Source organism: Nonomuraea sp. NPDC049607, from assembly GCF_040675375.1.
GTDB lineage: Bacteria > Actinomycetota > Actinomycetes > Streptosporangiales > Streptosporangiaceae > Nonomuraea.
Map to the genome: position 1 here is coordinate 1 of NZ_JBFAOV010000020.1, position 113,899 is coordinate 113,899.

The 113,899-nt window shown below is 72.4% G+C and carries 105 protein-coding genes and 1 pseudogene; 63 read left to right on the top strand and 43 right to left on the bottom strand.

The genetic code is table 11. From position 1 onward, the window contains the following. Nucleotides 1-125: 125 nt before the first annotated feature. Entirely contained in the window at nucleotides 126-1,484 is a 1,359-nt protein-coding gene (locus AB0J97_RS31990; protein WP_357710785.1) for a metallopeptidase TldD-related protein, read from the bottom strand. 14 nt (nucleotides 1,485-1,498) lie between these two features. Next, nucleotides 1,499-2,992 (bottom strand): TldD/PmbA family protein, encoded by a 1,494-nt coding sequence (locus tag AB0J97_RS31995; protein WP_357710769.1) that lies wholly within the window; start codon nucleotides 2,990-2,992, stop codon nucleotides 1,499-1,501. A gap of 77 nt (nucleotides 2,993-3,069) precedes the next feature. Here AB0J97_RS31995 and AB0J97_RS32000 point away from each other — a divergent pair, with 77 nt between their 5' ends. Together AB0J97_RS32000 and fabI are read left to right on the top strand one after the other, a co-directional pair. Then, nucleotides 3,070-3,765 carry a beta-ketoacyl-ACP reductase gene (locus AB0J97_RS32000; protein ID WP_357710766.1) on the top strand — a complete coding sequence of 232 codons (696 nt, stop codon included), beginning with the start codon at nucleotides 3,070-3,072 and terminating at the stop codon, nucleotides 3,763-3,765. Nucleotide 3,766: 1 nt separating this feature from the next. After that, complete coding sequence (fabI, locus tag AB0J97_RS32005) at nucleotides 3,767-4,531, top strand: enoyl-ACP reductase FabI (RefSeq protein WP_357710763.1); 765 nt, start codon at nucleotides 3,767-3,769, stop codon at nucleotides 4,529-4,531. Between the two features lie 7 nt (nucleotides 4,532-4,538). Here fabI and AB0J97_RS32010 read toward each other — a convergent pair whose 3' ends face one another. Further along, nucleotides 4,539-5,417, bottom strand: coding sequence for a hypothetical protein (locus AB0J97_RS32010; RefSeq protein WP_364095526.1), 879 nt, complete (start codon nucleotides 5,415-5,417; stop codon nucleotides 4,539-4,541). A gap of 124 nt (nucleotides 5,418-5,541) precedes the next feature. Further along, on the bottom strand, nucleotides 5,542-6,489 hold the full coding sequence (locus AB0J97_RS32015) for an aldo/keto reductase (RefSeq protein ID WP_364095529.1): 948 nt from the start codon (nucleotides 6,487-6,489) through the stop codon (nucleotides 5,542-5,544). A gap of 145 nt (nucleotides 6,490-6,634) precedes the next feature. Between AB0J97_RS32015 and AB0J97_RS32020 the strand changes: the two genes are divergently transcribed. From AB0J97_RS32020 to mshC, 5 genes are read left to right on the top strand one after another with little or no spacing between them, the layout of a single operon-like run. Then, complete coding sequence (locus AB0J97_RS32020; RefSeq protein WP_357710756.1) at nucleotides 6,635-7,321, top strand: histidine phosphatase family protein; 687 nt, start codon at nucleotides 6,635-6,637, stop codon at nucleotides 7,319-7,321. A 9-nt stretch (nucleotides 7,322-7,330) separates the two neighbouring features. Further along, complete coding sequence (locus tag AB0J97_RS32025; protein WP_357710753.1) at nucleotides 7,331-7,879, top strand: DUF3090 domain-containing protein; 549 nt, start codon at nucleotides 7,331-7,333, stop codon at nucleotides 7,877-7,879. After that, entirely contained in the window at nucleotides 7,876-8,640 is a 765-nt protein-coding gene (locus AB0J97_RS32030) for an SCO1664 family protein (protein WP_357710751.1), read from the top strand. Before AB0J97_RS32025 ends, AB0J97_RS32030 begins: the two co-directional genes overlap by 4 nt. A gap of 31 nt (nucleotides 8,641-8,671) precedes the next feature. Beyond that, complete coding sequence (locus AB0J97_RS32035; RefSeq protein WP_364095534.1) at nucleotides 8,672-9,328, top strand: NRDE family protein; 657 nt, start codon at nucleotides 8,672-8,674, stop codon at nucleotides 9,326-9,328. Beyond that, nucleotides 9,325-10,542: a cysteine--1-D-myo-inosityl 2-amino-2-deoxy-alpha-D-glucopyranoside ligase gene (mshC, locus tag AB0J97_RS32040; protein ID WP_364095537.1), complete on the top strand. Its 1,218-nt coding sequence runs from the start codon at nucleotides 9,325-9,327 to the stop codon at nucleotides 10,540-10,542. Before AB0J97_RS32035 ends, mshC begins: the two co-directional genes overlap by 4 nt. Before the next feature lie 113 nt (nucleotides 10,543-10,655). Here the strand turns inward: mshC and AB0J97_RS32045 are convergent, their stop codons facing one another. The 9 genes from AB0J97_RS32045 to AB0J97_RS32085 are packed head-to-tail and all read right to left on the bottom strand — an operon-like array spanning nucleotide 10,656 to nucleotide 20,115. After that, the gene (locus AB0J97_RS32045; protein ID WP_357707007.1) at nucleotides 10,656-11,618 is read right to left on the bottom strand and encodes a UDP-glucuronic acid decarboxylase family protein; all 963 of its coding nucleotides are present in this window, start codon (nucleotides 11,616-11,618) and stop codon (nucleotides 10,656-10,658) included. Further along, nucleotides 11,615-12,487 carry a glycosyltransferase family 9 protein gene (locus AB0J97_RS32050; protein ID WP_357707006.1) on the bottom strand — a complete coding sequence of 291 codons (873 nt, stop codon included), beginning with the start codon at nucleotides 12,485-12,487 and terminating at the stop codon, nucleotides 11,615-11,617. The genes AB0J97_RS32045 and AB0J97_RS32050 overlap by 4 nt, the downstream gene beginning before the upstream one ends. After that, on the bottom strand, nucleotides 12,478-13,152 hold the full coding sequence (locus tag AB0J97_RS32055; protein WP_364095542.1) for an SDR family oxidoreductase: 675 nt from the start codon (nucleotides 13,150-13,152) through the stop codon (nucleotides 12,478-12,480). The genes AB0J97_RS32050 and AB0J97_RS32055 overlap by 10 nt, the downstream gene beginning before the upstream one ends. After that, nucleotides 13,149-14,492 carry a PfkB family carbohydrate kinase gene (locus AB0J97_RS32060; protein ID WP_364095545.1) on the bottom strand — a complete coding sequence of 448 codons (1,344 nt, stop codon included), beginning with the start codon at nucleotides 14,490-14,492 and terminating at the stop codon, nucleotides 13,149-13,151. Before AB0J97_RS32060 ends, AB0J97_RS32055 begins: the two co-directional genes overlap by 4 nt. Next, complete coding sequence (locus AB0J97_RS32065; protein WP_364095548.1) at nucleotides 14,492-15,040, bottom strand: SIS domain-containing protein; 549 nt, start codon at nucleotides 15,038-15,040, stop codon at nucleotides 14,492-14,494. The genes AB0J97_RS32060 and AB0J97_RS32065 overlap by 1 nt, the downstream gene beginning before the upstream one ends. Nucleotides 15,041-15,042: 2 nt before the next feature. After that, a complete protein-coding gene (locus tag AB0J97_RS32070; RefSeq protein ID WP_364095551.1) occupies nucleotides 15,043-16,233 on the bottom strand; it encodes a glycosyltransferase in 1,191 nt (396 codons plus the stop codon). Continuing rightward, on the bottom strand, nucleotides 16,230-17,453 hold the full coding sequence (locus AB0J97_RS32075) for a glycosyltransferase family 9 protein (protein ID WP_364095554.1): 1,224 nt from the start codon (nucleotides 17,451-17,453) through the stop codon (nucleotides 16,230-16,232). The genes AB0J97_RS32070 and AB0J97_RS32075 overlap by 4 nt, the downstream gene beginning before the upstream one ends. Beyond that, nucleotides 17,450-18,487: a glycosyltransferase gene (locus tag AB0J97_RS32080; protein WP_364095557.1), complete on the bottom strand. Its 1,038-nt coding sequence runs from the start codon at nucleotides 18,485-18,487 to the stop codon at nucleotides 17,450-17,452. The genes AB0J97_RS32075 and AB0J97_RS32080 overlap by 4 nt, the downstream gene beginning before the upstream one ends. Further along, a complete protein-coding gene (locus AB0J97_RS32085; RefSeq protein WP_364095560.1) occupies nucleotides 18,484-20,115 on the bottom strand; it encodes a carbamoyltransferase C-terminal domain-containing protein in 1,632 nt (543 codons plus the stop codon). The genes AB0J97_RS32080 and AB0J97_RS32085 overlap by 4 nt, the downstream gene beginning before the upstream one ends. Nucleotides 20,116-20,287: 172 nt before the next feature. Here AB0J97_RS32085 and AB0J97_RS32090 point away from each other — a divergent pair, with 172 nt between their 5' ends. Genes AB0J97_RS32090 through AB0J97_RS32100 form a run of 3 tightly spaced genes read left to right on the top strand, consistent with a single transcriptional unit; the run spans nucleotide 20,288 to nucleotide 22,113 of the window. Further along, nucleotides 20,288-20,881: an HAD-IIIA family hydrolase gene (locus AB0J97_RS32090; RefSeq protein ID WP_364095563.1), complete on the top strand. Its 594-nt coding sequence runs from the start codon at nucleotides 20,288-20,290 to the stop codon at nucleotides 20,879-20,881. After that, nucleotides 20,878-21,798 (top strand): glycosyltransferase, encoded by a 921-nt coding sequence (locus AB0J97_RS32095; RefSeq protein WP_357706994.1) that lies wholly within the window; start codon nucleotides 20,878-20,880, stop codon nucleotides 21,796-21,798. Before AB0J97_RS32090 ends, AB0J97_RS32095 begins: the two co-directional genes overlap by 4 nt. Nucleotides 21,799-21,828: 30 nt before the next feature. Next, nucleotides 21,829-22,113 (top strand): WhiB family transcriptional regulator, encoded by a 285-nt coding sequence (locus AB0J97_RS32100; RefSeq protein ID WP_364095822.1) that lies wholly within the window; start codon nucleotides 21,829-21,831, stop codon nucleotides 22,111-22,113. On the opposite strand, the gene AB0J97_RS32105 is transcribed toward AB0J97_RS32100, so the two are convergent. Then, nucleotides 22,049-22,513, bottom strand: coding sequence for a peptide deformylase (locus AB0J97_RS32105; RefSeq protein WP_357706991.1), 465 nt, complete (start codon nucleotides 22,511-22,513; stop codon nucleotides 22,049-22,051). The two genes, AB0J97_RS32100 and AB0J97_RS32105, sit on opposite strands and share 65 nt — an antisense overlap. A 305-nt stretch (nucleotides 22,514-22,818) precedes the next feature. Here AB0J97_RS32105 and AB0J97_RS32110 point away from each other — a divergent pair, with 305 nt between their 5' ends. Then, the gene (locus AB0J97_RS32110) at nucleotides 22,819-24,096 is read left to right on the top strand and encodes a uroporphyrinogen-III synthase (protein WP_364095567.1); all 1,278 of its coding nucleotides are present in this window, start codon (nucleotides 22,819-22,821) and stop codon (nucleotides 24,094-24,096) included. Further along, nucleotides 24,093-24,848, top strand: a complete 756-nt coding sequence (locus tag AB0J97_RS32115; protein WP_364095570.1) for a CbiX/SirB N-terminal domain-containing protein — start codon at nucleotides 24,093-24,095, stop codon at nucleotides 24,846-24,848. The genes AB0J97_RS32110 and AB0J97_RS32115 overlap by 4 nt, the downstream gene beginning before the upstream one ends. Before the next feature lie 150 nt (nucleotides 24,849-24,998). Here AB0J97_RS32115 and AB0J97_RS32120 read toward each other — a convergent pair whose 3' ends face one another. Beyond that, nucleotides 24,999-25,853 carry a PAC2 family protein gene (locus AB0J97_RS32120; RefSeq protein ID WP_357706987.1) on the bottom strand — a complete coding sequence of 285 codons (855 nt, stop codon included), beginning with the start codon at nucleotides 25,851-25,853 and terminating at the stop codon, nucleotides 24,999-25,001. A 284-nt stretch (nucleotides 25,854-26,137) separates the two neighbouring features. On the opposite strand from AB0J97_RS32120, the gene metH reads away from it, so the two are divergent. From metH to AB0J97_RS32160, 8 genes are all read left to right on the top strand, one after another. Continuing rightward, complete coding sequence (gene metH / locus AB0J97_RS32125) at nucleotides 26,138-29,602, top strand: methionine synthase (RefSeq protein WP_364095575.1); 3,465 nt, start codon at nucleotides 26,138-26,140, stop codon at nucleotides 29,600-29,602. Between the two features lie 18 nt (nucleotides 29,603-29,620). Then, entirely contained in the window at nucleotides 29,621-30,262 is a 642-nt protein-coding gene (locus tag AB0J97_RS32130) for an HAD family phosphatase (protein WP_364095578.1), read from the top strand. 85 nt (nucleotides 30,263-30,347) lie between these two features. Beyond that, nucleotides 30,348-30,824, top strand: coding sequence for a cellulose synthase (locus tag AB0J97_RS32135; RefSeq protein WP_364095581.1), 477 nt, complete (start codon nucleotides 30,348-30,350; stop codon nucleotides 30,822-30,824). A gap of 274 nt (nucleotides 30,825-31,098) precedes the next feature. Beyond that, a complete protein-coding gene (locus tag AB0J97_RS32140; RefSeq protein ID WP_364095584.1) occupies nucleotides 31,099-32,097 on the top strand; it encodes an ABC transporter permease in 999 nt (332 codons plus the stop codon). Nucleotides 32,098-32,160: 63 nt separating this feature from the next. Beyond that, nucleotides 32,161-33,930, top strand: a complete 1,770-nt coding sequence (locus AB0J97_RS32145; RefSeq protein WP_357706980.1) for an ABC transporter substrate-binding protein — start codon at nucleotides 32,161-32,163, stop codon at nucleotides 33,928-33,930. Between the two features lie 93 nt (nucleotides 33,931-34,023). Then, nucleotides 34,024-35,037, top strand: a complete 1,014-nt coding sequence (locus AB0J97_RS32150) for an ABC transporter permease (protein ID WP_357706979.1) — start codon at nucleotides 34,024-34,026, stop codon at nucleotides 35,035-35,037. Continuing rightward, the gene (locus AB0J97_RS32155; protein WP_357706978.1) at nucleotides 35,034-36,062 is read left to right on the top strand and encodes an ABC transporter ATP-binding protein; all 1,029 of its coding nucleotides are present in this window, start codon (nucleotides 35,034-35,036) and stop codon (nucleotides 36,060-36,062) included. The genes AB0J97_RS32150 and AB0J97_RS32155 overlap by 4 nt, the downstream gene beginning before the upstream one ends. Further along, nucleotides 36,059-37,090: a dipeptide ABC transporter ATP-binding protein gene (locus AB0J97_RS32160; protein ID WP_357706977.1), complete on the top strand. Its 1,032-nt coding sequence runs from the start codon at nucleotides 36,059-36,061 to the stop codon at nucleotides 37,088-37,090. The genes AB0J97_RS32155 and AB0J97_RS32160 overlap by 4 nt, the downstream gene beginning before the upstream one ends. Nucleotides 37,091-37,146: 56 nt before the next feature. Here AB0J97_RS32160 and AB0J97_RS32165 read toward each other — a convergent pair whose 3' ends face one another. The 3 genes from AB0J97_RS32165 to AB0J97_RS32175 form a co-directional block, all read right to left on the bottom strand. Continuing rightward, nucleotides 37,147-37,830 carry a response regulator transcription factor gene (locus tag AB0J97_RS32165; protein ID WP_364095590.1) on the bottom strand — a complete coding sequence of 228 codons (684 nt, stop codon included), beginning with the start codon at nucleotides 37,828-37,830 and terminating at the stop codon, nucleotides 37,147-37,149. Further along, nucleotides 37,827-39,002: a sensor histidine kinase gene (locus AB0J97_RS32170; protein ID WP_364095593.1), complete on the bottom strand. Its 1,176-nt coding sequence runs from the start codon at nucleotides 39,000-39,002 to the stop codon at nucleotides 37,827-37,829. The genes AB0J97_RS32165 and AB0J97_RS32170 overlap by 4 nt, the downstream gene beginning before the upstream one ends. A gap of 72 nt (nucleotides 39,003-39,074) precedes the next feature. Then, on the bottom strand, nucleotides 39,075-39,935 hold the full coding sequence (locus AB0J97_RS32175) for a RecB family exonuclease (RefSeq protein WP_357706972.1): 861 nt from the start codon (nucleotides 39,933-39,935) through the stop codon (nucleotides 39,075-39,077). A gap of 116 nt (nucleotides 39,936-40,051) precedes the next feature. Here AB0J97_RS32175 and AB0J97_RS32180 point away from each other — a divergent pair, with 116 nt between their 5' ends. Together AB0J97_RS32180 and AB0J97_RS32185 are read left to right on the top strand one after the other, a co-directional pair. Next, nucleotides 40,052-41,188 carry a site-2 protease family protein gene (locus AB0J97_RS32180; protein WP_357706970.1) on the top strand — a complete coding sequence of 379 codons (1,137 nt, stop codon included), beginning with the start codon at nucleotides 40,052-40,054 and terminating at the stop codon, nucleotides 41,186-41,188. A gap of 317 nt (nucleotides 41,189-41,505) precedes the next feature. After that, a complete protein-coding gene (locus AB0J97_RS32185; RefSeq protein WP_364095598.1) occupies nucleotides 41,506-43,032 on the top strand; it encodes an FHA domain-containing protein in 1,527 nt (508 codons plus the stop codon). A gap of 246 nt (nucleotides 43,033-43,278) precedes the next feature. Here the strand turns inward: AB0J97_RS32185 and AB0J97_RS32190 are convergent, their stop codons facing one another. Further along, nucleotides 43,279-43,749: a hypothetical protein gene (locus tag AB0J97_RS32190; protein WP_364095601.1), complete on the bottom strand. Its 471-nt coding sequence runs from the start codon at nucleotides 43,747-43,749 to the stop codon at nucleotides 43,279-43,281. A gap of 188 nt (nucleotides 43,750-43,937) precedes the next feature. Continuing rightward, complete coding sequence (locus AB0J97_RS32195) at nucleotides 43,938-45,029, bottom strand: GNAT family N-acetyltransferase (protein ID WP_364095604.1); 1,092 nt, start codon at nucleotides 45,027-45,029, stop codon at nucleotides 43,938-43,940. Between the two features lie 55 nt (nucleotides 45,030-45,084). On the opposite strand from AB0J97_RS32195, the gene AB0J97_RS32200 reads away from it, so the two are divergent. From AB0J97_RS32200 to dop, 6 genes are all read left to right on the top strand, one after another. Next, on the top strand, nucleotides 45,085-45,936 hold the full coding sequence (locus AB0J97_RS32200; protein WP_357706966.1) for a tRNA (adenine-N1)-methyltransferase: 852 nt from the start codon (nucleotides 45,085-45,087) through the stop codon (nucleotides 45,934-45,936). 204 nt (nucleotides 45,937-46,140) lie between these two features. After that, nucleotides 46,141-47,904 (top strand): proteasome ATPase, encoded by a 1,764-nt coding sequence (gene arc, locus AB0J97_RS32205; RefSeq protein ID WP_357706964.1) that lies wholly within the window; start codon nucleotides 46,141-46,143, stop codon nucleotides 47,902-47,904. A gap of 170 nt (nucleotides 47,905-48,074) precedes the next feature. Then, nucleotides 48,075-50,333 carry a carbamoyltransferase HypF gene (gene hypF / locus AB0J97_RS32210; protein WP_364095607.1) on the top strand — a complete coding sequence of 753 codons (2,259 nt, stop codon included), beginning with the start codon at nucleotides 48,075-48,077 and terminating at the stop codon, nucleotides 50,331-50,333. 52 nt (nucleotides 50,334-50,385) lie between these two features. Then, the gene (locus AB0J97_RS32215) at nucleotides 50,386-51,405 is read left to right on the top strand and encodes a pyridoxal-phosphate dependent enzyme (protein WP_364095610.1); all 1,020 of its coding nucleotides are present in this window, start codon (nucleotides 50,386-50,388) and stop codon (nucleotides 51,403-51,405) included. Nucleotides 51,406-51,471: 66 nt separating this feature from the next. Beyond that, on the top strand, nucleotides 51,472-52,551 hold the full coding sequence (locus AB0J97_RS32220; RefSeq protein ID WP_364095613.1) for an acyltransferase: 1,080 nt from the start codon (nucleotides 51,472-51,474) through the stop codon (nucleotides 52,549-52,551). Nucleotides 52,552-52,637: 86 nt separating this feature from the next. Beyond that, nucleotides 52,638-54,155 carry a depupylase/deamidase Dop gene (gene dop, locus AB0J97_RS32225; protein ID WP_357706958.1) on the top strand — a complete coding sequence of 506 codons (1,518 nt, stop codon included), beginning with the start codon at nucleotides 52,638-52,640 and terminating at the stop codon, nucleotides 54,153-54,155. A 25-nt stretch (nucleotides 54,156-54,180) separates the two neighbouring features. Here the strand turns inward: dop and AB0J97_RS32230 are convergent, their stop codons facing one another. Beyond that, nucleotides 54,181-54,585, bottom strand: coding sequence for a hypothetical protein (locus tag AB0J97_RS32230; protein WP_357706957.1), 405 nt, complete (start codon nucleotides 54,583-54,585; stop codon nucleotides 54,181-54,183). 149 nt (nucleotides 54,586-54,734) lie between these two features. On the opposite strand from AB0J97_RS32230, the gene AB0J97_RS32235 reads away from it, so the two are divergent. Continuing rightward, nucleotides 54,735-54,944: a ubiquitin-like protein Pup gene (locus AB0J97_RS32235; protein WP_132622197.1), complete on the top strand. Its 210-nt coding sequence runs from the start codon at nucleotides 54,735-54,737 to the stop codon at nucleotides 54,942-54,944. A gap of 70 nt (nucleotides 54,945-55,014) precedes the next feature. On the opposite strand, the gene AB0J97_RS32240 is transcribed toward AB0J97_RS32235, so the two are convergent. Genes AB0J97_RS32240 through AB0J97_RS32260 form a run of 5 tightly spaced genes read right to left on the bottom strand, consistent with a single transcriptional unit; the run spans nucleotide 55,015 to nucleotide 60,198 of the window. Beyond that, nucleotides 55,015-56,052 (bottom strand): DNA polymerase IV, encoded by a 1,038-nt coding sequence (locus tag AB0J97_RS32240; RefSeq protein WP_364095618.1) that lies wholly within the window; start codon nucleotides 56,050-56,052, stop codon nucleotides 55,015-55,017. Nucleotides 56,053-56,074: 22 nt separating this feature from the next. After that, nucleotides 56,075-57,121, bottom strand: a complete 1,047-nt coding sequence (locus AB0J97_RS32245; RefSeq protein WP_364095621.1) for an ABC transporter ATP-binding protein — start codon at nucleotides 57,119-57,121, stop codon at nucleotides 56,075-56,077. After that, nucleotides 57,118-57,936, bottom strand: a complete 819-nt coding sequence (locus tag AB0J97_RS32250) for a carbohydrate ABC transporter permease (protein WP_364095624.1) — start codon at nucleotides 57,934-57,936, stop codon at nucleotides 57,118-57,120. Before AB0J97_RS32250 ends, AB0J97_RS32245 begins: the two co-directional genes overlap by 4 nt. Next, nucleotides 57,933-58,859, bottom strand: coding sequence for a sugar ABC transporter permease (locus AB0J97_RS32255; protein WP_364095628.1), 927 nt, complete (start codon nucleotides 58,857-58,859; stop codon nucleotides 57,933-57,935). Before AB0J97_RS32255 ends, AB0J97_RS32250 begins: the two co-directional genes overlap by 4 nt. Then, nucleotides 58,834-60,198: an extracellular solute-binding protein gene (locus tag AB0J97_RS32260; RefSeq protein WP_357706951.1), complete on the bottom strand. Its 1,365-nt coding sequence runs from the start codon at nucleotides 60,196-60,198 to the stop codon at nucleotides 58,834-58,836. The genes AB0J97_RS32255 and AB0J97_RS32260 overlap by 26 nt, the downstream gene beginning before the upstream one ends. 170 nt (nucleotides 60,199-60,368) lie before the next feature. Between AB0J97_RS32260 and prcB the strand changes: the two genes are divergently transcribed. The 8 genes and pseudogenes from prcB (at nucleotide 60,369) to AB0J97_RS32300 (ending at nucleotide 67,555) form a co-directional block, all read left to right on the top strand. Next, nucleotides 60,369-61,217 (top strand): proteasome subunit beta, encoded by an 849-nt coding sequence (gene prcB, locus AB0J97_RS32265; RefSeq protein WP_357706950.1) that lies wholly within the window; start codon nucleotides 60,369-60,371, stop codon nucleotides 61,215-61,217. Nucleotides 61,218-61,238: 21 nt separating this feature from the next. Beyond that, nucleotides 61,239-61,910, top strand: a pseudogene (gene prcA, locus AB0J97_RS32270) (proteasome subunit alpha); the annotation flags it as partial. A 383-nt stretch (nucleotides 61,911-62,293) separates the two neighbouring features. Beyond that, nucleotides 62,294-62,857 carry a hypothetical protein gene (locus AB0J97_RS32275; RefSeq protein ID WP_364095632.1) on the top strand — a complete coding sequence of 188 codons (564 nt, stop codon included), beginning with the start codon at nucleotides 62,294-62,296 and terminating at the stop codon, nucleotides 62,855-62,857. A gap of 135 nt (nucleotides 62,858-62,992) precedes the next feature. Next, complete coding sequence (gene pafA / locus AB0J97_RS32280; protein ID WP_125642647.1) at nucleotides 62,993-64,351, top strand: Pup--protein ligase; 1,359 nt, start codon at nucleotides 62,993-62,995, stop codon at nucleotides 64,349-64,351. An 89-nt stretch (nucleotides 64,352-64,440) separates the two neighbouring features. Further along, nucleotides 64,441-65,379, top strand: coding sequence for an FKBP-type peptidyl-prolyl cis-trans isomerase (locus tag AB0J97_RS32285; protein ID WP_364095636.1), 939 nt, complete (start codon nucleotides 64,441-64,443; stop codon nucleotides 65,377-65,379). Between the two features lie 93 nt (nucleotides 65,380-65,472). After that, nucleotides 65,473-66,375, top strand: coding sequence for an FKBP-type peptidyl-prolyl cis-trans isomerase (locus tag AB0J97_RS32290; protein WP_357706947.1), 903 nt, complete (start codon nucleotides 65,473-65,475; stop codon nucleotides 66,373-66,375). A gap of 19 nt (nucleotides 66,376-66,394) precedes the next feature. After that, complete coding sequence (locus AB0J97_RS32295) at nucleotides 66,395-67,042, top strand: helix-turn-helix domain-containing protein (protein WP_364095639.1); 648 nt, start codon at nucleotides 66,395-66,397, stop codon at nucleotides 67,040-67,042. Nucleotides 67,043-67,075: 33 nt separating this feature from the next. Beyond that, entirely contained in the window at nucleotides 67,076-67,555 is a 480-nt protein-coding gene (locus AB0J97_RS32300) for a DUF3291 domain-containing protein (RefSeq protein ID WP_364095642.1), read from the top strand. Here AB0J97_RS32300 and AB0J97_RS32305 read toward each other — a convergent pair. Further along, nucleotides 67,501-68,568 carry a DUF3866 family protein gene (locus tag AB0J97_RS32305; RefSeq protein ID WP_364095645.1) on the bottom strand — a complete coding sequence of 356 codons (1,068 nt, stop codon included), beginning with the start codon at nucleotides 68,566-68,568 and terminating at the stop codon, nucleotides 67,501-67,503. The genes AB0J97_RS32300 and AB0J97_RS32305 overlap by 55 nt on opposite strands. Nucleotides 68,569-68,606: 38 nt before the next feature. Between AB0J97_RS32305 and AB0J97_RS32310 the strand changes: the two genes are divergently transcribed. From AB0J97_RS32310 to AB0J97_RS32355, 10 genes are all read left to right on the top strand, one after another. Further along, complete coding sequence (locus AB0J97_RS32310) at nucleotides 68,607-69,569, top strand: WYL domain-containing protein (RefSeq protein ID WP_357706943.1); 963 nt, start codon at nucleotides 68,607-68,609, stop codon at nucleotides 69,567-69,569. Next, on the top strand, nucleotides 69,566-70,534 hold the full coding sequence (locus tag AB0J97_RS32315; protein WP_357706942.1) for a WYL domain-containing protein: 969 nt from the start codon (nucleotides 69,566-69,568) through the stop codon (nucleotides 70,532-70,534). Before AB0J97_RS32310 ends, AB0J97_RS32315 begins: the two co-directional genes overlap by 4 nt. Next, the gene (locus AB0J97_RS32320) at nucleotides 70,531-70,749 is read left to right on the top strand and encodes a hypothetical protein (RefSeq protein WP_357706941.1); all 219 of its coding nucleotides are present in this window, start codon (nucleotides 70,531-70,533) and stop codon (nucleotides 70,747-70,749) included. Before AB0J97_RS32315 ends, AB0J97_RS32320 begins: the two co-directional genes overlap by 4 nt. Before the next feature lie 13 nt (nucleotides 70,750-70,762). Beyond that, complete coding sequence (tatA, locus tag AB0J97_RS32325; protein WP_364095649.1) at nucleotides 70,763-71,128, top strand: Sec-independent protein translocase subunit TatA; 366 nt, start codon at nucleotides 70,763-70,765, stop codon at nucleotides 71,126-71,128. Nucleotides 71,129-71,162: 34 nt separating this feature from the next. Then, the gene (gene tatC, locus AB0J97_RS32330) at nucleotides 71,163-72,032 is read left to right on the top strand and encodes a twin-arginine translocase subunit TatC (protein ID WP_357706939.1); all 870 of its coding nucleotides are present in this window, start codon (nucleotides 71,163-71,165) and stop codon (nucleotides 72,030-72,032) included. A gap of 16 nt (nucleotides 72,033-72,048) precedes the next feature. Beyond that, on the top strand, nucleotides 72,049-72,936 hold the full coding sequence (locus AB0J97_RS32335) for a YegS/Rv2252/BmrU family lipid kinase (protein WP_364095653.1): 888 nt from the start codon (nucleotides 72,049-72,051) through the stop codon (nucleotides 72,934-72,936). Nucleotides 72,937-73,015: 79 nt separating this feature from the next. Further along, the gene (locus tag AB0J97_RS32340) at nucleotides 73,016-75,742 is read left to right on the top strand and encodes a DEAD/DEAH box helicase (protein WP_357706937.1); all 2,727 of its coding nucleotides are present in this window, start codon (nucleotides 73,016-73,018) and stop codon (nucleotides 75,740-75,742) included. 591 nt (nucleotides 75,743-76,333) lie between these two features. Beyond that, a complete protein-coding gene (locus tag AB0J97_RS32345) occupies nucleotides 76,334-77,983 on the top strand; it encodes an ABC transporter ATP-binding protein (RefSeq protein ID WP_364095657.1) in 1,650 nt (549 codons plus the stop codon). A gap of 208 nt (nucleotides 77,984-78,191) precedes the next feature. Further along, nucleotides 78,192-78,761 carry a helix-turn-helix domain-containing protein gene (locus tag AB0J97_RS32350; protein WP_357706934.1) on the top strand — a complete coding sequence of 190 codons (570 nt, stop codon included), beginning with the start codon at nucleotides 78,192-78,194 and terminating at the stop codon, nucleotides 78,759-78,761. A gap of 146 nt (nucleotides 78,762-78,907) precedes the next feature. Further along, entirely contained in the window at nucleotides 78,908-79,078 is a 171-nt protein-coding gene (locus AB0J97_RS32355) for a hypothetical protein (RefSeq protein WP_352331507.1), read from the top strand. A gap of 76 nt (nucleotides 79,079-79,154) precedes the next feature. Here AB0J97_RS32355 and AB0J97_RS32360 read toward each other — a convergent pair whose 3' ends face one another. After that, nucleotides 79,155-80,570: an RNB domain-containing ribonuclease gene (locus tag AB0J97_RS32360; RefSeq protein WP_364095825.1), complete on the bottom strand. Its 1,416-nt coding sequence runs from the start codon at nucleotides 80,568-80,570 to the stop codon at nucleotides 79,155-79,157. 36 nt (nucleotides 80,571-80,606) lie between these two features. Further along, a complete protein-coding gene (locus AB0J97_RS32365; protein WP_364095662.1) occupies nucleotides 80,607-80,939 on the bottom strand; it encodes an STAS domain-containing protein in 333 nt (110 codons plus the stop codon). A gap of 294 nt (nucleotides 80,940-81,233) precedes the next feature. On the opposite strand from AB0J97_RS32365, the gene AB0J97_RS32370 reads away from it, so the two are divergent. Continuing rightward, nucleotides 81,234-83,324, top strand: a complete 2,091-nt coding sequence (locus AB0J97_RS32370; protein ID WP_364095665.1) for an alpha-galactosidase — start codon at nucleotides 81,234-81,236, stop codon at nucleotides 83,322-83,324. 21 nt (nucleotides 83,325-83,345) lie between these two features. On the opposite strand, the gene AB0J97_RS32375 is transcribed toward AB0J97_RS32370, so the two are convergent. From AB0J97_RS32375 to AB0J97_RS32395, 5 genes are all read right to left on the bottom strand, one after another. After that, nucleotides 83,346-83,966, bottom strand: coding sequence for a hypothetical protein (locus tag AB0J97_RS32375; protein ID WP_364095668.1), 621 nt, complete (start codon nucleotides 83,964-83,966; stop codon nucleotides 83,346-83,348). Continuing rightward, nucleotides 83,953-85,512 carry a VWA domain-containing protein gene (locus tag AB0J97_RS32380; protein ID WP_364095671.1) on the bottom strand — a complete coding sequence of 520 codons (1,560 nt, stop codon included), beginning with the start codon at nucleotides 85,510-85,512 and terminating at the stop codon, nucleotides 83,953-83,955. The genes AB0J97_RS32375 and AB0J97_RS32380 overlap by 14 nt, the downstream gene beginning before the upstream one ends. Next, a complete protein-coding gene (locus AB0J97_RS32385; RefSeq protein ID WP_364095674.1) occupies nucleotides 85,509-86,648 on the bottom strand; it encodes a toxic anion resistance protein in 1,140 nt (379 codons plus the stop codon). Before AB0J97_RS32385 ends, AB0J97_RS32380 begins: the two co-directional genes overlap by 4 nt. 40 nt (nucleotides 86,649-86,688) lie before the next feature. Continuing rightward, complete coding sequence (locus tag AB0J97_RS32390) at nucleotides 86,689-87,768, bottom strand: hypothetical protein (RefSeq protein ID WP_364095677.1); 1,080 nt, start codon at nucleotides 87,766-87,768, stop codon at nucleotides 86,689-86,691. Nucleotides 87,769-88,017: 249 nt separating this feature from the next. Then, entirely contained in the window at nucleotides 88,018-88,416 is a 399-nt protein-coding gene (locus AB0J97_RS32395) for a hypothetical protein (protein WP_357706924.1), read from the bottom strand. 167 nt (nucleotides 88,417-88,583) lie between these two features. Between AB0J97_RS32395 and AB0J97_RS32400 the strand changes: the two genes are divergently transcribed. The 3 genes from AB0J97_RS32400 (at nucleotide 88,584) to AB0J97_RS32410 (ending at nucleotide 91,682) form a co-directional block, all read left to right on the top strand. Next, nucleotides 88,584-90,284: an FUSC family protein gene (locus tag AB0J97_RS32400; RefSeq protein WP_364095681.1), complete on the top strand. Its 1,701-nt coding sequence runs from the start codon at nucleotides 88,584-88,586 to the stop codon at nucleotides 90,282-90,284. Between the two features lie 83 nt (nucleotides 90,285-90,367). Beyond that, the gene (locus tag AB0J97_RS32405) at nucleotides 90,368-90,871 is read left to right on the top strand and encodes a MarR family transcriptional regulator (protein WP_357706922.1); all 504 of its coding nucleotides are present in this window, start codon (nucleotides 90,368-90,370) and stop codon (nucleotides 90,869-90,871) included. A 163-nt stretch (nucleotides 90,872-91,034) separates the two neighbouring features. Continuing rightward, the gene (locus tag AB0J97_RS32410; RefSeq protein WP_364095685.1) at nucleotides 91,035-91,682 is read left to right on the top strand and encodes a DedA family protein; all 648 of its coding nucleotides are present in this window, start codon (nucleotides 91,035-91,037) and stop codon (nucleotides 91,680-91,682) included. Here the strand turns inward: AB0J97_RS32410 and AB0J97_RS32415 are convergent. The 4 genes from AB0J97_RS32415 to AB0J97_RS32430 all read right to left on the bottom strand — a co-directional run bounded on the left by AB0J97_RS32415 (nucleotide 91,626) and on the right by AB0J97_RS32430 (nucleotide 94,576). After that, complete coding sequence (locus AB0J97_RS32415) at nucleotides 91,626-92,366, bottom strand: GntR family transcriptional regulator (protein WP_357706919.1); 741 nt, start codon at nucleotides 92,364-92,366, stop codon at nucleotides 91,626-91,628. The genes AB0J97_RS32410 and AB0J97_RS32415 overlap by 57 nt on opposite strands. Before the next feature lie 10 nt (nucleotides 92,367-92,376). Then, on the bottom strand, nucleotides 92,377-93,090 hold the full coding sequence (locus tag AB0J97_RS32420) for an HAD family hydrolase (RefSeq protein WP_364095688.1): 714 nt from the start codon (nucleotides 93,088-93,090) through the stop codon (nucleotides 92,377-92,379). Next, nucleotides 93,087-93,812, bottom strand: coding sequence for a hypothetical protein (locus tag AB0J97_RS32425; RefSeq protein WP_357706917.1), 726 nt, complete (start codon nucleotides 93,810-93,812; stop codon nucleotides 93,087-93,089). The genes AB0J97_RS32420 and AB0J97_RS32425 overlap by 4 nt, the downstream gene beginning before the upstream one ends. 110 nt (nucleotides 93,813-93,922) lie before the next feature. Then, nucleotides 93,923-94,576 carry a GntR family transcriptional regulator gene (locus tag AB0J97_RS32430; RefSeq protein WP_364095692.1) on the bottom strand — a complete coding sequence of 218 codons (654 nt, stop codon included), beginning with the start codon at nucleotides 94,574-94,576 and terminating at the stop codon, nucleotides 93,923-93,925. Between the two features lie 61 nt (nucleotides 94,577-94,637). Between AB0J97_RS32430 and AB0J97_RS32435 the strand changes: the two genes are divergently transcribed. Together AB0J97_RS32435 and AB0J97_RS32440 are read left to right on the top strand one after the other, a co-directional pair. After that, a complete protein-coding gene (locus AB0J97_RS32435) occupies nucleotides 94,638-95,825 on the top strand; it encodes a CoA transferase (RefSeq protein ID WP_364095695.1) in 1,188 nt (395 codons plus the stop codon). Next, on the top strand, nucleotides 95,822-96,628 hold the full coding sequence (locus tag AB0J97_RS32440; RefSeq protein ID WP_364095698.1) for a CoA ester lyase: 807 nt from the start codon (nucleotides 95,822-95,824) through the stop codon (nucleotides 96,626-96,628). Before AB0J97_RS32435 ends, AB0J97_RS32440 begins: the two co-directional genes overlap by 4 nt. A gap of 8 nt (nucleotides 96,629-96,636) precedes the next feature. Here the strand turns inward: AB0J97_RS32440 and AB0J97_RS32445 are convergent, their stop codons facing one another. Then, entirely contained in the window at nucleotides 96,637-97,275 is a 639-nt protein-coding gene (locus AB0J97_RS32445) for a TetR/AcrR family transcriptional regulator (RefSeq protein ID WP_357706912.1), read from the bottom strand. A gap of 129 nt (nucleotides 97,276-97,404) precedes the next feature. On the opposite strand from AB0J97_RS32445, the gene AB0J97_RS32450 reads away from it, so the two are divergent. The 9 genes from AB0J97_RS32450 to AB0J97_RS32490 all read left to right on the top strand — a co-directional run bounded on the left by AB0J97_RS32450 (nucleotide 97,405) and on the right by AB0J97_RS32490 (nucleotide 106,717). Beyond that, nucleotides 97,405-98,385, top strand: coding sequence for a sugar ABC transporter substrate-binding protein (locus AB0J97_RS32450; protein ID WP_357706910.1), 981 nt, complete (start codon nucleotides 97,405-97,407; stop codon nucleotides 98,383-98,385). A 60-nt stretch (nucleotides 98,386-98,445) separates the two neighbouring features. Continuing rightward, entirely contained in the window at nucleotides 98,446-99,486 is a 1,041-nt protein-coding gene (locus AB0J97_RS32455; protein ID WP_364095702.1) for an ABC transporter permease, read from the top strand. Then, complete coding sequence (locus AB0J97_RS32460) at nucleotides 99,483-100,238, top strand: ATP-binding cassette domain-containing protein (protein WP_364095705.1); 756 nt, start codon at nucleotides 99,483-99,485, stop codon at nucleotides 100,236-100,238. Before AB0J97_RS32455 ends, AB0J97_RS32460 begins: the two co-directional genes overlap by 4 nt. 107 nt (nucleotides 100,239-100,345) lie before the next feature. Beyond that, a complete protein-coding gene (locus AB0J97_RS32465) occupies nucleotides 100,346-101,305 on the top strand; it encodes an alpha/beta hydrolase (RefSeq protein ID WP_357706906.1) in 960 nt (319 codons plus the stop codon). Between the two features lie 85 nt (nucleotides 101,306-101,390). Next, nucleotides 101,391-101,759, top strand: a complete 369-nt coding sequence (locus AB0J97_RS32470) for a nuclear transport factor 2 family protein (protein ID WP_357706905.1) — start codon at nucleotides 101,391-101,393, stop codon at nucleotides 101,757-101,759. 146 nt (nucleotides 101,760-101,905) lie between these two features. Further along, entirely contained in the window at nucleotides 101,906-103,225 is a 1,320-nt protein-coding gene (locus tag AB0J97_RS32475) for an MFS transporter (RefSeq protein WP_364095710.1), read from the top strand. Next, on the top strand, nucleotides 103,222-104,163 hold the full coding sequence (locus AB0J97_RS32480; RefSeq protein WP_364095713.1) for a hypothetical protein: 942 nt from the start codon (nucleotides 103,222-103,224) through the stop codon (nucleotides 104,161-104,163). Before AB0J97_RS32475 ends, AB0J97_RS32480 begins: the two co-directional genes overlap by 4 nt. Continuing rightward, nucleotides 104,160-105,215 (top strand): DUF917 domain-containing protein, encoded by a 1,056-nt coding sequence (locus AB0J97_RS32485; RefSeq protein WP_364095716.1) that lies wholly within the window; start codon nucleotides 104,160-104,162, stop codon nucleotides 105,213-105,215. Before AB0J97_RS32480 ends, AB0J97_RS32485 begins: the two co-directional genes overlap by 4 nt. Further along, complete coding sequence (locus AB0J97_RS32490) at nucleotides 105,212-106,717, top strand: helix-turn-helix domain-containing protein (protein WP_357706901.1); 1,506 nt, start codon at nucleotides 105,212-105,214, stop codon at nucleotides 106,715-106,717. Before AB0J97_RS32485 ends, AB0J97_RS32490 begins: the two co-directional genes overlap by 4 nt. 22 nt (nucleotides 106,718-106,739) lie before the next feature. Here AB0J97_RS32490 and AB0J97_RS32495 read toward each other — a convergent pair whose 3' ends face one another. The 3 genes from AB0J97_RS32495 to AB0J97_RS32505 form a co-directional block, all read right to left on the bottom strand. Further along, nucleotides 106,740-107,960 (bottom strand): right-handed parallel beta-helix repeat-containing protein, encoded by a 1,221-nt coding sequence (locus AB0J97_RS32495; RefSeq protein WP_357706899.1) that lies wholly within the window; start codon nucleotides 107,958-107,960, stop codon nucleotides 106,740-106,742. A 124-nt stretch (nucleotides 107,961-108,084) separates the two neighbouring features. After that, a complete protein-coding gene (locus tag AB0J97_RS32500; RefSeq protein WP_364095721.1) occupies nucleotides 108,085-109,713 on the bottom strand; it encodes a hydantoinase B/oxoprolinase family protein in 1,629 nt (542 codons plus the stop codon). Further along, complete coding sequence (locus AB0J97_RS32505; RefSeq protein WP_364095724.1) at nucleotides 109,710-111,737, bottom strand: hydantoinase/oxoprolinase family protein; 2,028 nt, start codon at nucleotides 111,735-111,737, stop codon at nucleotides 109,710-109,712. The genes AB0J97_RS32500 and AB0J97_RS32505 overlap by 4 nt, the downstream gene beginning before the upstream one ends. A 129-nt stretch (nucleotides 111,738-111,866) precedes the next feature. Here AB0J97_RS32505 and AB0J97_RS32510 point away from each other — a divergent pair, with 129 nt between their 5' ends. Further along, on the top strand, nucleotides 111,867-112,487 hold the full coding sequence (locus AB0J97_RS32510) for a YigZ family protein (protein WP_364095727.1): 621 nt from the start codon (nucleotides 111,867-111,869) through the stop codon (nucleotides 112,485-112,487). Nucleotides 112,488-112,493: 6 nt separating this feature from the next. Here AB0J97_RS32510 and AB0J97_RS32515 read toward each other — a convergent pair whose 3' ends face one another. Beyond that, nucleotides 112,494-113,729 carry an isochorismate synthase gene (locus tag AB0J97_RS32515; RefSeq protein WP_357706895.1) on the bottom strand — a complete coding sequence of 412 codons (1,236 nt, stop codon included), beginning with the start codon at nucleotides 113,727-113,729 and terminating at the stop codon, nucleotides 112,494-112,496. Between the last annotated feature and the right edge of the window lie 170 nt (nucleotides 113,730-113,899).

A 113,899-nucleotide genomic window follows, 5' to 3' on the forward strand; every position in this document is an offset into this window, starting at 1 on the left:
GGGGCCCGCCCCGGGGGGCGGGGGGGCCCCCCGGCTCGCGCCACCCCCCCCCCCCGCCCGCCCCCCCGCGCCTGGGGGGGCCGGCGGGGGTCGGGGCGGGCGCGGCGGGTTCGGGCGGGTGGGCGTCAGCTCGCCTGACTGACCGTCGACATGTTGAAGTCCGGCACCCGCACCGGCGGCATCACCGTGCGCTGGAAGTAGTCGTTCCACTCGCGGGGCAGCGTGCGCTCCGGCGCGCCCACCTCGGTGACGCGCCCCAGCAGGTCGACCGGGCTCTCGTTGAACCGGAAGTTGTTCACCTCGCCGACGACCTCGCCGTGCTCGACCAGGTAGACGCCGTCGCGGGTGAGGCCGGTGACCAGCAGCGTCTGCGGGTCGACCGCGCGGATGTACCACAGGCACGTGACGAGCAGCCCGCGCCGCGTGGAGGCGATCATCTCCTCCAGCGAGCGCGCGCCCTCCGCCGGGCCGGTCATGACGAGGTTGTCGATGCCGGGCGTCACCGGCAGCCCGCTCAGCCCGGCCGAGTGGCGCGTCTGGAGCAGCGCCTCCAGCCGGCCGTCCCTGATCCAGTCGGTCCGGCCCAGCGGCAGCCCGTTGTCGAACACCGAGCCGTCGCGGCTGGAGGTGTGCGCGGTGACGAACGGCGCGCACGAGATGCCCGCGGCCAGGGGATCGCTGGACAGCGTGATCGGCAGCGTGGCGAGCTGCTCGCCCACCCGCGTGCCGCCGCCCGGCCCGGAGAACACCGAACGGCCGTCGAGCGCGTCCCTGGCCCCCGAGGACCAGTACAGGTAGATCATCAGGTCGGCCACCGCGCTGGGCGGCAGCAGTGTCTCGTAGCGGCCCGCGGGCAGGTCGACGCGGGTCTTGGCCCACTCCAGGCGCTGGGCCAGCGAGGCGCCGAGCGCGGCGACGTCGACGTCGGCGAAGTCCTCGGTGAACACGCCGGTCCAGGCCGACCGCTTCAGGTCGCCGGACTTGGCGTTGAGCTCCAGGCGGCCCGTCGGCTGGTCGTGGCGCAGCCGCACGCCGGTGGAGGTGCCGAGGAAGGTCGAGGTGAGGGAGTGCTCGGCGAAGCCGTAGAGCTTCCTGTCGCCGGCCTCGGCGGCCGAGAACGCCTCGCCGAGCGCGGGCGCGAACCTCTCGAACACCCCGATGTCGGTCGGCCGCACCTCGTCGTCCCAGCCGGCCGCGGCGGCGCCGCCCTCGACCAGCGGGCGGGCGTCCTCGGCCGGACGCGCCTCGCGCGCCGCCCGGTCGGCCGCCGCGACCACGTCGGCGAGCTGGTCGTCGCGCACCGACGAGCGCGAGACCACGCCCACGCCCTCGCCCGCGACCGAGATCACGGTCAGCCGGGACGAGCGGGCCACGCCGTTGGTCGTCAGCGTGTTGCCCGCGAAGCGCAGGTTGGCGGTGGACCCCTCGTCCACCAGCACCACGCAGCCGTCGTTCGCGGAGAGCTCCAGGGCCCTTTCCACCATCTCCTGCGGAGTAGTCACTTCCCGCCCTCCTGCACGGTGTTGAGCACGCGCACGCCCCTGAACAGCGCCGACGGGCATCCGTGGCTGACCGGCGCGACCTGCCCCGGCTGGCCCTTGCCGCAGTTGAAGGCGCCGCCCAGCACGTACGTGCCCGGCCCGCCGACCCCTTCCATCGACTGCCAGAAATCGGTCGTGGTGGCCTGGTAGGCGAAGTCTCTGACCTGCCCGGCCAGCTTCCCGTGCGAGATCTTGTACGCCCGCTGCCCGGTGAACTGGAAGTTGTAGCGCTGCATGTCGATCGACCAGCTCTTGTCGCCCACGATGTACAGGCCGCGCTCGACGCCCGCGATCAGCTCCTCGGTGGAGGGCCCGCCGGGCGCGGCGGCCAGCGACACGTTCGCCATGCGCTGGATCGGCATGTGGCCGGGGGAGTCGGCGAACGCGCACCCGTTGGAGCGGCCGAACCCCTTCATCAGCGCCATCCGCCGGTCGAGCTGGTAGCCCACCAGGACGCCGTCCTTGACGATGTCGAAGCTCTGGCCCCGCACGCCCTCGTCGTCGTAGCCGACCGTGGCCAGGCCGTGGGTGACCGTGCGGTCGCCGGTGACGTTCATCAGCGGCGAGCCGTAGACCAGCTCGCCGAGCTGGTCGAAGGTGGCGAAGCTGGTGCCGGCGTAGGCGGCCTCGTAACCGAGCGCGCGGTCGAGCTCGGTGGCGTGGCCGATCGACTCGTGGATCGTCAGCCACAGGTTGGACGGGTCGATCACCAGGTCGTAGTCGCCCGCCTCCACCGACGGCGCGGCCAGCTTCTCGGCCAGCAGCTCCGGCAGGCGGGCCAGCTCGGCCGGCCAGTCCCAGCCCGTGCCGGTCAGGTACTCGTAGCCGCGGCCGACCGGCGGCGCGATCGTGGACATGTCGTCGAAGCCGCCCTCGTGCGCCTTCATCGCGTTGAGCGACGGATGCACGCGCACGCGCTGCTGCGTGGTCACGGTGCCGGAGCTGTCGGCGTAGAACTTCTGCTCCTTGACCTGCAGCAGCCGCGCCGAGACGTGGTCGGCGCCCTTGAGCAGCCCCGCCGACCACTCGGCCAGCAGCCCCACCTTGTCGGACGTGGGCACCTCGAACGGGTCGACGTCGTAGTCGGAGACCCACACCGCGTCGGCGTGCACCGGCTCCGGCGCCAGCTCGATGGGCTCCCGGTTGACGGGCGCGCTCACCTCGGCCACCCGCACCGCCTGCTCGGCCACGGCGGCGGCGGCCTGCGGGGTGAGGTGGATGCCGGCCGCGAACCCCCATGTGCCACCCTTGACGACGCGGACCGCGTAGCCGAGGTCGTCGGCGTCGAGCGAGCCTTCGAGGCGGGCGTCGTACAGGCGCAGCGTCTCGGCCCTGACGCGTTCGAGCCGGAAGTCGGCGTGCTCGGCGCCGAGGTCGCGGGCGCGCTGCAAGGCGGCGTCCGCGAGCTGCCGCAGCGGCAGTTCCAGGAAATCGGGATCGATCTGGCGCATGTCCACGATCCTAACCCTGTGATCTTGTACCACCCGGACAAGCGGATACTCGCAAGTAAGAGATAGCGTCAGATGCCATGGCACGCTCTGTACTCGTCACCGGAGGCAATCGCGGCATAGGCCTCGCGATCGCCCGTGAACTCGCCGCGGCCGGCGACGCCGTCGCGGTCACCTACCGATCGGGGGAGCCGCCGGAGGGCCTGTTCGGCGTCCGCTGCGACGTCACCAGCACGGCCGAGGTGGAGGCCGCCTTCGACAAGGTGGAGGCCGAGCAGGGGCCGGTCGAGGTCCTCGTCTCCAACGCGGGCATCACCAAGGACACCCTGCTGGCGATGATGAAGGAGGAGACCTTCACCGACGTCATCGACGCCAACCTGACCGGGGCCTACCGCGTGGCCAAGCGCGCCATCAGGCCCATGATGAAGCTCAAGCGCGGCCGCATCATCCTCATCTCCTCGGTGGTCGGCCTGTCCGGCCAGGCGGGCCAGGCCAACTACGCCGCCTCCAAGGCCGGCCTGGTCGGCTTCGCCCGCTCCCTGGCCCGCGAGTACGGCTCGCGCAACATCACCGTCAACGTGGTCGCGCCCGGCTTCGTGGCCACCGACATGACGTCCGGCCTCGACCAGGAGGCCATCGTCAAGAACATCCCGCTCGGGCGGCAGGCCGCCCCCGCGGAGATCGCGCGCGTCGTCCGCTTCCTGGCCGGCGACGACGCCTCTTACATCACCGGGGCCGTGATCCCGGTCGACGGCGGACTCGGAATGGGGCACTGACGTGGGAATTCTCGAAGGCAAGCGGATCCTGGTGACCGGCGTGCTCACCGACGCCTCCATCGCCTTCTCGGTGGCCAAGCTGGCCCAGGAGGAGGGCGCCACGGTGGTGCTCACCGGGTTCGGCCGGCTGAGCCTGGTCGAGCGCATCGCCAAGCGGCTGCCGCAGACCCCGCCGGTGCTGGAGCTCGACGTCCAGGACACCGACCAGCTCGACACGCTGGCCTCCCGCGTCGGCGAGCACGTCGACGGGCTCGACGGCGTCGTGCACTCCATCGGGTTCGCGCCGCAGAGCGCCCTCGGCGGCAACTTCCTCAACACGCCGTGGGAGGACGTCGCCACCGCCCTGCAGGTCTCCACGTACTCGTTCAAGTCGCTGGCGGTGGCCTGCCTGCCGCTGATGAAGGAGGGCGGCGCGGTCGTCGGCCTCGACTTCGACGCCTCCAAGGCGTGGCCGGTCTACGACTGGATGGGCGTGGCCAAGGCGGGGCTGGAGTCGTGCAGCCGCTACCTCGCCCGCGACCTGGGCAAGCACAACATCCGGGTCAACCTGGTCTCGGCCGGGCCGCTGCGCACGATGGCCGCCAAGTCGATCCCGGGCTTCAAGGAGTTCGAGGAGAGCTGGCCGGAGCGCTCGCCGCTGGGCTGGGACCTCACCGACACGGTCCCGGCCGCCAAGGCGTGCGTGGCGCTCATGTCCGACTGGTTCCCCGCCACGACGGGCGAGATCGTCCACGTCGACGGCGGCGCCCACGCGATCGGCGGCTGAGCCCGCCTCACGCCAGGCGGTGCCTGCCGTTGTTGGCCGGGGCCGGCTCGAACGGGATCGTCTCGCTCGGCTCGGCCCGGTGCCGCCGCTGCTGCACGATCCGGGTGGCCAGCACCGCCGACCCCAGCAGGAGGATCGTCAGCACCGTGCCCAGCACGTCGCGAGCCGGCGGGCTGGGCCGCACCACCCGCTGGTCGCGCAGCGGCACGGCCAGCTCCCGTGCGAACGGGTTGGGCCACAACAACTCCACCCGCGAGTCGTCGGGATCGGCGGTCGGCTCCTCGGCGGTGACCGGCCGCTCGTCGTCCAGCGTGTAGGGCCTGTGCTGCGGCGGCGTGGGCGGCTGCGTCGGCAGCGGCGCGGTGTCCTGCTCGGCGCGCTCGCGGGGCCGGTCCCGGCGGCGCCCGGCTTCTGTGTCGGTGTCGGTCTTCGTCCCGGTCTCGGGCGAGGTCGTGGCGTGCGGCGCGAGCGTCTCGAGCACGCCCTGGTCGTCGCAGGCCAGCACCGGCAGGCAGACGTCCTTGAGCGCCTCGGGCACCAGGTCGTCGGTGGGGCTGGGGGAGGGCCGGGCCGGGGTGTCCGACTTACTTGATTTGTCGGGTTTACCGGGTTTGCCGGTCGGTACGGCGTCGCCCACAGCGCCGAGCACCTCGTCGGTGGTGTCCTTGACGCCCTTGGTCACCGGCTCGGTCTTGCCGCCGGTCAGGTCGTCGACCGTGCCCGTGAGCGCGCCGACGACGTCGCACAGCGTGCTGGTCACGCCCGAGAGCAGGCCCCCGTCGCGTGAGCAGTCCTGGGCGGCGGCGGAAGCGGCGGGCGCCCCCACCGGGATCGCCCCCAGTGCCACCGCGAGCACCCCGGCCGAGATCGCGGTCCTGCTCCCCATCCGTCCCCTCCTGTGTCGCTTCAGGAGGAAATCCTTATGGACAAGACCCGTCAGACGCAGGCTTTTTCCCGGTAAAGTTGCGATTCGGTATCGACTAGTGATACGCGAGATGGATTCTCGTTCGTCAGTCGAGCGACGACACGTCATCGAGTGCCTCCCGGATCTCGATCGGGAGCACGACGTCCTCGGCCGACAGGATGCCCTTCAGTTGCGTGTGCGTACGGGCGCCGACGATCGCCGAGGCGATCCCCGGCTGGTCGCGCACCCATGACAGCGCCACCGCCAGCGGCGAGACGTCGAGCCCGTCGGCGGCGGTCGTGACCGACTCGACCACGCTGCGGCCGCGCTCGTCGAGATAGGGCCGGACGAAGTCGGCGAAGTGCGGCGTCGCGGCGCGGGAGTCGGCCGGGATGCCGGTGCGGTACTTGCCGGTCAGCACGCCCCTGCCGAGCGGCGACCAGGCCAGCACCCCGACGTCGAGGTGGGCGGCGGCGGGCAGCAGCTCGCGTTCGGGCTCGCGGGCCAGCAGGGAGTACTCCACCTGGGCCGAGGTGATCGGGATGCGGCCGGGGACCGACTTCTGGGTGACCGCGGCGGCGGCGAGCTGCCAGCCCGCGTAGTCGCACACCCCGGCGTAGACGGCCCGGCCCGAGGAGACGATCGCGTCGAGGGCGGCCAGGGTCTCCTCCAGCGGCACCTCGGCGTCGTAGGTGTGGAGCTGCCACAGGTCGACGTAGTCGAGGCCGAGCCGGTTGAGCGACTCGTCGACGGCGGCGATCAGGTGGCGCCTGGAGGCGTCGCGCGGCCGGCGGCCGGTCGGCGTGACCACGGCCTTGGTCGAGATCACCAGCTCCGAGCGCGGCACCGAGTCGCGCAGCATGCGGCCGAGCAGCCGCTCGGAGTCGCCGCCGGTGTAGACGTCGGCCGTGTCGACGAGGGTGCCGCCCGCCTCGACGAACGAACGGAGCTGGGCGGCCGCCTCCTCCGGGTCGGTGTCACGGCCCCAGGTCATCGTGCCGAGCCCCAGCCGGGACACCGACAGGCCGCTGCGGCCGACATAGCGCTGCTCCATGATCCCGCCAGGTTACCAAGAACGGGCCCGCCCGCCAGTCAGCCGCTCCAATGTCCTGCCTGGTGAGGACCGTGGCGGTGGCTGTATGTGAAGATTTCTCGCAGGTGTGTGAAACATGGTGATCCGCGCCTGCGACACTTGCTGTGTGACCACCCTTCTGCTGGCCCGCCACGGGCTGACCGACCTCACCGGGCCGGTGCTGGCCGGGCGCACCCCAGGGGTGCACCTGAGCGAGGCCGGCCGGGCGCAGGCCGAGGCGCTGGCCGGGCGCATCGCCGGGGTCCGGCTCGACGCCGTCGTCTCCAGCCCGCTCGAACGGTGCCGCGAGACCGCCGAGGCCGTCGCGAAGGGGCGCGGCGCGGACGTGCGGATCGACGAGCGGCTGATCGAGTGCGGCTACGGCACCTGGACGGGCCGCCCGCTCAAGGAGCTCGCCCAGGAGCCGCTGTGGCAGACCGTCCAGGCGCATCCGAGTGCGGTGACATTTCCGGAAGGGGAGTCGCTGGCCGATATGCAACATCGAGCGGTCGCGGCCGTCCGGGAGTGGAATCAACGCCTCGGGTTGAAGGGTGTCTACCTGGCGTGCACCCACGGAGACGTCATCAAGGCGATCGTGGCCGACGCTCTAGGGCTGCACCTCGATCATTTTCAGCGGATAACAGCCGATCCTGCGGCCCTCACAGTCATTCGCTATGCCCCCCTGCGTCCCTTTGTTCTCAGGATTAACGATATGGGGGAATTGCGGTTGCCTGAGGATTCGGAGGAGAAAGACGGGGGAGAAAACATCACCGGGAGCGATGCCGCCGTCGGCGGTGGACCCGGGACCACGTAAGGTCAGGCTATGCCGGTCTTCGACTACGACCCACCGGAGAGGTTCGTCGCCGGCGCCCTGGGGCAGCCGGGCGCGCGGGTCTTTTTTCTGCAGGCCAGGGCCGAGGGCAGACTGACCACCGTGGCGCTGGAGAAGCTGCAGGTCGCTGCGCTCGCGGGCAGGCTCGACGAGCTGCTCGACGAGGTGCTTCGGCTCAGCGGGGGCACCGCGCACGTGCCCGCGCTCGCCCCGGCCGACCTGACCGACGACGCCCCCCTCGACGTGCCGGTCTCGGAGGACTTCCGGGTCGGCACCATGGCGCTGGCCTGGGACGCCGACAACTCCCAGGTGGTGATCGAGGCGCAGGAGGTCATCGACGAGGAGGACCTCGACGGCCCCGACCCGGCCGTGCTGCGCGTGCGGATCAGCGCGGGGGCGGCGCGCGCCTTCACCCGGAGGGCGCTCGAGATCGTGGCGGCGGGGCGGCCTCCCTGTCCCCTGTGCGGGCAACCGCTCGACGCCGAAGGCCATGTCTGCGTCCGACTCAACGGCTACCGCGGGGGTGAGGCGGCTTCATGACCGCTCCTGAGAGCGAACCGGCCGTCAAGCCGCAACAAGCGCCGATCATGCAGGAGGAGGAGGCGCTCACCCTGCTGCGCGACGGGCGCCTGGAGGTGGCCGGCCGCCTGGTCGAGGCCACCAACATGACCCTCTACTGCTCGATCAAGCTCGGCGGCCGCAGCGCCGCCTGCGTCTACAAGCCCGTACGCGGCGAGCGCCCCCTGTGGGACTTCCCCGACGGCACCCTGGCCGCCCGTGAGGTGGCCGCCTACGAGGTCTCCCAGGCCACCGGCTGGCGCATCGTGCCGCCGACCGTCTATCGCGAGGGCCCGTTCGGGCCCGGCATGTGCCAGCTCTGGATCGACACCGAGCGCGAGATCGACCTGATGCGCCTGGTCAAGAGCCGCAACCCGGTGGTGCGCCGGATGGCGGTGTTCGACGCGATCGTCAACAACGCCGACCGCAAGGGCGGTCACCTGCTGCCACTGCCGACCGGGCACGTCTACGGGGTCGACCACGGCGTCTGCTTCTCGGCCGAGGACAAACTGCGTACCGTGCTGTGGCAGTGGCGGGGCAAGCCGCTGGCGCGCGAGGCCGTGGCGGTACTGGCCAAGCTGGAGCGCGACCTGGAGTCCGGCTCGCTGGGCCGCCGGCTGCGCGAACTGCTCACGCTGGCCGAGGTGGAGGCCACCTGGCGACGGGTCAGGCGGCTGCTGGACACCGGCGTCCACCCGTATCCCTCGGAGGGGTGGCCCGCCGTTCCCTGGCCCCCGATCTGACGAGTCCCGGGGGTTTTGTACCCTTTGCCGCATGTGCACGCTGATCGTGAGAACCGGGGAGCCGCTGACCCTCATGGGCGTGCGGGACGAGCTCACCGACCGCCCCTGGGAGGCGCCGGGGGAGCACTGGCCCGAGCATCCCGGGGTGATCGGCGGCCGTGACCTCAAGGGAGGCGGCACCTGGATGGCCGTCTCCCCGTCCGCCGGCCGGGCCGCCGCCCTCCTCAACGGCCACGGCAGGCAGGCCCCCGAGACCACCAGGATCTCCCGCGGCGACCTGGCCCTGATCGCGGTGTCCACGGGCGGCGCCCCGGACGTCGACCTGACCCGCTACGACCCCTTCCACCTCGTGCTCGCCGACCTGTCCGGCGTCCGCCTGTTCAGCTGGGACGGCGACCGCCGCACCGACTCCCGGCTGCCCGAGGGCACCAGCATGGTCGTCAACACCGGCCTCGACCCCGACGCCGACCGCGTACGTGAGCACCTGCCGCGCTTCGCGGGCGCGGCCGACTGGGCGGAGCTGATCACCGGCGCGCACTCCGACCGGCCGGGCGCCCTCCTGGTCCGGCACACGCTGCCCGACGGCCGCGTCCACGCCTCCCTGTCGGTGATGCGGGTCACCCTGGGGCAGGACGACACCGCCTACGAGTTCACGGACCTTACGGCACGGATAGGCTCAAAGGCATGAGATCGTGGTCTGCCCAGAACATCCCCAAGCTCCCAGGTGAGAGCGTTCCGCTGCGTCTCTTCGACACGACGACCAAGCAGGTGAGGCAGACCGATCCCGGCCCCACCGCCAGGATGTACGTCTGCGGCATCACCCCCTACGACGCCACCCATCTCGGCCACGCCAACACCTACCACGCCTTCGACCTGGTGGGCCGGATGTGGCGGGACGCCGGCCACGAGGTCCACTACACCCAGAACGCCACCGACGTGGACGACCCGCTGCTGGAGCGGGCCGCCCAGACCGGCGTCGACTGGCAGGAGCTGGCCGAGCGCGAGATCGAGCTGTTCCGCACCGACATGGAGGCCCTGCGCATCCTGCCGCCGCGCGAGTACGTGGGCGTCACCGAGGTCGTGGGCCACGTCGCCGACCTGATCACCGAGCTGGCCGCCAAGGGCTGCACCTACGACCTCGACGGCGACGTCTACTTCAAGGTGGCCGACGCCCCCAAGTTCGGCCAGGTGTCCGGCTACGACGAGGCCGAGATGCTGGCCCTGTCCGCCGAGCGCGGCGGCGACCCCGACCGGCCGGGCAAGCGGCACCCGCTCGACTGGCTGCTGTGGCGGGCCGAGCGGCCCGGCGAGCCGGCCTGGGAGTCGAGCCTCGGGCGGGGGCGTCCCGGCTGGCACATCGAGTGCACCGCGATCGCGCTGCGCAACCTGGGCCCCGGCTACGACGTGGCCGGGGGCGGCTCCGACCTGATCTTCCCGCACCACGAGTGCGGCGCGTCCGAGGGGCACGCGGCGACGGGGGAGTGGCCGTTCGCCAAGTTCTACACGCACGCGGGCATGGTGGCGCTCGACGGCGAGAAGATGTCGAAGTCCAAGGGCAACCTGGTGTTCGTCAGCCGGCTGCGGCAGGCGCACGACCCGATGGCCATCCGGCTCGTCCTGCTGGCCCACCACTACCGGGAGGACTGGGAGTACACGCCCGACCAGCTCGCCGCCGCCGAGCGACGGCTCGGGCTGTGGCGCTCGGCCGTCGCCCTGGAGGGCGCGCCGCGCGCCGAGGAGCTGCTGGCCACGGTACGCGAGCGGATGGCCGACGACCTCGACTCGCCGGGCGCGCTGGCCGCCATCGACGCCTGGGCCGAACGGGCGCTGGCCGAGGGCGGGCCGCAGGAGCCGGGCCTGGTCAAGGACCTGACCGACGCCCTGCTCGGCATCGCGCTCTGACCGCCCGCCGGCCGCCGGTGGCGAGCGGGGGTGTGGTGGACATGGTCGTGGGCCGGGTTCTCGGGCCCGGCCCACGACCTCCCGTGGAGTCGCCGAAGTCTCGGCGCTCTCCCTCACACACGCAGCTGCTCGAACCTCTCGTTCGCGGCGAGCTCCGCGGTGAACCATTCGATCGTGCGCCGCAGCCCCTCCTTCGCGGGCACCTCCGCCCGCCAGCCCAGCCGCTCGGCGGCCAGCGTGGTGTCGGGCCGGCGCACCTTCGGGTCGTCGGCGGGCCGGTCGATGAACTCGATCTCCGAGCTGGACCCGGTCAGGTCGCGGACGAGGGCGGCCAGCTCCAGCATGGTCAGCTCGTCCGGGTTGCCGATGTTGACCGGGCCGGGGAAGTCGCTGCGGGCCATGGCCAGGATGCCCGCGACGGTGTCGTCCACGTAGCAGATCGACCTGGTCTGGGAGCCGTCGCCGGTGATGGTCAGCGGCTCGCCCTTCAGCGACTGCCGGATGAACGTCGGGATCGCCCGGCCGTCGAACGGGCGCATGCGCGGGCCGTAGGTGTTGAAGATGCGCACGATCCCGGTGTCCGTGCCGCGCGACTGCCGGTAGGCGGTGGTCAGCGACTCGGCGAAGCGTTTCGCCTCGTCGTACACGCTGCGCGGGCCGACCGGGTTGACGTTGCCCCAGTACGTCTCCTTCTGCGGGTGTTCCAGCGGGTCGCCGTACACCTCGCTGGTGGACGCCAGGACGAACCGGGCGCCCTTCTCCCTGGCCAGCCCGAGCGCGTGCAGGGTGCCCACGCTGCCCACCCGCAACGTCTCGATCGGGTAGCGCAGGTAGTCGGCCGGCGAGGCGGCCGAGGCGAAGTGCAGCACGAGGTTCACCTGGCCCGGGACGTGCACGTACCCGGTCAGGTCGCTCTCGATGAGCCGGAAGGCCGGATTGTCCAGCAGGTGCTCGACGTTGCGCGGGCCGCCGGTCAGGAAGCTGTCCATGCAGATGACCTCGGCGCCCTCGGCCAGCAGGCGTTCGCACAGATAGGAACCGAGAAAGCCGGCTCCGCCGGTGACCAGAGCCCTCATGACGTGACCTCCAGAGCTGCGTCGACGACTTCGGACACCTCGATCTTCAGCAGACCGGGGTCCGGGCGCTGGCCGTGCGGGTCGCCCTTGCGGCCGGCCCACAGGGCCACGTGTCGCCAGCCGGGCGGTGGCCCCCACTCCGACGGCGGGACCGGGCCGAACAGCACCACCGACGGCACGCAGAACGCCGTCGCCAGGTGCGCGACCCCGGTGTCGCCGCAGACCACCAGCCTGGCCCGGCTGACCAGGTCGATCAGGTCGGCCAGCCGGGTACGGCCGGCCAGCATGCGCTCCTCCGGCAACCCGGCCAGCTCGGCGACCCTCCTGGCGATCGGCACCTCGTCGGCGTTGCCGGTGACGACCACGTCGTCCAGCGCGGCCGCGACCTCGCCGAACCGCTCGGGCGGCCAGCGCCGCGCCGGGTAGGCGGCGCCCGGATGCACGATCACGGGCCCCGTCCGGTCGGAGACGCCGAGCGTCAGATCCTGCGGGTCGGCGGGGATGCCGTGCCATTCCAGCAGGCCGCACCACCGCCGCACCTCGTGCACGCCGTCCTGCCACTGCGGGCCGACGCCGAAGCTGATCAGCCGGGCCGGGTCGGTGGCACGCAGCGCCTCGATGCTCTGCGGCCCCTTGCCGTGCAGGTTGACCGCGATGTCGGGCCGCTCGAACGGCACCGGGCCCGGCCCGGCGACGTCCACCTGGGCGTCCACCGCGCCGATCAGCGGCAGCAGAGCCTCCAGGGACCTCGGCGCGGCCAGCGTGATCCGGTGCCGGGGAAAGGACTGCCGCAGCGCCCGCAGCGCGGGGACGGCCGTGAGCAGGTCGCCCAGGCCGAGCCCGCGCAGCGCCAGCAGCTCTAGGGCCATGACGTCTCCGTCGAGGGGCAGACGACCAGCTCTCTGACCTCGCACCCGGCCGGCTGCCGGAGCGCGAACACGACGGTCTGGGCGACGTCGGCGGGGTCGTTCAGGCCCGCCTCGGGGCCCGGCTTGTACTGCTCGGGACGCCCGTCGAAGAAGCCCGTCCGCATGCCGCCCGGGATCAGCAGGGTCACCCCCACCTCGCCGCGCAGCTCGACCGCCAGCCCCCTGGTGAAGCCGACGACGCCGAACTTCGAGGCCGAGTACGCCGAGGCGTCGCTCAGCGGGCGCAGCCCGAGCGTCGAGGCGCAGGTCACCACCTTGCCGCGGGTCCGCTTCAGGTACGGCAGCGCCGCCCGTACGACGGCGGCCGTGCCGAGCAGGTTGACCTGGATCACCCGCTCCCAGTCGTCGGCGGACACGTCCTCCAGGCGCCCGCAGGCGTCGATGCCGGCCGCGGTCACCACGCCGTCCAGGCCGCCGGCCCGCTCGGCCAGCTCGTGCACGGCCCGCTCGGCCTGCCCGCGGTCGGCCAGGTCGGCGGTGACGTGGTCGAAGCGCTGGTCCGGCTCGCGCACGTCGACGACGAGCGCCCGCCAGCCCTCCTTCTCGACCGCTTCGGCGGTGGCCAGGCCGAGCCCGGAGGCGCCCCCGGTGATCAAAATATTCACTGGATCTCCCTGATCAGATTGCTGGTCGAACGTCCCGGCAGCGTGCTCAGCGCGACGAACTCGGCGCCGAGCCGCTCCAGGACCTTTGACTCGGGCAGGACCTCCCCCTCGTAGTCCCCGCCCTTCACCCACACGTCGGGCCGCAGCAGCTCGATGGACTCGGCCGGGGTGTCCTCCTCGAACACCAGGACCGCGTCCACGCAGCTCAGCGCCCGCAGCACCTCGACCCGGTCACGCGCGCCGACGATGGGCCTGGACGGGCCCTTCAGCCGGCGCACCGAGTCGTCGGAGTTGACGCAGACGACGAGAGCGTCGCCCAGCGCCCTGGCCCGCCGCAGGAGGCTCACGTGCCCCGCGTGCAACAGGTCGAAGCAGCCGCCCGTGGCGATCAGCCGGCCGCCCTGCGCGCGGGTGAGCCTGGCCACCTCCAGTGCGGTGCGCGGCCGGTCGCCGAGCCGTTGCTCATGCGTCCGGACGGTGGCGGCCCCGCCGCGCTCGACGAAGCGCGAGGCCTCGCCGACGCCGATGGTGACCGCCTCCACGACGTCCGCGCCGTCGCGCAGCGCGAGCGCCGCGGCGCCGGCCAGCCGGTCGCCGGCGCCGCACGCGTCCCGCCCGGACGCCGTCACCGGCGCCGGCACGCGCGTCAGCGGACCGCCCTGGACGGCCAGCGTGGCCCCGTCGCCGCCGGTGGTGACCGCCACGGCCCCGGCGCGCAGCTCCCGCACCAGGCGGCGGGCCGCGTGGTCGGGGCCGCGGTAGCCGTCCGGGCACAACATCCTGGCCTCGGCCTCGCTCGGCGTCAGCAGCGCGCAGCCCGGCATCGGCGGCCCGCTCCGGGGATGCGGGTCCCACACGACCGGTACGCGCACCTCGCGCAGCAGCTCCCCGGCCGACGCGGCCACGCCCCTGCCGTAGTCGGAGACCAGCACGGCGCCCGCGCGGGCCACCGCGGCCGTGATCTCCTCGGGGATCTCGCCGAGCGGGTCGGACCGGGCGACGCCGTCGCCGGTGTCGAGCCTGAGCATGGTCTGGCCCCTCGACCTGACCCTGGTCTTGCGCACGGTCCCGCCGTTCAGCGGCAGGCGTACCAGCTCGACCTCCTCCGACAGCAGGGCGCACAGGCGGTGCCCGTCGCGGTCGTCGCCGATCGCGGTGATCAGGACCACGTCCGCGCCGTCCCGCGCGGCCAGCAGCGCGGCCAGGCCCGCGCCGCCGGGGCGGGCGTGCTCGGCCGAGATGTCGACCACCGGGACCGGCGCGTCCGGGCACAGCCGCTCGCTGTCGCCCTCGACGTCCACGTCGAGCAGTGTGTCGCCGACGACGACAAGGGGGCCCATCAGACGGCCTCCTCGATGGCGTCGCAGAGCAGGTGGATCATGGCGAGGTGCACCTCCTGGACGGTGGCCGTCTCCTCGGCGGGCACGGCCACCGCCTCGTCGCACAGCTCGGCCAGCGGGTTCGGCGCGGGTCCGGTCAGGGCCCAGGCGGCGATGCCGACCTCCTGCGCCGCCCTGGCCGCGGCCAGCACGTTCGGGCTGCCGCCGCTGGTCGACAGGCACACCAGCACGTCCCCGGGACGGCCGTGCGCCCGCACCTGGCGGGCGTAGACCTCGTCGTGGCCGAAGTCGTTGGCGATCGCGGTCATCGAGGAGCTGTCGCCGTGCAGCGGGATCGCCGCGTACGGCGGCCGGTCGGCCCTGAAGCGGCCCACCAGCTCGGCCGTCAGGTGCTGGGCCTCGGCCGCCGACCCCCCGTTGCCGCAGGCCAGCAGCCGGCCGCCGGCCGACAGCACGCCGGCCAGCTTCCCGCCCCACGCGCGGATGGTGACCGCGTGGCCGTCGACCTGCTCCAGCGTGTTCCAGAGCTTTTCCAGATGTCTGTCCATGATCAACCCCCCAGAGCCGCGAGGCGGCCGAGCTTGCCGTCGATGACCTGCGTGTACACCGCCTCCGTCTGCTCGGCGATGCGGAACCAGCCGTACCGTTCGCGGGCCCGCCGGGCTCCGGCGGCGCCCAGCGCCTCGCGCCTGCGCCCGTCGGCGAGCACGTCGCGCAGCGCCCTGGCCAGCGCCCGGGGGCGGCGCGGCGGGACCAGCACGCCGCAGCCGGCGACCGTGTCCAGGTGGCCGCCGACCGCCGAGGCCACGACGGGCACGCCGCAGGCCATCGCCTCGATCGGGACCATCCCGAAGGGCTCGTACCAGGGGACGGTCACCACGACGTCGGCCGAGCGCATCAGCGCGGGCACGTGCGTGCGCGGGACACTGCCGATCAGGTGCACCCGCTCCCGCAGCCCGTAGGCCGCGGCCAGGTCGCGCAGCCGCTCGGTCTCCCCGCCGTCGTCCGGGCCGCCGCCGGCGATCACCAGGTCGGCGTCCGGGATCTGGCGCAGTGCGGCGATCATGGTGTCCACGCCCTTGCGCGGCACCATCCGGCCGATGCTGAGCACCACCTTGGCGCCCGCGCGCGGCGCGACCGGCCCGTCCGGGCAGAACGCCGTCAGGTCCACCCCGCAGGGCACCACCGTGACGCGCCGCTCGGGGACGCCCATCGCGCACAGCTCGCTCACCTCGTCGCCGCAGGTGGCCAGCACCGCGTCGGCCCGCTTGCCGATCTCGCGCTCGGTGTCGATCCGGTGCGCCGGGCTGGTGTCGGCCTCGCCCTGCCAGCGCCGCTTCACGGTCCCGAGCGCGTGGAAGGTCTGCACCACCGGCACGCCATGGGCGGCCCGCAGGGCCGCCTGGCCGCTCATCCAGAAGTGCGCGTGGGCCACGTCCGGCGGGTTCGCCGCCCACCGCTCGGCCAGGCGTTCGGTGAACTCCGGCATGTACGGCGGCAGCTCGTCCTTCGGCACGACCGCGGCCGGGCCGGCCGTGACGTACTCGACCGTGACGCCGGGCGCCATGGCCACCGCGCCGGGCTGCGACCGCGACGAGCGTCTGGTGTGGACGACGACCGTGTGACCGCGCTCGGCCAGCGCGACCGCCAGGTGCGCGACGTAGACGTTCTGGCCGCCCGCGTCCACGCCACCGATGGCCGCCAGCGGATCGGCGTGCTCGGAGATGAGATCGACCTTCACTGCATCAACTCCCTCACTGCCTTGACCACCTGCTCACTTGTCACCATGGACAGGCACGGGTGCCCGGCCACCGGACAGGTGCGCGCCCTGCTTCCCGAGCAGGGCGCCTGCTGGTCGCCGAGCAGCACCGTGGGCACCCCGTACGGGGCCCATCTGGCGGCGGGGACGACAGGGGCGAACAGGCTCACGACCGGCGTGCCCACCGCAGCGGCCAGGTGCGCGGGACCGGTGTTGCCGGCCACGAGCACGCCGGCACGTTCGATCACGGCGGCCAGCTCGGCGAGCGTGGTCCTGCCCCCGAGGTCGACTGCCGCGTCGCAGGCCACGTAGGCGGTGAGGTCACGTTCCGTGCCGGTCACGACGACCCGGTGCCCGTCGTCCACCAGCTCCCTGACAGCCTGCCGGTGCTTGTCGGCCGGCCACGTTCTGGCAGGGGCTGACGTCCCTGGATGCACCACGACGTACGAGCGTTCATCGGCAGCGGCGCCGACGCCTAGGAGATGCCCTGTTTCTCGGCCTATATCCGGCAATGGCCGCCGAACTGCGAGTTCGCCGTCGTCGCCGGGCGGCAGATCGAACCCGGCCGCCCGCGCGAGGGCCAGCATGCGCTCGGCCTCGGGCACGTCGATCGACTCGTCCACGACGTGCCGGACGTCCAGGAGCGAGCCGGGGTAGTCGTTGCTGATCGCGGAGACGCGCCGCACGCCGGCCATCCGCAGCAGCAGGGCCAGCGGCAGCGCCGACTGGTGGAAGGAGGTCAGGAGCACCGCCTCGTCCACGCCCTTGACCCGGGCGATGAGGTCGGCCACCTGGGCGCTGGAGACGGGGGCGGGGGAGTGGTCGATCCACGGCGCCCGCCACTCGATCACCCGGTCCACACCGGGCAGCAGCTCGGCGGCGGCCCGGCCGTTCGGGCCGGCCAGGAAGACCAGCTCGTCGGCGAGCGTGCGGACGGCGCGGGTGGCGGGGCCGGCCAGCAGGACGTCACCGGCGTCGTCCAGCCGCGCCACCAGGACGCGACCCCGGCCGCCGCCGTGCTCTCCGGCCGTCCGGCACGCCACCGCCTCCGGCGTGCCGGGCTCCGCGGTGGTGGCTTCCATGGGCGCGGCCTCCGCGGCCGCGGGCCTGCGGGCGCGGGCGGCCCGTCCGGCCTTCCCCCGGCACCGCGTGGCGTTCGTACGGCCGCGGTCGTACCGAGCCGCCGGATCGCGACGTCTCATCGCCGCCACCTCCATTCCCCCCGAAGCCGGTGCACGCAGGCGACCGGCGGGATCAGCACGCTGGTGACGGCCATGCGCCACACCTCGCGAGGGGTACGCGGCCCGGGGGCGATGCGCCGCCAGGCGAACTCGGCGGTCATCGCGGCCCACAGGGCTCCGGCGACCGCGGCCAGCACCGGCAACGCCCGCCACCCGCCGGTCGCGCGCCGCCTGCCGGGCCGTCTGTGGGGCCGTCTGTGGGGCTGTCCGTGGGGCCGCACGCCCGCGAGTCCGCTCCCGGAGCGGCGGGGCAGGGTGGCGGCCAGGCCGAGGGCGGCGGCGGTCAGGGCGGCGGCGGTGGTGGCGGCGTGGCGGCGCAGCCTGCCCCCGGAGCCGCCGATGGCCTGACGCCAGCGCGGCCCGTGCAGCCGCCGCATCAGCGCGTCGTCGGCGTTGCCGCGCTGGAAGCGCACGCTCGCCCAGAACCCGTCCTCGCGCACCGGATGCGTGGTCACCCGCTCGCCCATGACCAGCCGGTGCCCCGCCCGCGCCACCCGCAGCGCGATGTCGGCGTCCTCCCGGTAGGCCCGGGGGAAACGTTCGTCGAACCCGCCCGTCTGCTCCAGCACCGAACGCCGGTAGGCCATGTCGGCCGTCACCCACAGCGCCTCCGACAGTCCCGCCGTGTTCCGCTCGGCGTCGGTGGGACGCCGGCCGGCCGGCAGCGGCACCTCGATCCGGCCCTGGCTCCCGGCCACGTCCTCCGGCAGGTCCACCAGGTCCTTCCAGACCGCCTCGGCCCACCCGGGACGGGGGATCACGTCGTCGTCCAGGAACACCACCCACGGCGTCCCGGCGGCCCGCCAGCCGGCGTTGCGCGCCGCGGCCGGCCCCCGCCCGCCCGAGCGCACCACCCGTACGTGATCGGGCAGCTCCAGCGCGGCGGACCGCGCCCGCCGGTCGTCCACCACGATCACGGGCGTCGCCCGGCCCACCGCCGCCAGCGTCCGCCGCAGCGTGGCGCGGCCGATGGTGGGGATCACGACGGTGATCACGAGGCGAACACCTCCCCGCGCCGCACCAGGTACGGCCCCAGCGCCAGCACGTCCACCGGCGAGGAGCCGAAGCACTCCAGTGCGTCCCGGGGATCGTCGACCATCGGCCGGCCGGCGGTGTTCAGGCTCGTGTTGACCACCACCGGCAGCCCCGTACGCGCCTCGAACTCCGTCAGCACCCGCGCCATCAGCGGGTCGTCGGCCGGCGAGATCGTCTGGATGCGCGCGGTGCCGTCCACGTGCACGACCGCCGGGATGCGCTCCCGCCAGGGCTCCCGCACGTCGTGCACGAACAGCATGTACGGCGAGGGCACCGGCCCCCGCCCGAAGATCTCCCGCGCCCTGGACTCCAGGACCATGGGCGCGATCGGCCGGAACTGCTCCCGGCCCTTGACGTCGTTGAGCCGCTCGGTGTTGCGCGCGTGCCCCGGATGGGCCAGCAGCGACCGGCGTCCGAGCGCGCGCGGCCCGTACTCGGCGCGGCCCTGGAACCAGGCCACGATCTTGTCGGCGGCCAGCTCGGCGGCCACCGCCGCGCCCAGGTCGGCCGGCCGTGTGTACGGCACCCGCGCCACGTCCAGCCAGGCGCCCAGCTCCTCGTCGGTGAACCCGCGCCCGAGCGCGGCGCCCGGCATCGGACCGGCCGGCTCGCCGTAGGCCTGCGCCAGGTGCAGCGCGCCGCCCAGCGCCGTGCCGGAGTCGCCGGCGGCCGGCTGGGCCCACACCTCCTCGAACGGCCCCTCGTCCAGCAGCCGGGTGTTGGCCACGCAGTTCAGCGCCACCCCGCCGGCCAGTGCGAGCCGCCGTTCGCCGGTACGCTCGTGCAGCCAGCGGGCCAGCTCCAGCAGAACCTCCTCCAGCCGGGCCTGCACGCTGGCGGCCAGGTCGGCGTGGTCGGAGGTCCAGGGCTCGCCCTGGTCCAGGGCCTTGACGTAGACGTTCCAGTCGACCGGTTCGACGCGGAAGCCGCCGTCGCCGGTCGTGTGGACGATCTCGCGCAGCGACTCCAGGTGGCGCGGCCGGCCGTAGGAGGCCATGGCCATGACCTTGTACTCGTCGCTGGACCGCAGGAATCCCAGGTGCTGGGTGACGTCCTCGTACATCAGGCCGAGGGAGTGCGGCAGCTCCTGGGCGGCCAGCACCTCCAGCTCGCCGTCGCGGTAGCGGCCGGCGAGGTGGGAGACGTTCTCGCCGCGTCCGTCGCACACCAGCACCGCGCAGTCCCGCCAGGGGGAGGCCAGGCCCGCCGAGGCGGCGTGCGCCACGTGGTGCGGGACGTAGGAGACCTGCCCGGGGTCCAGGCCCGGCAGCGCGGTCGCCAGGAAGGCGGGGGCCCTGACGGCGTACTTCGTGCGCAGGTCCTCCCAGTCGCCCTCGGGCCGCTGGACGACCAGGCCCGGGTCGTAGGAGTAGGCCACGGCGTCCAGGTCCTCGGGGGACAGGCCCGCCTCCTCCAGGCACCACGCGGCGGCCTGCTCGGGCAGCTCCCACGCGGAGAACGCCAGCGGCCGCTTGCCGTGCTTGCGGCGGCTGAAGCGCTCCTCCTCCGCCGCGGCCACGATCCTCCCGTCGACGACCAGGGCCGCGGCCGGATCGTGGAAGATCGCGTTGATGCCGAGAAACTTCATCGTTTCCTCCCCCGCAGATGTCGAGAACCGCTACCGAGAGAAGCGCCTCTCAAACCTTCGGTCACCTCAGACGATGCGAAAACGGACATAACTGCCTGGGATTGGTCACCCTTTGTAGTTGTTTGCCGGTTTCTGGTCCGGGTAGCTGCCGGTCATGCGACGGAGGTGAGAGGTGTTCGAAAAGCGACGTCCCGGGGCCGTCCTCTTCGACCGGGACGGAACCTTGATCAAAGACGTGCCGTACAACGGCGACCCGCGCCTCGTCGAGCCCATGCCGGGAGCGGTCGAGGCGCTCGGCAGGCTCCGCCGGGCCGACGTGCCCGTCGCGGTGGTCACCAACCAGTCCGGCGTGGCCAAGGGCCTGCTCTCGCCGGACGAGATGGACCAGGTGAACGCCAGGGTGGAGGAGCTGCTCGGGCCGTTCGACGCGTGGGCCATCTGCGTGCACGACGACGCCGACGGCTGCACCTGCCGCAAACCGGCGCCGGGGCTGGTCATCAGGGCGGCCGCCGTCCTCGACGTCAGCCCGCGCGACTGCGTGGTGGTCGGCGACATCGGCAGGGACATGGAGGCTGCCAGGGCCGCGGGGGCCCGGGGCATCCTCGTGCCGACGCTGCAGACGCTGGAGGAGGAGATCGAACAGGCGGCCGAGGTCGCCGAGGATCTGACCGACGTCGTGGAACGGGTGCTCAGCGCGTCCGAGGCGCCCGTCGCGGCGGTCTCGGCCGCGCCCTGGGCCCGGGCCATGGGCTGGAGCCGCTGGTGAGGATCCTCGTCTGGCACGTCCACGGGGCGTGGACCAGCGCCTTCGTCAGCGGCGGCCACGACTACGTGCTGCCGCTCGTGCCCGGCCGCGGTCCCGACGGCCGGGGGCGCGCCGCCACCTACGACTGGCCCGCCAACGCCCGCGAGGTGCCGTACGACCGCATCCGCGACGAGCCGATCGACGTCGTCGTCTACCAGCGGCCGTACGAGATCGACCTGGCCCGCGACTGGCTCGGCCGCGCGGTGCCCGGCGTGTACGTCGAGCACAACACCCCGGCCGGCGACGTCCCGCGTACCAGGCATCCGCTGTCCGGCCAGGACGACATCACGCTCGTGCACGTCACCCACTTCAACGAGCTGTTCTGGGACAACGGCCGGGCCCGCACCCGCGTGATCGAGCACGGCGTCCCCGACCCCGGTCACCTCTACACCGGCGAGCTGGCCAGGGCAGGCGTCGTGGTCAACGAGCCGGTACGCCGTACCAGGGTCGCCGGTACCGACCTGCTGCCGCGCTTCGCCGAGCGCGTGCCGCTGGACGTGTTCGGCATGAAGGTGGACGGCCTGCCGTACGGCACCTACGAGGACCTGCCGCAGCACGTCATGCACGCCGCCCTCGCCCGCAGACGCGCCTACCTGCACCCCTACCGCTGGACGTCGCTGGGCCTGGCCCTCATCGAGGCCATGACCCTCGGCCTGCCGGTCGTGGCGCTGGCCACGACCGAGGCCGTCGAGGCGGTGCCGCAGGAGGCCGGGGTGATCTCCACCAAGGTGGACGTGCTGGCCGACGCCCTGCACGCGTTCGTCGCCGACCCCGAGCGGGCCGCCCAGGCGGGCAAGGCCGCGCGGGCCGCCGCCCTGGCCCGGTACGGCCTGCCCCGGTTCCTGGAGGACTGGGACCGGTTGCTGGCCGAGGTATGACGCCGGAAGGCATGGGTAGGCGCGATGAGCATGATGATGCTCAACTGGTCACGCCGGGCGGCCTGCCTGGAACTGGACCCCGAACTGTTCTTCCCGATCTCGCTCGAAGGGCCCGGCCGCTCGCAGGTCGAGAAGGCCAAGACGATCTGCGGCCGGTGCCCCGTGCGCAGACCCTGCCTGGAGTACGCGCTGGACACCAGGCAGGCGCACGGCGTGTGGGGCGGCACCGACCCCGAGCAGCGGCGGGAGCTCAGCTCGCCGGCAGCGCCTCGGCCAGGAACCGTTCCCGCTCCGCAGCTTCGAGGTGGTCGCTGAACAGCACGCCGTCGAGATGGTCGGTCTCGTGCTGCAGCACCCTCGCCAGCACGCCCAGCGCCCGTAGCGTCACGGGCTTGCCGAACATGTCGCGGCCGCGCGCCGTGACCATGTAGGAGCGTTCCAGCGGACGCCAGAGGCCCGGCGCGGACAGGCACGCCTCGTCGGCGGTGATCCGCCGCTCCGACAGCTCCAGCCGCGGGTTGACCAGATGACCGGAACGTCCGTCGTAGGAGTAGACGACCACCCGCACCGGCTCGCCGATCTGCGGGGCCGACAGGCCCGCCCGGCCGGCTCCCGCCCGCAGGGTGAGCGTCAGGGACTTCACCAGGCGCCGCAGCTCCCGGTCGAAGTCGTGCACCGGTTCCGCGACCGCGCGGAGCACCGGATCGTCGAACACGCGAATAGGCCGGACCGTCACCCGCAACTCCCCGAAACGCCGTGATCGTCATGCGGAACGGTTCCCGCCGCCGGCTGCCCTCAACCCTGAAGGCCGTGCCTTGTAGCACAGCGGTAACAGAGGAGACCCAGGGGTGAAACCACCCGAAAGCAGGATCGGAGGGTGATCTCACTTGCGTCACCCGCGTCTGTGATCCCCGGCCCCCCGCCCGGACCCCTCCCAGGCCGGCCCGCCCGCCTGAGCCGGCCCGCCCGTCCGGGTCGGACGGCTCACCTGGGGTGGATCGCCCGCCCGGAGGTGACGGCATGACCGCCGCCGAAGGCCCACGGGACCGCGCGGACGCGCCTCCGACGGACCTCGCGCCCGCCGGGTCGTCCCCCGAGCCGTTGGGCCTCGCGCCCGATGGATCGTCCCCCGCGACGGCGGGTCTCGCGGCCGCCGGGTCGTCTCCCGAGACGGCGCCCGACGCGCTGGCCGGGTTCACCGTCGGGGTGACCGCCACGCGGCGGCGCGAGGAGTTCGGCGCGCTGCTGGAGCGGCGCGGCGCCCGCGTCGTCAGCGCCCCGGCCATCCGCCTGGTGCCCCTCGCCGAGGACGCCGACCTGCTCGCCGCCACCCGCCACACCCTCCAGGCCCCCCTGGACGACCTGGTCGTCACCACCGGCGTCGGCTTCCGCGGCTGGATGGCCGCCGCCGAAGGATGGGGCCTGTCCGCCGACCTCGGCGACCACCTCGCCGGCGCGCGCCTGCTCACCCGCGGCCCCAAGGCCAGAGGAGCCGTACGGGCCGCCGGCCTGACCGACCACTGGACGCCCGCCACCGAGTCCTGCGACGAGATCAAGGAGTACCTCCTCGCCCAGGACCTGCGCGGCCGCCGCATCGCGGTGCAGCAGCACGGCGAGCCGCTCACCGCCTTCGTCGCCGACCTGCGCCGGGCCGGGGCCGAGGTGATCGAGATCCCGGTCTACCGATGGCTGCCCTACCGCGACATCTCGCCCCTGCGCCGCCTGATCAGCCAGACCGTCTCCGGCGCGGTGGACGCGGTGGCCTTCACCAGCGCGCCCGCCGTCCACGCGATGCTCGGCGCGGCCCGGTCCGACGGGCTGGAGGAGGCGTTGCTGGCCGCGTTCGGCGGGTCCGTCGTGGCCGCGTGCGTGGGCCCGGTGACGGCCGAGCCGCTGACCTCGCGCGGCGTACGCGCCCTGCTGCCCGACCGCGCCCGGCTGGGGGCCCTGGCCCGCGTCCTGGCCAGGCATCTGCCCGAGCACGGCGTCACCCGGCTGGTGGCGGGCGGGCACCGGCTGGAGATCCGCGGTCACGCCGTCGTCGTGGACGGCGACCTGCGTCCCCTGCCGCCCGCGCCGATGGCGGTGCTCAAACGCCTGGCCGACAAGCCGGGCCACGTGGTCTCCCGCGCCGACCTGCGTACGGTTCTGCCGGGCAGCACCGCCCGCGACTCGGCCGAGCACGCGGTGGAGATGGCCGTCACCCGCCTGCGCCGCGCCCTGGGCCCGCATGGCATCGTCGAGACGGTCGTCAAACGCGGTTACCGCCTGGCCTGCTCCCACGAGCCGACCCCGTGACCCCCCACCGGCCCACCCAGCCCGCCCCCGTGCCGGCGGCCGGACCGTTGCCCACGCTGGTGCTGGCCGCGCACGGTACGCGGAGCGCGGCGGGGGAGCGGACCCTGGCCGCGCTGGCCGGCTCGGTCCGCCGGGCCCGTCCGGGGCGCCGGGTCGAGCCGGCCTTCCTGGAGATCAGCGGCCCGCTGCTCAAGGACGTGCTGCCCGCCGTGCCGGGGCCGGTGGTCGTCGTGCCGTTGCTGCTGGCCGGCGGCTATCACGTGCACATCGACCTGCCCGAGGTGATCGCCGCCCGCCGCCCGGACGCGCTGGTCGCCGACCGGCTGGGGCCGCACCGCCTGCTGACCTCGGCACTCGTCCGCACGCTGGACCGAGCCGGGCTGCGCGCCGCCGACACGGTGATCCTGGGCGCCGCGGGCTCCTCGGACCCCGCCGGGCTCGCCGACGTGCGCGCCGCGGCCCATCGGCTCTCGGTACGTCTGTCGCGCCCGGTCACGGCGGCCTTCGCCGCGTCAGGCACGCCGTCCCTGCGCGAGGCGGTGGATCAGGCGCGGACGACGTCCGGTGGCCGGGTGGTGGTCGCCTCGTACGTGCTGGCCCCCGGCTTCTTCCACGACCGGCTGACCGGCGCGGGCGCCGACCTGGTCACCGCCCCGCTGGCCCCGGACCCCGCCGTGACCGCCCTGATCTGGCACCGCTTCGACCAGGCACTCGAAAGCCGTCAGCCCATCCCGGCACCCGCCCGGACGTAGGCGGTCAGAGGTCGGCCGACAAGGCGGTCAGAGGCCGGCCGACAAGGCGGTCAGAGGCCGGCCGACAAGGCGGTCAGAGGCCGGCCGGCAGCGGCGTTGAAGCAGTCGGCCACCGGTCCCGACGCCTGCCCCGACAGGCGCGGTCGGAGGTCAGCCGTCGGTGTCGCGGTCGCGTCGCCGCAGGTAGCGCTCGAACTCGGCGGCGATCGCGTCTCCGCTGGCCTCGGGCAGCTCGGCGGCGTCCTTGCGCTCTTCCAGCTCCTTGACGTATTCGGCCACCTCGCTGTCCTGCGAGGCCAGCTCGTCGACGCCGCGCTCCCAGGCCCGCGCCTCCTCGTCGAGGTCGCCGAGCGGCATCGGGATCTCCAGCACGTCCTCCATGCGGCGCAGCAGCGCGAGGGTGGCCTTCGGGTTGGGCGGCTGGGCGACGTAGTGGGGCACCGAGGCCCACAGGGAGATCGCGTCGAGCCCGGCCTCGCCGAAGGCGTGCTGGAGCACGCCGACGATGCCGGTGGGGCCCTCGTAGCGGCTGAGCTCAAGGTTGGTCGAACGGGCCAGCGCCTCGTCGGTGGCCCCGCCCAGGATCGGCACGGGACGGGTGTGCGGCGAGTCGTTGAGCAGCGCGCCCAGCATCACCGCCAGCTCGACGCCCAGCTCGTGGCAGACCTTGACGATGTCGGCGCAGAAGGAACGCCAGCGCATGTTGGGCTCGATGCCGCGCAGCAGCACGACGTCGCGCTCGCTGCCCGGAGGACGGGCGTGGAACAGCCGCGTCGTCGGCCACACGATGGACCGGGTGAGCCCGTCGCCCATCTCCACCACGGGACGGGTGACCTGGAAGTCGTAGTAGTCGTCGGGGTCGAGCGCGATCAGCGGCTCGGCCTTCCAGGACGACTCGAGATGGGCGATCACACCGCTGGAAGCCTCGCCCGCGTCGTTCCAGCCCTCGAACGCGGCAATGAGCACCGGGTCGACGAGCTCGGGCAGCCCTTCGAGCTCGATCACGTGTCGCCTCCTCTCTCCGTCATCGCGCTAAGCCTATGCGGTAAGCAGGCGTCGGCGTCACCGATCTCCCCGCGAACGCTCCGAGCCACCGGCCCACCCCTTTCGCCCAGCCCACCACGCGACTATCCCCCGTCCCGCAGCTCTCACCCCTCCCTTTCGTTCGCCCCTAGCGGATCATCCCAAAGGGGGCAGAACGGTCATGGGTGTCAGGGCCTTGTTGGACGCCACGTCAATTGACAGGCGGAAGAATAAGCGGTCGGGACGCACCCGATAAGCTCTACGGCATGAGCATCTCCCCGTCCTTCCGAGAAGTGTTGTCCCAGCGCGTGATCGTGGCCGACGGGGCTATGGGCACGATGCTCCAGGCGCAGGACCCGACGCTCGACGACTTCGAGGGTCACGAGGGGTGCAACGAGGTACTCAACGTCACCCGCCCCGACATCGTCCAGGGCGTGCACGACGCCTACTTCGCCGTCGGCGTCGACTGCGTCGAGACCAACACCTTCGGCGCCAACCTGGCCGCGCTCGGCGAGTACGACATCGGCGAGCGCGTCTTCGAGTACTCCGAGGCCGGCGCCCGCATCGCCCGCGAGCGGGCCGACCACTGGTCCACGCCCGACCAGCCGCGCTTCGTCCTCGGCTCGATGGGGCCCGGCACCAAGCTGCCGACCCTGGGCCACCTGCCCTACCGGAACCTGCGCGACGCCTACCGCGACAACGCGGCCGGCCTGATCGCGGGCGGCGCCGACGCGCTCATCATCGAGACCTGCCAGGACCTGCTCCAGGTCAAGGCCGCCGTCATCGGCGCCAAGCGGGCCGTCGAGGCCGCCGGCCGCGACGTCCCGATCATCGCCCAGGTGACGATCGAGACCAACGGCGCGATGCTGCTCGGCTCCGAGATCGGCGCCGCGCTCACCGCGATCGAGCCGCTCGGCGTCGACATCGTCGGGCTCAACTGCGCCACCGGCCCGGCCGAGATGAGCGAGCACCTGCGCTACCTCGCCCGCCACTCCCGGCTCAAGCTGTCGTGCATGCCCAACGCCGGCCTGCCGGTGCTCACCTCCGACGGCGCGTACTACCCGCTGTCGGCGCAGGAGCTGGCCGACGCGCACGAGACCTTCGCCCGCGACTACGGCCTGTCGCTGGTCGGCGGCTGCTGCGGCACCACCCCCGAGCACCTGCGCCAGGTGGTCGAGCGGGTGCGCGGCAAGGAGGTCGCCGCGCGCCGCCCCCACCCCGAGCCCGGCGCCTCCTCCCTCTACCAGACGGTCCCCTTCCGCCAGGACACCTCCTACCTGGCCATCGGCGAGCGCTGCAACACCAACGGCTCCAAGGCCTTCCGCGAGGCGATGCTGGAGGGCCGCTGGGACGACTGCGTGGAGACCGCCCGCGACCAGGCCCGCGACGGCGCCCACATGCTCGACCTGTGCGTCGACTACGTCGGCCGCGACGGCGTGGCCGACATGAAGGAGCTGGCGTTCCGCTTCGCCACCGCCTCCACGCTGCCGATCATGCTCGACTCCACCGAGCCCGCCGTGCTCCAGGCCGGCCTGGAGATGCTCGGCGGCCGCGCGGCCGTCAACTCCGTCAACTACGAGGACGGCGACGGCCCCGACTCCCGCTTCCAGAAGATCATGCGCCTGGTGCGCGAGCACGGCGCGGCGGTCGTCGCGCTGACCATCGACGAGGAGGGCCAGGCCCGCACCGCCGACTGGAAGGTGCGCGTGGCCAGCCGCCTCATCGAGGACCTGACCGGCAACTGGGGCATGCGCGTCGAGGACATCATCGTCGACTGCCTGACCTTCCCCATCGCCACCGGCCAGGAGGAGACCAGGCGCGACGGCCTGGAGACGATCGAGGCCATCCGCGAGCTCAAGCGCCGCTACCCGGGCGTGCAGACCACGCTGGGGCTGTCCAACATCAGCTTCGGCCTCAACCCGGCCGCCCGCATGGTGCTCAACTCGGTGTTCCTCAACGAGTGCGTCAACGCCGGCCTCGACTCGGCCATCGTGCACGCGTCCAAGATCCTGCCGATGGCCCGCATCCCCGACGAGCAGCGCCAGGTCGCGCTCGACATGGTCTACGACCGCCGCCGCGAGGGCTACGACCCGCTGCAGCGCTTCATGGACCTGTTCGAGGGCGTCGACGCCGCGGCCATGCGCGCCGGCAAGGCCGAGGAACTGGCCGCGCTGCCGCTGTGGGAGCGCCTCAAGCGGCGCATCATCGACGGCGAGCGCAAGGGCCTGGAGGCCGACCTCGACGACGCGCTCAGCCAGCGGCCCGCGCTGGAGATCATCAACGAGGTGCTGCTCGACGGCATGAAGACGGTCGGCGAGCTGTTCGGCTCCGGCCAGATGCAGCTGCCGTTCGTGCTGCAGTCGGCCGAGGTGATGAAGGCCGCCGTGGCCTACCTCGAGCCGCACATGGACCGCGTCGACGGCGAGACCAAGGGCCGCATCGTGCTGGCCACGGTCAAGGGCGACGTGCACGACATCGGCAAGAACCTCGTGGACATCATCCTGTCCAACAACGGGTACCAGGTGGTCAACCTCGGCATCAAGCAGCCGGTCTCGGCCATCCTGGAGGCCGCCGACGAGCAGAAGGCCGACGTGATCGGCATGTCCGGCCTGCTGGTGAAGTCGACGGTCATCATGAAGGAGAACCTGGAGGAGATGAACTCCAGGGGCCTGTCGGAGAGGTACCCGGTGCTGCTCGGCGGCGCCGCCCTCACCCGCGCCTACGTCGAGCAGGACCTCGCCGAGCTGTTCGAGGGCGAGGTGCGCTACGCCCGCGACGCGTTCGAGGGGCTGCGGCTGATGGACTCGTTCATGGCCGTCAAGCGGGGCGTCGTGGGCGCCACGCTGCCGCCGCTGCGCGAGCGGCGCGTCAAGACCGGCGCGGTGCTGCAGCGCACCCCGGTCGAGGCGCTGCCCGCCCGCTCCGACGTGGCCGCCGACAACCCGGTGCCTGCGGCGCCCTTCCACGGCGACCGCGTGGTGAAGGGCATCTCGCTGGCCGAGTACGCGGCCTTCCTCGACGAGCGCGCCCTGTTCCTGGGCCAGTGGGGCCTCAAGCCCACCAGGGGCGGCGACGGGCCCGGCTACGAAGAGCTGGTCGAGACCGAGGGCCGGCCCAGGCTGCGCATGTGGCTGGAGCGCATGCAGACCGAGGGCCTGCTGGAGGCGGCCGTCGTCTACGGCTACTTCCCGTGCGTCAGCGACGGCGACTCGCTGATCATCCTGGGCGACGACGGCAACGAGCGCACCCGCTTCACCTTCCCGCGCCAGCGCCGCGACCGGCACCTGTGCCTGGCCGACTTCTTCCGGGGCAAGGACTCCGGCGAGGTCGACGTGGTCGGCTTCCAGGTGGCCACCATGGGCGCCAAGATCTCCCAGGCCACCGCCGAGCTGTTCGCGAAGGACGCCTACCGCGACTACCTGGAGCTCCACGGCCTGTCGGTGCAGCTCACCGAGGCGCTGGCCGAATACTGGCACGCCCGGGTGCGCGCGGAGTGGGGCATCGGCGGTCAGGAGACGCTCGACGACATGCTCAAGGTCAACATCCAGGGCTGCCGCTACTCCTTCGGCTACCCCGCCTGCCCCAACCTGGAGGACCAGCGGCAGCTGTTCGAGCTGCTCGAGCCCGGGCGCATCGGCGTCAGCCTGTCGGAGGAGTTCCAGCTCCACCCCGAGCAGGCCACCTCGGCGCTGGTCGCCCATCACCCCGAGGCCAAGTACTTCAACGTCTAGATCCGGGGGGAACAACCCGTGGAAGCGGTCTTCTTCGACATGGACGGCCTGCTCGTCGACAGCGAGAAGGTCTGGCTGGAGATCGAGACCAGGGTCATGGCCCGGCTCGGCGCCGAATGGACGCCACAGCACCAGGCCCACCTGGTGGGCGGTTCCATGGAGCGCACGCTCGACTACATGCTGGGCGTCTCCGGCGCCGACGTGCCGGCGTCGACGGTGCAGGAGTGGATGGTCTCCGGCATGGTCGAGCGCCTGGCGGAGGGCGTCGGGGTCATGCCGGGGGCCGCGGAGCTGCTGGAGGCCCTGCGTGACGAGGGGGTGCCGGTCGGCCTGGTCACCTCCTCGATGAAGGAGATCGCCGAGGCCGTGCTCAAGGGCTTCGGCAGAGACCGCTTCGACGTCGTCGTCACCGCCGCCGACGTCGAGCGGACCAAGCCCGACCCCGAGCCGTACCTCAAGGCCGCCCGGCTGCTCGGCGTCGAGCCGGTGCGCTGCGTCGTGCTGGAGGACTCACCCAACGGCGTGGCGGCCGCCACGGCGGCGGGCTGCGCCGTCGTGGCCGTCCCGAACCTGCTGCCCGTCGAGCCGGCCCCCGGCCGCCTGGTGGTCTCCTCGCTGGCCGAGGTCGGGGTCGCCGATCTGCGCGCGTTGATCCCCTAGGGGGCGTCTGGTCCTCGCGGAGGAGGGGCCGCCCGTGTTTCGCGTGCCAGGATGGAAGGCGTAGTCGAGACGAGGGGCGGCCTCAATGTTCAATCAGATCGCCTGGTTGCCGCTGTGCGCCGGGGTGACGGCGGTAGGGCTGGTGCTGAGCTTCCTGGCCTTCAGGCGCAGGGGAGCGGCCGCGGGGATGCGGCTGGCGGCCTGGTCGCTGCTGCCGGTGGCGGCCTACCTGACCGGCGCGCTCAGCGCGCTGTGGACGATCGGGGCGACCGCGGTGGGGTTCGTCACCGGGCTGGTGCTCAACCCGATGGTGTGGGCCGGCGTGGCCGTGGCGGGTCTGGCCGCCGTGCTGTTCGTCGTCTCCGGGTTCATGCGCGGCCGCAGGCTGTCCGTGGGCCGGAAGAAGAAGGCGGCCCCCGAGCCGGACGGGAAGCCGGACGGGAAGCCGTCGGTTCAGCCCGTAGCGAACAAGTCGCAGCCGTCGGTGACCCCCAAGACGCCCAAGAGCGACGATGACTTCTCCGATATCGAGGCCCTGCTGAAGCGCCGCGGCATCAGCTGATTTCGGACGGAATCGGTCGTGGATCGGCACTGTCACAGTTCCGAGACCCAACCGGGACGGGCTGTAGACATTCTCATCAAGATCGATACGAATAAGTTTCGCGTCAATCACAGTTGAGCCACATCGAGCGCTGAGGGACTGGTCATACCAGCTCAGGCCATAGATTCTGCCTCCTGGGGCCGCGACTGCGCGGACTCGCCTTGCACGGGCGCACTACCCTGACCGGGTCGCGCCGACACGGACGACGTCGTCTGGAATCCAGGGGGCCACTGGCATGACCGCACCGCTCGATGTTCCTGGCTCGGCCGCTGAGGCCGGGCCGGAGACCGTTCTTGAGGGGGCGGAGTCTTCAGTCATCCGGGGGCGTTCCCTCGGGCAGATCGCCTGGATGCGCCTCAAGCGCGACCGCATCGCGATGATCGGCGGCATCGTCATCGTCCTGTTGATCCTCGTGGCGATCTTCGCGCCGCTGCTGGTGTCGTGGTTCGGTCACGACCCGGCCGAATGGCACCGGGAGAAGATCGACCCGGCGATCCAGGCTCCGATCGGCGCCTTCGGCGGCATGAGCTGGGACTTCCTGTTCGGTGTCGAGCCCACCACGGGCCGCGACCTGTTCAGCCGGATCCTGTACGGCGCCCGCATCTCCCTGCTGATCGCGTTCTTCGCGACTCTGCTGTGCGTGGTGCTCGGCACGGTGATGGGGATGATCGCCGGCTTCTTCGGCGGCTGGGTCGACACCGTCATCTCCCGTCTCATGGACATCTTCCTCGCCTTCCCGCTGCTGGTGTTCGCGCTGGCGCTGGCGGGCGTCATTCCCGACAAGGCGTTCGGCATGTCGGGCGACACCCTCAGGATCAGCCTGCTGGTCTTCATCATCGGCTTCTTCAACTGGCCCTACATCGGGCGCATCATCCGAGGCCAGACGCTCTCCCTGCGCGAGCGGGAGTTCGTCGACGCCTCAAGAAGCCTGGGCGCGCGCAGCCACACGATCCTGTTCAAGGAGATCCTGCCCAACCTGCTCGCGCCGATCCTCGTGTACTCGACGCTGCTGATCCCGTCGAACATCCTGTTCGAGGCCGCACTCTCCTTCCTCGGCGTGGGCGTGCGGCCGCCGACCCCCACGTGGGGAGGCATGCTGGCTGAGGCGGTCCACAACTACGACGTGGCGCCCAACTTCATGATCTTCCCCGGCCTCGCGATCTTCATCACCGTGCTGGCGTTCAACCTGCTCGGTGACGGCCTCAGGGACGCGTTCGATCCCAAGGCCCGATAAGGCCTCGTGAGTAGTTATCCGCAAGTTCTCTCAACTCCTAGATTCAAGGGGTGTGTCAGGTCGATGAAGATGAGATCTAAGGCGTCGGCGATCGCGGTGACCGCCGCTCTCGCCGTGGTCGTCTCCGCGTGTGGCGGCGGCGGTGGCGGCAGCAAGAACACCAGCGGTTCGGGCAGCGACGACAAGCCGTCCAGCAAGTACAACGCGGGCGTGACGGCGGTCATCAACCCGTCGGAGAAGGCCGGCGGCACGCTCCACATGGGCATGCCCGGCGACTTCGACTCGGTCGACCCGGGCGACATGTACTACGGCTACGCCTGGAACTTCGCCCGCCTCTACACGCGCGCGCTGACCATGTTCAAGCCGGTCCCCGGCGAGGAGGGCCTGCAGCTCGTCGGCGACCTGGCCGAGGGCCTGGGCACGCCGAGCGACGGCGGCAAGACCTGGACGTACAAGCTGCGCAAGGGCGTCAAGTTCGAGGACGGCACCCCGGTGACCGCCAAGGACGTCAAGTACGGCGTGGCGCGCTCGCTGGACAAGGACATCCTGCCCAGCGGCCCGACGTACTTCAACGACTGGCTCGACCTCGGCGGCTACACCGGCCCGTACAAGATGAAGGGCAAGCTCGACGACCTCAAGGCGATCGAGACGCCCGACGACCAGACGATCGTCTTCCACCTGAAGAAGGCGTACGGCGGTTTCGACTACTTCGCCATGCTCCCGCAGACGGCCCCCGTGCCCGAGGCCAAGGACACCGGCTCGAAGTACAAGGAGCACCCGGTCGCGACCGGCCCGTACATGTTCAAGGCGCACGAGCTCACCAAGCGCATCGAGCTCGTCAAGAACCCGAACTGGGACGCGGCGACCGACCCCAACCGCAAGCAGCTCAACGACTCCATCGAGGTGCTGCTCGGCCAGAACGAGGACGACCTCGACCAGCGCCTGCTCTCCGGCAAGATCGACGTCAAGGTCAACAGCACCGGTGTGGCGGCCAACGCCCGCAAGACCGTCCTGACGGACGAGAAGGTCAAGCAGTACGCCGACTCGGCCCCGATCGACCGCACCTGGTTCACCAACATCAACGGTGACGTGCCGCCGTTCGACAACATCCACTGCCGCAAGGCCGTGCAGTACGCGACCGACCGCTCGGCCATCCAGGGCGCCTACGGCGGTCCGGACGCCGGTGGCGACGTGGCACTCAGCCTCATGCCGGCCAAGATGACCGGCTACCAGAAGATCGACCCCTACGGCGTCGAGGCCAACCCGACCGGTGACGTCGCCAAGGCCAAGGAGGAGCTGGCGGCCTGTGGCCAGCCCAACGGCTTCAGCACCACCATCTCCTTCCGCAACGAGCGCTCCGCCGAGAAGCAGACCGCCGAGGCGCTGCAGCAGTCGCTCGGCCGCGTGGGCATCAAGCTGGAGCTCAAGGGCTTCCCGCAGGGTGACTACTTCAAGCTCTACGCCGGCAAGCCCGACTTCGCCAAGAAGAACGGCCTGGGCCTCATGGTCTACGGCTGGGGCGCCGACTACCCCGAGGGCTTCGGCTTCTTCCAGCAGATCGTCGACAGCCGGGTCATCCGTCCCGCCGGTAACACCAACCTCGGCGTGAAGGACCCCAAGATCGACGAGCTGATCGACCAGGCCGCGGGCGAGACCGACGCGACCAAGCGCAACGCCATCTGGGCCGCGGTCGACAAGGAAGTCATGGAGTCGTCGTACATCCTTCCCTACGTCTGGGCGCACGGCCTGTTCTACCGGCCGCCGCAGCTGAAGAACGTCTTCGTCTCCCAGAACTGGGGCATGTACGAGTTCCTCACGCTGAGCACCCAGTAGCAACGGCGCATACTGCCGGAACGTCACGTACCGAAAGCAGGTGAAGGCTTCGGCGGCCGGGCCCACAAGGCCCGGCCGCCATGGCCGAGATCAGTGTTCACATACATTCTCAGACGGTTGATAGCGGCCGTCATGCTGCTCTTCGTGGTGAGCATCGCGACGTTCGCCATCTTCTTCCTCGTGCCTCGGCTCGCTGGGATGTCCGCTGACGACCTGGCCTCCCGGTACGTGGGCAAGGCGGCCAACGCCGAGGTGATCCACGACACGGCTGTGCGCCTCGGCTTCTACGACCCGATCATGGTCCAGTACGGACGTTTCGTGCAGGGCATCTTCGTCGGCGTCGACCGCAACTACGGCCCCGGCATCGAGCACTGCCCGGCGCCCTGCTTCGGCTACAGCTACGTCAGCCAGAACCCGGTCCTGCCCGACCTGCTCAACCGCCTGCCGATCACGTTGTCGCTGGCGCTCGGCGCGGCCGTGGTGTGGGTCATCTTCGGCGTGGCCACCGGCGTGCTGTCGGCGCTGCGCCGCGGCAGCTTCTTCGACCGCCTGTCCATGGGCATCGCGCTGGCCGGCGTCTCGCTGCCGATCTTCTTCACCGGCATCGTCTCCCTGGCCATCTTCCGCGACCAGCTCGGACTGGTGGGCGACGTGGCCGACTGGGTGCCGATCAGCGAAGACCCGCTCACCTGGGCCAACAACCTCATGCTGCCCTGGGTGACGCTCGCCTTCCTGTACGCCGCCGGCTACGCCCGGCTCACCCGGGCGGGCATGCTGGAGACCATGTCGGAGGACTACATCCGCACGGCCAGGGCCAAGGGCCTGGCGGAGCGGAAGGTGGTGCTCAAACACGGGCTGCGGGCCACGCTCACCCCCGTGCTCACCATGTTCGGCCTCGACCTGGGGCTGCTGCTCGGCGGCGCCGTCCTGACCGAGAGCACCTTCTCGCTGCCCGGCATCGGCAAGTACGCCGTCGACGCCATCAGCAACAACGACCTTCCCCAGGTGATGGGCGTCACGATCGTCGCGGCGGCCTTCATCATCCTGGCCAACCTGATCGTCGACCTGCTCTACGCGGTCGTTGACCCGAGAGTGAGGCTGGCGTGAGTCCCTTTCTCGACGTCAAGGACCTGAAGATCCACTTCCCGACCGACGACGGCCTGGTCAGGTCCGTCGACGGTCTGACCTTCAGCCTCGAACGCGGCAAGACGCTCGGCATCGTCGGCGAGTCCGGCTCGGGCAAGTCGGTCACCAGCCTCGGCATCCTCGGTCTGCACAAGGGCAAGGGCGCCAACGTCTCCGGCGAGATCTGGCTCGACGGCGAGGAGCTCGTCGGCGCCTCGCAGGAGCACGTGCGCGGGCTGCGCGGCAAGAAGATGGCGATGATCTTCCAGGACCCGCTGTCGGCGATGCACCCGTTCTACACGGTCGGCGACCAGATCATCGAGGCGTACCGGATCCACCACAAGGTCTCCAAGGCCGTCGCCAAGAAGCACGCCGTCGACATGCTGGGCCGCGTGGGCATCCCCGAGCCGCACAGCCGGGTCGACTCCTATCCGCACGAGTTCTCCGGCGGCATGCGCCAGCGCGCCATGATCGCCATGGCGCTGTCGTGCGACCCCGAACTGCTCATCGCCGACGAGCCGACCACCGCGCTCGACGTGACCGTGCAGGCCCAGATCCTCGACCTCATGGTCGACCTGCAGCGCGAGTTCAACTCCGCGCTGATCATCATCACCCACGACCTGGGCGTGGTGGCCGAGCTGTCCGACGACATCCTGGTCATGTACGGCGGCAAGTGCATCGAGTACGGCACCGCCGACGACATCTTCTACCGTCCCGAGCACCCCTACACATGGGGTCTACTGGGATCGATGCCCCGCCTCGACCGCGAGCCCACCGAACGGCTGCTGCCGATCAAGGGGTCGCCGCCGTCCCTCATCAACGTGCCTCCGGGCTGCGCCTTCCACCCCCGCTGTCCCTACGCCGAGCGCACCGGGGACAAGGCCAGGAGCGAGGTGCCCGGCCTGATCGAGACCGAGGGCGGCCACCTGGTGCGCTGCCACATGAGCAGGACGGAGCGGCGGGAGCTGTGGGAGAACGAGATCAAGCCAGTGCTGGAGAGCCAGTGAGCGAGACGGTGACCGCGAACGAGCCGCTTCTTTCCGTCCAAGGGCTGGAGAAGCACTTCCCGGTGACGAAGGGCCTGCTCAAGCGGCAGGTCGGCGCCGTCAAGGCGGTCGACGGGGTCAGCTTCGACGTCTTCAAGGGCGAGACGCTCGGCCTGGTGGGGGAGTCCGGCTGCGGCAAGTCCACCACCGGCCGCCTGGTCACCAGGCTGCTGGAGCCGACCGGCGGCAAGATCGTCTTTGAGGGCCAGGACATCACGCACATGGGGCAGGGCAGGCTCAGGCCGCTCCGCCGCGACATGCAGATGATCTTCCAGGACCCGTTCTCGTCGCTGAACCCCCGCCACACCGTCGGTACGATCGTCGGTGCGCCGTTCCGCATCCAGGGCGTGCAGACCGAGAACGGCGTCAAGAAGGCGGTCCAGGACATCCTCGCCCTGGTCGGCCTCAACCCCGAGCACTACAACCGCTATCCGCACGAGTTCTCCGGCGGCCAGCGGCAGCGCATCGGCATCGCCCGCACGCTCGCGCTCAAGCCCAAGCTCATCATCGCCGACGAGCCGGTCTCCGCGCTCGACGTGTCCATCCAGGCCCAGGTCGTCAACCTGCTGGAGGACCTGCAGAACGAGCTCGACCTGACCTACGTCGTGATCGCCCACGACCTGTCGGTGGTGCGCCACATCAGCGACCGGGTCGCGGTCATGTACCTGGGCAAGATCGTCGAGATCGCCGACCGCAAGAGCCTCTACAGCTCGCCGATGCACCCCTACACCAACGCCCTGCTGTCGGCCGTGCCGGTGCCCGACCCCAAGGCGCGCAAGGAACGCGAGCGCATCAGGCTCACCGGCGACGTGCCCAGCCCGCTCAACCCGCCGCCCGCCTGCCGCTTCCACACCCGCTGCTGGAAGGCGCAGGAGATCTGCAAGACGGTCGAGCCGCCCCTGGAGACCATGGCCGGCGGCCACCGCGTGGCCTGCCACTTCCCGGAGAACGCGCCCGCCGCCGCGACCGCCGCGGCGACCCAGGCCTGACCGCCTGACGGGGGCCTACCGCCCCTGGCCGCCGCCCTCCAGCCGGGGCGGCGGCCTCAGGACAGCGTGCCGGGCGTGATCAGCCCGGTCTCGTACGCCAGCACCACGGCCTGCACCCGGTCGCGCAGCCCCAGCTTGGTCAGCACGTTGCCCACGTGCGTCTTGACCGTCGTCTCGCTCACCACGAGCTTGGCCGCGATCTCCGCGTTGGACATGCCCTTGGCGATCAGCCGCAGCACCTCCAGCTCCCGCTCGGTCAGCCGGTCGAGCCGGGCCGGCGTGGCCTGCTCGTAGGCCGAGGGCAACCGCCTGGAGAACCGGTCGAGCAGCCGCCTGGTCACGCTCGGCGCCACGATCGCGTCGCCGGCCGCCACCACCCGGATCGCCTGCACCAGCTCGTCGGGCGGCACGTCCTTCAGCAGGAACCCCGACGCCCCCGACCGCAGCGCCTCCACGATGTACTCGTCGAGGTCGAACGTGGTCAGCACCAGCACCTTCGGCACGTGCGCCGTCGGCGCGGCCTCCCGCACGATCCTGCGGGTCGCCTCGATGCCGTCGACGCCCGGCATGCGGATGTCCATGAGCACCACGTCGGGCAGCAGCGCCCTGGTCTGCTCCATCGCGGCCTTGCCGTCGCCGGCCTGGCCGACCACGGTGATGTCGGACTCGGCCTCCAAGATCAGCCGGAATCCCGTGCGCAGCAGCGGCTGGTCGTCCACCAGCAGCACTCTGATCGTCATTGGCCGTCCTTCAACGGGAAGCTCGCCCGCACCTCGAAACCGCCCCCCGGTCGCGGACCGATGTTCAGAATTCCACCATAGAGTGCGACCCGCTCGCGAATGCCGACCAGTCCGTGGCCCGGCCGGTCGGTCGCCGGCGCGGTGCCCATGCCGTCGTCCTCGACGCGTACGTCCAGGCCGGTGGGGGCGTGGCGGACGGTGACCACCGCCTCGGCCCCGGCCCCCGCGTGCCGCAGGCTGTTCGTCAGCCCCTCCTGGACCAGCCGGTAGGCGGCCAGGTCGACCCCGGCGGGCAGCGGCCGCGGCTCGCCCTCCACGCGCAGCAGCGTGGGCAGCCCCGCCTCGCGCATCTGCTCCACCAGCCCGGGCAGGTCGCCCACGCCCGGCTGCGGCCCCAGCTCGGCCCGCGCGTCGGTACGCAGCACGCCCACGATGTTGCGCATCTCCGTCATCGCCAGCCGCCCGGTGTTCTCGATCGCCGACAGCGCCTCCCGCGCCAGGTCGGGATCGGCGGAAAGCACCCGCCGCGCCGCGGCCGCCTGCACCGTCATCACGCTCACGTGGTGGGCCACCACGTCGTGCAGCTCGCGGGCGATGCGCGAACGCTCCTCGGCCCGCGCGGCCCGCGTGTCGGCCGCGTGGGCCCGCTCCAGCCTGGACGCCCGGTCGCGCAGCTCCTCCAGGTACGCCCGCCGCAGCCGCAGGCTCCTGCCCGCCCCCCAGACCGCCAGCAGCACCACGATCGCCACCACGTGCTCACTCGGGCCCGGCAGCGTGACCGGCCCGGCCAGCGCCCCCACCGTGTACGTCAGCAGCGAGACCAGCAGACCGCCCAGCGCCACCGCCAGCCCCCGGTTGGAGGCCACCGAGTACAGCAGCACCAGCCCGGACACCCCCGACGCACCGGCGCCGTAACCCAGGGAGGTCAGCAGCGTCTCGGGCACCAGGCCCGCGCACAGCGCCGCCAGCGGCCAGCGCCTGCGCACCGCGATCGGCGCGGCGGCCAGCACCAGCAGCGCCGCCCCGAGCCCGTCGGGCGCGCGCATGCCTTCGGGCGCCAGCTCCGGCGGCTGCAGGCGCTCGGGCCCGTAGAGGAGGAAGAGCATCACCGAGGCCGCGGCCACCACCACGGCCAGGGCCGTGTCGTGGAACAGGGGTCGGTCGATCCGCACCGCTTCACTGTAGGCCCAGGTGAGAGCCTGGAACTCCTCCCTCGGGAGGATAAGGGGCGGCCTGTCGGAGGGCTACAGCTCGTCGGTGGCCGCGCGCCGGTTGCTGCGCACGGTGTCGCCGGGCTGACGGTCGGGCACCGGCGGAGGGGTGCCGCCGAACTCGGGGCACAGCGCCTGATGGTCGCACCAGTCGCACAACTTGCTGCGGCGCGCCCGCCACTCGCCGGTCTCCAGCGCCCGCTCGATCGCCGTCCACAGCGCCATGACCTTGCGCTCGGTGGCCAGCAGGTCGGCCTCGTCGGGGGCGTAGCGCAGCACCTCGCCGCGCCCGCCCAGGTAGACCAGCTGCAGCAGCCGGGGCACCTCCCCGCGCAGCCGCCACAGCACCAGCGCGTAGAACTTCATCTGGAACAGCGCCTTGGCCTCGAAGTCGGGGCCGGGCGCGCTGCCCGTCTTGTAGTCGACCACCCGGACCTCGCCGGTGGGCGCCACGTCGAGCCGGTCGACGTAGCCCCGCAGCATCAGGCCGCCCTCCAGCACCGCCTGCACGTAGAGCTCGCGCTCGGCAGGCTCCAGCCGGGTCGGGTCCTCCAGGGTGAAGTAGCGCTCCAGCATCGCCCGCGCCTGCGCCAGCCACTCGGCCTGCTCGGCGTCGTCGGCGAACATGCGCGCATATTGCTCGTCGTCCTCCAGCAGCCGCTGCCACTGCGGCTCCAGCAGCTCCAGCGCCGCCTGCACCGAGCGGCGCGGCGCCGGCAGGTCGTAGAGCCGCTCCAGCACGGCGTGCACCACGGTGCCGCGCACGGCCGCGGGGGAGGGTTTCTCGGGCAGCTGGTCGATGACCCGGAACCGGTAGAGCAGGGGACAGGTCATGAAATCGCCTGCCCGGGACGGGGAGAGAGCTCCGATGATCACCGGTTCGGTCAACGTCATGCACCGCACTCTAGGTCAAGAGCCCGACAGAATAACCCTCGCCGGGACGAGGAACACGTGATCGGGCGCGTAGCATCGAGGCAGCAACAGCACGTAATGGACGTACGAGGAGTGCGGTGAGCGAGCAGAGCCCGCGTCAGGAGTTCCCCGGCCTTCGGATGGGGCGTCCCTTCGGCATCCCGGTGTACGTCTCCTGGACGTGGTTCATCGTCGCCGGCTTCATCACCGTCATGTTCGGCCCCCGCATGCGCGACATGCTGCCCGAGCTGGACAGCACCGTCGCCTACGCGGTGGCCTTCGTCTTCGCCGTGCTGCTCTACGTCTCGGTGCTGCTGCACGAGCTGGCCCACAGCGTGCTGGCCAAGATGTTCGGCCTGCCGGTGCGCCGGATCACCCTCTACTTCCTCGGCGGCGTGTCCGAGATCGAGAAGGAGCCGCCCACGCCGGGCAAGGAGTTCCTGGTCGCCGCCGCCGGGCCTGGGCTGTCGCTGGGCCTGGCGGGCCTGGGCCTGCTCGCCGACACGTACCTGATCAACGACGGCGGCATCGCCGAGGTGCTCATCTGGCAGTTGTGGGTGGCCAACCTCATCGTCGGCGTGTTCAACCTGCTGCCCGGCCTGCCTCTCGACGGCGGCCGCATGCTGCGCGCGGGCGTCTGGAAGCTGACGAAGAACCCCGGCTCCGGCACGGTCGTGGCCGCCTGGGGCGGGCGCGTGCTGGCCGTGCTCCTGGTCGTCCTGCCGTTCGCGACGTCGATGACGAGCGGGCAGGGGTTCGACCCGGTCGAGCTGCTGTGGCCGGTGGTGCTGGCCTCCTTCATCTGGATGGGCGCCACCCAGTCGCTGCGCGTGGCCCGCATCCGCGCCCGCATCCCGCAGGTCAACGCGCGGGCGCTGGCCCGCAGGGCGATCCCGGTGGCGGGCGAGACGCCGCTGGCCGAGGCGCTGCGGCAGGCCACCGAGCAGCGCGCGGGCGCCCTGGTCGTGGTCGACCACGACGGACGGCCGGTCGCCATCGTCAACGAGGCGGCCGTCCAGGCCACCCCCGAGCACCGGCGGCCGTGGGTCGACGTGGCCTCGCTGGCCAAGGCGATCGAACCCACCATGGTGCTCGCCGCCGACCTGACCGGCGAACCGCTCATCGACGCCATGCGCTCGGCCCCCGCCGGCGAGTACCTGCTGGTGGAGCACGGTGGCGAGATCTACGGCGTGCTCGCCACCGCCGACGTCAACCGCGTCTTCACCGGGGTCTGACATGCCCCGCGTGTTTGCGGCTAAGGTCTTGTCCGGCCACTTCCCGTAGCCCGGCGATTTCGATGCCAGGACGGCAGGCCGATAGTCTTCTGTTTGGCCGAACTTGCACAGTTGACGGGTTGGTCGTGGTCCACCGGTTCACCGAATCGAGACGCCTGGGCCGCGACACGGGCACGTCGCCTGGGTATGCGTATGGCTGGTGGCCGGCACGGCAGTGCGGGTGCCGTAATATCGCCGGCTTCCGGGGAGGAGAGTTGAGTGACCGAGCGCAGCGAGGGCACCGATGAGCGCAGCACGGTCGTCATGAGGGAGGGCGCATGAGCGGCCAGGGCTTCGGAGTGGTGCGTCCCCTTCCCGGTGACGGGCTCGTCGCCTACGTCGGCGGGTTGTTGCTGGTGTGCGACGCGGGCGAGACGGCCGCCGACGGCCTGATCGAGGCGCTGCGCGACACCGCCGCCTCCGGCGGCGACGGCCGGGCGCTGGCCCGCCGCGCGGCGCAGGTGCTGGCCGCCAACATGGCGGGCGACCCGGTCACGTGCGCGGTCGCCGGTCCCGTCGGCGGCGGCGTGGCGGTGCTGGTCAGCGGCTCCGCGTCCGCCTCGGTCAGCACCTCGGGCGGCGAGACGCGCCTGGCCGGCAGCGACTCGCTGACCTGGGCCGACCGGCTGATCAGCGGCCCGGTCGAGCGCGTCGAGCTCACCCTGCCCGGCGCCGGCGCCGCGCATCCCGCGGTCGGCTTCGAGGGCGGCGTCGTCCACGGCGGCGGCCTGATCGGCGACCTCACCGACCAGCCGGTGCACGTACGTCCCCAGGCGCAGGCGCCCGACCGGTCCAGGCCGCTCACCAGCGAGCTGCCCAACACGGGCCTGCACATGGAGCCCGACCTGGCCCCGCCGGTCGAGCCGCCGGTCGAGCGACCGGTCGAGCGGCCTCCCTACCCGCTGGCCGACCAGCCGCCGCTCGTCCAGCAGGGCCCGCCCTCGGGCGCGCAGGCCGGCGTCCCGCACCCCGGCCCCCCGTCCGGCCCCCACTCCGGCCCTCCGTCGCTGGACCAGCCGCCGTTCGGGCACGACCAGCCGCCCTTCGGTCAGGACCAGTCGCCGTTCGGCCACGAGCAGCCGCCCTACCTCCCGCCCCAGGACCAGCCTCCCTATCTGCCCCCGCAGGAGCAGTCCCACCCCGAGCCCCCGCAGCAGTTCCCCTCCTACGACGACCTGCCGCCGGCCGGCAGCGGCATGGCCGACCACCAGCAGCAGCATCTGGGCCCGCCCGACCACTTCGACCAGCCGGCCCCGCCCGTGCTGGGCCCGCCGGAGCACTTCGACCACCCGGGGCCGCCGCCGCAGGAGCAGCAGGGCGACCACGGTGACCGTCCGCTGGTCTACGGGGTCGACTGCAAGAACGACCACTTCAACGACCCCAGGGTGCCCTACTGCGCCGTCTGCGGCATCGCCCTGGTGCAGCGGACGCTGGTGCCGTACAAGGGGCCGCGGCCCTCGCTCGGGGTGCTCATCCTCGACGACGGCACGGCGCTGCCGCTGGAGAGCGACTACCTGCTGGGCCGTGATCCCGAGCGCGCGCCCGAGGTGGCGGGCGGCTCGGCCAGGCCGGCCAAGGTCACCAGCCCCGACGGCTCGGTCTCGCGCCGCCACCTGCGGGTGGCCCTCGACGGCTGGGACGTCAACCTGGTCGACCTGGGCTCGGTCAACGGCACCCAGATCCAGCCGCCCGGCGACCCCAACTTCTACGACATCCCGCCCAACGAGCCGGTCACGATCGCGCCCGGCACGACGGTCCGGGTGGGCGTCTCCCGCACCCTGCGTTTCGAGGCCCACCGGGGCTGATCGAGGGGCTGATCGAGGGGCTGATCGAGGTCCCGTCCGCCCGCATTCCCTCGCCGGGAGTGCGGGCGTTCGTGTGCCGGGGAGCCGTTGCTGGAATTGCTTGGATAATGCCTGATATTTCCCGTCTGAATGCGAAATATCGGGACCGGAGAACGCATTTCCTGCGAACGCTGCGTGACGTTTCCGGAAAAGTCCGGACTTGATCGGCGGCCCTCTCGGAAAGCGGGATCCGGGCCGTCCAAAGGGTCAGCCGGGCCGGAAGGTCCGTACGCCGCGGAACAGCCGCACGGCCGTCTCCAGCCCGCGCGCGCCCTCCACCGCCCGCCCCGCCGCCGTCGCGAACCGGCCCAGCAGGTGCTCGTCCCCCTCCTGGAACCCCCGTCCCGCCACCCACACGAACGTGTGGTCGCGCACCTGCGCCGGCACCGGGACGGCCAGGAACCCCGGCTCGCCCATCGTCTCGTCCCGGGCCAGCCGCAGGGCCTCCTCCACGACGGCCAGCTCCTTCAGCACCCCCGACTCCGTCAGCCACCGCCGCACCCGCAGCGGGTCACCCGGCGGCGCGTGGACGTGCACCGGACGGGCCTCCCGCCGCAGCACGTCCACGTGGACGAACCCCGCGTACGCGGTGCCCGCCACGACGGCCGCGGCGCGCGCGAGCCGATCGATCACGTCGGCGATCTCCAGGCAGGAGAACGCGGAGATGAGGTCACGCATGGCGATATCGACACGGTTGTTTGGCATCGCGGTGATTCCCTCGGGTAGAGGGGGAAGAGATCGCGCGGCCCGGTCACGCGAAACTCCGAACGGTGCCCCGGAGTATCACCCTCGACGCGGCTCTTGACTACCCCTCAACAGGAAATTGCGATTTTTCCGCATTTAGGAGGTCAGGCTGGCCGAGCCCTTCACGACGACCGCAGCCGCACCCACTCCACGTCGTCCGCCCGCGTGCCGTCCGGCTTCGGGAACAGCTCCCGGTGCAGGCTCTCCCTGCTGAAACCGGCGCGCTCCAGCACCGCGTGCGAGGCCGTGTTCACCACGTCGGTGCCCGCCACGATCCGGTGCAGGGACGTGCGCGCGAACGCCCAGTCGACCAGGAGCCGCACCGCGCGGGTCATGAACCCCCTGCCGCGGAAGGCCGGCACCAGCGAGTAGCCGATCATGGCCTGCCCGAGCACGGGGGCGACCTGCATGAGCTGGAGGTGCCCGGCGAAGGCGCCGGTGGCCGCGTCCCTGATCGCCAGCTCGATCCGCTGGCCGGTGGCCCACCAGTAGCCGGTGCAGCGGCAGCGCTGCTCGTCCTCCGCCAGGGAGGCCGGCGGGGTCAGGGAGTAGGCCGTCACGCTCGGGTCGCACATCATCCGGTGGTACTCGGCGGCGTCGTCCACCGAGAGCGGCACGAGCCGCACCACGCCGTCGTTCAGCTCGCCGCCGTCGAAGAAGGGCAGGTACGGCTCGTCGGCCGGCGCCGGCTCCCCGGCGATCCTGGCGAAGGACACCAGGTCGGCCCACCGCCCGTCGCGCAGCCGCCTGGCCCTGCGCCGCCGGCCCTCCTCGCGGAACCCGGCCTTGAGCGCGACCTTGAGGCTCGCCACGTTCTCCACCTCGGCCTGCAGCTCGACCCGGTGCACCCCCTGGTCGGCCAGCCAGTCGGCGACCGCCCTGGCGGCCCGGGCGGCCACGCCCCTGCCACGCGCCCAGGGCGCCACCACGTAGCCGATCTCGGCCGTGCCCCAGCGGTCGGGCGGGCGGACCCCGATCGCGCCGCAGTAGCGGCCGTCCTCGGTGACGGCCCACTCCGCGCCGCCCGACTCCCACTTGTCCTCGGCGTACTTCAGGTAGGCGAGGGCGTCCTCGGCCCGGTACGGCGAGGGCAGCAGCGGCAGATGCCGGGCGGTGACGGGATCGTCCATCGTGCGCGCGACGGCCTCGGCGTCGGGCTCGGCGGGCATTCGCAGGATCAGGGGGCCGGTGGAGATCACGTCGCGCGGGAGCATCTCCCATAGATACCGTGCGTCCGGACGCGGGAGAAACCCATATAACCTTGCCACCATGGGTTTCCGCAGGCATGGGCCGTTCCAGGCAGGGGATCAGGTGCAGCTCACCGACCCCAAGAACAAGCGCCACACGATCACGCTCAAGCAGGACGGCGTCTTCCACACGCACAAGGGCGCCATCCCGCACAGCGACCTGATCGGGCAGCCTGAAGGTTCCGTCGTGCGGTCCTCCGGCGGCACCGCCTACCTCGCCTTCCGCCACCTCCTGCAGGACTACACGCTCGCGATGCCGCGCGGCGCGGCCGTCATCTACCCCAAGGACGCCTCGATGATCGTCGGCATGGCCGACGTCTTCCCCGGCGCCCGGGTGATCGAGGCCGGCGTCGGCTCCGGCGCCCTGACCTGCTTCCTGCTGCGCGCCGTCGGCCCCGAGGGCCATGTGACCTCCTACGAGCGCCGCGAGGAGTTCGCCGAGGTGGCCCGCAAGAACGTGGAGAAGTTCTTCGGCGGCCCCATGGACGACAACTGGCGCCTGGCCCTCGGCGACCTGGTCTCCTCGATCGACGAGACCGACGTCGACCGCGTCATCCTCGACATGCTCGCCCCCTGGGAGTGCGTCGACGCCGCCGCCAAGGCCCTCACCCCCGGCGGGGTCATCTGCTGCTACGTCGCCACGACGACCCAGATGTCCAAGACCGTGGAGGCCATTCGCGATCACGGGTGTTTCACCGAGCCTCATGCGTGGGAGACCCTGGTTCGCGACTGGCATGTCGAAGGGCTCGCGGTTCGTCCCGATCATCGGATGATCGGCCACACCGGCTTCCTCGTCAGCGCCCGTCGCATGGCAGACGGAGTGACGCCGCCACCGCGACGCCGCCGACCGAAGGGAACCACTGAGGAACTATGACAATTTGGCCACGAGGGTGCGTTGGTGCGTGACACGGGAACAGATCGCCGTGTTCATATGCTGGGAGTATTAAACGCACCATTGGGGATTATTCACCGAATACTGCATGTCACTCGACGAACACTGCCCGGCCAGGTTACGGAGGGGCCCGAGATAGGTAAGGTCCTTAGTAGTCGCCCTCGACTGGGAAGGAGGTGACGGGGCGTGGCAGCTCGCGATGATGCTGAGGCTCGAGCCGCGCAGCGCGAACGGGAGGTCGCTGATCTTTCAACACAGGTCTCCTTCCTGCAGGAGGAGATCACCGCGCTGAGGCGGAAGCTGGCCGAGTCACCCCGTCAGGCCAGAGTCCTCGAAGAGCGTCTCCATGAGGCACAGGCGAATCTCGCGGCCGTGACCGGCCAGAACGAGCGCCTGGTGGCCACACTCAAGGAGGCCAGGGACCAGATCGTCGCTCTCAAGGAGGAGGTCGACCGGCTGGCGCAGCCGCCGTCCGGCTTCGGCACCTTCCTTGAAGCCCGAGAAGACGGCACGATCGAGGTGTTCACCGGAGGGCGCAAGCTCCGGGTGAACGTCAGCCCCGCCGTCGACGTCGACTCGCTGAGGCGTGGCCAGGAGGTCATGCTCAACGAAGCGCTCAACGTGGTCGAGGCACTCGGCTACGAAGAGGTCGGCGAGATCGTCATGCTCAAGGAACTGCTGGACGAGGGCAAGCGGGCCCTGGTCATCTCGCACGCCGACGAGGAGCGCGTCGTACGACTGGCCGACTCGCTGGTCGGCCAGCCCATCAGGGCCGGTGACTCGCTCCTGCTCGAACCCCGCTCCGGCTACGTCTACGAGCGCATACCCAAGTCCGAAGTCGAAGAGCTCGTCCTCGAGGAGGTCCCCGACATCTCCTACGAGGAGATCGGCGGGCTCATGCGGCAGATCGAGCAGATCAGGGACGCCATCGAGCTGCCCTACCTGCACGCCGACCTGTTCCGCGAGCACAAGCTCCGTCCCCCGAAGGGCGTGCTGCTCTACGGCCCGCCCGGCTGCGGCAAGACGCTCATCGCCAAGGCGGTCGCCAACTCGCTGGCCAAGCAGGTCGCCGAGAAGACCGGCCAGTCGGGCAAGAGCTTCTTCCTCAACATCAAGGGCCCGGAGCTGCTCAACAAGTACGTCGGCGAGACCGAGCGGCACATCCGCCTGGTCTTCCAGCGGGCTCGTGAGAAGGCCTCCGAGGGCACCCCGGTGATCGTGTTCTTCGACGAGATGGACTCGATCTTCCGCACCCGAGGCTCCGGCGTCTCCTCCGACGTGGAGAACACCATCGTCCCTCAGCTGCTGTCGGAGATCGACGGCGTCGAGGGCCTGGAGAACGTCATCGTGATCGGCGCCTCCAACCGCGAGGACATGATCGACCCCGCGATCCTGCGGCCCGGCCGCCTGGACGTGAAGATCAAGATCGAGCGGCCCGACGCCGAGGCGGCCAAGGACATCTTCTCCAAGTACCTGCTGGCCGAGCTTCCCCTGCACCCCGACGATCTGTCCGAGCACGGCGACTCTCGCGAGGCGACCATCCACGGCATGATCCAGAGTGTGGTCGAGCGCATGTACACCGAGAGCGAGGAGAACCGCTTCCTCGAGGTGACCTACGCCAACGGTGACAAGGAAGTCCTCTACTTCAAGGACTTCAACTCGGGCGCGATGATCCAGAACATCGTCGACCGGGGCAAGAAGATGGCCATCAAGCAGTTCCTGGAGAGCGGCCAGAAGGGTCTGCGGGTGCAGCACCTGCTCACCGCCTGCGTCGACGAGTTCTCCGAGAACGAAGACCTGCCCAACACCACCAACCCCGACGACTGGGCCCGCATCTCCGGCAAGAAGGGCGAGCGGATCGTCTACATCCGCACGCTGGTCTCCGGCAAGCAGGGCACCGAGGCCGGCCGTTCGATCGACACGGTCGCCAACACCGGCCAGTACCTGTAGGGAAGCAGCTGGAAAGGGCCGCGCGGCCGACCGCGCGGCCCTTTCCATGTCCGCTGTGCGCCCACTGGGGGCTCGCCGGGGCCCGACGTGGGGCGCCTGCCGTCAGAAGGGGCGCGCGACACGCGTCATCCGCCGTACAAGCAGGCTCGATGAGGCGCACACTGGGGCCTGTGACAGTCCGCAAACGGGTGGACGTCCGCGTCGAAGGCGTCGTCCAGGGCGTGGGCTTCCGCCCCTTCGTGTATTCGCTGGCCAGCAGACTCGGCCTGGCCGGGCGCGTGCGCAACGACGTCGAGGGGGTGTTCATCGAGGTCGAGGGCGCCTTGGCGGGGGTCGAGGAGTTCCTGACCGCGCTGGAGCGCGACGCGCCGGCCCTGTCGGAGATCGAGAGCGTCACCGTCGTCAGCGGCGCGCCCGCGGGCCACCGGGGCTTCACCATCACCGCCGGCGACCCGGCCGGCCCGCGCCGCGCCCTCGTCCCGGCCGACCTCGCCACCTGCGACGACTGCCTGCGTGAGCTGGCCGACCCGGCCGGTCGCCGCCACCGCTACCCGTTCGTCGCCTGCGCCAACTGCGGGCCGCGCTTCACCGTCGTGCGCGGCGTGCCCTTCGACCGGCTGCTGACCACCATGGCCGGGTTCGCGATGTGCGCCGACTGCTCGGCCGAGTACCACGACCCCGGCGACCGCCACTTCCGCGCCGAGCCCACCTGCTGCCCGGCCTGCGGCCCGTCCCTGCGCCTGCTGGACGCGCGCGGCGCCGACCTGTGCGGCGACCCGATCGCCGCCTGCGCGAGCCTGCTGCGGGCCGGCCGCGTCGTCGCCGTCAAGGGCCTGGGCGGCTTCCACCTGGCCGTGCCTGCCGCCCACCAGGAGGCCGCCGCGGCCCTGCGGGCCCGCAAGCACCGCGCGGAGAAGCCGTTCGCCGTCATGGTCGCCGACCTCGACCAGGCCCGCCGCCTGTGCGCGGTCGACGGGCAGGCCGCCGAACTGCTCACCGGCCGCGCCCGCCCGGTCGTGCTGCTGCCCCGGCTGCCCGGCGCGCCGGTCGCCGACGCGGTCGCGCCCGGCAGGCGCGACCTCGGCCTGATGCTGCCCTACACGCCGCTGCACCACCTGCTGCTCCGGGAGCTGGCCGAGCCCATGGTGCTGACCGGCGGCAACGTCTGCGACGAGCCCATCGCCCACGAGGACGCCGACGCCGTCACCCGGCTCGGCGGCATCGCCGACGCCTTCCTCGTGCACGACCGGGCCATCCACGTGCGCGCCGACGACTCCGTGCTGCGCCCGTGGTCCGGCGGGCACACCGTGCTGCGCCGCGCCCGCGGCCACGCGCCCGAGCCGCTCACGCTGCGCCGTCCCGCGCCCCGCCCGGTGCTGGCCTGCGGCGCCGAGCTGGGCAGCACCTTCTGCCTGGTACGCGGCCGGCGCGCGTTCCTGTCCCAGCACCTCGGCGACCTGGACGACCAGGAGACCCTGCGCTCCTTCGTCGAGGGCATCGACCACTTCTGCGGCCTGTTCGACATCCGCCCCGAGGTCGTCGCCCACGACCTCGACCCCGGCTACCTGTCCACCAGGCACGCCCTGGAGCTGACCGGCGTCGAGCTCGTCGGCGTCCAGCACCACCACGCCCACATCGCCTCCTGCCTGGCCGACAACGGCGAGACGGGCCCGGTGATCGGGGTGGCGCTCGACGGGCCCGCCCACGGCCTCGACGGCACGCTGTGGGGCGGCGAGTTCCTGCGCGCCGACCTGGCCTCCTGCACCCGGCTCGGCCACCTGGCCCTGGTCCCGATGCCCGGCGGCGCGGCCGCGGTCCGCCAGCCGTGGCGCATGGCCGCCGCCTACCTGCGCGACGAGCACCCGGGCCTGGACGTCGTCCGCCGCAACGCCGCCCACTGGCCCGACGTGCTCGCCCGGACCCGTACCGGGGTGGGCGCGCCCATGACCTCCAGCGCCGGCCCGCTGTTCGACGCCGTCTCGGCGCTGCTCGGCATCCGCGACACCGTCACCTACGAGGGGCAGGCGGCCGCCGAGCTCGAACAGCGCGCCGACCCCGCCGAGACCGGCTCGTACGCGGCCACCATCACCGAGGGCGACCTGCTCGTCGTGCACGCCGCCGACCTCGTACGGGCCGCCGCCGCCGACGTCGCGGCCGGGATCGACCCCGGCACGATCGCGGGCCGCTTCCACAACGGCGTGGCCGACGCCGTCGTACGCTGCTGCGTCATGCTGAGGGACGGCACGGGCCTGAACACCACGGCGCTGTCGGGCGCCGTCCTGCAGAACGCGCTGCTGCTCGAACGGACCGTCGAGCGCCTGCGCGCGGCCGGGTTCCGGGTGCTCACCCACACCCGGGTGCCGCCCGGCGACGGCGGGCTCAGCCTCGGCCAGGCCGCCGTGGCCGCCGCCCGCGACCGCTCCACGTGACACCCGCCCGGGTGCCGGGGAACGACGCCCGGCCCGTCCTAGCATGGCGATCATGCACTTCTTCAACCCCGGCCGCACGCCCTCCACCGAACGCGACCGCGAGCTGATCGGCGTCGGGCACGCCCGGCAGGCCCGCGCGCACTTCGCCCGGCACCCGGCCTACCGGCCCACGCCCGTGCACACCCTGACCGACCTGGCCGGGGCGGGCACCGTGCACGTCAAGGACGAGAGCGGCCGCATGGGCCTGGGCAGCTTCAAGGCGCTCGGCGGGGCCTACGCCGTGCACCGGCTGTCCGAACGCGACGGCGGCGGCACCACGTACGTCTGCGCCAGCGCCGGCAACCACGGCATCTCGGTCGCGGCCGGGGCCAGGGAGCTCGGCGCGCGCTGCGTCGTCTACCTCAGCCACCAGGTCCCCGAGCCGTTCGCGCACCGGCTGCGCGCCCTGGACGCCGACGTCGTCCGCGAGGGCGACGACTACGACGCGAGCCTGGCCGCCGCCCTGCACGCCTCCCAGGAGCACGGCTGGCGCCTGGTCGCCGACACCTCCTGGGAGGGCTACCACGACATCCCGCTGGACGTCATGCGCGGCTACACCGTCCTGTTCGACGAGATCGAGATCCCGCCGACGCACGTGTTCGTGCAGGCCGGGGTCGGCGGGCTGGCAGCCGCCGCGGCCGGGTACACGCGCGACCGGTGGGGCGAGCTGCCCAGGATCGTCGTGGTCGAGCCCGACGGCGCGCCCTGCCTGCTGGAGAGCGCCCGCGCGGGCGAGCCGGTGCACTCGGCGGGCGCGCCGACCCGGCTGGGCAGGCTCGACTGCCTCGAACCGTCCCTGATCGCCTTCGACCTGCTGCGCCGTCAGGCCGACCTGTTCGTCACCGTGGCCGACGAGCAGGCCGCCGAGGCCGCCGCCCTGCTGGCCGGGCGCGGGGTGGCGCTGTCGGAGTGCGGCGCGGCGGGGGCCGCCGGGCTGCTCGCCCTCGACCCGGGCACCCGCGAGGCGATCGCTCTGGGCCCCGCCTCACGCGTGTTGCTGGTGGGAACAGAGGGACCTGTGGAACCAAAGTGATCACAGGGTCGTCAAAAGGGCGTGCACCAACCTAACCGGCCAAAGCATGCTCGGGGAGACGGCCGGTTGGCCGAACTCGACCTCCTGCGCTTCATCGCCGCCCTGGCGGTCGTCGCCTTCCACTATCTGGTGGCCTTCGCCTCGGTCTGGGGGGCCAGGCCCGCCGCGCTGTTCCCCTCGCTCGCGCCCTTCGCCGGGCTGGGCATCCTGGGCGTGGAGCTGTTCTTCGTCATCAGCGGGTTCGTCATCCTCATGACGGTCTGGGGGCGGGGGCTCGGGGCGTTCGCCCGGTCGCGGCTGGTGCGCCTGTATCCGGCGTACTGGCTGAGCCTCGGCGCCGTGGCGGCCCTGTACGGGCTGACCGGCGCCACCGCGCTGGACCCAAAACTTTCACCAGGCCAGTACCTGGTGAACGCCACCATGTTCCAGCGGCTGTTCAAGGTGGCCGACGCCAGTGGCGTCTACTGGTCGCTGTGGGCCGAGCTGCGCTTCTACCTGCTGATCGCGATCCTGGTGATCGTGGGCGTCACGTACGGGCGGGTGCTGGTCTTCTCGGGCGTCTGGCTGGCCGCCGCGCTGGCCGCCAGGATGATCGAGAACGACCTGCTGAACGAGATCCTCATGCCCGACTACGCCCCTTATTTCGTCGCCGGCATGGCCCTGTATCTCATCCACCGTAACCGCAAGGCCCTGCTCCCGTGGCTGTACGTCGCCGCCGGGTACGCCATGGCCATCCCCGCCGCGCTGGGCCGCGTGCACCGCCGGATCGACGCCGCCGGGTTCAAGAACATGCCCGTCACCGACACCAGCGTGATCGTCACCATCACCCTGATCTTCATCGCCATGGCCCTGGTCGCCCTCGGCCTGATCCGGCTCAAACCCTCGAAGACGCTCACCGCGCTCGGGGCCACCACTTACCCGCTTTACCTCTTCCATGGGGTCACCGCGGCGGCGCTCATCCCGTTGCTCACCGGCGACCTGCCCCCCTGGACGGTGGCCCTGGTCACGACCGTGGCCGCCGTCGTGCTGTCGTATCTGATCTACTCCTTTGCCGAACGGCCGATCCAGCGACTACTCAAGCCCCGCAGATCCCCGCAAATCACAACAAGCTCCGCCGTACAGATTGAAAAGGCGTCGGTGCCATAACTCTGTGGCCTCGGGGCACTGTGAAGGGCATAGGCTCGGGCATATAAACGGCGGATAGGCAGATCCGGACGAACAGAGGGTGTTGCATGACGGTGCGTCGGGTGATGGGCATCGAGACCGAATACGGCATCTCCGTACCAGGTCAGCCAGGCGCCAACGCGATGGTGACCTCCTCCCAGGTCGTGAACGCCTACCTGGCCGCCTCGGCGGCCCGCGCGCGCAGAGCGCGCTGGGACTTCGAGGAGGAGAACCCGCTCCGCGACGCGCGCGGCTTCGACCTGGCCCGCGAGGTCGCCGATCCCAGCCAGCTCACCGACGAGGACCTCGGGCTGGCCAACGTCATCCTCACCAACGGGGCCAGGCTCTACGTCGACCACGCCCACCCGGAGTACTCCTCGCCGGAGTGCACCAACCCGCGGGCGGCGGTCATCTGGGACAAGGCCGGCGAGCGCGTCATGTACGACGCGGCCACCCGCGCCTCGGCGGTCCCGTCCAACGCGCCGATCCAGCTCTACAAGAACAACACCGACGCCAAGGGCGCCTCCTACGGCTGCCACGAGAACTACCTGATGCGGCGCGCCACGCCGTTCGCCGACATCGTCCGGCACCTGACGCCGTTCTTCGTCTCCCGGCAGGTCGTCACCGGCGCGGGCAAGGTCGGCATCGGCCAGGACTCCCGCGGCGAGGGCTTCCAGATCAGCCAGCGCGCCGACTTCTTCGAGGTCGAGGTCGGCCTGGAGACCACGCTCAAGCGGCCCATCATCAACACCCGCGACGAGCCGCACGCCGACCCCGAGAAGTACCGCCGGCTGCACGTGATCATCGGCGACGCCAACATGTCGGAGATCTCCACCTACCTCAAGCTGGGCTCCACCGCGCTCGTCCTGGCCATGATCGAGGAGGGCTTCCTCACCCGCGACCTGGCCGTGGAGAACCCGGTCCAGTCGCTGCGGGCGGTCAGCCACGACCCGAGCTGCCGCTACGAGATCCCGATGCGCGACGGCCGCAGGCTCACCGCCGTGCAGCTCCAGATGGAGTACCTGGAGCAGGCCCGCAAGTACGTCGAGGAACGCGGCACCGCCCAGGACGAGATGAACAAGGACGTCCTCGACCGCTGGGAGTCGGTGCTCACCCGCCTGGCCGAGGACCCGATGCAGCTCTCGCGCGAGCTGGACTGGGTCGCCAAGCTGGAGCTCCTGGAGGGCTACCGCACCCGCGACAGCCTGCCCTGGTCCCACCCGAGGCTGCAGCTCGTCGATCTCCAGTACTCCGACATCCGCCCCGACCGCGGCCTGTACAACCGGCTCGTGGCGCGCGGGCGCATGCAGCGCCTGATCAGCGAGGAAGAGGTCGAGCGCGCGATCGAGCTGCCGCCGACCGACACCCGCGCCTACTTCCGGGGGCGCTGCCTGAGCCAGTACAGCGAGTCGGTGGCCGCCGCCTCCTGGGACTCGGTGATCTTCGACATCCCGGGCCGGGAGTCGTTGCAGCGCGTGCCCACGCTCGAACCGCTGCGTGGCACCAAGGCCCACGTCGGCGAGCTCTTCGACCGCTGCCGCACCGCGGCCGACCTGGTCGCCGCGCTGACGGGCACCGGGGAGTAGAGCGGCCCCGGGCCGCCCCCGGGGCTCACAGCAGGCCGATCCCCAGCGTCAGCGTGCCCACGGCCAGCGACGCGCCGCCCACCGCGGTCAGCCAGATCAGCCGGTTGGGCTTGGTGTCGCGCGGCCGCACCACCGACAGGAAGAAGCCCAGCGGCATCAGGATGGGCGCGGCGACGATGAGCGTCCGCGTCAACGCCTTCACGCCGTCCGGAAGGCTCGCCTGGTCCACGTACAGCATCGCGACCAGGCTGAACAGCACCAGGACGCCCGCGTGCGCGTGCCCGGCCCGCCACAGCCCCCTGCGGACGGGGTTGTCCAGGTAGCCCGGTTCGTTGCGCATGAGGAAACGCAGCAGGGTCACGCCGCCGAACGCGACGCCGGGGACTGTGATGAGGAGCACACCTGCCGTGCTCAGCGAAGAAGGTGACATGTCGGGATCTCCTTGTGCATAGGTGCATCCATTATTGGATAGGAGTGCTATCCAGTCAAGCCGCCAAGATCGCAGGGTGTTCGACGCGAAATGTCGTCAGGTTCGGGGAAGATATGCCTTAGAGGCAGTCCCCCAAGCGGAGGTAGGACATGGCAACCAAGGACACCGGCGGGCAGAAGCAGACCGGCCGGCGTGAGGCCGAAGTTGAGGAGACCGAGGCCTCGGCGGCGCCGGACGTGCAGGAGCGACAGGAGAAGCTCACTGACGATGTCGACGCGATCCTGGACGAAATCGACGAAGTGCTCGAAGAGAACGCAGAGGAATTCGTGCGTTCCTATGTGCAAAAGGGTGGCGAGTAGGGCTGACGAAGCCTTGTCCTCACCGCTCTGACCATGGGGAAGGATGAGCCCCGGCCGTCCCGGCCGGGGCTCACTCCTCGGGGGCGGTGTACTCGACCGCCACGCCGAGCAGCCTGACCGGCCGGTCGAGGTCGAAGCGGCCCAGCACGGCGAGCGCCGCCCGGGTCAGCGTGCCGGGATCGGCCGTCGGCGCCGGGAGCGTGGACTGCCGGGTGCGCGTCAGGAACGGGGCGAAGCGCACCTTGACCGTCACCCGCGCGCAGAGCCGCCCCTCCGCGGCCGCGTCGCGGGCGACCTGCCCGGACAGATCGGCCACGTGGCCGGCGATGGCGTCGCGATCGGTGAGGTCACGGGGGAACGTGGTCTCGCGGCTGTGACCGCGGGCCACCCAGGGAGTGGTGACCACCTCGGCCTCGCCCCTGCCGAGGGCCAGGTAGTGGTACCAGGGGCCGTTGACCGGCCCGAAGACGCCGGCCAGCGCGGCCGGGTCGGCGGCGGCCAGGTCGGCGACCGTGCGCAGGCCGAGCCCGGCGAGCTTCTTCGCGGTCCGGGCGCCGATGCCCCACAGCGCGTCCGTCGGGCGGTCGTTCATCACCTCCGCCCAGTTCTCGCCGGTCAGGCGGTAGATCCCGGCGGGTTTGGCGAACGCCGAGGCGAGCTTGGCCTGGTGCTTGTTGTCGCCGATGCCGACCGAGCAGCTCAGCGTGGTGCGGTCGAGCACGACCCGCCGCAGGTCGGCCGCCAGCGCCTCGGGGTCGTCGGTCGTGGCTCCGACGAACGCCTCGTCCCAGCCCCAGACCTCCACGAGCACCGGCAGCTCGCGCAGGGCGGCCATGACCCGCTCGGAGGCGGCCTCGTAGGCGGGCGGGTCGCTGGGCAGGAAGACGGCCTCGGGGCAGCGCCGCAGCGCGGTGCGCAGCGGCATGCCGGAGTGCACGCCGTGCTCGCGGGCCTCGTAGGTGGCGGTCGCGGCGACCGTGCGGGGCTGGGTGGGGTCGCCGGAACCGCCCACCACGACGGGCCTGCCGCGCAGCTCGGGATGGCGCAGCAGCTCCACGGCGGCGATGAACTGGTCGAGGTCGACGTGCAGGATCCAGGACCTGGCCATGGGTCCAGTATGCGGGCCGGGCTCACAGCAGCCGGTCGTCGCGGTAGACCAGGGCGCGGCGCGGCACGGCCCAGCGCGAGGCGCCGAGCGGCGGCTCCTCGCCCTCGGGCACGACGGCCTGGATGAGCCCGCCCGGGGACTCCAGGGTGATGAGGGTGTGGGTGCCCATGTTCTCCAGGACGGAGACCACGCCGGGGAAGGCGTCGGGGCGCTCGGCGGGGGACAGGTCCATGTACTCCGGGCGTACGCCGTACGTCACCGGGACGTCGTCGTCCGGGGCCAGGCCCTCGGGCAGCGGGCGAAGGGCGCCGGCCACCTTGAGCCCGGAGTCGGTGACCTGGGCGGGCAGCAGGTTCATCGGGGTGGAGCCGATGAAGGAGGCCACGAACGTGGTGGCCGGCCGGTGGAAGATCTCCGACGGGGTGCCGACCTGGACCATCGAGCCCTTGGACATGACGGCGATGCGGTCGGCGAGCGCGAGCGCCTCGGCCTGGTCGTGGGTGACGAACACGGTGGTGACGGCCAGCTCCCGCTGCAGCCGCTTGAGGAAGGTGCGGGCCTCCAGGCGCAGCCGGGCGTCGAGGTTGGACAGCGGCTCGTCGAACAGGAACGCGGCCGGATGGCAGGCGATCGCGCGGGCCAGCGCCACCCGCTGCTGCTGTCCGCCCGACAGCTCGGCCGGACGCCGCAGCAGCAGCTCGGTGAGGCTGAGCCGGGCCGCGACCTCGGCCGCCTTCTCCACCCGCCGGGCGCGGGGCACCTTCTTGATGCGCAGCGGGTAGGCGATGTTGGCGGTGACGTCCATGTGGGGGAAGATCGCGTAGTCCTGGAAGACCATGGCGACGTCGCGCTCGCCCGGCGGCAGCGCGGTGACGTCCCTGTCGTTGATGGCGATGGTCCCGGAGGTGGGGGTCTCCAGGCCGGCGATGCTGCGCAGGAGGGTGGTCTTCCCGCAGCCGGAGGGGCCGAGCAGGGCGAAGAACTCACCGTCGGCGACGGTGAGCGCGAGGTCGTCGAGCGCGCGTACGCCGCCGGGGAACACCTTGGTCAGGCCGTGCAGGGAGATCAACGCTTGATTCCTCCGTGGAAGCGGAAGCCGTACCGCTGGGAGACGAACAGGTACATCAGCACCACCGGCAGGGAGTACAGCAGGGAGAAGGCGGAGATGAGGTCGAGCCTGGGCGCGCCGCCCTCGGTGTAGAGCGTGTAGAGGATGATCGAGCCGGGCGCCTTGTCGGGGTCGCGCAGCAGGATGAACTGGAACAGGAACCCGCCCCACACGCTGGCCAGCGCCCACACGGCGATGGTGGCCAGGCCGGGCCGGACGAGCGGGACCACGATGTGCCGCAGGATCTGCAGCGAGGAGGCGCCGAAGACGCGGGCCGACTCCTCGTAGGAGGTGGGCGTCTCGTCCATGAAGTCCTTCAGGATGAAGATCGCGGCGGGCAGCAGCCCGGCCGAGACCACGAGGATGACGCCGAGATGGGTGTCGATGAGACCGAGCCGGGTGGCCAGCTCGAAGATCGGCACCATCGCCGCCGTGCCGGTCACCACGGACGACAGCAGCAGGAGCAGGTAGAGCAGGACGTCGCGGCCGGGCAGCCGCACCCGCGACAGCGCGTACGCGGCCAGCGCCGACAGGACGACGACCAGCAGCGCGGCCCCGCCGCCCTGGATCAGGGAGTTGCGGATCGAGCCCAGCGCGTACGGGTTGTCCAGGACGGCGGCGAAGTTGCGCAACGTGAACTCGGGGATCGACGTGGTGATCGTGGGCGTGTCGTCGAAGGGCGCGCTGGCCAGCCAGAGCATGGGCAGCGCGAAGAAGGCCAGGACGACGGCGACGAAGACGGTGGCGGCCAGCCGCCCGACGGTGTGACGGATCATGCGGGCGGTCCTCCGGCGGCGGCGGCCTCCGGCGTGCGGCGACGGCCGCGCAGCAGCCGCAGGTAGGCCAGGGCGAAGACGAGGTTGATCAGCAGGATGAGGAAGGAGATGGCGGCCCCGACGCCGAGCTGCCCGTCCTGGAGGGCGACGCGGTAGACGTACACGGGCAGGATCTCCGAGCGGCCCTCGGGCCCGCCGCCGGTCAGCACGAACGGCGTGAAGTCGTTGAACGTCCACAGGCTGATCAGCAGCAGGTTCGTCAGGACGTGCCGCCTGATCGTGGGCAGCACCACGTCGCGCAGCTGCTGCGGCACGCTCGCGCCCGCCAGGCGGGCGGTCTCCAGGTGCGAGGGCGGCACGTTCTCCAGGGCGGCCGAGTAGAGCATCATCGAGAACGCGGTGCCGCGCCACACGTTGAAGACGATGATCGACAGCAGCGGGTAGTCCAGCAGCCAGGCGAACCCGGGCGTGTGCAGCAGGGCGTTGAGCGTGCCGTCGTCGCGGTCGAGCAGCGCGAACCACAACATGCCGACCACGGTGCTGGGCAGGATCCACGACAGCAGCACCGCGCCCTCGACGATCCTGCGCAGCGGGCCGGTCCGGGAGCGCAGGATCCAGGCCAGGGCGAACCCCAGCCCGGCCTGCCCGACGACGGCCGAGCCGCCGACGTACAGCAGGGTGAGCCACAGCGAGGACAGGAAACGCGGGTCGGCCAGCGCGGTGGTGTAGTTGTCGAGCCCGACGACCTGGGGGTCGGCGGCGGCCAGGCCGGTCAGCCGGTAGTCGGTCAGGCCGAGGTAGACGGTCCACAGGGCGGGGAAGAGCAGGAAGACGCCGATCAGGACCAGGGCGGGCAGGACGAACGCGACCGCCCTGCCCCGGCCCAGCCCCGCGGCGTCAGCCGCCGACGTTGGCCGCGCCACCGACCAGTCCCTCCAGCCTGCCCTGGTACGCCGCGGCCGCCTCGTCCGCGCTCTTGCCGCCGACCACGGCCGCCGTGGCCTCCTGCAACGCGGTCGAGACCTGCGGGTAGACGGCCAGTCCCGGACGGTAGGCGGTGACCGGCAGCACCTCGTCGGCCACGTACTTGAGCATGGGGTCGGCGGTCAGCACCTCCTCGTTGACGTCGGTGCGGGAGCTGATGCGGGCCTGCCCGGCCAGCTGCGACTTGGTCGCGGCCGCAGAGTGCATGAAGGCCAGCAGCTCCCAGGCCAGCTTGGGGTTCTTGGAGAAGGGGTTGAGCACGCGTACGGCCCCGCCCGACATGCTCACGAAGTCCTGGCCGCGGATTCCGCCGCCGGGCTGCCTGGCCGGGATCTTGGCGTAGCCGACGACCTGGTCGCGGTCGGGCATGGGGGCGACCCCGGCCTTGGGCTCGATGACCGAGCGCCAGAAGTAGTCGCTCTCGGCCAGGATGGCGATCTTCCCGGCGGCGAACTGGGCGAAGGACTTGTCGCGGCCCTTGGCCTCCTGCTGGAGCTTGGGGTCGCCGAGCCCGCTGCCGCCGTAGATCTGCTGATAGAAGCCCAGGACGTCCTTGACGGCCTGGGAGGCGCCGGCCCACTTGCCCGAGGCGTAGATCTCCGACCCGGCGCCGGCCAGCAGGGGGAGCACGCCCTGCATGGTGGTGGCCTCGCCCATGGCGGTACCGGCGTCGATCTGGACGGGCGTGGGCACCCCGGCGGCCTTGAGCTTGACGCCGGCGTCGATGATCTGCTGCCAGCTGGTCGGCTGCCAGGTCTCGGGCAGCCCGGCCTTCCTGAACAGCGCCTTGTTGTAGAACAGCACCCGGCCGTCGGTGCCCTGGGGCAGGCCGTACTTCTTGCCGTCGAAGATGCCGAGGCCCTGGACGGCCTGCGGGATCTGCGACCAGCCCTCCCACTGCTCGACGCCGGCGCCGCCGACCTCGGTGAGCGGCTTGATGTATCCGGCCTGGGCGAACTCGCCGACCCAGATGCCGTCCAGGTCGATGACGTCGGCCCCGGTCCTGGACTTGAGGTCGAGAGCGATCTTGGTCTTGTACTGCTCGTCGTCCACGCCGTTGCCCTGGAAGAGCACCTTGACGTTCTGATGGGTCTTCTCGAACTCGGGGATGACCCACTTCTTGATCCAGGCGGCGGACTCGGAGTTCTTGCCGCCCTCGATGGAGTTGGCGGTGATGGTGAGGGTGATGCTGCCCCCGGACTGGGTGCCGGAGCCGCAGGAGGTGAGGGCCAGGACGGCGGCTGCCGCGACGAGCGCGGGCCGGCTGGGGAGTCGCAAGTCGGCCTCCTGTTCAGGACGTGCAGACATACCGACAATTGCACGGGGTGTGGCGGGCGTAAAGAAACGATCTGATGAACGGTTCGCCGTGAGCTGATCGTGGGAAGTGCAGACAGCAACGCAACATGAGTAGGGTCGGCCTAGAGACACTGATGTTGGGAGGGAGTCGCGTGGCACCTAACAGGGATCTGCCCGTCGGCCTGGTGGACCAGCTTTTCCGAAACTCAGGGAACTCCTCGTTCACCGAGTTCGTCGGCTCGTACGCGCCCGAGTTGCTGCCACAGCGTCACCAGGCGCTGGCCACTCCGATCGGCGACCAGGTCCCGCACGCGACCACGATCGTGGCGGCCACCTTCGCGGGCGGCGTGGTGATGGCGGGCGACCGGCGGGCCACCTCGGGGAACATCATCTCGCAGCGTGACATCGAGAAGGTGTTCCGCGCCGACGACTACTCGTGCATGGGCATCGCGGGCACGGCCAGCACGGGCATCGAGATGGCCCGGCTCTACCGTGTCGAGCTGGAGCACTACGAGAAGATGGAAGGCCGCACGCTGTCGGTGGCGGGCAAGGCCAACCGGCTGGCCACCATGATCCGCGGCAACCTCGGCATGGCGATGCAGGGCCTGGTGGTGGTGCCGCTGTTCGCGGCCTACGACCCCGACCGCGACCAGGGCCGCATCTTCAGCTACGACGTGGCGGGCGGCCCCTACGAGCGTGACAGGTTCGACGCCATCGGCTCCGGTTCGATCTTCGCGCGCGGCTCGCTGAAGAAGCTCTACCGCGACGGCGCCTCGGCCGACGACATGGTGATGACGGTGATCCAGGCCCTCTACGACGCGGCCGACGACGACTCGGCGACCGGCGGGCCCGACGTGTCCAGGAAGATCTGGCCGATCGTGTCGGTGATCGACGCCGACGGCTTCCGCAGGCTGAGCGATCAGCAGGTGGCCGATCACGTCGAACAGATGCTGGAGGCCCGGATGATCTCGCCCGACGGCCCCATCGCCCCGCTGCGCTAGAAAGGACCACTGCCCGTGTCCATGCCTTTTGGATATGCGTCCCCTGAGCAGATCATGCGGGACAAGGCCGACTACGCGCGCAAGGGCATCGCGCGGGGCCGGTCCGTCGTCGTGCTGCAGTACGTCGACGGCATCCTGTTCGTGGCGCCCAACCCGTCGCGGGCGCTGCACAAGATCAGCGAGATCTACGACCGCATCGGGTTCGCCGCCGTCGGCCGCTACAACGAGTTCGAGGAGCTGCGTCTCGGCGGCATCCGCTACGCCGACATCAACGGCTACACCTACGACCGCTCCGACGTCACCGGCCGCGGCCTGGCCAACCTCTACGCCTCCAACCTGGGCCGCATCTTCACCGAGTCGATCAAGTCGCTGGAGGTGGAGGTCGTCGTCGCCGAGGTCGGCGACACCCCCGACGGCGACGCCATCTACCGGCTGACCTTCGACGGCTCGGTGTTCGACGAGCACGGCTTCGCGGCCATGGGCGGCCAGGCCGACGCCGTGGCCGGGCGGCTGAAGGAGCGCTACCGCGAGTCGATGTCGCTGGCCGACGCCCTGGAGGTGGCGCTGGCGGCGCTCACCGAGCCGGGCGGCGAGCGGCCGCCGGTCGGGCAGCTGGAGGTCGCGGTGCTCGACCGCAACCGTGAGCACCGCAAGTTCGTGCGGCTGACGGGCGCGCGGCTGGAGCGCCTGCTCGCCCGGACCACGTCGTCCGCGACGCCGCCCGCCACTCCGCCCGCCACTCCGCCCGCGACCCCGCCGGCCGAGTCCGACTCGGAGCCGCCCGCCACTCCGCCCGCCACTCCGCCCGCCACTCCGCCCGCCACTCCGCCCGCCACTCCGCCCACGACGCCGCCTGCCGCGCCCCCGACCGGCCCGCCCACGGGCCCTGAGGGCGACGTGGACGACGGGTCAGGGCCGCTGTAAGGCCCGAAGACCACCGGCAGAGGGCGAGGGCCGCCACGGCGGCCCTCGCCCTCTGCCGTGCGGCGGCCCCTCGCGAGAGCGGCGCGTGCTGTGTGACCTGTATCACTGACGCGACGGTGAACCCTGGGGCGCGAGGTGGGATCTCAGCAAGCGTGAACACTTCGATGCGCACCCTCCTCGCCGGCGGCACCGCCGCCGCCGCGCTGCTGGCCTCCGTCGTCGCCGCCAACGCGGCCACTGCGGCCACCGCAACGACCGCAACGACCTCGACCGCCACGGCCTACCCGGCGTACAAGAAGCCCGCGATCTTCGGCACGAGCTTCCAGGCCGACCCCGGCCACGACTTCACCAAGGGCATCCACTCCCGCCACAACGGCATCCTGCGCGGCTGGATCACCGACGTGCGCGGCGGCGTCGCCGAGTACGAGCCCATCAAGTGGAAGCGGTCCAAGCAGACCGAGGGGTACTTCGTCGGCCCGCCCGAGGGCGACGTGACGGCCTACGCCTCCCCGATCGCCAAGGACGTCGTCTTCCTGTCGGCCTACGGCTGCAAGCCGGAGATGGCGGCCATGACCGTCGACCGCAACACCGGCCTGGGGGCCAAGCGCTGTCCCTCGTCCGTCCTGGTCAAGCGGCACAGCAAGCAGCGGCAGCCGTCGCTCGTCACGGTGTACCAGGGCAAGATCGTCAAGGTGCAGGAGATCTACACCCCGTGAACCGGCTCCGCGCTTCGCGGGGGCGGGCGCGGACCTGGTAAAGCCCATCCAACAAACCTGGCAAATGGGACGTCCGCCGGAAAACACCTGTGAAGATCTCTCCCGATCGCCGATCCATGGGCATAGTGTGAGGTGATGGATCGTCGCATCTTCGGGCTGGAGAACGAGTACGGCGTGACCTGCACGTTCAGGGGACAGCGCAGGCTGTCCCCCGACGAGGTCGCGCGCTACCTGTTCCGGCGGGTCGTGTCCTGGGGCCGATCGAGCAACGTCTTCCTCCGCAACGGCGCACGTCTCTACCTCGACGTGGGCAGCCATCCTGAGTACGCAACACCCGAGTGTGACAACGTCATCGAACTCGTCACGCACGACAAGGCGGGCGAGCGCATCCTTGAGGGCCTTCTCGTCGACGCCGAGAAACGCCTGCGCGAAGAGGGCATCGCGGGTGACATCTATCTCTTCAAGAACAACACCGACTCGGCCGGCAACTCCTACGGCTGCCACGAGAACTACCTGGTGGGCCGGCACGGCGAGTTCGGCCGCCTGGCCGACGTGCTGATCCCGTTCCTGGTGACCCGGCAGATCGTGTGCGGTGCGGGCAAGGTGCTCCAGACGCCGCGCGGCGCCGTCTACTGCGTCTCGCAGCGGGCCGAGCACATCTGGGAAGGCGTCTCCAGCGCCACCACCCGGTCCCGGCCGATCATCAACACCCGTGACGAGCCGCACGCCGACGCCGAGCGCTTCCGCCGCCTGCACGTCATCGTCGGCGACTCCAACATGAGCGAGACCACGATGCTGCTCAAGGTCGGCGCGACCGACCTGGTGCTGCGCATGATCGAGGCCGGCACGGTGATGCGCGACCTGTCCCTGGAGAATCCGATCAGGGCCATCCGCGAGGTCTCCCACGACATGACCGGCCGCCGCCGGGTGCGCCTGGCCAACGGGCGCGAGGCCTCCAGCCTGGAGATCCAGCAGGAGTACCTGTCCAAGGCCCAGGACTTCGTCGACCGGCGCGGCGGCGACGCCATCACCCGCCGGGTGTTGGAGCTGTGGGAGCGCACGCTGCGCGCGGTCGAGACCGGCGACCTCGACCTGGTCTCGCGCGAGATCGACTGGGTGACCAAATACCAGCTCATCGAGCGCTACCGCAAGAAGTACGATCTGCCGCTGTCCTCGCCCAGGGTGGCCCAGCTCGACCTGGCCTACCACGACGTCCACCGCAAGCGCGGCCTGTTCTACCTGCTGCAGAAGCGCGGCTCGGTCGAGCGGGTGGCCTCCGACCTGAAGATCTTCGAGGCCAAGTCGGTGCCGCCGCAGACGACCAGGGCGCGCCTGCGCGGCGAGTTCATCCGCAAGGCGCAGGAGAAGCGGCGCGACTTCACCGTCGACTGGGTTCACCTGAAGCTGAACGACCAGGCCCAGCGCACGGTGTTGTGCAAGGACCCCTTCCGCAGCGTGGACGAACGGGTCGACAAGCTCATCGCGGGCATGTGAGGAACGGGCCGGGGCGTGGTGTTTACCTCGGCCCTACCTCGATGTCGGGTAGGGTGACGCGAATCTGACGTCTTTTCCGAGGGAAATCCATGCGCCGCGCTCTGGCCGTACTGGCAGCCGTGCCTCTGATCTTCTTCGCCGCCGCGTGCGGCGACACCGACGCCGGGGCGAACGGAGGCGCCGCCACCAGCACCGGCTCGGCCGGGCTCAAGGTCACCGGCGACGTGGGCGCCAAGCCCACGGTGACCTTCCCCGCCGGCTCGCCGGCGACGAAGTCCTCCTACCAGGTGATCCAGCCGGGCACCGGCCCCGAGGTCAAGACCGGCGACAAGCTGATCGTCAACCTGACCGTCTACAACTGGGACGGCAAGGGCAACGCGATCCAGGGCTCCTCCTACGACACCAAGCAGCCCGAGACCGTTCCGGTCAACGAGCAGCTGCCGCAGGTGCTGCGCGATGGCTTCACCAAGGTCAAGCACGGCGGCCGGCTGCTGGCGGTGCTGGCCAACGACTCGGCGCCGCAGGGGCAGGCCACGGCCGGCGCCGAGCCGACGAAGGTGTTCGTGCTCGACGTGGTCGGCGCCCGGCCCGCCGCGCTGAAGGCGGCCACGGGCAAGGAGACCGGCCAGAGCCTCGACGGCGTCAAGGTGGTCAACCCGGGTGGGGACAAGGCCCCCACGCTGACCACCAAGACGGACAAGAAGCCGTCCAAGGAGCTGGTGGTCAAGACCCTCATCGAGGGCACCGGCGCCAAGGTGCTGCCCACCCAGACGCTGACCGTCCACTACACGGGCAAGATCTGGGGCACCGACAGCCAGTTCGACTCCAGCTGGGAGCGCGGCGAGCCGGCCGAGTTCCCGCTCGCGAACGTGATCCAGGGCTGGCAGAAGGGCCTGGCCGGAGTGCCGGTCGGCAGCCGGGTCGTCATGAGCATCCCGCCGGACCTCGGCTACGGCGACCAGGCCCAGGACAAGATCCCCGCCAAGAGCACGCTGGTGTTCGTGGTGGACGTGCTGGCGGCCTCCTGACGGGCGATCTCCTGACGGGCGTTCCGACGACGCGGTAGCATCTCGTGGCCCGGTGGCTTCCCGCCGCCGGGCCGCTTCGTCGTGGGAGGACCGATGCGCCGCCGTACGATCGTGCCGTCGCTGGCGCCGCTGCTCCTGCTGGCCGCCGGATGCACGGGCGCGACGGCCGGCGACCTCGACCTGAAGGTGGGCGGCGCGTTCGGCGCCAGGCCCACGATCGTCTTCCCCGACGGCAGGCCTGCCGCCGGCCTGCGGGTCGAGGAGCTGAGCACGGGCGGCGGCGACCGGCTCGGCGACGACGACGTCGCGGTCGTCCAGTACACCGCGCACGTCTGGGACGGCCGCGACAACCGCCTGGTCGACTCCAGCTTCAACCGGGGCACCCCGGCGGCCTTCCCGGTGGGTTCGCTGCTGCCGGGGCTGGACCGGGCGTTGCGCGGCCGTACGGTGGGCAGCAGGGTGATCGCGGCGATCCCGCCGGGGGAGGGCTTCGGCACGAGTCCGCCGCGCGGCGTCGGCCCGGCCGACGACCTGTTCTACGTCGTGGACATCCTGGGCGCCCACCACAAGGGCGCCTCGGTCAAGAGCGCCGGCGGGTCGCTGGCCGGGGTGCGGGTGACCGGTGACGACCGTCCTGAGCTGTCGATCCCGTCCGCCGCGCCGCCGCGCGCCTTCGCCTCGAAGGTGCTCAGGCGGGGGAGCGGGCGTCCGGCGCAGGCCGGGCAGCTCCTGGTCACCCAGTACGAGGGCGCGGTCTGGGACCGGCGGCGGGTCTTCGACGGCACCTGGCCGACCGGCCTGCCGAAGGCGTTCAAGATCGGCGACGGCACCGTGATCAAGGGGTGGGACAAGGCGCTGGTCGGGGTGCCGGTCGGCAGCCGGGTGCTGATGATCGTGCCGCCCGCCTACGGCTACGGCGCGCCCGGCCACGCCGCGTACGGGATCAAGGGCTCCGACACCCTCGTCTTCGTCGTGGACGTCCTGGCCGCCTACTGAGGCTCCGTAGACTCCGGCTGTGAGCAGTGACGACGACCTGCAGGCGCTCGGCCTGCTGCACGACCCCGTGCGCCGCAGCCTGTACGAGGCCGTGACGGCCGGCGGCGGCGACGTCGGCCGGGGCGAGGCCGCCGAGGCCGCCGGCGTGTCCCGCACGCTGGCCGGCCACCACCTCGACAAGCTCGTCGAGGCCGGGCTGCTGGAGAGCGGCTTCCGCCCCCAGGACAGGAAGGGGCCCGGCAGCGGCCGCCCGGCCAAGGTCTACCGCCGGGCCAAGGGCGAGCGCACGGTCAGCCTGCCTCCGCGCGACTACGCGACGCCCGCCTCGGTGCTGGCCGACGTGGTGGAGCTGCTGGGCGCCGAGGAGCAGGCCGAGCAGGCGGCCCGCCGGGCGGGCGCGCGCCTCGCCAAGGGGCGGTCCGGTGAGCCCGTCGACCGTGTGCTGCGTGAGCGCGGCTACGAGCCCTACGACGAGGGCGGCGCGTTGCGGCTGCGCAACTGCCCCTTCCACCTGCTGTCCCAGGAGCAGCCGCTGCTGGTGTGCTCGATGAACCTGGCGCTGTGCCAGGGGCTGCTGGAGGGCATGGGTGAGGATCCGGGCAGGGCGCGGCTGGATCCGCGGCCGGGGGAGTGCTGCGTCTCCCTTTCTAAAACAAATGAAGATTGACATAGAAGCCGCGGTGATGATGTGCTGAGCCCCATGCATCTGGCCCAGCTCAACGTCGCGCACCTGCGCGCGCCCATCGACGCCCCCGAACTCGCCGAGTTCGTCGCCCTGCTCGAACCCGTCAACGCCGTCGCCGACGAGGCCCCCGGCTTCGTGTGGCGGATGAAGGAGAGCGAGAGCGACCCCACCGCCACCGTCGTGCACGACTTCGGCGACCACCTGCTGATCAACTTCTCGGTGTGGGAGTCCCTGCAGACCCTGTGGGACTTCACCTACCGCAGCGTCCACCTGGGCGTGCTGCGCCGGCGCAGGGAGTGGTTCCTGCGCGTGGCCGAGCCGTACATGGTGATGTGGTGGGTGCCCGAGGGGCACATCCCCTCGCTGGCCGAGGGCATGCGGCGGCTGGAACGCCTCAGGACCGAGGGGCCGAGCCCCGAGGCGTTCACGTACAAGGACTCCTACGACAGCAGCGAGGCCGCCAGCCTGCCCGCGGCCGCCGAGGCCAGGAAGTAGGCCAGGTCCTCCTCCAGGCCCCTGCCCATGGTGGACAGCTTCACGGGCGCGGCGCGCAGCGCCTCGTGCAGGCCGTCCACCGGAACCGGCACCAGCCGGTGCCGCGCCGCCAGCGGCCCGGCCTGGTCGCGCACCCGCTCGCCGAACGCGCCGGGCAGCTCCGGCACCGCCACGTCGGCCGGCGACAGCGCGACCCGCCCGTAGGCGGTCAGCGAGTGGTGGGACAGGCCGACGTGCCGCTCGCGGGCGTCGCCCTCGCTGACCCGCAGCGCCGCCACCGGACGGCCGCGCAGCACCCCGGCGGCGTTGACCGCCTCGCCCGCCGACACGCCCGAGAAGCCCCACCGGGTGCCCGTCCCCAGGTTGCCCGGCCCCTGCGCGACGACCGCCACGTCGGCCGCCAGCACGTGCCGGGCCGCCAGCAGCCCGGTGTGCACGGTGACCGTCTCGACGTCGCCGCCGAACGCCTGGCCCGTCGTGACCACCCCGGCCAGCCAGCCGACCTCGCGCAGGCGGGCCGCCGACATCGAGAACCAGGCGGGCAGCGCGCCGCCGTCCTGCATCACGTACGCCACCCGCAGGCCGGGGGCGCCGTCGTACAGGCCGGCCAGGATCGGGGCCAGCGCGGAATGCAGATCGGCCACGATCACCGGCATCCCGGCCAGGTCGTCGGCCTCGCTCAGGACGTCGTGGAACTCCGAATCCTGCTCGTCGGCGCCCAGCACCGTGGCCTGCAGCGGGGTGTAGCGGGCCTTCACCAGGTGCCCCGGACCCTCCGGATCTTGCGGCAAACGGTTCGGGACGGCCACCACCATGGCGTAACCTCCCGTACCGAGACCCATCGCGAGTGCGGTCGTGTTGAGCAGCACCTCGTCGCCGGGTTCCGGGCGGCCCACCAATGGGGGGTAGGCCAGTGCCCGGCACTCACCTTCGGGTACGGCGACGTCCAGCTCCACCGCTCCCGGCCACTCGCGTCGGATCCGGACAACCTCGCCCTTGCGCCATCTGATCACGGGGGCAGGGTAGCGTCGATGAAGGAGGAGTGAGGCAGATGTCGCGCCGTAAGACCGAGCGGTTGCTGAATCTGGTGATCTGCCTGCTCGCCACCCGGCGCCCGCTGTCGGCCGAGCAGATCCGCCAGGCGGTTCCCGGCTACGACCGCGATGGCGACGAGGCGTTCCAGCGCATGTTCGAACGCGACAAGAACGAGTTGCGCGAGATCGGCATCCCCATCGACGTCGTACGCGACCCGTGGGAGGACGAGCCGGGCTACCGCATCGATCCCCAGTCGTACGAGCTGCCGGAGATCACCCTGGAGGCCGACGAGGCCGCCGTGCTCGGCCTGGCGGCGCAGGTGTGGCAGCGGGCCAGCCTGGCCGAGGCCGCCTCGGGGGCGCTGCTGAAGCTGCGCGCCGCCGGCGTGGCCACCGACGAGCCGGTCGGCGGCCCGATCGGCGGCGGCGCCCTTGAGCTGCGCGTCGACACCCGCGACCCGGCCTTCCCCGCCCTGTGGGACGCCGTGCGCGACCGCCGCGTGGTGCGCTTCGACTACCGCGCCTCCGGCAGCGAGACCGTGCGCGCCCGCACCGTCGAGCCCTGGGGCGTGGTCAGCCGGCGCGGGCGCTGGTACCTGGCCGGGTTCGACCGCGACCGCGCCGCGCCGCGCGCCTTCCGCCTCAGCCGCATCACCGGCCCGGTCGGCGCCGTCGGCCGCCCCGGCGTCGTCGAGGTGCCCCACGGCGTCGACCTGCGGGCCATGGTCGGCTTCCCCGAGGAGCCGGTGGACGAGCGCGTCGCCGTCATCCGGGTGCGCCGGGGCTGCTGCGAGGGCCTGCGCCAGCTCGCCAGGGCCGTGCGTCCGCGCGAGGACGGCTGGGACGAGGCCGAGCTGGCCTTCACCGACCCCGAACGCCTCGCGGGCTGGATGGCCAGCCTCGGCGCCGACGTCCAGGTGGTCGGGCCGCCGGACGCCCGCGAGGCCGTCATCCGCCGACTGAAGGGAACCCTGGCATGAGCGGTTCGGCCGACCGGCTGCCCCGGCTGCTGGCGCTGGTGCCGTACCTGATGTCCCATCCGGGGGCGCAGGTAGGCGAGGTCGCCGAGGTGTTCGGGCTGAGCGAGAAGCAGCTCATCGACGACCTGCAACTGGTGTGGATGTGCGGTCTGCCCGGCCACACCCCCGGTGACCTCATCGACGTCTCCTGGGACGGCGGCGAGATCATCATCGACAACGCCGAGACCATCGCCAGGCCGCTGCGGCTCGGCATCGACGAGGCCAGCGCGCTGCTGGTCGCGCTGCGCATGATGGCCGCCACCCCCGAGCTGGCCGACGTGGCCGCCGGCGACGCGCTGCCGCGCGTGGTGGCCAAGCTGGAGCGCGCCGCGGGCGAGGGCGCGGCCACCGTCAGCAGCCAGGTCGCCTTCGACGTCGAGGCCGCCCCCGACGCCCTCGGCCGGGTGCGCGAAGGGCTCACCGGCCGGCGCCGGCTGTCGCTGCGCTACTACGTGCCCGGGCGCGACGAGGTCACCCCGCGCGAGGTCGACCCGACCCGCGTCGTGGTCGTCGACGGCCGCACCTACCTGGAGGGCTGGTGCTACCGGGCCGAGGCGATGCGGCTGTTCCGGCTCGACCGGGTGCTCGGCGTCGACGTGCTCGACGTGCCGGCCGACCCGCCGGCGGAGGCCGAGCCGATCGACGTCACCCGGGGCGTCTTCCGTCCCTCGCCGACCGACGAGCTGGTCGAGCTGGAGGTCAGCGCCGCCGGGCGGTGGGTGGCCGAGTACTACCCGTGCGAGGAGGTCGCCGAGCTCGGTGAAGGACGACTGAAGATCACGTTGCGGGCGCGTGACGAGGACTGGATCGTCAAGCTGGCGCTGCGGCTGGGCGACACCGGCCGGGTCGTCTCCCCGCCCCGGATGGCCGAGACCGTGCGCGAGGAGGCCGAGCGGGCCCTGGCCCTGTACGCTCAGCAGTCATGACGTGGATCTTCTGGGCCGCCGGGCTGGTCCTGGCCGGGCTGGCCGTGCTCGGCGTCGCGGGCGCGAGGGCCGCGGCCGCGGCACGTTCCCTGAAACGGGAGGTCGCCGCGGCGAAGGCACGTCTGGAGCCCATGCAGGCCAGATTGACGCCCCGGGGAGATGAGACCACGGCCCCTGGGGGCGTACCATCGGGGCTGAAGACCGGCACTCGCTGATAAAGGACGTTTCATGTCGAACCTTGGAGTTCCCGAGCTCCTGATCATCGCAGGCGTGCTCGTCCTGCTGTTCGGTGCCAAGAAGCTGCCCGATGTGGCCAGAGGCGTCGGCAGGTCGCTGCGCATCTTCAAGTCGGAGACCGCCAAGCTCCGCGATGACGACGACGACACGCCCCACACCACGGTCCAGGCCCAGGCGGCCCCGGCCCCGGCCCCGGCTCCGGCGCAGCAGCCCGCGCCGCAGCCGATCACGCCCGCCCCGGCCCCCGCTCCCGCCCCGGCCCCCGCGCTGTCGGCCGAGGAGCAGGCCCGCCAGCTAGAGGAGCAGGCCGCCCGGCTGCGCGCCAGCGCCGCCGCCCAGGCCGACAAGCAAGGCTGACCCCCCTTCCTCCTCCCTCACCCCTGGACTGCGAATGGCGCTGCTCAAACGGTCGAGCGATTCCGGATCGGCCCCCGACCCCGAGGGCCGGATGCCGCTCATGGAGCACCTGCGCGAACTGCGCAACAGGTTGCTCATCGCGGTTCTCGCGGTGGTCGTGGGGATCGTCGTCGGCTGGATCCTGTTCGACCCGGTGTGGGAGGCGCTGCGCGCCCCCTACTGCGAGACGGTGCAGTCGCGCCAGCTCAACGGTCACTGCAGCCTGGTCTACAACGGCATCTTCCAGTCCTTCTTCATCACGCTGAAGGTCTCGGCGATGGTGGGCGTCGTGGTGGCCTCACCGGTCTGGCTCTACCAGATCTGGGCCTTCGTCACCCCTGCCCTCTACCGCAACGAGAAGCGCTACTCGATCGCCTTCCTCGGGCTGGCGGTCCCGCTGTTCGTGTTCGGCGCGGGCCTGGCCTACGTCATCATGGACACCAGCCTCGGCATCCTGCTGAGCTTCTCCCTTGAGGACACCGTCGCGACGATCTCGATCGACGAGTACCTCGACTACGTCCTGATCATGTTGTTGATCTTCGGCGTGTCGTTCGAGCTGCCGCTGCTGCTGGTCTTCCTCAACGTCATCGGCGTCCTGTCCCACGCGGCCGTCAAGAAGCACCGGCGTACGGTGATCTTCGCGATGTTCGTGTTCGGGGCGGTCATCACCCCCGGTGGCGACCCGCTCACCATGATGGCGCTGGCCGCGCCGATGATCATCCTGTACTTCCTCGCCGAGCTCTTCATGTACGCGCGGGAGCGCCGCAGACCCGCGGGCGAGGACTTCTCGCACCTGTCCGACGACGAGGCCTCCCCGCTGGCGGACGTCCCGCCGGAGGCCGAGGATTCCGATGGCGCCCGATAGGCGATAGGTTCCGGGCGTGGCCCCCCAAATCGCCCTGCTCGTCAACCCCGCCGCGCGCGGCGGGCGCACCCTGCGACTGCTCGAACCCGTCGCCCGCCGGTTGCGGGCCGGCGGCGCCGAGCTGTCGGTGATCGTCGGCTCCGACGCCGCCGACGCGCTCGAACGAGCCTGCACCGCCGTCGCCGAGCGTCCCGACGCACTGGTCGCCTTCGGCGGCGACGGGCTGGTCCATCTGGCCGTCCAGGCCGTGGCGGGCACCGACGTGCCGCTCGGCATCATCCCGGCCGGCACCGGCAACGACTTCGCCGCCGCCCTGGGCCTGGCCCACCGCGACCCGCTGGCCGCGGCCAGGACCGTGCTGCGGATGCGGGCCCGGCCGGTCGACGCGGCCCGCGTCCGGGCGGGGGAGTCGGAGGAGCTGTTCGCCGGGGTGCTGTGCTGCGGCTTCGACTCGCGCGTCAACGAGCGCGCCAACCGGCGCACCTGGCCGCCGGGCAAGGGCCGCTACCTGGTGGCGGTGGCCGAGGAGCTGCGCGCTTTCCGGCCGATCCCGTTCCGGGTCACGCTCGACGACGGCGAGGTGGTCGAGCAGGAGGCGATGATGGTGGCCGTGGCCAACACCCGCTCGTACGGGGCGGGCATGCGCGTGTGCCCCGACGCCTCGCCCGACGACGGCCTGCTCGACGTGATGATGGTCGGCGCGGTGTCCAAGGGCGAGTTCCTGCGCGTCTTCCCCGGCGTCTACCGGGGCACGCATGTGGGCCATCCTGCGGTGTCGGTGCGGCGGGCCCGCCGGGTCACGCTGGAGGCGTCCGACGTGGTGGCCTACGCCGACGGCGAGCGCGTGGGGCCGGTGCCGGTCACCTGCGAGATCCAGCCCGGCGCGCTCCGTGTGATCACTTGATCTCCAACGTAAAGGCCGTTCGCCGTGGGCCGAGTCCGCCGGGACGGACCGGAATGGCGATTTCGGTAGGGTGACGGGTATGACAACGCCAGCGGAACGCTACGCGGCCTTCCGTCAGAAGCACGGGGACGACGGAGGGGCGCTGAGAACGTTCCGCGGCCTCTACGACTTCGAGCTCGACGACTTCCAGCTCGACGCCTGCCGGGCCCTGGAGGCCGGCGACGGCGTCCTGGTGGCCGCGCCCACCGGGTCGGGCAAGACGGTCGTCGGTGAGTTCGCCGTCCACCTGGCCCTGGAGCAGGGCCGCAAGTGCTTCTACACCACCCCCATCAAGGCGCTGTCCAACCAGAAGTACAACGACCTGGTCAAGCGCTACGGCACGGCCAAGGTCGGCCTGCTCACCGGCGACAACAGCGTCAACGGCGAGGCCCCGATCGTGGTCATGACCACCGAGGTGCTGCGCAACATGCTCTACGCCGGCTCGGCCACCCTGGCCGGGCTCGGCTTCGCCGTCATGGACGAGGTCCACTACCTGGCCGACCGCTTCCGCGGCGCGGTGTGGGAAGAGGTCATCATCCACCTGCCGGAGTCGGTGCGCCTGGTGGCGTTGTCGGCGACCGTCAGCAACGCCGAGGAGTTCGGCGAGTGGCTGGGCGAGGTGCGCGGCGACACCACGGTCATCGTCGACGAGCACCGGCCGGTGCCGCTGTGGCAGCACATGATGGTCGGCAACCGCATCTACGACATGTTCATGACCGACGACCTGACGCTGCGCATCAACCCCACGCTGATGCGGGTGACGCGCGACGCCGAGCGGCTCATGGCCGGGCGGCGCGGGCGCGGCGGCTACGGCAAGGTCCACCGCTCGCGGCCGCCCGACCGGGCCCAGGTGATCGAGAAGCTCGACTCCGAGGGGCTGCTCCCGGCGATCACGTTCATCTTCTCGCGCGCCGGCTGCCAGGCGGCCGTCCAGCAGTGCCTGCACGCCGGGATCCGGCTGACCACCGACCGTGAGCGCCACGAGATCAGGCAGCTCGTCGACGAGCGCACCGCGCACCTGCCCGACGAGGACCTGGCCGTGCTGGGCTACCTGGAGTGGCGCGACTGCCTGGAGCGCGGCCTGGCGGCCCACCACGCGGGCATGCTGCCGGCGTTCAAGGAGGTCGTCGAGGAGCTGTTCACCCGCGGCCTGGTCAAGGCCGTCTTCGCCACCGAGACGCTGGCGCTCGGCATCAACATGCCCGCCCGCAGCGTGGTGATCGAGAAGCTCGACAAGTGGAACGGCGAGACCCACGCCGACCTCACCCCGGGCGAGTACACCCAGCTCACCGGGCGGGCCGGGCGGCGCGGCATCGACGTCGAGGGCCACGCGGTCGTGCTGTGGCAGGTGGGCATGGACCCGCTGTCGGTGGCCGGGCTGGCCGGCACCCGCACCTACCCGCTGCGCTCCAGCTTCCAGCCGTCCTACAACATGGCCGTCAACCTGGTGGGCCAGTTCGGCCGCGAGCGCGCCCGCACGCTGCTGGAGGAGTCGTTCGCGCAGTTCCAGGCCGACCGGGCGGTCGTGGGCCTGGCCAAGCAGCTGCGCAAGCACGAGGAGGCCCTGGAGGGCTACCAGGAGGCCATGACGTGCCACCTGGGCGACTTCCCCGAGTACGCCGCGCTGCGCCGGCGCCTGTCGGACCGGGAGGCCGAGCTGTCCAAGCAGCGCGGCGCGGCCCGGCGCGCGGCCGCCGCGCGCTCGCTGGAGGCGCTCCAGCCCGGCGACGTGATCCGGGTGCCGGGCGGGCGCAGGGCGGGCCTGGCGATCGTGCTCGACCCCGGCCGCAACCCGCGCGGCCAGGGCCCCAACCCGCTGGTGCTGACGATCGGCAAGCAGATCAAGAAGCTCGACCCGGCCGACTTCCCGGTGCCGGTCGAGCCGCTGGAGAAGCTGCGCATCCCCAAGAACTTCAACGGACGTTCGCCGAAGGAACGCGCCAACCTGGTCTCCACCCTGCTGGCCAAGATCGGCGACCGCGACCTCGGCAAGCCGGCCAGGGCGCGCGACCACTCGATCGAGGACGACGAGGTCAACGAGCTGCGCCGGCTCATCCGCCAGCACCCCTGCCACGGCTGCGACGAGCGGGAGGACCACGCCCGCTGGGCCGAGCGCTACTACAAGCTGCAGCGTGAGACCGAGGGGCTGCGCCGCCGCGTCGAGGGCCGCTCCCACGTCATCTCGCGCACCTTCGACCGCATCTGCTCGGTGCTGGAGCAGCTCGGCTACCTCGACGGCGAGACCGTCACCGACGAGGGCCGCCGCCTGGGCCGCCTCTACACCGAGCTCGACCTGCTGACCGCCGAGTGCCTGCGCGGCGGCCTGTGGGAGGAGCTCGAACCGGCCGAGCTGGCCGCCTGCGTGTCGGCGCTGGTGTTCGAGTCACGGCAGTCCGACGACGCGCGCCGTCCCAAGGTGCCCGCCGGGCGGGCCCAGGACGCGCTGTCGTCGATGATCCGGCTCTGGGGCGAGCTGGAGGGCATCGAGTCCGACCACGGGCTGTCCACGATCCGTGAGCCCGATCTGGGGTTCGCGTGGGCGGCTTTCCGGTGGACCAAGGGCCACAGCCTCGACGCGGTGCTGATGGAGGGCGTGGCCGGCAACGAGCTGGCGGCCGGCGACTTCGTACGGTGGATCAAGCAGCTGATGGACCTGCTCGGTCAGCTCGGGAACGCGGCCCCCGAGGGCAGCAAGATCAAGCAGACCGCGGGCAAGGCGATGGACGCCATGCGGCGCGGCGTGGTGGCCTACTCCTCGCTCACCTGAGCCTCTGCGCTCACCTGAATCCCCTCGCATCACCTGGGTGTGCGGGAATGTCCGCGAAGGGCGGGCGGATCCGGCCGGATCCGCCCGCCCTTCGGGTTTTCCGATTAGGTGAGAACCAGTTCTGAGTAGCATCTTTGAGCGTTCCGTGACCGCTATTAGCGGATTTGGCGATTTACGGCTCATTTAACGGGCCTTCGGAAGCGCCTTTGTGGCCGGGATTCACCGGTCAAGTCTCGTATTAACAGCCGAACTTCTGGTGATTTGCCGTGAATTCGTGGGTATCGTCCCATTTGTCGAATGGAACAGCCATACGGGGGAGGAAGATATGGCTAGCAACCAGCTGACCCAGGCCGGCTTCCAGGAGTCCTGGCGCTGCCGTAGGCGCCGGTGGGCCCGCCGCCGCTGCTGCAACTTCCGCAGGTGGTGGGGCTGGGGGTGGTAGAGCAACCCCGTGAGAGCCGGCGGCCCAGCCGCCGGCTCTCCCTTGCGCTCTCCGGCCGTGAACTCGCTCCCGCAGTGTCTATTCGCCGAACCTTTCGCGAGTTCTGGCCGGACACGAAAGGCCTGCGCCGGTTTTTCGCGTGTGGCGTGGTGTTCGCCGTCCTTGCAGCACTCTGTGAGGTCGCCGCGATCCGCCTGTTCGGGCACATCACCGACGACGTGCTCGCCACACGGGATCTGGACGCCTTCTGGGCGCCCGCCTTCACCTGGCTCGGGCTCGCCGCCTTCGCCGGGGTGACGTCCTTCGTCGGGACGTACGCCACGGCGTACGGCGCGGAAAGATTCCTGCTGGCCCTGCGCGACAGCGTGTTCGCGCACATCCAGACCCTGTCGCCGGACTTCTCGGAGAACCGGCGGCTCGGCGACCTGATGGCCCGGCTGACCGACGACATCCAGGCCATCGAGGAACTGATCGGCTCCGGCCTGGTCAAGCTGTTCACCACGGCGGCCAGCGCGATCTTCTTCGCCGGCGCCGCCTTCTTGATCCGCTGGGACCTCGCCCTCGTCACGATGGCGCTGATCCCGGCGTTCCTGGTCGTCTCGAAGCTGTTCGCGGCCAGGTTCAGGACGGCGGCGGCCCGCGAGCGGCTCAGCAACGGCGCCATGAACAGCGTGCTGGAGGAGGGCCTGGCCAACCAGGCGCTCGTCCAGGCCTACAACCGGCAGGGGGCCGAGTCCGGGCGCCTGCACGGCGAGGGCCGGCGCTGGCTGCGCGCCAACCTGTCCCAGGCCTGGCTGTCGGGGCTCTACCAGCCCGTCGTCCAGGTCATCGAGACGGTCTGCCTGATCGTCGTCATCGGATTCGGCGCCTGGGAGATCGTCTCCGGACGGCTCACTCTGGGCGGCCTGCTCGCCTTCGCCGCCTACCTGGCGATGCTCTACCCGGCCGTGCAGAGCCTGGGGGAGCTCGCGCTGACGGTGTCGGAGGCGGCGGCGGGGTCCGACCGCGTGATCGAGGTCCTGCGCGCCAGGCCCCTCGTCACCGACCCCGAGGGAGCGGTGGCGTTGCCCGGCCGGGCCGAGGGACGGGTGGAGTTCGACGGCGTCGGCTTCACCTATCCGGGACGCACGCGGCCCGCCCTGCGCGACGTGTCGTTCACCGCCGGGCCCGGCGAGCTGATCGTCTGCACCGGGCCCAGCGGGAGCGGCAAGTCGACGATGGCCAAGCTGCTGCTGCGCTTCTACGACCCGGGACAGGGACGCGTCCTGCTCGACGGCCGCGACATCCGGGGCCTGACGCGGGAGTCGCTGCGTGACAGCGTGGCGATCCTGCACCAGGAGACGCTGCTGTTCTCGGGGTCCGTACGCGACAACATCGCCTACGGCCGGCCGGGCGCCTCGCTCGACGAGGTGATCAGGGCGGCCGAGGCGGCCGGCGTGCACGACTTCGTCAAGCTGCTGCCCCAGGGGTACGACACCCCGGTCGGGCAGCGGGGCCGGCTGCTGTCGGGCGGCCAGCGGCAGCGGATCGGGATCGCCAGGGCCATCCTGCGCGACGCGCCCGTCCTGGTGCTCGACGAGCCCATGACCGGGCTGGACGACGCCACGGTCGCCCAGATCATGAAGCCGCTGCGGCGGCTGATGGCCGGGCGCACCACCATCCTCATCACGCACGACCTGCGTCACGTGCCGGAGGGCGCGCGGATCGTGGAGGTGGAGCCGGTGCCTCGCGAGGAGCGGATCCGGCTCAAGCGCGTCGGCTCGTTCGGCCTCCGACCGCGCCTGAGCACGCCGCCCTGACGGCCCGGTCCTGTCGGCCCGGTCCTGACGGCGACGTCCTGACGGCAGCGTCCTTGTGGCACGGTCCGACGGCACCGCGCCGAAGGTCCGCGCGGGGTCCCATGCGGCCGCCCCTCCTGGCTCCGGCCAGGGCGGGCGGCCGCGCCACGCCGGGCTACCGCCCGGTAGAATCGGAGCCCTCCCTCCGCTTGCCGAAGGCAGGTTCCCCGTGGGCGACGACCACCGCTCCGCCCGGCCGTTACGCGCCGACGCCCGCCGCAACCGCGAGCGGGTCCTGCAGATCGCGCAGGAGGCGCTGGCCGCCGACGGGCTGACCATCTCCCTCGACGAGATCGCCCGCCGCGCCGGGTTCGGGGTCGGTACCGTTCACCGGCACTTCCCCACCAAGGAGGCGCTGCTGGAGGCGGTGCTGCTGGGCCGGGCCGAACGCTTCGTGGCCGACGCCCGCGCGCTGGCCACCGCCGAGGACGCCGGGCGGGCCTTCTTCGGCTGGTTCCGCCGGGTCGCCGAGCAGGCGGCGGCCAACCGGGCGCTGTGCGACCTGCTGGAAGGCGGCGCGGGGCTCGGTTCGGTCCTGGAGGCCGACTTCGCCGACGCGCTCGGCCGGCTGCTGGCCCGCGCGCAGCGCGCCGGGGCCGTACGCCGGGAGCTGTCCGCCGACGACGTGCGCGACCTGCTGCGCGGAGCCCTGGCGGCCGAACGCCACGCGCGGGCCAGGGGCGCGGCCGGGCGGATGGCCGCGGTGGTCTGCGACGGCATGCGCGCCGGGACCGACTGACCGGCCGGTCAAGCTGGTGTCGTCATATGGCTACAGATCGTCACCCTCGGGGCAGTTTCCCAGCTGAACCCGGCGGACATCCCCAAGGCGTAGGAAAGGGATTCCCGCGCGTCGCGCCGGGGTCCGGTCAGCTCGGGAGGTAGCCCGTGTTCGCTCTCATCGCCGCCCTGTTCTTCCTGCTCGCCCTGATCTTCGACATCGCCGGCACGGCCGTCGGCAACGTGCTCACCGCGGGCACGCTCACCACCGCCGGGCTGCTGTGCGTCGCCCTCCACCTGCTGGGGGTCGGCGCGGGATGGTCGCCGCTCAAGCGGTGAGCGCAGGGCCACCGGGGCCGCGCGCGAGGTCGTCCGCGCGCGGCCCTCACCATGCCCGTGGGGTAGGCGGGCGGTCTCAGGCCAGGGTGAAGCGGACCTCGCGGGTGGCCGGGTCGGCCTGCGTCAGGCGTACGGTGACCCGCTCGCCCAGGGGCAGGACGCCGTCGCAGCGGGCGATCACGGCCGGGTCGACGAGCTGCACCTGGCCGCCGCCGCGGCGCTCGTCCACGTCGATCACCATCGCCTCGAACGACTGCCCGATCCGCTCCCGCAGCAGGAACGCCTCCACCAGGTCCACGCAGGCCCGGTCGACCGCCCCGGCGCGGCGGCCGGTCACCGACATGATGTCGGGCAGCAGCGGCAGCGCGGCCCGTACGTCGGAGGGCACCGGCTCGCCCGCCGCGACCGCCAGGCACACCTCGGTCGCGTACCGGTCCACCAGACGCCGCAGCGGAGCCGTGACGTGCGCGTACGGCGCCGCCACCGCCGCGTGCTCGGCCAGCTTGGGCGGCGCGCCGTCGAAGGCCGCGTACCCGGCGCCGCGCAGCAGCACCTTCGACTCCTGCAGGAACGCCGCCTGCTGCGGGTTCTTCGCGTCGAGGTCGTGCACGACCGCCCCGTAACCGGCGCCCTCGGGCCACGGCACGCCGAGCGCCTGCGCGACCCTGCGCACCTTGGCCAGGTCGTCCGGCTGCGGCGCGGGCAGCACGCGCAGGATGCCGACCTCGGCGTCCAGCATCATCGAGGCGGCGGCCATGCCGGTCAGCAGCGAGATCTGGGCGTTCCACGCCTCGGCGGGCAGCGGCACGCGGAACTCCAGCCGGTAGCCGCCGTCGCCGTCCCGGACGACCTCCTGCTCGGGCGTGGGCAGGGTGACGCCGCCGCGCGCCCGCTCCAGCCCCAGCCGCAGCGCGCCGATCTCGGCCAGCAGGCCCAGCGTGCCGTCGGCGGTGGCGGTGTCCACGGCCGCCTGCACGTAGGCGTAGTCGAGCCGCTCGCGGCTGCGCACCCGGGCGCGCTGCACGTCCGCGCCGACGATCCGGGCGTCGGCGTCGAGGTCGATCCGCCAGACCGCGGCCGGCCGGGTCGCGCCGGGCAGCAGGCTCGCCGCGCCCTCCGACAGCACCTTGGGATGCAGCGGCACCCTGCCCACCGGCAGGTAGACCGTCTCGCCCCTGGTGCGGGCCTCGGCGTCGATCGGGCCGCCGGGCCGGACGAAGGCCCCGACGTCGGCGATGGCGTACCAGACGCGGTAGCCGTCGCGCAGCCGTTCCAGGTGCAGGGCCTGGTCCAGGTCCATCGAGCCCGGCGGGTCGATGGTCACGAACGGCACGTCGGTCAGGTCTTTGGCCTCCAGCCTGGGCACCTGAGCCACCCAGTCGGCCTCGTCGAGCACGTCCTGGGGGAACCCGGCGGGCAGCCGCTGCTCGCGCAGCACGCGGTCGAACCCGTCCTCCAGCCTGGCGGGGATCGGGCCAGGAACCTGAATCATCGACACGCCCACAACCTACTCAAGGCGGGCCTACCGTTACGACTGGGGCGTCAGGTGCGCGTCGAGGCCGGTGATGCGCAGCAGGCGCTTCATGTTGGGCGGGACGTTGGCCAGCCGCACCGTGGTGTGCCCGCGGGCGGCCTGGTTGTGCACGGAGACCAGGATGCCGAGCCCGGCCGCGTCGATGAAGGACAGGCCGCTCACCTCGATGACCACGGACATGTCCGGCCGGTGCGCCCGCCCGGCCTCCTCCAGCACGCCGAGCAGGTGGCCGCGGACGGCCTCGGTGGTGGCGATGTCGAGCTCTCCGGACAGGGAGACGGTCACGGTCGTGTCGTGGCGGCTGGTGGTCAGGTGAAGAGAATCCATGTCGGCTCCCCGCTGTTGGTCCGGGCGGGGGAAAGTGCTGCTGACTACGGGGACCCGCCCCTGGCCGAAGACGCCGGATGCCATGATGCGTCACGCAGCGCTACGGTCTGTTTCCGAAGAGGAGTGTACATGCCCTCCTGTCCGGGCTCGCGGAGCAGGCCCCTTTCTCTCCTCCGCCGCCCAGGGGCCGGAAAGGCCGGGCAGTCCGTCACGGCGGGCCCTTGCCGCGCCAGCCGGGTAACGTCTCATCTCACGTGATATTTCATGTGTTTTCTCGACCTAGAGGAGCGTGACGTGCCCCCCGTCATCCTTTCCGCGGCCGGCTCGGCCCTGGTGCTCGACGACTCCGGCCCCGGGCTGCCGCGGGTGCGGCATTTCGGCGCCGACCTCGGGGCGGTCACCGGCGCCGACCTGCTGCCCGCCCTGCTGTCGCTGACCCCCGCCCTGTCGCTGCTGCCCGGCCAGGACGAGTCCTGGTTCGGCCGGCCGGGGCTGTCCGGCGACCGGGCCGGCGAGCACTGGCCGGTGCGCTGGACCGCCGAGAACGTCGAGACGGCGGCCGAGCCGGGCGCCGGCGGCCGCGTCACCGTCGCCGCCGTGGACGCCGAGGCGGGGTTGCGGCTGCTCAGCGAGCTGGTCATGGACGCCTCCGGCGTCGTGACGATGCGGCACACGGTGACCAACACCGCCGCCTCGCCGTACCGGCTGCAGGGGTTGGTCTGCGCGTTGCCGCTGCCCGCGCGGGCGGGGGAGCTGCTGGACTTCACCGGACGGTGGGCGCTGGAGAAGGTGCCGCAGCGCCGGGAGTTCGGGCAGGGAGTGTGGTCGCGGGAGAACCGCCGCGGACGTACCGGCCACGACGCGACCGGCCTGCTCGTCGCCGGCACGCCCGGCTTCGGCTTCCGCGCCGGCGAGGTGTGGGCCGTGCACGCCGGGTGGAGCGGCGGCCACGTCCACTACGCCGAACGGCTCGTCGAGGGCCAGGCCGTGCTGGCGGCCGGCGAACTGCTCGAACCCGGCGAGATCACCCTCACCCAGGACGAGAGCCACACCACCCCGTGGGTCTACTTCACCTGGTCCGGCAGCGGCCTGGACGAGGCGAGCGGCCGCCTGCACGACCACCTGCGCGCCGCCCGCCCGCTCCCGGTACGCCCGGTCACCCTCAACAACTGGGAGGCCACCTACTTCGACCACGGCCTCGACCGGCTGCGCGACCTGGCCGACAAGGCGGCCGCCGCGGGCGTCGAGCGGTTCGTGCTCGACGACGGCTGGTTCCGCCACCGCCGCCACGACCGCGCCGGCCTCGGCGACTGGTACGTCGACGAGGACGTGTGGCCCGACGGCCTGCACCCGCTGGCCGAGCACGTACGCAAGCTGGGCCTGCAGTTCGGGCTGTGGTTCGAGCCCGAGATGGTCAACCCCGACTCCGACCTGGCCCGCGCCCACCCCGACTGGATGCTCGCCCGCGCCGCCCGGCCGCCCGTGCTCTGGCGCAACCAGCAGGTGCTCGACCTGGCCCGGCCCGAGGTCTACGACCACCTCCTCGACCGCCTCGACACGCTGACCCGCGAGTACGCGCTCGACTACATCAAGTGGGACCACAACCGCGACCTGGCCGAGCCCGTCCACGACGGGACGCCCGGCGTGCACGCGCAGACGGCGGCGGCCTACCGGCTGATCGACGAGCTGCGCCGCCGCCACCCCGGGCTGGAGATCGAGTCGTGCTCGTCGGGCGGCGCCCGCATCGACTACGGCGTCCTGGCCCGCACCGACCGCGTCTGGGCCTCCGACTGCAACGACGCCCTCGACCGGCAGGCCATCCAGCGCTGGACCGGGCTGCTGGTGCCGCCGGACCGCATGGGCTGCCACGTCGGCGCGCCCCACGACCACATCACCGGCCGCGCGCTGCCGCTGGCGTTCAGGGCGGCGACCGCGATGTTCGGCCACATGGGCGTGGAGTGGGACCTGACCTCGGCGAGCCCGGAGGAGCTGGCGGAGCTGGGCGTCTGGATCGCGCTGCACAAGCGGCTGCGGCCGGTGCTGCACGCGGGCCGGGTCGTGCGGGCCGACCACCCCGACCCGTCGGCGCTGCTGCACGGGGTCGTGCTGCCCGAGCGGGCCGTGTTCGCCTGCGTCCAGCTCACCAGCCGCGTCGCCGTCAGCCCCGAGCCGCTGCGGCTGCCCGGGCTCGACCCGGACGCCCTCTACGAGGTGCGCGCCGCGGGGCCGCTGCCGGAGGGCGCCGGGCTGCCGCAGTGGGTGTTCGCGCCGGCCCGGCTGCCGGGCGCGGCGCTGGCCGAGCTGGGCCTTCCCGGCCCCGCCCTGCGCCCGGCGTCCGCGCTGGTCTTCGAGCTCGAACGGGTGACCCCGGGAGCGCAGGGCTAGTTCGGGGCCCGGGGTGGCGGGTCAGTCCAGGTCCAGGTCCGAGCCGCCGAACCGGTCGCGCAGGAAGCGGCCCTGGTCGCGCAGCGCCTGCTCGTCACCCCGGTGGACGGCGTCGGCGACCTCCCGCAGGCGGGCGTCCAGGAGGGCGAGCTGGGACAGCAGCTCCTCATGGGCGCTGCGCTCCCGGCCGGCCCGCCGGGTCAGGGCGTACCCGCGCGGCAGGTTCGCGTACGCCTCCAGGCCGGCCGGCAGGTAGCCGCGGATCGTCCGGGACACCACGTGCAGCTCGTCGGGGGAGGCGGCCAGCTGCTCGGCCCGGCCCAGCACGCCCCTGACCACCTCGGCGATGCCCTCCACGGCCAGGTGCACGTCGGCGGGGAAGCGGCCCTCGATCCGGCGCAGCAGCGCGTCGAGGTCCGCCCGCAGTGCCGACGTCTCCATCTCGGCGTGCGAGACCCTCAGCCGCAGGCGCTCGGGCGGGGCCAGCAGGGCGCCCGCGCCGTACAGGGCCGCCACGACCACCGGCCAGAACGCGCCCGCCAGCCCCAGCAGGTGCGCGGCCAGGCCGAGCAGCGCCAGCAGGCAGCCCGCGATGTTCCTGGTCGAGCCCAGGTAGCGCAGGACGCGCTCACTGATAGCCACGGATCTCCTTGAAGGCGCCGCTCAGCGACGTCGAGCGGGCGTCGAACACGGCTCCGCCCGTCAGCGCCGCGATCCGGCGCATCTCCCCGTCGTCGCTCTCGCCGAACAGCACCACGAACGTGGGCGTGCGCCGCCGATCCTCCGGCAGCGCGCGGTAGCGGGACTCGAAGGCGGCGTAGTCCGAGCCGTCGGTGTTCTCGCCGTCGGTCATCAGCACGATCGAGCCGTAGTGGCCCGGCGGGACGGGACGGTCGTAGGCCGCGGCGAGGCTGTCGTAGATCGCGGTGCCCCCGTTGGCCTGCAAGCCCTCGGCGAACTCCTTGATGCGCGCCAGGGCGCCCGCCGGGTCGCGCTCGGGGACGGTGAACGGCACCGGCGTCCCCGGCCGGTCGTTGAACGGGATCATCGTCACCGACTCCCGGCCGCGAAAGCGCGAGAACGTGCCCGAGGCCGAGGTGTCGGCGCCGGTCAGCGCCACCAGCGCCTGCCGCAGCGCGTCGATCCGGTCGCCCCTCATCGAGCCGGAGGTGTCCAGCACGAACCGCGCCTCGGCGGGGACGCGCACCCGGTCGAGGTAGGTGGCGATCAGCTCGTCGGCCGTGCCGCGCCGGTTGGGGAAGGGCAGCTCGATGAGCTGGGCCGCGCCGGAGCGCGGATCGGGGGCCACGCCGGGCGTGATCGGCCGCCGGTGCGTGCCGGTCACGATCTCCCGCTGCACGGCCGGGGTGCGCAGCCAGGCCGCCAGCTTCCCGTACAGCCGCCGTTTGGGCTCGGCGGCCGAGGCGAGCAGCGTCAGCGGGTAGTCGGCGCTGACCACGCCGTCGTCGGGGTAGACCAGCGTGACCGGGTCGCGCAGGCCGAGCAGGACCGACTCGTAGTTGACCATGCCGTCCACGTCCGGGTCGCGGGCGTAGGCGTCGGCCAGCCAGCCCGACGAGCCGGCCGTCAGCCGCTGCGCCGAGAAGAAGTCCTTGAGCCGGGGCGTCACCGCGCGGGCCTGCTCGGCGCTGAGCGCGCCGTCGGCGCCGGAGAGCGCGGCGGCCACCCCGACCAGGGCCGAGAACCCCGAGTTGGACGAGGCCGGGTTCGTCATCCCGAAGCTGAACCGGCCCTGCCCGGCCGCCGCCGCGATGTCCGACCACGACACCCGGCCCTTGTCCCAGCCCAGCTCCCGCGCCTTGGCGGGCTTGAGGCCGAGCACCACCGGGGACACCATGATCTTGGTCTGCGTGGACAGCCTGGCCGGGGCGCCGTCGATGAGCGACAGGTAGCGGTTGGAGGAGAACCAGGTCGCGTCCAGCTCGCCGTCGGCCCGCCCGCCCGCGACCCGTTCGGCGCCGTCCAACGTGCCGGTGTACGTCAGCCGCACCCGCACGCCGATCTCCGCGGCGGCCTTGCCGAGCAGCGGTTCGAGGTCCTTGATCTCGCTGCCGGCCAGCACCCGCAGCACCTCGGGGCCGTCGGCGGGCGGCCCGCCGTCGCCGGACCCGCAGGCGGTGGCCAGGAGCAGGACGGCCGCGAGCGCGCATCCGGCGCCGCGCCTCACGCCGACTCCCGCGAACGCTCCAGGTACGTGCGGGCGTGCTCCAGCTCGGCGCCCAGGCTGTCCACCGTCGCCGCCATGTTGTCCACGGCCTTGGCGCGGAAGGCGTCGATCGTGTCCATCGTGGCGTACACGTTGTCGAACGCCTGCCGCAGCGTGTCCAGGTCCACGGTCGTCGAGGCGGCCTGGTTCTGGATCGCGCCCGCCTGCGTGCGCAACATCTCGCTGGTGGCCAGGATGAGGTCGCTCGTGGTGGCGTTCAGCGCGGTGATCTGGTCGAGCACCAGCTTCTGGTTCGCCAGCGCCTGCGCGACCGTCACCGCCGTGCGCAGCGCCGCCACCGTGGTCGTGGCCGCCCGGTCCACGCCCTTGCTGAGCTCCAGGTTGTTCTTGCGGACCAGGTCGAGCGCCAGGTAGCCCTGCGCGGAGACGGCGAGCTGGGTGAGGAGGTCCTGGTGCTTCTGGCGCACCGCGAACAGCGCGTCGGAGCGCAGCGCCGTGGCCCGCTCCTCGTCGGCCAGGGCGATGCGCTCCTCCAGGGCCGCGTCGATGGCCTTGGCCATGACCACGTACTCCTGGAGGCGGGTCATCGTCTCCCACAGGTTCGCCTTCTCGCCCTCGATGGCGGCGTTGTCGCGCAGCAGCTCGTCCTGGCCGGACCTCAGCGCCCGGATGATGTCGTCCAGGTGCCGCTGCGCCGAGTGGTACTTGGCGAAGTAGTCGCGCAGCCGGTCACCGAACGGGATCAGCCCGAGCAGCCTGCGCGTCCCGCCGGACGCCTGCTTGGGGTCCAGGTCCACCACCGTGCGGCGCAGCGCCACCAGGTCGGCGGCCACCCTGGCCTGGGCGTCGGCGCCCTCGCCGCGGGCCGCGTCCAGGGCCGCCACCGGACGCTTGAGCATGCGGTTGGCCGCCTGCGAGGCGGACCTGATCTCGGTGTCGCCCATCGAGGCGATGTCGTGCACCTTGCGGCCGAACTCCGGCGAGCGCGGGTCGAGGCCGCTCAGCTCGCCGGCGAAGTCCTGCGCCCTGGCGGCCAGCTCGGCCGCGCGCCCGTCGGGCAGGGGCAGCATGCCGGCCGCCGTCTCGACCGGCACCGGCTGGACCGGCGCGGGCGGCGTGAGCACCAGATCGGACACGTCGGAGTTCTCCTTGCTGAAGGGGCCGGAAGGGGCGCGTTCACGGGCGGGAGGCGTCGATCGTGGTGATCAGCTTGTCCAGGCGCTCGTAGACGGGCGGCTCGACCACGTCCACCAGGTCGGCGACCGGCGCGCCCGCCGCGGCGGCCCGGTCGGCGAACGCCCGCGGGTCGGCGGTGCGGAAGCCGTGCGCCGCGGCCAGCGAACGCAGCTCGGGGTCGCCGGTCAGCAGCTCGCCGACACGGGCGCCGGGCGCCGACAGCGGGACCAGGGTGTGCTTGCTGAGCACCGTGGGAGAGGGGTAGACGAGCCGCATGTCGGGCCTGATCGCGCCGTCGCGGGCGAAGACGTGGGAGAGGTACTGCGCCTCGTACACCACGAGCATCGGCGTCTTGCCCGCGCCCAGGGCCAGATAGTCGTCGAAGGAGGCTTCGCTCGTGGTCTCGGAGAAGCCCTGGTCGAGGACGACGGGGGTGAGAACCGGGGCGATCCGGGCGATCTGCGCGTCGGAGGTGATCACGTTCTCGCCGTTGGCGACGTAGCCGAGAGCCGCCAGGTACATGGCCGCACTGTTGGACGTACGGATGTCGGTGGTGGTGAGCAGCACCCGCTTGCGAGCCCGGTAGACATCGTTCCCCGGAATTTGATCCCAGCGCGTGCCTTTAGCCGTTAATTCCAGATATTTCCTTATATCGAGTAGTTGGGGGCCTTTGCCGGAATTGTTGAGCAGGCCCGCCTTGGCCAGCAGCTTCGTGATGGGCTCGAACGTGGCGACCGCCATCGGCGAGTAGAACGGCGAGAACGTCGTCGTCGCGCCCCGGTCGCGCTTGATCTTCTCGGCGGCGGGGGCGCTGGAGGGGAAGGCGAAGGCATACCGGCCGAGGTCCACGTCCGTGGCGATCTGGCGGGAGCCGGCGGTGTCCACCTCGACCCGCAGGCCGTGCCGGGCGAAGGCGGCCCTGACCGCCGGGTCGTCGAAGAACGGCTTCTTCTCCGAGCCGATGACGCCGCGTACCACGGACGGTTCCGGCGCTTCGGGCCCGCGGTTCCCCAGGACGACCGCGACCACCGCCACCCCGGCCAGAACGGCGGCCAGGACGACGCCGATCCACCGCTTCATCGCACCCCATTTCGCGAGATATCCCCCATGAGAGGGATTATGGGAGTGCGGTTGTCGGGCGAGCGTCCCGGAAAGGCGACCTTACGGCAGAATTCACCCGCCGTTCACGAGAGCCCGCGCGGCGGTCCTGCCGTGACCGCCCGGCGGTGTTCCAGGCGGATGTTCACGGCGGTTTCCTCGGTGACGTTCTCGATGATGTTCGCGGTGGTGTTCACGGCGGCGTACGCGACGGTGGTCGCGGTGGCGTGCTCAGTGGGTGGCCGGGCGCCAGGGGGCGTCGGCGGGGGAGGGGCGCCAGGCGGCCCAGTCGATGCGCACGCGGTCGGGCCGGGCCGGGTCCACCTTCACCGGCAGCACCGCGCCCGGGACCACCAGGCCCATGGGGACGCGCGGCAGCGTCTGACGGTGGGCGACCCGGTAGGCGGGGCCCTCGTCCGGCTGCACCACCAGGCCGAAGCTGACGACGGGCTGGTCGTTGACCGTCATGTGGGTGTCGGCCATCGACTCGACCACGGCCAGCGCGGGAATCCCGGTCGCCAGGAGCCGCTGCCCGTTCCTCGCCATGATCAGGAACGGCACGCCGACCGCGGCCGTGATCAGCGTCGTCCCGGCGATGATCGCCACAGCCAGCAGGGTTCCCGTGGTCACTGTGCTTCCCCAGTTCTGTCCTCCGCCCGGTGCGCGGGCGGCTCGTTCCGTCGGATTCCGAAGGAGTTTCTAGCCGGGACGGCTTGACCGCCGCTTGATCACCGGTTGCAGGATCCGCCATCCACCTGGTTTATTTCACAGGTAAAACACCTGGTAAACTTTCAGGGATGTCCAGTGCCCTCCGATCCCCAGCCCTGCCGTCCCCGCCCCCGCCGTACGGGCGTCGTGCGCGCCTGCCCGTGCGCGCCGCGCTGCGCCTGGGGCCCGTCGGCGACATCTGGCACAAACCCGCTCTCAGTGCCGTCGCCGCCCTCGCCGTCCCGTTGGTCGCCCTCCTCTGGGCCGGGCGGCTCGACCTGGTGCCGTACGCCGCCGCGGGCTCGATGTGCGCCCTGTACGGGCACGGCCTGCCGTACGCGGCCCGTGCCAGGGCGCTGGCCTGGGTGGTGCTGGGCATGCTGTCCGGCACGGCGGTCGCGCTGGTCACCTCGTCACTCACCGACTCGGTCGCCGTCCGGGTGGCGGTGGCCGCCCTGCTGGCCGGGCTGCACAAGGCGGTCTGCGACGCCACCCGGATCGGGCCGCCGGGGAACGTGGTGCTCACCTTCGTCGCCGCCGGTGCGGTCTTCGTACCGCAGCAGCTGGGCGACGTACCCGCGCACGTGGGCCTCGGCGCGCTCGGCGGGCTCCTGGCCTGGACGGTCGGCATGGCCCCCGGCCTCCTGCGTCCCGACGGACCCGAACGCGTCGCCGTCGCCCGCGCCCTCGAATCCACCGCCCGCCTGCTCCGGACCGTCCCCGAAACGGGTGACCTCCCCCGGGAGCGCGAGACCCACGAACGGCACCAGGCGCGCCATGCCGCCGCGGCGGCGGTCAACGCCGCCTGGCAGACGCTCCTGCGCTCCGGCGTCCCCGCCCGGCGGCGCGAGACGCTGTCCCGGCTGCTGATCCGCGCGGAGTCGGCGGGCGCGGGCGCCGCCGGGGAACCGATCGGCTGCGCCGACAAGCTGACCGGCTGGGCCCGCGACCTGCGTGAAGGCCGCCCGCTGCCGTCCCTGCGCGAGGTCGCGCCGCCCGCGGCCGAGCGGGCCGAACTCGCCGGCATTGCCGCCGAGCAGGGCGGCCGGGCCGGTGCCGCGCGGGTGGCCGCCGAGGTGGGAGGGCGGCGGCGTGCCGTGGCGATGGTCTTCGCCGAGGTGGGAAGGCGGTGGCGGGTGGTGGCGATGGTGTTCGCCGGGGCCGCCGCGGCCGGGTGGGGCTCGATGGCCCTGGGGGTGGGCAGGCCGTACTGGGCGGTGGTGACGGCGGCCGCCGTGTTCGCGGCCAACACGACACTCTCCTGGAGCCGCGCGCTCCAGCGCGTCGTCGGCAACCTGCTCGGGGTCGGGCTGTTCACCCTGGTGGCCCCCGTGACCCGGCTGGGGGCGGTGGCGCTCGTCGTGGCCGTCCTGGGGCTGCAGTTCGCCACGGAGGCGGCGATCACGCGCAACTACTGGCTGGGAAGCGTGTTCGTCACGCCGATGGCCATCCTCATGAGCGAGTTCGCCGGGACCCGGCCGGTGGCCGAGCTGGTGGCCGACCGGTGGCTGGACACGTGTGTCGGCGCGGCGGCCGGCCTGCTGGCGTGCGTGCTGGTCCCGGACAGGCGGGCGGCCCGGCGCGTACGGGCTGGGCTCCTGCGCCTGGAGCGCATCCTGGAGGAGCCGCCGGAACCGGACGAACGGGACCGGCTCCGCGCGGCGCTGGTGGAGGTCCGCGAGGCCGCCGACGTCGCGGCGGGCGAGTGGTGGAGCGGGGCGCTGCCCCACGAGCGCGTCGCCGCCGCCGAGCGCGCGGGCCACCGCAGGCTCGCCACCCTGTACGCGTGACCGCCCCGGCCGCGCCCGCCCGGCGGCCCCGGCGCGTACGATCGGAGCCACCGGAAGATCGTCACGAGGAGAGGAACGACCACGTGGAGGACGCCGTCGCGAAGGCGTTGCGGCAATGGCGGCAGGTCCTTCCCGACGCCGACCTGGACACGATCGCCGTCATCGGCAGGCTCAACCGGTGCGCCGCGCTCCTGCAGCAGGCCGCCGACGCCCCGCTCGGACGCGCCGGCGTGAGCCGCCCGGAGTACGACCTCCTGTGCGCCCTGCTCCGGGTCGGCGGCGAGCTGACGCCGGGCAGGCTGGCCCGCGAGACGTTCGCCTCGGGAGCCGCGGTGACCAAGCGGGTCAGGCGGCTGGAGGAGATCGGGCTCGTCGCCCGGCGGGTGGACGAACGCGACCGCCGCGTCGCCCACCTCTCACTGACCGAGCGCGGCAGGGAGCTGATCCTGCGCCTGCTGCCCGAGCAGCTCGACTACGAGACCGAGCTGCTGGCCGGGCTTCCCCGCGACCGCGAACGCCAGCTCGCCGACCTGCTGGCCGACCTGCTGCTCGTCCTGGAGGGCCGCCTCGGCGGCCTGCTCGGCTGACAGTGCCGGCCAAACCTAGGGCCTCGCCCCGGACAGGCCGAGCGCCTCGCCCCGGACGCCCATCCCGCCCGCCTGCCGCCTCCCAAGGGCCGGAGGTGGCGCGGGCGTGCGTTCCGGGTGGCGGACGGACGGAGGAGGCGGGGCGCGGGGTTAGGGTGGCCGCGTGCATATCGACGAATGGCTGCAAGCGATCCCCGCCGCCTGGTTGTGCGCGATGGTCGCGCTCGTGATCGGCCTGGAGAGCCTCGGCATCCCGCTGCCCGGCGAGATCGTGCTCGTCAGTGCCGCCATTCTGTCCGCCAAGGGCGTGGTGAGCCCGGTCGCGGTGGGCCTGTGCGCGAGCGCCGGGGCCATCGTGGGCGACTCGGCCGGTTACGCCATCGGGCGCAAGGGCGGCCGCCGGCTGTTCGACCGGTTGGGCCGGCGTTTCCCCCGCCACTTCGGCCCCCGCCACGTCGCGAAGGCCGAGAACTACTTCCACCGGTACGGCGTCTGGGCCGTGTTCGTCGGCCGTTTCATCGCGCTGCTGCGCATCCTCGCCGGGCCGCTGGCGGGGGCGCTGCGCATGCCGTACTGGCGGTTCGCGGTGGCGAACGTGCTGGGCGGCATCGTGTGGGCGGGCGGCACCACCGCGGTGATCTACTATCTCGGGATGGTGGCCGAGAAGTGGCTGAAGGGCTTCTCGTGGGTCGGGCTCGGGGTGGCCGTGCTGTTCGGCATCGGCACCACGCTCTACCTCAAGCGCCGCGCGGCCTCAGCGCTCGATGAGGGTGACCTCAAGGGAGTAGTGCGAGGCCCGATAGACGTGTGAGCCGTGCTCGACGGCCCGGCCCTGGTCGTCGTACGTCGTCCGGACCATGGTGAGCAGCGGCGCGCCGCGGCGCTCGTCGAGCAGCTTGGCCTCGACCTGGCCGGCGGCGCGGGCTCCGATGCGCTGGTTGGCCACCCGCATGCGCACGCCCGCGCCGCGCAGCAGCTCGTACAGGCCGCGGCCCTCCAGGTCGGCGGAGGAGAGCGGCGCCAGCCCCAGCGGGAGCCAGTTGTGCAGGACGGCGAGCGGCTCGCCGGCGGCGAAGCGCAGGCGTTCGAGGTAGAGGATCTCGGTGCCGGGCTCGACGCCCAGGATGGCCGCCTTGTCCTCCTCGACCGGCCGCGGCTCCAGCGCGAGCACCTGCGTGGCCGGCTCCTGGCCCGCGCGGCGCAGGTCGTCGTAGAGGCTGGTCAGCTCGACCGAGCGCTTGACCTGGCCGTGGACCACCTGCGTGCCGACGCCGCGCTTGCGCACCAGCAGGCCCTTGTCGACGAGGTATTGGATCGCCTGGCGGATCGTCGGCCTGGACAGGCCGAGCTTGTCGGCGAGCAGGATCTCGTTGTCCAGCCGGGAGCCGGGCGTCAGGTCGCCACGCCGGATCGCCTCGGCGATCTGCTCGGCCACCTGGAAGTAGAGCGGCACGGGGCTGGACCGGTCCAGGTCGATGGCCAGGTTCGGGGTCATGCCGATCAGCCTAACCGAGGTCAGAATGTCCAGACAAATGGCGGGAGGCGAGCAGCGCGGGCAGCTCGGTGAGCGAGGTGAGGCGGGGGAACCCCTCCGGCGCGGCCTCGGCGCCCAGCCGGTCGATCCACACCGAGGGCATGCCGGCCGCCGCCGGGCCGCGTACGTCGTTGTCGAGGTCGTCGCCCACCAGCAGCACCTCCTCGGGCGGCAGCCCGAGGGCCCGCGCCGCCGCGGCGTAGCAGGCGGGGGACGGCTTGAAGTGCCCGCCCAGGCCCTCGCCGGTCAGCACCGGGCCGACGTCGAGGCCGATCGCCCGCACCTTCGCCTCCTGCACGCCCCGCGACCCGTTGGTCAGGACGCCGAGCGTGTAGCCCCGCAGCTCGGCCAGCGCCGGAGCCGCGTCGGGGTAGGCGGCCCAGCCGCGCCGGTAGTGCTCGGCGTAGGAGGCGAAGGCCGCCGCAAGATCGGCGGGCGCCTCGACGGCCAGCTCCCGGCACAGGGCGCGCACGCGACGGCGGCGCTGCTCCTCCCACGAGCACTCGCCCGCCTGCCAGGCGGTCAGGTGGGGGATCTCCAGCGCGGCCCACAGCGCCGCGACCTCGGGCAGGCGCGGATGGCCGGGGGCCAGCGCCGACGCCCACGCGGTGATCGCGGCGTCGGCCGCGCCGCGATGGTCGAGCAGGGTGCCGTCGAGGTCGAACAGAATGCCCTTGATGGTCACCCGGCGAGCATATCGGCGGCGACGCGGGCGGCCGTCTCGCGCGGGGGGTAGCCCAGGGTCAGGCCGCGCACCGAGCGCGGCGCGCCGGCGAAGCGCGCCTCGGCGTCCTCGCCCAGCACGTAGGCCAGGGCGGGGGACAGGCCGCGGTGCGACTCCAGCGCCGCCACCTCGGCCTCGGCGCGTTCGGCGGGCAGGGCCTCGCGGTAGTCGGCGATCAGGGAGTCGAGGTCGAAGAGCCGTTCGTAGGGCTCGGTGGTGCCCGCCACGACCCTGACGCCCGCGCCTTCGGCGCGCGCCCGGTAGACCAGGCCGGTGCCGCCGCTCTTGGCGAACCAGCGCAGCGCGTCCTCGGCGGGCAGGGTGAAGGTGCCGTACGGCTTGCGCCCGTACAGCAGGGCCTCGGCGACCCAGCGGTCGCACCAGCGCTCGTCGCGGTACGGCGTCGGCGCCCCGGGCTCGCAGCTCAGCCCCTGGGCCAGCACCGGGTTCCAGGCCGAGACCAGCGGGCTGCTGAAGCGCGGCATGCGGGGGCCCAGGCAGCGGCTCAGCGCGTAGCCGTACCAGACGGTGACGACCTCGGTGCGCCGCCTGGGACGCCTGCGCTCGTAGGCGCCGTTCATCACCTGGCCGTCGGGGTGGCGCCAGGGGCCGGGCTCGGTGCAGTCGTCCGCGGGGACGGAGGGGGTGCGGTAGTCGGGATTGAGCGTCCACGCGTCCGCCACAGCGTCGGCTCCTTCGGCGTCGGGGTCGCGGCAAGACCATCAGAGTGACTCATCGTGCAACACCCGTCACGGTGAATCAATGAACCGGGTGTGAACGATGATGTTTGTCATCAGTGGTCCTTGCGGTACTCCCCGGCCTGCCGGATGTGGTCGATCATGACGCGTTCGGCGGCGTCGGCGTCGCCCGCCTCCAGGGCGGCCAGCAGCTCCTCGTGGGCCCGCAGCTGCCGCCCGGCCCGCGCCGGGTCCAGCCACAACGACGCCTCGGCGGGCACCGGGACGCCGTTGCGCACCGACCTGGCGTGCGCGCCGAGGAAGGCCGGGCCGCCGATGTCCACGATGCTCAGGTGGAAGCGGCTGCTGCGCTCGGCCAGCCGGTCGTACCTGCCCTGCTCGGCGTCGGTGACCATCTCGCGGTGCAGGTCGCGCAGCCGGACGAGGTCGTCGGCGGTGATCCTGGCCGCCGCCAGCCGCGCGCCCAGGCCCTCGACGACCGCGCGCAGGCCGTAGTACTCGGCGAGGGCGTCGTCGCCCAGGTCGATGACGGTCGCGCCGTGGTGGGCCTCGTAGCTGATCAGGCGGTCCTTCTCCAGGCGGCGCAGCGCCTCGCGCACCGGCGTGACCGAGACGCCGAGCCGCCGGGCGACGGCTCCGGCGCGCAGGGCGGTGCCGCCGGGGATGCGGCCGCCGCGGATCTCGTCGAGCAGCACGCTGTAGACGTAGTCGGCCTTGCTCATGGGCGGCGTGGGCTCGCTGGCTGTCATGTCCCCAGTCTCTCGCACGGGCCGGTCGCGGCTATGACTTATTTCTTATAACTTACAAACTATGACAAGTCTCGCCGACCTGCGGGTCATCGACGCGGCGACGCTGTTCGCCGGTCCCTCCGCCGCGATGATGCTGGGCGACTTCGGCGCCGACGTCGTCAAGATCGAGCACCCGCGGCGCGGCGACCCCTCGCGCGGCCACGGCGCCTCGGTGGACGGCGTGGGCCTGTGGTGGAAGTCGTTGTCGCGCAACAAGCGCACCGCCGCCGTCGACCTCTCCCGCGCCGAGGGCCAGGAGATCCTGCGCCGCCTGGCCGAGCGCTCCGACGTGCTGATCGAGAACTTCCGTCCCGGCACGCTCGAACGCTGGAATCTGGCCCCCGAGGACCTGCTCAAGGCCAACCCCCGGCTGATCGTGGCCCGGATGACCGGGTTCGGGCAGGTCGGCCCGATGTCCGGGCAACCGGGCTTCGGGACGCTGGCCGAGGCCATGAGCGGGTTCGCGGCCATGACCGGCGAACCGGACGGCCCCCCGACCCTGCCGCCGCTGGCCCTGGCCGACGGCATCGCGGGCCTGGCCATGTCGTACGCGATCATGGTGGCCCTGCACGCCCGCGCGGCGACCGGCCGCGGGCAGGTCATCGACCTGGCCATCATCGAGCCCATCCTGGGCCTGCTCGGGCCGCAGATGACCGCGTACAAGGCGCTGGGGGTCGTGCCGCGGCGCACCGGCAACCGGTCCAGCAGCAACGCGCCGCGCAACACCTACCGCACCCGCGACGGCCGCTGGCTGGCGATCTCCACCAGCGCCCAGCCCATCGCCGAGCGCGTCGTCACCCTCGTCGGGCGGGCCGACCTGGTCGAGCAGCCCTGGTTCGCCAGCGGCCACGGCCGCGTCCAGCACGTGGACGAGCTGGACGAGGCGGTCGCCACCTGGATCGCCGCCCGCGACGCCGACGAGGTCATCGCCCGCTTCGAGGAGGCCCAGGCCGCCGTCGCCCCCATCTACGACGTCACCGACCTGGCGAGCGACCCGCAGTACGCCGCGCTCGGCACGTTCGTCGAGCTGCCGGACGAGGAGCTGGGCACGGTCACCCTGCAGAACGTGCTGTTCCGCCTGTCGGAGACGCCCGGCGAGATCCGCTGGCCCGGCCGCCCGCTCGGCCACGACACCGACGAGGTGCTGGGCGAGCTGGACTACCCGGCCGAGACCGTCGCGGCCCTGCGCGAGGCCGGGGTGATCGCGTGAACGCCCCCGTCACCTGGCTGTACGTGCCCGGCGACCGCCCCGGACGTTTCGCCAAGGCCGCCGCCTCGGGCGCCGACGTGATCATCATCGACCTGGAGGACGCGGTCGCGCCCGAGGCCAAGGACGCCGCCCGCGCCCACGCCGTCGCCTACCTGCGCGAGCCCAGGGAGGCCGGGCCGGCGGTGCACGTCCGGGTCAACGACGTGACGACCGCGCGCGGCCTGGACGACCTGGCGGCCGTGGGCGAGCTGGCCGACGCCGTACGGCTGCCCAAGGTCGAGTCGCCCGCCGCGCTGGACGCCCTCCCCGGCACGGCCCCCCTGTACGCGCTGCTGGAGTCGGCGGCCGGGATCGTCGAGGCCCGCGCCGTGGCCGCCCACCCGCGCGTGGCCGGCGTGGCGCTGGGCGAGCAGGACCTGGCCGCCGAGCTGTCCGTCACGGACGAGAACGCCATGAACCACCTCAGGCTGCAGGTCGTGCTCGCCGCCGCCGCCGCGGGCCTGCCGCCGGTGCCCATGTCGGTCTACCCCGACATCAAGGACGAGGACGGGCTGGTCGCCTCCTGCCGGGCCGGCCGCGCGCTCGGCCTGTTCGGCAGGACCGCCATCCATCCCGCCCAGCTCCCGGGGATCCGGCGGGCCTTCCGGCCCACCGAGGAGGAGACGGCCAGGGCCGCCGAGATCGTCGAGGCGGCCGAGCGGGCGGGCGCGGGGGCCGTCGCCCTGCCCGACGGCCGCTTCGTGGACGCCCCGATCGTCGCCAGGGCCCGCCGCGTGCTGGACCTCGCCCTCCGGCTGGGCTAGCGGCTGGGTCAGCGGTTCGGGTACCAGCGGACCGACAGCTCCTCGTCCTCCGGGGCCGGGCCGGGCAGATCGCGGTGGGCGGGCGGCACCCGCAGCGAGTCCATCATCAGCGTCAGGTAGCGGTGGCGGAGCTGGGAGGTGCGCTCGCCGTCGCCGAGCTTGATCGAGGCGATCTGCTCGAACAGCAGCGCGATGTCGGCCACCGTGACGTCGGCCCGCAGCACGCCCGCCTCGACCGCCCGGTGGTGCAGCCGGGTGGCCAGGTCGCCGGCGTGGACGGCGTCGTGGTAGAGCTCCTCCGTCGGCTGGAAGGTGCCGGCCAGCTTGATCGTCAAGGAGTTGGTGTCGGCGTCCACGATGCCGCGCAGGTAGGCGGCGAACGCCTCCCAGGGGTCGCCCTGGTCGTCCATCGCCTGCTGGGCCACGGCGGCGTAGAGCTTCAGCCCGTCGCCGCACAGCTTCTGCAGCAACGCCTCCTTGCTGGGGTAGCGGCGGTAGAGCGCGCTGATCCCGACGCCCGCCTTCTCGGCCACGGCGGCTATGGGGGCGCCGGGGTCGGCGGTGAAGACCGCCCGGGCCGCCTGGAGGATCAGTTCGTCGTTGCGGGCGGCCTGAGCCTTGCGGCCGCTCATGGGTGCGCTGGTCATGCCTTCAGCATACGGGAACGAATGATTCCGTTCTACTACTTGGGTAGATCGAGCCCTGGTCCGTATGTCTATACAAATAGATCGCGGTGCGGTAGAACCAGGCTAGCCCGTTGGTCTTGGAGGTATCCGATGAGACGTACCCCGATCGTGCTGGCGCTGGCAGGCGTACTCGCCCTGACCGGCTGTTCCTCCTCCGGAGGGCAGGGCGCGCAGAGCGCCGCACCCGCCGCCGGCTCCGCTCCTGCGGCCGGCGGTGGCAACTTCGCCGTCATCACCCACGGCGGCGCCGGCGACGCCTTCTGGGACGTCGTCAAGAACGGCGCCGAGGCCGCCGGCAAGCAGTACGGCGTCAAGGTCACCTACCAGGGCGACGGCGACCCCGCCAAGCAGTCGCAGCTCATCGACCAGGCCGTCTCGGAGAAGGTGGACGGGCTCGTCGTGTCCATGGCCAACCCCGACGCGCTCAAGGAGGCGATCGGCAAGGCCGTCGCGGCCAGGATCCCGGTCGTGACCATCAACTCCGGGGCCGACTCCTCCAAGGCGTTCGGCGCCATCACCCACGTCGGCCAGTCCGAGGACGTCGCCGGGCGCGGCGCGGGCGAGCAGCTCAAGGCCGCGGGCGTCACCAAGCTGCTGTGCGTCGTGCACGAGGCCGGCAACGTCGGCCTCGACCAGCGCTGCAAGGGCGCCGAGCAGACCCTCGGCGGCACGGTCGAGCGCCTTCAGGTGGACGTCGCCAACCTGGCCGACGTCACCTCCAAGGTCACCGCCAAGCTGCAGTCGGACAAGCAGGTCAACGGCGTGCTCGCGCTCAACCCGGCGGTCGCCGTGGCGGCCAGGGACGCGATCAAGGACTCGGGGTCGCAGGCCAAGCTCGCCACCTTCGACCTGTCGGGCGACGTGGTCGCCGCGATCAAGGACGGCGAGATCCTGTTCGCCGTCGACCAGCAGCAGTACCTCCAGGGCTACCTGCCGATCACGTTCCTGAAGCTCTACAAGGACAACCTCAACACCGTCGGCGGCGGGCTGCCGGTCAACACCGGGCCCGGCTTCGTGACCAAGGACAACGCCGAGCAGGTGGCCAAGCTGGCCGAGGCGGGCACCCGATGAGCGGCCGCGAGGACGAGAAGAGCCGCCGATGAGCGGCCGTGAGGATGGGGAGGGTCGCCGATGACGGCCGCTCCCGCGCGGGCCGACGAGCGGGTCGCCCGGGTCGGCCTGGCCCGCCGCCTGATCGTCCGGCCCGAGCTCGGGGCCGTGGTGGGGCTGGTCGCGGTGTTCGCGTTCTTCGCCGCGCAGTCGGAGGTGTTCCGCTCGCCGGCCGGCATCGCCAACTGGCTCGACCCGGCCGCCACGCTCGGCATCATGGCGGTCGCGGTGGCGCTGCTCATGATCGGCGGCGAGTTCGACCTGTCGGCGGGCGTGCTGACCGGCACCAGCGGGCTGATCCTGGTCACGCTGGCCACCCGCTACGGGTTCGGCGTGTGGCCCGCCATGCTGGCCGGGCTGGTCGTGGCGCTGGCCGTCGGGTTCGCCAACGGCCTGGTGGTGACCCGGACGAAGCTGCCCAGCTTCATCGTCACGCTGGGCACGTTCCTCATGCTGCAGGGCGTCAACCTCGGCGTCACCAAGGCCATCACCGGGACCGTGCAGGTCGGCGGGCTGCGCCGGGCGCCGGGGTTCGACGGCGCCAGCGCGGTGCTCGCGGGCACGATCCAGATCGGCGGCACGTCGTTCCGGGTGGCGATCCTGTGGTGGATCGCGATCACCGCGCTGGCCACCTGGGTGCTCATGCGTTCCAGGCCGGGCAACTGGATCTTCGCGGTGGGCGGCGACGAGCAGGCCGCGCGGGCGGTCGGGGTGCCGGCGGCCCGGACGAAGATCGCGCTGTTCATGACGACGGCGGTCGCCGCCTGGCTGGTCGGCTCGATCCTGGCCCTGCGGTACACCTCCGTCCAGGCCAACATCGGCATCGGGCAGGAGTTCATCTACATCATCGCGGCCGTCATCGGCGGCTGCCTGCTGACCGGCGGGTACGGCTCCGCCGTCGGCGCCTCCATCGGCGCGGTGATCTTCGGCATGGCCGACAAGGGCATCGTGTTCCTGGGCTGGGACGCCGACTGGTTCAAGTTCTTCCTCGGGGCCATGCTGCTGCTGGCGACGCTGGCCAACCGCATGGTCCGGCGCTATGCGGAGGAGGTGCGGCGTTGATCCTGCAGACCCGGGACATCGGCAAGACGTTCGGCTCGGTGCTGGCCCTGCGCGGGGTGTCGATGGGCGTGGCGGAGGGCACGGTCACCTGCGTGCTGGGCGACAACGGCGCCGGCAAGTCCACGCTCATCAAGATCCTGTCCGGGGTGCACCAGCACGACACGGGGTCGTACCTGGTGGACGGGGCCGAGGTGCGCTTCTCCAGCCCGCGCGAGGCGCTCGACCGGGGCATCGCCACCGTCTACCAGGACCTGGCGATGATCCCGCTCATGTCGGTCTGGCGGAACTTCTTCCTCGGCTCCGAGCCCCGCAAGGGCCCGGCCTTCGACGTGGCCAGGGCCCGCCGGGTCGCGGCCGAGGAGCTGCGCGCGATGGGCATCGACATCCGGGACGTGGACCAGCCCGTCGGCACGCTGTCGGGCGGCGAGCGGCAGTCGGTGGCCATCGCCAGGGCCGTGCACTTCGGCGCGCGCGTCCTCATCCTGGACGAGCCCACCTCGGCGCTGGGCGTCAAGCAGGCCGGTGTGGTGCTGCGGTACATCGCCCGCGCCCGCGACCGGGGGCTCGGCGTGGTGTTCATCACCCACAACCCGCACCACGCCTACCCGGTCGGCGACCGGTTCCTGCTGCTCAACCGCGGGACCAGCATGGGCGAGTACGCCAAGGCCGACCTCGGCAAGGACGAGCTGACCGCGCTGATGGCCGGCGGCGCGGAGCTGGAGGAGCTGGCCCACGAGCTACGGCGCGAATGAGAGCCGCTTGGGCGGAATTTGACGCAACTGGGCGATCGGATCGAGGTAGGCGCAGGCAGGAACCGGGTGGATGACACTGACAACCGGGGGCGGCCACCGTGACGACGATGATCAGCAAGCAGATCGTGCTGGAGAAGGCGGCGCAGGAGTTCGCCGACGCCAACGCCAAGCGTCCCTTCATCTACGAGTTGCCGCCCGAGCAGGGCCGCGAGGTGCTGGAGAAGCTGCAGTCCGACCCGGCCGTGCCCAGGCCGGAGGTGGACGAGGAGTGGATCCAGGTCCAGGGCGGCCCGACGGGCATCGTGCCGGTGCGCATCGTCAGGCCCAAGGGGGCCACGGGCACGCTGCCGGTCATCTTCTACATCCACGGCGCGGGCTGGGTGTTCGGCTCGGCGCACACGCATGACCGGCTCGTCCGCGAGCTGGCCGTACGGACCGGCGCCGCCGTCGTCTTCCCCGAGTACGACCGCGCGCCCGAGGCGAAGTACCCCACGCAGATCGAACAGAACTACGCCGCCGCCCAGTGGGTGGCCCAGCACGGCGCGGAGAAGGGCCTCGACCCCTCCCGCATGGCCGTGGCCGGGGACTCGGTGGGCGGCAACATGTCGATCGTGCTGACGCTGATGGCCAAGGAACGCGGTGACGTGCGGCTGCTCGGCCAGGTGCTGTTCTACCCGGTCACGGACGCGAACTTCGACACCGAGTCCTACAAGCAGTTCGCCACGGGCTACTACCTCAACCGGGACGGCATGAAGTGGTTCTGGGACCAGTACACGACAGATCCGGCGCAGCGCGCGGAGAGCCACGCCTCGCCGCTGCGCGCGAGCGACCGGGAGCTGCGCGGCCTGCCGCCGGCCCTGGTGCTGAACGGCGAGGCCGACGTCCTGCGGGACGAGGGCGAGGCGTACGCGGCCCGGCTGCGGGAGGCGGGCAACGACGTCACCGCGGTCCAGCTGGCGGGGATGGTGCACGACTTCGCCATGGTGGACCTGCTGCGCGACACCAATGCCAACAAGGCCGCCATGGGCCTGGCGGTGGCCAAGCTGCGCGAGTGGCTCAATCCCTGATCTACAGCGTAAAGACGCCGCCGTTCCGCGCTACCCATACGGTGAGAAAGAACCATATTTCACCAAGACAAGGGAGTACGGAAGCGTGGCACGCGACGCTGTCTGGGCCGTTATTACCGGCATGTACGACGCCTACGCACAAGGCGACAGGCAGGGCATCGACCGGCTCCTCCACCCGGAGGCCACGATCTGGGACTCCGCCGAGCCCGGCCTGATCACCAGCAGGCGGCAGCTCGACAGAGTGCGCGACGCGCGCCCGTCGGACGGCCCGGCGGAGACCTCCGTCCGGGCCATCGACGAGATCGTGGACGTGTGGGGCGACACCGCCCTGGCCAGGTACCTGCTGCAGGTGGACTTCGAGCACGGCGACCCCGAGCTCGTCCGGACGACGTGCGTGCTGCGCCTGGTGGACGGCGAGTGGAAGATCGTCCACGTGCACGAGAACACGCTCTGACACAGGGGGTGGCCGCCGTCCGGCGGGCCTGGAAGTGCGCGGCGCACAGCCGGACCGGCCCCGGCCGGGCGTCGCGCACACCGAGGCGGAAGGGGGACGGCCCTATGGTGCGGCAATACTTCGCGCCCCCCTCCGAGGAGCCTTGCATGACCGCCACCGAAGCACCGACGCTCCCCATCGGGGCGGCGTTCGACCGGATGCCGTTCTCCCGCCGGCACGTGCTCATCGCGCTCGCGCTGTTCATCGCCTTCGTCATCGAGTCGTGGGAGCAGCTCGCGCTGGTCTACGTCTCCGGCGACCTCGGCCCGGCGTTCGGCATCGACGAGGCCGGGATCGGCGTCGTGCTGTCGGCGGTGGCGTTCGGCATGATCCCCGGCGTGCTGGTCTGGGGGCCGCTCGCCGACCGCATCGGGCGCAAGCCGACCGCGTTCTGGTCGCTGCTGGCCTACGGCGTGATCGCGTTCGCCTCGGCGTTCGCGCCGAACCTGGCGACGCTGGTCGCGCTGCGCGTCGGCTCCGGGCTCGCGCTGGCCGGCGTCTACACGATCACCTTCCCGCTCTTCCTGGAGCTGCTGCCCACCAGGCACCGGGGGCGGGCGGCGGTGTACCTGTCGATCGGCTGGCCCATCGGCATGCTGGCGGCCATCGCCGCCTCGGTGACGCTCGGCGGCCTCGGCTGGCACGTCGTGGTGATCGCCAGCGCGGCGGCCGGGCTGTGGGCGTTCGCGATCAGGGCGTGGGTGCCGGAGTCGCCGTACTGGCTGGCCGCGCGCGGGCGGCAGGAGGAGGCGCGGGCCGTGCTGCGCACCCTGGGAAGCCCCGACGCCGAGGCGACGTTCACCATGGCGGGCACGGCGGCGAGCGGCCGCGTGGGCAATCCGATGGACCTGCTGCGCGGCCGGCTGGCCCGGATCACCGTGCTCATGCTGGCGCTCAACTTCGTCTTCAACTGGGGCTACTGGGGGCTGCAGACCTGGCTGCCGACGTTGCTCCAGGCCAAGGGCCTGTCGTTGTCGGCCTCGCTGGGCTTCGCCGCGCTCAGCGCGCTGATGATGATCCCCGGTTACGTGAGCGCGTCGCTGCTGACCGGGCGGTTCGGCCGCAAGAAGGTCTTCCTGTTCTACGTCGTCGCGGCCGTGCTGGGCGGCCTGTGGTTCGCCACCGCGAGCAGCCTGCCCGGCCTGTACGTGGGCAACTTCGTCCTGTCGTTCTTCAGTCTGGGCGCGTGGGGCGTCTGGAACACCTGGAACGGCGAGTTCTACCCGACCGCCCTGCGCGGCACCGGCTACTCCTGGGCCACGGCGTCCCAGCTCGTGGCCACCACGGTCGCGCCGTCGGCCGTGGGCGCGCTGCTCGCCCACGCCACCGGCTTCACCGCGACGATGCTGGTGATCAACGCGTTCATGGTGGTCACGGCGCTGCTGGCGGTGCCGCTGCCCGAGACCGAAGGGCGCGAGCTGGAGTGATCCTCGGCGTCGCGCTGGACGGGCCGTCGCCGGCGGTGGTGGCCGTCGGCGACGGCGCGCCGCCGTCGGAGGCGGTACGCGCCTGCGTGGCGGTCGACCTCGACGGGATGCCGCGCGCGCCGGTGGCCGCGATCCGCGTCGGCGGCCCGTGCCCGCCGGTGTTGCGGCCGGTGGCCGAGCCGGGGGTGGCGACGATCGTGCGCGGCGGGCACAGCCTGACCGGCCGCCCGCTGGCGCCGCTGGACACCGGCGCGGTACGCGAGTTCGCCGCCGGCTGCGGCCTGATCGACTTCGCCGTGACGGCGACCGGGTCGCCCATGCTGGCCGACCACGAGCTGGCGGTGGCCGCGATCATCGCGGCGGAGGTGCCCGCGGCCCGGATCACGCTGTCGTACGAGTTCGGCCGCCCCGGCCTGCGGGAACGCGAGGCGCACGCGATCAGGAACGCGGCGCTCGGCCCCGAGGCCGGCCGGATCGCCGACCGGGTGGCGCGGGAGCTGCCCGGGGTGCCGCTGTTCTTCGCCCGCTCGGGCAGCGGCCTGGTGTCGGCGCACTACTTCCGCCGCTACCCGCGGGCCTGCGACCGCGGCGGGACGACCAGCCTGCGCCGCGGCCGGTCCGCCCTGGCCACGGCGGACCGCCCGGCGCCGTTCGAGGTGATCGAGCCCGGCGGCGGGGGCGAGGACCTGCTGGCCGCCGCCTACGGGGCCGCGCTCGCCCGGCCCGAGGCCCAGGTGGAGCGCATCGTGCAGGCGCGCGGCCGGGCCGAGCTGGACCGGGCGCTGCAGGACGCCAGGGACGAGGCCCTGACCCGCGTGGTCAGCGCCGGCGCCGCCCCCGGCTTCGCCCGCATCGCCGAGACCATCGTCAACCCCCTGTCCTACCTGCCCGACGGCTTCTACCGGGTGCGCGTCACGGCGGAAGGCGCGACGCCGTGACCCGGCTCATCGGCCCCGACGAGCTGCGCCGCTTCTCGGCGGGGTCGCGGCTGTTCGCCACGGGCGCCGGTGAGTCCTCCTACAGCCTCACCTTCGCCTGGGCGGAGTCGGTGCTCGGCGACGGCGTCGAGCTGGCCGCCGCCGGCGAGCTGGACCCGGGGACGTTGTGCATGGTGGTCAGCCTGGCCGGGTCCACCACGGCGCTCGGCGAGCAACTGCCCGCGGGCGACGAGCCCGTACGGGCGGTGCGGGCGCTGGAGCGGCGGCTGGGGGAGCGGGCCGGGGCCGTGGTGGCGCTCAACCTGGCGGCCGAGAACGCGCTGATCCCGCTGGTCGCCGCGGCGGCCCTGGGCGTGCCGCTGGTCGACGGCGACGGGACGGGACGGGTGTTCCCGCTGGTGGAGCAGACGACGTACACGCTGGGCGGGCTCAGCGCGACCCCGCTGGCGCTGGCCGGGGCGTCGGGGGAGCTGGTGCTGCTGGAGACGGCGGGCGGCCGGGTGGAGGAGCTGCTGCGTCCGGTCGTGCTGGCGGTGGGCGGGTGGGCGGTGGCCGCCTGCTACCCGATGGCGGCGCGGGACCTGGCCCGGGTGCTGGTACCGGGCACGGTCAGCCTGCTGCTTGCGGCCGGGGCGCCCGGCGCGCCGCGCTCGGCGGCCGCCCCGTACGGGGTGCGCACGCTGTGCGCGGGCCGCATCCTGGCCGTCGAGGGCAGCACGGGGCACGGCGCCGACGTGGCCATGCCCTCGCTGCCCTCCAGCATCGTGGTGCAGGAGTCGGCCGGGCTGCGCAGGCTCGTCCGGCTGGAGGCGCACAACGAGATCGTGCTCGCCCTGGCCGACGGGGCCCCGGTGGCGATGGCGCCGGACCAGATCTGCATGATCGCGTCCGCCGACGGCCTGGTCGTGGACGTCGACAAGGCGGCGCCCGGCATGGAGGTGGAGGTCATGGTGGTCAAGGCCGCGCCGGTGTGGCACACGGGCCGGGGGCTCGCGCTGGGCGGGTTGCGGGCCTTCGGGATCCCGTTCGAGCAGCGGGCGGCGTCGCCGTGAGCGGGCTGCGCGAGCCGGGCTGGGAGGCGCCGGTCACGGTGGCGGAGCTGGTCAACACCGGCCCGCTGGCCGGGGCCCGGATGTACGGCAGCGGCGACAACCCCGTGCACCAGGTCCGCATCGTGGACGACCTGTCGGTGTTCGGCGCGGTGACGCCGCACACGGCGGTCGTGCTGATCGGGGCGGCGGCCGGCGGCGGCTGGGCGGTCGAGATGGCCATGCGCCGGGCCTGGGAGCAGGCGGCGGCCTGCGTGATCGCGCCGTCGGGCGGCCTGAGCGCCGGGTCGGGCGAGGTGCTGGCCGAACGGCTCGGCGTCACCCTGATCTTCGTGGACGAGGACCCGCTGATCGTCGCCGTCCGGGTCGCCTCGGCGGCCTCCCGTCCCGAGGCGGCGCGCACCCAGCTCGTGGCCCGCTGCGCGACCCGGCTGGCCGACGCGGGCCCGTCGGCGCGGCGGGTGCTCGGGGTGCTCAACGCCGAGCTGCCCGGCACGTCGGTGGCCTTCCTCGACCGGTACGGCCTGCACGTCGCCGGCCGCCAGAGTGCCGCCCGCGCGCCGGGCGACCACGAGCAGCCCCGGCCGTCGGGCTCCCGGTGGGCGGCCGAGGTCGAGGTGCCCGGCCAGGACGGCCCCGCGCTCGGCACGCTGGTGGCCGCGGGGACGTCGCGCTCGCCCGGCTGGCCCGCGGTGGTGCGGACCGTGCTGGGCCTGGCGGTGGCGCCGCTGGCGGCGTGGGCGGCCCAGGAACGCCTGCGCGCCTCACGCGACTTCGCCCTGCAGTCGGCGCTGGCCCGGCGGCTGCTCGCCGAAGGACGGCCCGCCCACGAGCCGGCCGGGGACGGCGGCATCTGGCTGGAAGGGGCCCCGGCGGAGGCGGTGGCGCTGGGATGGGCGGTGCGCGGGGCGCTGACGGCCTACCACGTCCGGCCGGTGGGGGCGCTGGCCGACGACGGGCCGCTCGTCCAGGCGCTGGTCACCGCGGCGCTGGGCCAGGTGCCGGTGCTGCGGCGCGGCGAGGGGTGGGCCGGCTGGTCGCCGGAGCCGCCCGGCGGGCTCGCCGAGCATCTGCGGCGCTGCGTGGAGAGCATGCCGTGGCCGTGCGCGGCCGGGGTGGGCGCCGCGGTGGAGGGGCTGGACGCGGTGGGGGAGTCGCTGCTCGGCGCCGAGGCGGCGGCGTTCGTGGCCGGCGCGGGCACGGTGGCCCGCGCCGACCGGATGGGACCGGCCGAGCTGCTCGGCGCGCTCCCGGCGGGGGTGCTGCGGGCGCCCGCGGCCGTCGTGCTCCAGCCGCTGCTGGCCGTCGACAAGGACGGCACGCTGCTGGTGACGCTGGCCGCCGTCCTGGACGAGGGCGGCGCCCTCAAGGCCGCCGAACGCCTGGGCGTGCACCGCAACACGGTCACCACCCGCCTGGAACGCATCAAGGCCGCCGGCTTCGACCTGGACGACGCCGCCACCCGGCTGGCGCTCCAACTCGCCTGCCACGTGCTGCTGCGCTGAACCGGGGGGGCGGCGCTTCGGGTCAGTAGCCCCTGGTGAGGTGCACGCCCGCGCCGACCTTGCGCCGCTTCCCGACGCCGTCGAGGAGGTTGCCCGAGGAGGCGATCGACATCGACTCGCCCTCACCCTTGGCCAGCAGGATGCCGGTCTCGCGCTTGGTGCCGTGGCCGACGACGGTGTTGCCGGTGATCGCGGCATGGCCCGCGCCGTAGTTGACCTCGTTCAGCGCCAGGTAGACGAAGTCCACGCCGTCGGGGAGCGGGCCGGTCGCGGCGATCTTGCGCTCGGGCGGCGCCGCACCGCTCTGGCGGGCCTTGCGCAGTTCGGCCAGCGCGTTCGGGTGCGGCAGGAACTTGTGCACGCGGTTGCCGGTGATCGTGGTCGCGGCATCGCCCTGCAGGTCGCAGCGGATGCCGTAGTACGTCTGGCCCGCCGTGCCCTCGGAGCCGAAGTCCTCGATGTAGTTGTCCTGGATCGAGGTGCCGAAGCAGCGGTGGGCGTCGATGGCGTTCTTCGGCGTCCCGTACAGGTGCAGGCCGCTCATCGTCCAGCCGGCCGCGTTGTCGCTCTGGATGGCATTGGTGCCGCTGAAGCCGATCCAGGAGCGCTGCAGCGTCCAGTCGGTGACGGAGTTGCCCGGGTCGACGACGCGGATGCCGGCCTCGGCGGCGCCCTCGATGTAGACGTCGCTGATGACGCTGTTGACCATGGTGTTGCGCAGCGTCGTGCCGTTCCTGGACGGGTTGCTGATGCGGATGCCGTCGGACGGCGTGCCGTAGATGTCCACGTCGTAGACCCGGGTGTTCCACGAGCGCAGCAGCAGGCCGACCGTGCCGGTGTTGTGGTCGCGGTTGCCGTCGATGGTCAGCCGCTCGACGCGCACGCTCTCGCCGCTGAACTCGGTGTCCTCCAGCCAGCCCTTGGAGGCCAGCACCGCGGGCAGGTTGGCGCCGTCGGCCTGCTTGAGCACCGTGCCGGCCTTGGCGTCGCCCCGGTAGGTGCGCCGGTCGGCCAGGCTGATCGTGGCGTCGATCAGGCACGGCCCCTTGATGACGATCTCGTCGCCGTCCTTGGAGGAGTCGATGGCCGCCTGGATCGCCGCGGCGTCGCCGGCGGCGTCGGAGCAGGCGGCCTCCACCCTGGCGGCCGAGGCGGGCGCGGCCGGCGTCAGCACGGCGACGCCGGCCAGGCCCGCGGCGAGCGCGGCGGAGCCGGCCAGAAGGCGCGTTCGTAACATGGTCATGGAAGTCCCCTCGTGAAGATGGTCATGGCGGGGACACAGCCTCCCCAGGCCGCGCGTGCCCCCGCGTTGTCGATCATCTTCACAGACCGGGGAACAATCCGTGCGATTTTCGGGCGGACGCGGATCAGTTCGTGATCATGCCCTCGGCCAGGTCGACGGCCCGCGCCTGCGGGGAACGGCGATCGGCGGGGCCGTAGCCGCCGCCTCCGCCCGACTCGCAGCGCAGCACGTCACCGGCCGACACCGGCAGCGCGTTGACCTTGAGCATCTCGCGCTCGCCCGCCGTGCCCGGGTTGAGCGTCACCCGTGGGGGAGCGCCCGCCGCGCCGCCGGCCAGGCCCCACGCGGGCGTGACCGAGCGCTCGAACCACAGCGACAGCGAGGTGTCGCCGCAGAACTCGTACTCGCGCACCACGCCGTCGCCGCCGCGCCACTGCCCGGCGCCGCCGGTGCCCGGACGCAGCTCGTAGCGGCGCACCCGGACCGGGAACAGCGTCTCCAGCACCTCGATGGGCATGTCCCGCAGCGAGCCGTTGACGTTGTTGATCAGGCAGGACTCGCCGTCGCCGCCCTCCCACGCCCCCCAGCCGCCGACCGTGGCCTCCTGGGAGACGTACAGCTTGCCGGTGCGCGGGTCCGTCCCGGTGAACTGCACGATCATCGAGTCCCCGTACGAGGCCGCCGCCGCCTTGCCCGGCAGCACCGGGGCCAGCGCCTTGACCACCAGGTCGATGAGCAGCCCGAGATGGGAGTAGTAGTACTGGCACGCCGCCGGGGCCCGCGCGGCCAGCATCGAACCCGGCCGGGTCTCGACGCTCAGCGGACGGAACGAGCCCCCGTTCAGCGGCACGTCCCCCGACACCAGCAGCTTGTACCCCACCCGCACCGCCGCCACGGCCTGCGCGGCGCCGCAGTTGACCGGGCCGAGCGCCTGGTCGGCGCAGTCGGTCAGGTCCACGTGCATCGACTCGCCCGACACCGTGACCGTCACGTTCACCGGCAGCGGCGTGTCCAGGTCGATGCCGTCGTTGTCGAGAAAGCCGGACGCCTCGTACACGCCGTCGGGGATGGCGGCGATGGCCTGGCGTTCCATGCGCTCGGTCTGGGCGAAGATCTCGTCCCGGGCGGCCATGACCGTCTCCAGGCCCCAGCGCGAGACGATCTCCCGCAGCCGCCGCTGCCCGGTCATCGCGCAGCTCACCTGGGCCCGCATGTCGCCGAGCGTGGCGTGCGGGAAGCGCACGTTCCTGGCGATCACCTCGTGCAGGTCGCGGCACGGCAGCCCGCCCGCGTACACCTTGACCGGGCCCAGCCGCAGGCCCTCCTGGAAGATCGACGTGGAGTTCATCGAGCCGCCGGGGTCCTTGGAGCCGACGTCCAGCCAGTGCGCCCGCGAGGCGGCGAACCCGGCCAGCTCGCCGTCGGCGAAGATCGGGCCGTAGACGGTGACGTCGTTGAGGTGGGTGCCGCCGACGTAGGAGTCGTTCAGCACCCACACGTCGCCCTCCTGCCACACCTCGCGGCCGTACAGGCGCTCGGTCTCGCGGGTGCACACCTCCAGGTTGCCCAGGAAGATCGGCAGCCCGGACGACTGCCCGAGCACGTTGTGGTCGCGGTCGAGCAGCGCCACCGCGCAGTCCTTGGCCTCGTAGATCACGGGCGTGTACGAGCTGCGGATCAGGGTGGTGTTCATGTCCTCGGCGGCCTGCAACAGGGCACACCGGATGATCTCGGTCGTCACTGGGTCGATCACTGGACGTCCACCTTCACGATGAGGAAGCCGTTGTCGTCGATGGCCGCCAGGCAGCCGGGCGGGATGACCGTGGTCGCGGTCTCCTCGACCACGATCGCGGGCCCGGCGAACGAGCCGGACAGGCCCGCCCGCCGCAGCACGGGCGTGCGGTGCGGCACGCCGTCGAAGATCACGTCCCGGACGCCCGCCGCCGTCTCCTCCGGCGCCTCGGCGGCCGTGGCGGCGGCGCGCGGGAACGAGCCGAACCCGGTGCTGCGCAGCATGACGAACTCGACCGGCGCCTCGGGGGTCGCGTGGCCGTACCGGCTGGTGTGGGCCTCGGCGTAGCGGGCCGCGATCGTGTCGAGGAAGCCCGGCTCGCCGGGTTCGGCGGCGTCGCGCAGCGGGATGGTGAGCGTGTAGTCCTGGCCCTCGTAGCGCAGGTCCACGGCGTGCTCGACCCTGCGCCGCTCCTCCGGGACGCCCTGCCCGGCCAGCGCGTCCAGCGCCTCCCGCTCCAAGGCGACCAGGTGCCGGGACATGCCGGGGCCGTCGAGCGCGTCCTGCGGCCGGAAGCAGGGCCGCGTCAGGTCCCGGCGCACGTCCGCCTCCAGCATCCCCCAGGCCGAGAACGCGCCCGGGAAGCGCGGGACGACGACCTCGGCGATGCCCAGCTCGCGGGCGATGAACACCGCGTGCATCGCCCCCGCGCCGCCGAAGGCGACCAGCGCGAACTCCCGCGGCTCGACCCCGTGCTCGACCGTCAGCGTGCGGATCGCCTGGGCCATCTTGGCGTTGGCCACGTCGCACACGCCCTCGGCCAGCCGCAGGGGGTCCAGGCCCAGTTCCTCGGCCAGCGTGACCACGGCCGCGCCGGCCGCCTCCTCGTCCAGCGTCATCAGCCCGCCCGCGAACCAGGCCGGGTCCACCCGGCCGAGCACCACGTTCGCGTCGGTCACGGTGGGCCGCGTGCCGCCCCGGCCGTAGCAGGCCGGGCCGGGCACGGCCCCGGCCGACTCGGGGCCGACGCGCAGCGCGCCCGCCTCGGCGTAGGCGATCGAGCCGCCGCCCGCGCCGATGGTGTGCAGGTTCACGACGGGCATGAGCACTGGGTAGCCCTCGATGCGGGCCTCGGCGCTGACGTCGGGACGCCCGTTCACCACGAGCGAGACGTCGAAGGAGGTGCCGCCCATGTCCACACAGATCGCGTTCTCCCGGCCCAGCATGCGGGCCGCGGCGACCCCGCCCATCGTGCCGCCGACCGGCCCCGACAGCAGGGTCTGCAACGGCCGCCGCATCGCGTACGAGGCGTTGACCAGGCCGCCCGACGACTGCATCACGTGCACCGGCACCGGCAGGCCGCGCTCGGCGAAACGCCGCTCGATCCTGGCCAGGTACCGGCGCACGACCGGCCCGGTGTAGGCCTCCAGCACCGCCGAGGAGGTGCGCTCGTACTCGCGCCACTCCCGCGCGACCTCGTGCGAGAGCACCACGAGCACGTCCTCGCCCAGCTCGGCCCGCAGGATCTCACCGGCCCGCAGCTCGTGCGCCGGGTCGGCGAAGGAGAACAGCAGGCACACGGCGACGGCGTCGAAGCCCTCCTCACGGGCCCGCCGGGCGGCCAGCCGCACCGCCTCCTCGTCGAGGGGTTCGAGCTCGCGGCCCCGGAAGTCCAGGCGGCCGCCGGCCTCCATGACGTCCCGGGGCGGCACGAGCGGCGACGGCTTGCGGTAGCGCAGGTCGAACATGCGGTCGCGGTTGCCGCGGGCGATCCGGTAGACGTCCCCGGCGCCCCGGCTCGCCAGCAGCAGCACCCGCGCGCCCTTGCGCTCCAGCAGCGCGTTGAGGCCCTGGGTGGTGCCGTGCACGAAGAACGAGATGGCCGCGGGGTCGTCCACGACCCGGCCGAGCGCGGCGAACACGCCCTCGGCCAGGTCCCCCGGTGTGGTGGGCGCCTTCGAGGCGGTGACGGCCCCCGTGCGCTCGTCGTAGCAGACGACGTCGGTGAAGGTGCCGCCGATGTCCATGGCGACGCGATAGGTCATGCGCCGCACCGTATGCGCCGGGCGGCGCATCGGTCGTGTGCGTCCCGCACAGCGGAGGGGCGCCTCCCGTGCATCCCGCTCAAACCCGGTCCAGTGAATCTACAACGTAAAGGAGGTAGCCTGGCGAACGTGTCCCAGTCGTACCTCACCCTCGCGGCCGGCGTCGAGCACGAGACCGAGGTGCGCCGCTCCCGGTTCGTCTGCGCGCTGGCCCCCGCCCGTACCGTCGAGGAGGCCGCCGCCTTCATCGCCGGCCGCCGCCGCGAGCACGCCGGCGCCACCCACAACTGCACGGCGTACGTGATCGGGCAGCGGCTGCAGAAGGGCGACGACGACGGCGAACCCGGCGGCACGGCGGGCACGCCGATGGTCCAGGCGCTGGTCGGCCGGGGGTTCAACGACGTGGTCGCGGTGGTCACGCGCTATTTCGGCGGCGTGCTGCTGGGCGCCGGCGGGCTGGTGCGCGCCTACGGCGGAGCGGTGACCGAGACGCTCGACCTGGTGCAGCCGGTGCGGATGGTCCCGGCCAGGCTGGTCAGCGTCTCCGTGGCCCACGACCAGGCGGGCCGGGTGGAGAACGACCTGCGCGCCTCCCGCTACGCGCTGCGCGAGGTGACCTACGCGGCCGGGGTGACGTTCGCGGTGGCGGTGGGGGAGGACGAGGTGGCGGCGTTCGCCGAGTGGGTGGCCGCGCTGACGGCCGGCCGGGCACGCGTCGAGGTGGGCGAGGGCGTGCACGTGCCGGGCTGAGGTCGTTCAGCCCTCCAGCGCGTACTGCATGACGCGGAACTTGGCCTGGGCCTCGGCCAGTTCGGCGGCAGGGTCGGAGTCGCCCATGATGCCGCCGCCGGCGAACAGCCGGGCGCGGTTGCCCTCGATCAGCCCCGAGCGCAGGGCGATGCCCCATTCGCCGTCGCCGTGGGCGTCGATCCAGCCGACGGGGCCCGCGTAGCCGGCGCGGTCCATGCCCTCCAGCTCGCGGATGACCTTGATGGCGGTGTCGGTCGGGGTGCCGCCGACGGCGGCGGTGGGGTGCATGGCGGCCACCACGTCGAGCACGGACGCGCCGTCGGCCAGCCGCCCGGTGACGTGGCTGGCCAGGTGCTGGACGTTGGGCAGCACGAGGAGCTCGGGCTCGTCGGGGGTGTCGAGCGAGGCGCAGAGCGGGGCGAGGGTCTGGCGCACGGAGGCGATGGCGCACTCGTGCTCGTGGCGGTCCTTCGGGGAGGCGAACAGCGCGGCGCCGCGGGCGACGTCGTCGGCCGGGCCGGTGCCGCGGGCGGTGGTGCCGGCCAGGACGAGGGATTCGATCTCCTGCCCGGTGCGGCGGATGAGCAGTTCGGGGGTGGCGCCGACGAGCCCGGCCACGGAGAAGGTGTAGCACTCGGGGTAGCGCCGGGCCAGCCGGGTCAGCAGCAGGCGCACGTCGATGGGGTGCTCGGCGGTGGCGAGCAGGTCGCGGGCGAGCACGACCTTCTCCAGCTCGCCGTCGCGGATGCGGCGGGCGGCCCGGGCGACGACGTGCTCCCATTGGGGCGCGGTGAGGCTGCCGTCGCCGTAGCTGATGCGGCCCGGTTCGCGGATGGGGCTGAACGTCTCCAGCGGGGCCTCGCCGACGGTGGTGAGCCAGGCCCGGCCGCCGCGGCGGGCCAGCACGGCGCGGGGGACGACGAGCACCGACCCGGGGGCGTCCTCGTCGAAGGTGAAGCTGCCGAAGGCCACGGGACCGGAGCCGGAGCCGGGGGAGCGCCCGGCGTCGTCGGCGGGCGCGTCGCCGAGGACGGTGCGCAGCCACTCGCGGGCCCAGGCGAAGCGGCCGGGGCCCGGCGGCACGGCGACGCGGGCGGCCTGACCCCATCCCACCAGGCCCTCGCCGTTCCTGATCCAGGCGTAGGGCGCCGTCTTCGGGAGGGATGCCAGCAGGTCACCGGGGTCGCCGACGGGGGTGGTGCGAACCGGTAGCGGGCGGGTTGTTCCGAGCGCGACACTCACTCAACACACTCTATGCGGGAACTGAACACGTTCGACTCGGACCCCCGTGAATGCGGTGTTACTACCCGCGAACCAGGAAAAAACCGGATCTTGACCTGGGATGTGGGCAACCTGCCCGCGTACAGGGTGTCAAGCGGTGATAGGAAGACGGTCCTGAAATGGCAGACCTC

Coding starts and splice junctions, on each gene's coding strand:
- AB0J97_RS32145 (WP_357706980.1), top strand. CDS start 32,161: ATGAAGATGAGATCTAAGGCGTCGGCGATCGCGGTGACCGCCGCTCTC.
- AB0J97_RS32495 (WP_357706899.1), bottom strand. CDS start 107,960: ATGACCATGTTACGAACGCGCCTTCTGGCCGGCTCCGCCGCGCTCGCC.
- AB0J97_RS32455 (WP_364095702.1), top strand. CDS start 98,446: ATGACGGCCGCTCCCGCGCGGGCCGACGAGCGGGTCGCCCGGGTCGGC.
- AB0J97_RS32235 (WP_132622197.1), top strand. CDS start 54,735: ATGGCAACCAAGGACACCGGCGGGCAGAAGCAGACCGGCCGGCGTGAG.
- AB0J97_RS32165 (WP_364095590.1), bottom strand. CDS start 37,830: ATGACGATCAGAGTGCTGCTGGTGGACGACCAGCCGCTGCTGCGCACG.
- AB0J97_RS32025 (WP_357710753.1), top strand. CDS start 7,331: ATGCCGGTCTTCGACTACGACCCACCGGAGAGGTTCGTCGCCGGCGCC.
- AB0J97_RS32010 (WP_364095526.1), bottom strand. CDS start 5,417: ATGGGGAGCAGGACCGCGATCTCGGCCGGGGTGCTCGCGGTGGCACTG.
- AB0J97_RS32250 (WP_364095624.1), bottom strand. CDS start 57,936: ATGATCCGTCACACCGTCGGGCGGCTGGCCGCCACCGTCTTCGTCGCC.
- AB0J97_RS32450 (WP_357706910.1), top strand. CDS start 97,405: ATGAGACGTACCCCGATCGTGCTGGCGCTGGCAGGCGTACTCGCCCTG.
- AB0J97_RS32430 (WP_364095692.1), bottom strand. CDS start 94,576: ATGACAGCCAGCGAGCCCACGCCGCCCATGAGCAAGGCCGACTACGTC.
- AB0J97_RS32315 (WP_357706942.1), top strand. CDS start 69,566: ATGAGCGGTTCGGCCGACCGGCTGCCCCGGCTGCTGGCGCTGGTGCCG.
- AB0J97_RS32140 (WP_364095584.1), top strand. CDS start 31,099: ATGACCGCACCGCTCGATGTTCCTGGCTCGGCCGCTGAGGCCGGGCCG.
- AB0J97_RS32015 (WP_364095529.1), bottom strand. CDS start 6,489: ATGGAGCAGCGCTATGTCGGCCGCAGCGGCCTGTCGGTGTCCCGGCTG.
- AB0J97_RS32475 (WP_364095710.1), top strand. CDS start 101,906: ATGACCGCCACCGAAGCACCGACGCTCCCCATCGGGGCGGCGTTCGAC.
- AB0J97_RS32060 (WP_364095545.1), bottom strand. CDS start 14,492: ATGGGCCCCCTTGTCGTCGTCGGCGACACACTGCTCGACGTGGACGTC.
- AB0J97_RS31995 (WP_357710769.1), bottom strand. CDS start 2,992: ATGCGCCAGATCGATCCCGATTTCCTGGAACTGCCGCTGCGGCAGCTC.
- AB0J97_RS32365 (WP_364095662.1), bottom strand. CDS start 80,939: ATGGATTCTCTTCACCTGACCACCAGCCGCCACGACACGACCGTGACC.
- AB0J97_RS32300 (WP_364095642.1), top strand. CDS start 67,076: ATGCATCTGGCCCAGCTCAACGTCGCGCACCTGCGCGCGCCCATCGAC.
- pafA (WP_125642647.1), top strand. CDS start 62,993: ATGGATCGTCGCATCTTCGGGCTGGAGAACGAGTACGGCGTGACCTGC.
- AB0J97_RS32000 (WP_357710766.1), top strand. CDS start 3,070: ATGGCACGCTCTGTACTCGTCACCGGAGGCAATCGCGGCATAGGCCTC.
- AB0J97_RS32030 (WP_357710751.1), top strand. CDS start 7,876: ATGACCGCTCCTGAGAGCGAACCGGCCGTCAAGCCGCAACAAGCGCCG.
- AB0J97_RS32240 (WP_364095618.1), bottom strand. CDS start 56,052: ATGGCCAGGTCCTGGATCCTGCACGTCGACCTCGACCAGTTCATCGCC.
- AB0J97_RS32200 (WP_357706966.1), top strand. CDS start 45,085: ATGGGTTTCCGCAGGCATGGGCCGTTCCAGGCAGGGGATCAGGTGCAG.
- AB0J97_RS32290 (WP_357706947.1), top strand. CDS start 65,473: ATGCGCCGCCGTACGATCGTGCCGTCGCTGGCGCCGCTGCTCCTGCTG.
- AB0J97_RS32435 (WP_364095695.1), top strand. CDS start 94,638: ATGACAAGTCTCGCCGACCTGCGGGTCATCGACGCGGCGACGCTGTTC.
- AB0J97_RS32075 (WP_364095554.1), bottom strand. CDS start 17,453: ATGAGACGTCGCGATCCGGCGGCTCGGTACGACCGCGGCCGTACGAAC.
- AB0J97_RS32135 (WP_364095581.1), top strand. CDS start 30,348: ATGTTCAATCAGATCGCCTGGTTGCCGCTGTGCGCCGGGGTGACGGCG.
- AB0J97_RS32050 (WP_357707006.1), bottom strand. CDS start 12,487: ATGGCCCTAGAGCTGCTGGCGCTGCGCGGGCTCGGCCTGGGCGACCTG.
- AB0J97_RS32340 (WP_357706937.1), top strand. CDS start 73,016: ATGACAACGCCAGCGGAACGCTACGCGGCCTTCCGTCAGAAGCACGGG.
- AB0J97_RS32445 (WP_357706912.1), bottom strand. CDS start 97,275: ATGACCAGCGCACCCATGAGCGGCCGCAAGGCTCAGGCCGCCCGCAAC.
- AB0J97_RS32175 (WP_357706972.1), bottom strand. CDS start 39,935: ATGACGTTGACCGAACCGGTGATCATCGGAGCTCTCTCCCCGTCCCGG.
- tatA (WP_364095649.1), top strand. CDS start 70,763: ATGTCGAACCTTGGAGTTCCCGAGCTCCTGATCATCGCAGGCGTGCTC.
- AB0J97_RS32035 (WP_364095534.1), top strand. CDS start 8,672: ATGTGCACGCTGATCGTGAGAACCGGGGAGCCGCTGACCCTCATGGGC.
- AB0J97_RS32085 (WP_364095560.1), bottom strand. CDS start 20,115: ATGAAGTTTCTCGGCATCAACGCGATCTTCCACGATCCGGCCGCGGCC.
- AB0J97_RS32285 (WP_364095636.1), top strand. CDS start 64,441: ATGCGCCGCGCTCTGGCCGTACTGGCAGCCGTGCCTCTGATCTTCTTC.
- AB0J97_RS32465 (WP_357706906.1), top strand. CDS start 100,346: ATGATCAGCAAGCAGATCGTGCTGGAGAAGGCGGCGCAGGAGTTCGCC.
- AB0J97_RS32400 (WP_364095681.1), top strand. CDS start 88,584: ATGTCCAGTGCCCTCCGATCCCCAGCCCTGCCGTCCCCGCCCCCGCCG.
- metH (WP_364095575.1), top strand. CDS start 26,138: ATGAGCATCTCCCCGTCCTTCCGAGAAGTGTTGTCCCAGCGCGTGATC.
- AB0J97_RS32185 (WP_364095598.1), top strand. CDS start 41,506: ATGAGCGGCCAGGGCTTCGGAGTGGTGCGTCCCCTTCCCGGTGACGGG.
- dop (WP_357706958.1), top strand. CDS start 52,638: ATGACGGTGCGTCGGGTGATGGGCATCGAGACCGAATACGGCATCTCC.
- AB0J97_RS32360 (WP_364095825.1), bottom strand. CDS start 80,570: ATGATTCAGGTTCCTGGCCCGATCCCCGCCAGGCTGGAGGACGGGTTC.
- AB0J97_RS32100 (WP_364095822.1), top strand. CDS start 21,829: ATGATGATGCTCAACTGGTCACGCCGGGCGGCCTGCCTGGAACTGGAC.
- AB0J97_RS32190 (WP_364095601.1), bottom strand. CDS start 43,749: ATGCGTGACCTCATCTCCGCGTTCTCCTGCCTGGAGATCGCCGACGTG.
- tatC (WP_357706939.1), top strand. CDS start 71,163: ATGGCGCTGCTCAAACGGTCGAGCGATTCCGGATCGGCCCCCGACCCC.
- AB0J97_RS32110 (WP_364095567.1), top strand. CDS start 22,819: ATGACCGCCGCCGAAGGCCCACGGGACCGCGCGGACGCGCCTCCGACG.
- AB0J97_RS32415 (WP_357706919.1), bottom strand. CDS start 92,366: ATGACCCCGAACCTGGCCATCGACCTGGACCGGTCCAGCCCCGTGCCG.
- AB0J97_RS32045 (WP_357707007.1), bottom strand. CDS start 11,618: ATGAGGGCTCTGGTCACCGGCGGAGCCGGCTTTCTCGGTTCCTATCTG.
- AB0J97_RS32230 (WP_357706957.1), bottom strand. CDS start 54,585: ATGTCACCTTCTTCGCTGAGCACGGCAGGTGTGCTCCTCATCACAGTC.
- AB0J97_RS32505 (WP_364095724.1), bottom strand. CDS start 111,737: ATGACCTATCGCGTCGCCATGGACATCGGCGGCACCTTCACCGACGTC.
- AB0J97_RS32320 (WP_357706941.1), top strand. CDS start 70,531: ATGACGTGGATCTTCTGGGCCGCCGGGCTGGTCCTGGCCGGGCTGGCC.
- AB0J97_RS32310 (WP_357706943.1), top strand. CDS start 68,607: ATGTCGCGCCGTAAGACCGAGCGGTTGCTGAATCTGGTGATCTGCCTG.
- AB0J97_RS31990 (WP_357710785.1), bottom strand. CDS start 1,484: ATGGTGGAAAGGGCCCTGGAGCTCTCCGCGAACGACGGCTGCGTGGTG.
- mshC (WP_364095537.1), top strand. CDS start 9,325: ATGAGATCGTGGTCTGCCCAGAACATCCCCAAGCTCCCAGGTGAGAGC.
- AB0J97_RS32215 (WP_364095610.1), top strand. CDS start 50,386: ATGCACTTCTTCAACCCCGGCCGCACGCCCTCCACCGAACGCGACCGC.
- AB0J97_RS32390 (WP_364095677.1), bottom strand. CDS start 87,768: ATGAAGCGGTGGATCGGCGTCGTCCTGGCCGCCGTTCTGGCCGGGGTG.
- AB0J97_RS32065 (WP_364095548.1), bottom strand. CDS start 15,040: ATGGACAGACATCTGGAAAAGCTCTGGAACACGCTGGAGCAGGTCGAC.
- AB0J97_RS32195 (WP_364095604.1), bottom strand. CDS start 45,029: ATGCTCCCGCGCGACGTGATCTCCACCGGCCCCCTGATCCTGCGAATG.